Annotated in this window: 92 protein-coding genes, 1 tRNA gene and 1 riboswitch (1 of these 94 running past the window's edge); of the genes, 29 read left to right on the top strand and 64 right to left on the bottom strand. The window is 72.5% G+C overall.

The window, feature by feature from the left end:
- Positions 1–21 carry the beginning of a bifunctional acetate--CoA ligase family protein/GNAT family N-acetyltransferase gene (locus IE241_RS00460; protein WP_190019538.1) on the bottom strand. The gene continues 2,799 nt to the left of window position 1, outside the view, so only the first 21 of its 2,820 coding nucleotides appear in the window; it begins with the start codon at positions 19–21; the stop codon falls past the left edge of the window.
- A gap of 107 nt (positions 22–128) precedes the next feature.
- On the opposite strand from IE241_RS00460, the gene IE241_RS00455 reads away from it, so the two are divergent.
- Positions 129–410, top strand: coding sequence for an HPr family phosphocarrier protein (locus IE241_RS00455; protein WP_190019537.1), 282 nt, complete (start codon positions 129–131; stop codon positions 408–410).
- Between the two features lie 247 nt (positions 411–657).
- Here IE241_RS00455 and IE241_RS00450 read toward each other — a convergent pair whose 3' ends face one another.
- The 4 genes from IE241_RS00450 to IE241_RS00435 form a co-directional block, all read right to left on the bottom strand.
- Positions 658–1,407, bottom strand: coding sequence for a GntR family transcriptional regulator (locus IE241_RS00450; protein WP_190019536.1), 750 nt, complete (start codon positions 1,405–1,407; stop codon positions 658–660).
- Positions 1,408–1,593: 186 nt separating this feature from the next.
- The gene (locus IE241_RS00445; protein WP_190019535.1) at positions 1,594–2,400 is read right to left on the bottom strand and encodes a M23 family metallopeptidase; all 807 of its coding nucleotides are present in this window, start codon (positions 2,398–2,400) and stop codon (positions 1,594–1,596) included.
- A 13-nt stretch (positions 2,401–2,413) separates the two neighbouring features.
- Positions 2,414–2,569: riboswitch (cyclic di-AMP (ydaO/yuaA leader) on the bottom strand.
- 215 nt (positions 2,570–2,784) lie between these two features.
- A complete protein-coding gene (locus IE241_RS00440) occupies positions 2,785–4,152 on the bottom strand; it encodes a M16 family metallopeptidase (protein WP_190020371.1) in 1,368 nt (455 codons plus the stop codon).
- Between the two features lie 47 nt (positions 4,153–4,199).
- A complete protein-coding gene (locus IE241_RS00435; protein WP_190020370.1) occupies positions 4,200–5,552 on the bottom strand; it encodes a M16 family metallopeptidase in 1,353 nt (450 codons plus the stop codon).
- A gap of 223 nt (positions 5,553–5,775) precedes the next feature.
- Here IE241_RS00435 and IE241_RS00430 point away from each other — a divergent pair, with 223 nt between their 5' ends.
- Complete coding sequence (locus IE241_RS00430) at positions 5,776–8,232, top strand: DNA gyrase/topoisomerase IV subunit A (protein WP_190019534.1); 2,457 nt, start codon at positions 5,776–5,778, stop codon at positions 8,230–8,232.
- Positions 8,233–8,295: 63 nt separating this feature from the next.
- On the opposite strand, the gene IE241_RS00425 is transcribed toward IE241_RS00430, so the two are convergent.
- Complete coding sequence (locus IE241_RS00425) at positions 8,296–9,408, bottom strand: CobW family GTP-binding protein (RefSeq protein WP_190019533.1); 1,113 nt, start codon at positions 9,406–9,408, stop codon at positions 8,296–8,298.
- A 17-nt stretch (positions 9,409–9,425) separates the two neighbouring features.
- Positions 9,426–10,574, bottom strand: coding sequence for a citrate synthase/methylcitrate synthase (locus IE241_RS00420; RefSeq protein WP_190019532.1), 1,149 nt, complete (start codon positions 10,572–10,574; stop codon positions 9,426–9,428).
- A 177-nt stretch (positions 10,575–10,751) separates the two neighbouring features.
- Here IE241_RS00420 and IE241_RS00415 point away from each other — a divergent pair, with 177 nt between their 5' ends.
- Positions 10,752–12,029, top strand: coding sequence for a citrate synthase (locus IE241_RS00415; protein ID WP_190019531.1), 1,278 nt, complete (start codon positions 10,752–10,754; stop codon positions 12,027–12,029).
- Between the two features lie 73 nt (positions 12,030–12,102).
- On the top strand, positions 12,103–13,005 hold the full coding sequence (locus IE241_RS00410; protein ID WP_190019530.1) for a ferredoxin family protein: 903 nt from the start codon (positions 12,103–12,105) through the stop codon (positions 13,003–13,005).
- A 44-nt stretch (positions 13,006–13,049) separates the two neighbouring features.
- Here IE241_RS00410 and IE241_RS00405 read toward each other — a convergent pair whose 3' ends face one another.
- The 3 genes from IE241_RS00405 to IE241_RS00395 all read right to left on the bottom strand — a co-directional run bounded on the left by IE241_RS00405 (position 13,050) and on the right by IE241_RS00395 (position 15,983).
- Complete coding sequence (locus tag IE241_RS00405) at positions 13,050–14,108, bottom strand: ABC transporter substrate-binding protein (protein ID WP_190019529.1); 1,059 nt, start codon at positions 14,106–14,108, stop codon at positions 13,050–13,052.
- 137 nt (positions 14,109–14,245) lie between these two features.
- Complete coding sequence (locus IE241_RS00400; protein WP_229898764.1) at positions 14,246–15,073, bottom strand: ABC transporter permease; 828 nt, start codon at positions 15,071–15,073, stop codon at positions 14,246–14,248.
- 67 nt (positions 15,074–15,140) lie between these two features.
- Entirely contained in the window at positions 15,141–15,983 is an 843-nt protein-coding gene (locus tag IE241_RS00395) for an ABC transporter ATP-binding protein (protein WP_190019527.1), read from the bottom strand.
- A 314-nt stretch (positions 15,984–16,297) separates the two neighbouring features.
- On the opposite strand from IE241_RS00395, the gene IE241_RS34560 reads away from it, so the two are divergent.
- Together IE241_RS34560 and IE241_RS00385 are read left to right on the top strand one after the other, a co-directional pair.
- Entirely contained in the window at positions 16,298–17,959 is a 1,662-nt protein-coding gene (locus IE241_RS34560) for a sensor histidine kinase (protein WP_190019526.1), read from the top strand.
- A 3-nt stretch (positions 17,960–17,962) separates the two neighbouring features.
- A complete protein-coding gene (locus IE241_RS00385) occupies positions 17,963–18,640 on the top strand; it encodes a response regulator (protein ID WP_190019525.1) in 678 nt (225 codons plus the stop codon).
- A gap of 37 nt (positions 18,641–18,677) precedes the next feature.
- Here the strand turns inward: IE241_RS00385 and IE241_RS00380 are convergent, their stop codons facing one another.
- The 5 genes from IE241_RS00380 to IE241_RS00360 form a co-directional block, all read right to left on the bottom strand.
- Positions 18,678–20,270, bottom strand: a complete 1,593-nt coding sequence (locus IE241_RS00380; protein WP_190019524.1) for a monocarboxylic acid transporter — start codon at positions 20,268–20,270, stop codon at positions 18,678–18,680.
- On the bottom strand, positions 20,267–20,704 hold the full coding sequence (locus IE241_RS00375) for a DUF485 domain-containing protein (protein WP_229898762.1): 438 nt from the start codon (positions 20,702–20,704) through the stop codon (positions 20,267–20,269). Before IE241_RS00375 ends, IE241_RS00380 begins: the two co-directional genes overlap by 4 nt.
- Before the next feature lie 178 nt (positions 20,705–20,882).
- Complete coding sequence (locus IE241_RS00370; RefSeq protein WP_229898761.1) at positions 20,883–21,578, bottom strand: response regulator; 696 nt, start codon at positions 21,576–21,578, stop codon at positions 20,883–20,885.
- A gap of 143 nt (positions 21,579–21,721) precedes the next feature.
- Entirely contained in the window at positions 21,722–22,885 is a 1,164-nt protein-coding gene (locus IE241_RS00365; RefSeq protein ID WP_190019522.1) for a sensor histidine kinase, read from the bottom strand.
- A 201-nt stretch (positions 22,886–23,086) separates the two neighbouring features.
- On the bottom strand, positions 23,087–25,207 hold the full coding sequence (locus tag IE241_RS00360) for a DNA gyrase/topoisomerase IV subunit B (RefSeq protein WP_190019521.1): 2,121 nt from the start codon (positions 25,205–25,207) through the stop codon (positions 23,087–23,089).
- A gap of 442 nt (positions 25,208–25,649) precedes the next feature.
- On the opposite strand from IE241_RS00360, the gene IE241_RS00355 reads away from it, so the two are divergent.
- Positions 25,650–25,880: a DUF7455 domain-containing protein gene (locus tag IE241_RS00355; protein WP_168094769.1), complete on the top strand. Its 231-nt coding sequence runs from the start codon at positions 25,650–25,652 to the stop codon at positions 25,878–25,880.
- Here the strand turns inward: IE241_RS00355 and IE241_RS00350 are convergent.
- The 7 genes from IE241_RS00350 to IE241_RS00320 form a co-directional block, all read right to left on the bottom strand.
- A complete protein-coding gene (locus IE241_RS00350; RefSeq protein WP_190019520.1) occupies positions 25,840–26,940 on the bottom strand; it encodes a S1 family peptidase in 1,101 nt (366 codons plus the stop codon). The two genes, IE241_RS00355 and IE241_RS00350, sit on opposite strands and share 41 nt — an antisense overlap.
- 180 nt (positions 26,941–27,120) lie before the next feature.
- Positions 27,121–28,671: an RNA polymerase sigma factor gene (locus tag IE241_RS00345; protein WP_268254325.1), complete on the bottom strand. Its 1,551-nt coding sequence runs from the start codon at positions 28,669–28,671 to the stop codon at positions 27,121–27,123.
- A 433-nt stretch (positions 28,672–29,104) separates the two neighbouring features.
- On the bottom strand, positions 29,105–30,043 hold the full coding sequence (locus IE241_RS00340; RefSeq protein WP_308433597.1) for a FadR/GntR family transcriptional regulator: 939 nt from the start codon (positions 30,041–30,043) through the stop codon (positions 29,105–29,107).
- Positions 30,044–30,201: 158 nt separating this feature from the next.
- Entirely contained in the window at positions 30,202–32,121 is a 1,920-nt protein-coding gene (locus tag IE241_RS00335) for an ATP-binding cassette domain-containing protein (protein WP_190019517.1), read from the bottom strand.
- A 225-nt stretch (positions 32,122–32,346) separates the two neighbouring features.
- The gene (locus tag IE241_RS00330) at positions 32,347–33,108 is read right to left on the bottom strand and encodes an NUDIX hydrolase (RefSeq protein ID WP_190019516.1); all 762 of its coding nucleotides are present in this window, start codon (positions 33,106–33,108) and stop codon (positions 32,347–32,349) included.
- An 89-nt stretch (positions 33,109–33,197) separates the two neighbouring features.
- The gene (locus IE241_RS00325; RefSeq protein WP_190019515.1) at positions 33,198–35,135 is read right to left on the bottom strand and encodes a glycogen debranching N-terminal domain-containing protein; all 1,938 of its coding nucleotides are present in this window, start codon (positions 35,133–35,135) and stop codon (positions 33,198–33,200) included.
- Between the two features lie 230 nt (positions 35,136–35,365).
- Positions 35,366–36,778, bottom strand: a complete 1,413-nt coding sequence (locus tag IE241_RS00320; protein WP_190019514.1) for a DUF4192 domain-containing protein — start codon at positions 36,776–36,778, stop codon at positions 35,366–35,368.
- A 146-nt stretch (positions 36,779–36,924) separates the two neighbouring features.
- On the opposite strand from IE241_RS00320, the gene IE241_RS00315 reads away from it, so the two are divergent.
- Together IE241_RS00315 and IE241_RS00310 are read left to right on the top strand one after the other, a co-directional pair.
- Positions 36,925–39,090: a RecQ family ATP-dependent DNA helicase gene (locus IE241_RS00315; RefSeq protein ID WP_190019513.1), complete on the top strand. Its 2,166-nt coding sequence runs from the start codon at positions 36,925–36,927 to the stop codon at positions 39,088–39,090.
- Positions 39,091–39,307: 217 nt separating this feature from the next.
- Positions 39,308–39,886 carry a hypothetical protein gene (locus tag IE241_RS00310; protein WP_190019512.1) on the top strand — a complete coding sequence of 193 codons (579 nt, stop codon included), beginning with the start codon at positions 39,308–39,310 and terminating at the stop codon, positions 39,884–39,886.
- A 13-nt stretch (positions 39,887–39,899) separates the two neighbouring features.
- On the opposite strand, the gene IE241_RS00305 is transcribed toward IE241_RS00310, so the two are convergent.
- From IE241_RS00305 to abc-f, 5 genes are all read right to left on the bottom strand, one after another.
- Entirely contained in the window at positions 39,900–40,493 is a 594-nt protein-coding gene (locus IE241_RS00305; protein WP_190019511.1) for a hypothetical protein, read from the bottom strand.
- A gap of 59 nt (positions 40,494–40,552) precedes the next feature.
- Positions 40,553–41,254 (bottom strand): ribonuclease HII, encoded by a 702-nt coding sequence (rnhB, locus tag IE241_RS00300; protein WP_190019510.1) that lies wholly within the window; start codon positions 41,252–41,254, stop codon positions 40,553–40,555.
- Positions 41,255–41,352: 98 nt separating this feature from the next.
- Positions 41,353–42,252 (bottom strand): ADP-ribosylglycohydrolase family protein, encoded by a 900-nt coding sequence (locus IE241_RS00295; protein WP_190019509.1) that lies wholly within the window; start codon positions 42,250–42,252, stop codon positions 41,353–41,355.
- Between the two features lie 11 nt (positions 42,253–42,263).
- Positions 42,264–42,923 carry a histidine phosphatase family protein gene (locus IE241_RS00290; RefSeq protein WP_190019508.1) on the bottom strand — a complete coding sequence of 220 codons (660 nt, stop codon included), beginning with the start codon at positions 42,921–42,923 and terminating at the stop codon, positions 42,264–42,266.
- A gap of 37 nt (positions 42,924–42,960) precedes the next feature.
- Entirely contained in the window at positions 42,961–44,610 is a 1,650-nt protein-coding gene (abc-f, locus tag IE241_RS00285; protein ID WP_190019507.1) for a ribosomal protection-like ABC-F family protein, read from the bottom strand.
- Between the two features lie 108 nt (positions 44,611–44,718).
- On the opposite strand from abc-f, the gene IE241_RS00280 reads away from it, so the two are divergent.
- Positions 44,719–45,378 (top strand): TetR/AcrR family transcriptional regulator, encoded by a 660-nt coding sequence (locus tag IE241_RS00280; RefSeq protein WP_229898649.1) that lies wholly within the window; start codon positions 44,719–44,721, stop codon positions 45,376–45,378.
- Positions 45,379–45,475: 97 nt separating this feature from the next.
- Here IE241_RS00280 and IE241_RS00275 read toward each other — a convergent pair whose 3' ends face one another.
- The 3 genes from IE241_RS00275 to IE241_RS00265 form a co-directional block, all read right to left on the bottom strand.
- On the bottom strand, positions 45,476–46,081 hold the full coding sequence (locus IE241_RS00275; protein WP_190019505.1) for a YdbC family protein: 606 nt from the start codon (positions 46,079–46,081) through the stop codon (positions 45,476–45,478).
- A gap of 34 nt (positions 46,082–46,115) precedes the next feature.
- Positions 46,116–46,949: an arylamine N-acetyltransferase family protein gene (locus IE241_RS00270; RefSeq protein WP_190019504.1), complete on the bottom strand. Its 834-nt coding sequence runs from the start codon at positions 46,947–46,949 to the stop codon at positions 46,116–46,118.
- Positions 46,950–47,018: 69 nt separating this feature from the next.
- A complete protein-coding gene (locus tag IE241_RS00265; RefSeq protein ID WP_190019503.1) occupies positions 47,019–47,603 on the bottom strand; it encodes a TetR/AcrR family transcriptional regulator in 585 nt (194 codons plus the stop codon).
- Between the two features lie 101 nt (positions 47,604–47,704).
- Here IE241_RS00265 and IE241_RS00260 point away from each other — a divergent pair, with 101 nt between their 5' ends.
- Positions 47,705–48,127, top strand: a complete 423-nt coding sequence (locus tag IE241_RS00260) for a nuclear transport factor 2 family protein (RefSeq protein ID WP_190019502.1) — start codon at positions 47,705–47,707, stop codon at positions 48,125–48,127.
- A gap of 73 nt (positions 48,128–48,200) precedes the next feature.
- On the opposite strand, the gene IE241_RS00255 is transcribed toward IE241_RS00260, so the two are convergent.
- A complete protein-coding gene (locus IE241_RS00255) occupies positions 48,201–51,074 on the bottom strand; it encodes a vitamin B12-dependent ribonucleotide reductase (protein WP_190019501.1) in 2,874 nt (957 codons plus the stop codon).
- 113 nt (positions 51,075–51,187) lie between these two features.
- A complete protein-coding gene (gene nrdR / locus IE241_RS00250) occupies positions 51,188–51,700 on the bottom strand; it encodes a transcriptional regulator NrdR (protein ID WP_190019500.1) in 513 nt (170 codons plus the stop codon).
- Positions 51,701–52,259: 559 nt separating this feature from the next.
- On the opposite strand from nrdR, the gene lexA reads away from it, so the two are divergent.
- A complete protein-coding gene (gene lexA, locus IE241_RS00245; RefSeq protein ID WP_190019499.1) occupies positions 52,260–53,045 on the top strand; it encodes a transcriptional repressor LexA in 786 nt (261 codons plus the stop codon).
- A 126-nt stretch (positions 53,046–53,171) separates the two neighbouring features.
- Here the strand turns inward: lexA and IE241_RS00240 are convergent, their stop codons facing one another.
- The 5 genes from IE241_RS00240 to IE241_RS00220 form a co-directional block, all read right to left on the bottom strand.
- Entirely contained in the window at positions 53,172–55,151 is a 1,980-nt protein-coding gene (locus tag IE241_RS00240; RefSeq protein WP_190019498.1) for an ATP-dependent DNA helicase, read from the bottom strand.
- A 43-nt stretch (positions 55,152–55,194) separates the two neighbouring features.
- A complete protein-coding gene (locus tag IE241_RS00235; RefSeq protein ID WP_229898760.1) occupies positions 55,195–56,907 on the bottom strand; it encodes an IucA/IucC family protein in 1,713 nt (570 codons plus the stop codon).
- A gap of 213 nt (positions 56,908–57,120) precedes the next feature.
- Complete coding sequence (locus IE241_RS00230) at positions 57,121–57,945, bottom strand: GNAT family N-acetyltransferase (RefSeq protein WP_190019497.1); 825 nt, start codon at positions 57,943–57,945, stop codon at positions 57,121–57,123.
- Positions 57,946–58,053: 108 nt separating this feature from the next.
- Positions 58,054–60,015 carry an IucA/IucC family protein gene (locus IE241_RS00225; RefSeq protein WP_190019496.1) on the bottom strand — a complete coding sequence of 654 codons (1,962 nt, stop codon included), beginning with the start codon at positions 60,013–60,015 and terminating at the stop codon, positions 58,054–58,056.
- A 27-nt stretch (positions 60,016–60,042) separates the two neighbouring features.
- A complete protein-coding gene (locus tag IE241_RS00220; protein ID WP_190019495.1) occupies positions 60,043–61,521 on the bottom strand; it encodes a diaminobutyrate--2-oxoglutarate transaminase family protein in 1,479 nt (492 codons plus the stop codon).
- Between the two features lie 254 nt (positions 61,522–61,775).
- On the opposite strand from IE241_RS00220, the gene IE241_RS00215 reads away from it, so the two are divergent.
- On the top strand, positions 61,776–62,966 hold the full coding sequence (locus tag IE241_RS00215; RefSeq protein WP_190019494.1) for a trypsin-like serine peptidase: 1,191 nt from the start codon (positions 61,776–61,778) through the stop codon (positions 62,964–62,966).
- A gap of 143 nt (positions 62,967–63,109) precedes the next feature.
- Here the strand turns inward: IE241_RS00215 and hflX are convergent, their stop codons facing one another.
- From hflX to miaA, 6 genes are all read right to left on the bottom strand, one after another.
- The gene (gene hflX, locus IE241_RS00210) at positions 63,110–64,603 is read right to left on the bottom strand and encodes a GTPase HflX (protein WP_190019493.1); all 1,494 of its coding nucleotides are present in this window, start codon (positions 64,601–64,603) and stop codon (positions 63,110–63,112) included.
- A gap of 136 nt (positions 64,604–64,739) precedes the next feature.
- Positions 64,740–66,227, bottom strand: coding sequence for a M1 family metallopeptidase (locus IE241_RS00205; protein WP_190019492.1), 1,488 nt, complete (start codon positions 66,225–66,227; stop codon positions 64,740–64,742).
- Positions 66,228–66,405: 178 nt separating this feature from the next.
- Positions 66,406–68,532: a RelA/SpoT family protein gene (locus tag IE241_RS00200; protein WP_190019491.1), complete on the bottom strand. Its 2,127-nt coding sequence runs from the start codon at positions 68,530–68,532 to the stop codon at positions 66,406–66,408.
- Positions 68,533–68,783: 251 nt separating this feature from the next.
- Positions 68,784–69,674, bottom strand: coding sequence for a diaminopimelate epimerase (gene dapF, locus IE241_RS00195; protein WP_190019490.1), 891 nt, complete (start codon positions 69,672–69,674; stop codon positions 68,784–68,786).
- 74 nt (positions 69,675–69,748) lie between these two features.
- Entirely contained in the window at positions 69,749–70,228 is a 480-nt protein-coding gene (locus IE241_RS00190; RefSeq protein ID WP_190020367.1) for a hypothetical protein, read from the bottom strand.
- Between the two features lie 107 nt (positions 70,229–70,335).
- A complete protein-coding gene (gene miaA, locus IE241_RS00185; protein WP_190019489.1) occupies positions 70,336–71,274 on the bottom strand; it encodes a tRNA (adenosine(37)-N6)-dimethylallyltransferase MiaA in 939 nt (312 codons plus the stop codon).
- A gap of 195 nt (positions 71,275–71,469) precedes the next feature.
- Between miaA and IE241_RS00180 the strand changes: the two genes are divergently transcribed.
- A complete protein-coding gene (locus IE241_RS00180) occupies positions 71,470–71,709 on the top strand; it encodes a gliding motility protein (RefSeq protein ID WP_190019488.1) in 240 nt (79 codons plus the stop codon).
- Between the two features lie 31 nt (positions 71,710–71,740).
- Positions 71,741–71,989, top strand: a complete 249-nt coding sequence (locus IE241_RS00175) for an antitoxin (protein ID WP_190019487.1) — start codon at positions 71,741–71,743, stop codon at positions 71,987–71,989.
- Positions 71,990–72,229: 240 nt separating this feature from the next.
- Here IE241_RS00175 and IE241_RS00170 read toward each other — a convergent pair whose 3' ends face one another.
- Complete coding sequence (locus IE241_RS00170) at positions 72,230–72,940, bottom strand: class III extradiol dioxygenase subunit B-like domain-containing protein (RefSeq protein WP_190019486.1); 711 nt, start codon at positions 72,938–72,940, stop codon at positions 72,230–72,232.
- A 75-nt stretch (positions 72,941–73,015) separates the two neighbouring features.
- On the bottom strand, positions 73,016–74,515 hold the full coding sequence (gene miaB / locus IE241_RS00165) for a tRNA (N6-isopentenyl adenosine(37)-C2)-methylthiotransferase MiaB (protein ID WP_190019485.1): 1,500 nt from the start codon (positions 74,513–74,515) through the stop codon (positions 73,016–73,018).
- A 195-nt stretch (positions 74,516–74,710) separates the two neighbouring features.
- On the opposite strand from miaB, the gene IE241_RS00160 reads away from it, so the two are divergent.
- Complete coding sequence (locus tag IE241_RS00160) at positions 74,711–75,871, top strand: AI-2E family transporter (RefSeq protein ID WP_190019484.1); 1,161 nt, start codon at positions 74,711–74,713, stop codon at positions 75,869–75,871.
- Positions 75,872–76,035: 164 nt separating this feature from the next.
- On the top strand, positions 76,036–77,034 hold the full coding sequence (locus tag IE241_RS00155) for a TAXI family TRAP transporter solute-binding subunit (RefSeq protein ID WP_190019483.1): 999 nt from the start codon (positions 76,036–76,038) through the stop codon (positions 77,032–77,034).
- A 37-nt stretch (positions 77,035–77,071) separates the two neighbouring features.
- On the opposite strand, the gene IE241_RS00150 is transcribed toward IE241_RS00155, so the two are convergent.
- Positions 77,072–78,511: a sensor histidine kinase gene (locus IE241_RS00150; RefSeq protein ID WP_190019482.1), complete on the bottom strand. Its 1,440-nt coding sequence runs from the start codon at positions 78,509–78,511 to the stop codon at positions 77,072–77,074.
- Between the two features lie 15 nt (positions 78,512–78,526).
- Complete coding sequence (locus tag IE241_RS00145) at positions 78,527–79,234, bottom strand: response regulator transcription factor (RefSeq protein WP_190019481.1); 708 nt, start codon at positions 79,232–79,234, stop codon at positions 78,527–78,529.
- A 269-nt stretch (positions 79,235–79,503) separates the two neighbouring features.
- Here IE241_RS00145 and IE241_RS00140 point away from each other — a divergent pair, with 269 nt between their 5' ends.
- The 8 genes from IE241_RS00140 (at position 79,504) to IE241_RS00110 (ending at position 86,028) form a co-directional block, all read left to right on the top strand.
- Positions 79,504–80,280: an amino acid ABC transporter ATP-binding protein gene (locus IE241_RS00140; protein WP_190019480.1), complete on the top strand. Its 777-nt coding sequence runs from the start codon at positions 79,504–79,506 to the stop codon at positions 80,278–80,280.
- A 101-nt stretch (positions 80,281–80,381) separates the two neighbouring features.
- Positions 80,382–81,305: a glutamate ABC transporter substrate-binding protein gene (locus tag IE241_RS00135; RefSeq protein ID WP_190019479.1), complete on the top strand. Its 924-nt coding sequence runs from the start codon at positions 80,382–80,384 to the stop codon at positions 81,303–81,305.
- Positions 81,306–81,345: 40 nt separating this feature from the next.
- Positions 81,346–81,996 carry an amino acid ABC transporter permease gene (locus IE241_RS00130; RefSeq protein WP_190019478.1) on the top strand — a complete coding sequence of 217 codons (651 nt, stop codon included), beginning with the start codon at positions 81,346–81,348 and terminating at the stop codon, positions 81,994–81,996.
- Positions 81,993–82,901, top strand: a complete 909-nt coding sequence (locus IE241_RS00125) for an amino acid ABC transporter permease (RefSeq protein ID WP_190019477.1) — start codon at positions 81,993–81,995, stop codon at positions 82,899–82,901. The genes IE241_RS00130 and IE241_RS00125 overlap by 4 nt, the downstream gene beginning before the upstream one ends.
- Positions 82,902–83,135: 234 nt before the next feature.
- Entirely contained in the window at positions 83,136–84,890 is a 1,755-nt protein-coding gene (locus IE241_RS00120) for an FAD-dependent monooxygenase (RefSeq protein ID WP_190019476.1), read from the top strand.
- Positions 84,891–84,922: 32 nt separating this feature from the next.
- Positions 84,923–85,009 (top strand): putative leader peptide, encoded by an 87-nt coding sequence (locus IE241_RS34865; RefSeq protein ID WP_356287137.1) that lies wholly within the window; start codon positions 84,923–84,925, stop codon positions 85,007–85,009.
- Positions 85,010–85,093: 84 nt separating this feature from the next.
- On the top strand, positions 85,094–85,648 hold the full coding sequence (locus IE241_RS00115) for a cupin domain-containing protein (RefSeq protein ID WP_229898648.1): 555 nt from the start codon (positions 85,094–85,096) through the stop codon (positions 85,646–85,648).
- Complete coding sequence (locus tag IE241_RS00110) at positions 85,645–86,028, top strand: rhodanese-like domain-containing protein (RefSeq protein ID WP_190019475.1); 384 nt, start codon at positions 85,645–85,647, stop codon at positions 86,026–86,028. The genes IE241_RS00115 and IE241_RS00110 overlap by 4 nt, the downstream gene beginning before the upstream one ends.
- A gap of 65 nt (positions 86,029–86,093) precedes the next feature.
- On the opposite strand, the gene recX is transcribed toward IE241_RS00110, so the two are convergent.
- The 4 genes from recX to IE241_RS00090 all read right to left on the bottom strand — a co-directional run bounded on the left by recX (position 86,094) and on the right by IE241_RS00090 (position 89,424).
- The gene (gene recX / locus IE241_RS00105) at positions 86,094–86,723 is read right to left on the bottom strand and encodes a recombination regulator RecX (RefSeq protein ID WP_190019474.1); all 630 of its coding nucleotides are present in this window, start codon (positions 86,721–86,723) and stop codon (positions 86,094–86,096) included.
- Positions 86,724–86,726: 3 nt separating this feature from the next.
- Complete coding sequence (recA, locus tag IE241_RS00100) at positions 86,727–87,851, bottom strand: recombinase RecA (protein ID WP_190019473.1); 1,125 nt, start codon at positions 87,849–87,851, stop codon at positions 86,727–86,729.
- A gap of 175 nt (positions 87,852–88,026) precedes the next feature.
- Positions 88,027–89,178 (bottom strand): AI-2E family transporter, encoded by a 1,152-nt coding sequence (locus tag IE241_RS00095; protein ID WP_373300570.1) that lies wholly within the window; start codon positions 89,176–89,178, stop codon positions 88,027–88,029.
- Positions 89,179–89,229: 51 nt separating this feature from the next.
- Positions 89,230–89,424: a DUF3046 domain-containing protein gene (locus IE241_RS00090; RefSeq protein WP_030368707.1), complete on the bottom strand. Its 195-nt coding sequence runs from the start codon at positions 89,422–89,424 to the stop codon at positions 89,230–89,232.
- 80 nt (positions 89,425–89,504) lie between these two features.
- On the opposite strand from IE241_RS00090, the gene IE241_RS00085 reads away from it, so the two are divergent.
- From IE241_RS00085 to IE241_RS00075, 3 genes are all read left to right on the top strand, one after another.
- On the top strand, positions 89,505–90,425 hold the full coding sequence (locus IE241_RS00085; RefSeq protein ID WP_190019472.1) for a hypothetical protein: 921 nt from the start codon (positions 89,505–89,507) through the stop codon (positions 90,423–90,425).
- Between the two features lie 118 nt (positions 90,426–90,543).
- Entirely contained in the window at positions 90,544–95,295 is a 4,752-nt protein-coding gene (locus IE241_RS00080) for an ATP-dependent helicase (protein ID WP_190019471.1), read from the top strand.
- Between the two features lie 55 nt (positions 95,296–95,350).
- Positions 95,351–96,169 (top strand): DNA-formamidopyrimidine glycosylase family protein, encoded by an 819-nt coding sequence (locus IE241_RS00075; protein WP_190019470.1) that lies wholly within the window; start codon positions 95,351–95,353, stop codon positions 96,167–96,169.
- Positions 96,170–96,291: 122 nt separating this feature from the next.
- Here the strand turns inward: IE241_RS00075 and IE241_RS00070 are convergent, their stop codons facing one another.
- The 11 genes from IE241_RS00070 to IE241_RS00020 form a co-directional block, all read right to left on the bottom strand.
- Positions 96,292–96,591 (bottom strand): hypothetical protein, encoded by a 300-nt coding sequence (locus IE241_RS00070; RefSeq protein ID WP_229898646.1) that lies wholly within the window; start codon positions 96,589–96,591, stop codon positions 96,292–96,294.
- Positions 96,592–96,700: 109 nt separating this feature from the next.
- Positions 96,701–96,913 (bottom strand): hypothetical protein, encoded by a 213-nt coding sequence (locus IE241_RS00065; RefSeq protein WP_190019469.1) that lies wholly within the window; start codon positions 96,911–96,913, stop codon positions 96,701–96,703.
- Between the two features lie 81 nt (positions 96,914–96,994).
- On the bottom strand, positions 96,995–97,465 hold the full coding sequence (locus IE241_RS00060) for a Dps family protein (RefSeq protein ID WP_190019468.1): 471 nt from the start codon (positions 97,463–97,465) through the stop codon (positions 96,995–96,997).
- 188 nt (positions 97,466–97,653) lie between these two features.
- Positions 97,654–98,037, bottom strand: coding sequence for a helix-turn-helix domain-containing protein (locus tag IE241_RS00055; RefSeq protein ID WP_030368713.1), 384 nt, complete (start codon positions 98,035–98,037; stop codon positions 97,654–97,656).
- A 94-nt stretch (positions 98,038–98,131) separates the two neighbouring features.
- Complete coding sequence (locus tag IE241_RS00050; protein WP_190019467.1) at positions 98,132–98,680, bottom strand: CinA family protein; 549 nt, start codon at positions 98,678–98,680, stop codon at positions 98,132–98,134.
- Positions 98,677–99,327 carry a CDP-diacylglycerol--glycerol-3-phosphate 3-phosphatidyltransferase gene (gene pgsA, locus IE241_RS00045; RefSeq protein WP_190019466.1) on the bottom strand — a complete coding sequence of 217 codons (651 nt, stop codon included), beginning with the start codon at positions 99,325–99,327 and terminating at the stop codon, positions 98,677–98,679. Before pgsA ends, IE241_RS00050 begins: the two co-directional genes overlap by 4 nt.
- The gene (gene rimO, locus IE241_RS00040; RefSeq protein WP_190019465.1) at positions 99,324–100,799 is read right to left on the bottom strand and encodes a 30S ribosomal protein S12 methylthiotransferase RimO; all 1,476 of its coding nucleotides are present in this window, start codon (positions 100,797–100,799) and stop codon (positions 99,324–99,326) included. The genes pgsA and rimO overlap by 4 nt, the downstream gene beginning before the upstream one ends.
- Positions 100,800–100,927: 128 nt before the next feature.
- Positions 100,928–101,758 (bottom strand): helix-turn-helix domain-containing protein, encoded by an 831-nt coding sequence (locus IE241_RS00035; RefSeq protein ID WP_229898645.1) that lies wholly within the window; start codon positions 101,756–101,758, stop codon positions 100,928–100,930.
- 198 nt (positions 101,759–101,956) lie between these two features.
- Positions 101,957–104,734: a DNA translocase FtsK gene (locus IE241_RS00030; protein WP_190019463.1), complete on the bottom strand. Its 2,778-nt coding sequence runs from the start codon at positions 104,732–104,734 to the stop codon at positions 101,957–101,959.
- Positions 104,735–104,911: 177 nt separating this feature from the next.
- Positions 104,912–105,598 carry a response regulator gene (locus tag IE241_RS00025; protein WP_058047234.1) on the bottom strand — a complete coding sequence of 229 codons (687 nt, stop codon included), beginning with the start codon at positions 105,596–105,598 and terminating at the stop codon, positions 104,912–104,914.
- A gap of 255 nt (positions 105,599–105,853) precedes the next feature.
- Positions 105,854–111,364, bottom strand: coding sequence for a HAMP domain-containing protein (locus tag IE241_RS00020; protein WP_190019462.1), 5,511 nt, complete (start codon positions 111,362–111,364; stop codon positions 105,854–105,856).
- Positions 111,365–111,578: 214 nt separating this feature from the next.
- On the opposite strand from IE241_RS00020, the gene IE241_RS00015 reads away from it, so the two are divergent.
- Positions 111,579–114,233 (top strand): SpoIIE family protein phosphatase, encoded by a 2,655-nt coding sequence (locus tag IE241_RS00015; RefSeq protein WP_229898644.1) that lies wholly within the window; start codon positions 111,579–111,581, stop codon positions 114,231–114,233.
- 77 nt (positions 114,234–114,310) lie between these two features.
- Here IE241_RS00015 and IE241_RS00010 read toward each other — a convergent pair.
- Together IE241_RS00010 and IE241_RS00005 are read right to left on the bottom strand one after the other, a co-directional pair.
- Positions 114,311–114,386, bottom strand: a tRNA-Thr gene (locus tag IE241_RS00010).
- A gap of 74 nt (positions 114,387–114,460) precedes the next feature.
- The gene (locus IE241_RS00005) at positions 114,461–115,171 is read right to left on the bottom strand and encodes a DegT/DnrJ/EryC1/StrS family aminotransferase (RefSeq protein WP_190019461.1); all 711 of its coding nucleotides are present in this window, start codon (positions 115,169–115,171) and stop codon (positions 114,461–114,463) included.
- Between the last annotated feature and the right edge of the window lie 172 nt (positions 115,172–115,343).

Below are 115,343 nucleotides of genomic sequence, written 5' to 3'. Positions count from 1 at the left end.
CCGCGCCGGCGTCGTCTGCATGGGGCCAGCGTAAGGCCGGGCACGGACATCCGGAGCGCTGCGCCGGAGCACTCCGGGCACCGTGAGACACTGGTCTAGACAACTCCTACGACTTGAAGGGCAACACCATGGCTGAGCGCCGCGTCAACGTCGGCTGGGCCGAGGGCCTGCACGCCCGTCCCGCGTCTGTCTTCGTCCGTGCGGCGACCGCCGCCGGCGTCCCCGTGACGATCGCCAAGGCCGACGGCAACCCGGTCAACGCCGGCTCCATGCTGGCCGTGCTGGGCCTGGGTGCCCAGGGTGGCGAGGAGATCGTCCTCTCCAGCGACGCCGAGGGCGCCGAGGCCGCTCTGGACCGTCTGGCGAAGCTGGTCGCCGAGGGTCTCGAGGAGCTCCCGGAGACCGTCTGATTCGACGGAATCGCGCGCGGCGGGGCCGCGGCGGCCGATTGAGGCTGCCGCGGCCCCGTCGTCGTTTTCCCGTGCGCACCCCGCACACCCCATTCACACCCCGCGTGCGCCCGCGCGAAATCCATGGCATTCCGGCGGTAACAGCGGGGCATTCCTTTGGCGGAAGTTCGGCCGGAGATCGTTCCTGCGGTAACACCGGAAGTTAATAGGCGCGCCCGGGAACCGGGGATCAGGAACCGGGATGGGATCAGGAACCGGAGATCACCGTTCGCACGGCCGGCCCCGTATTCCGCACACGGGCCGCCGGCACGGAGCGGCGCAGCCGGAATTCCCCCGGGGAGCGGTCCGCACGCGCCGCCGCGATGGCCCGGGCCCGCTCCGCGTCGCCGCGCGCGACCGCGTCCACCAGGGCGCCGAGCACCTCCCAGGTGTCGACGGGCCTCACAGGCGGCTCCGCCGCGTACACCCACGCGATCTTGAGCCGCAGCTGGGTGAGCAGGCCCGCGAGGCTGGGGCTGCCGGACGCCTGGGCGAGGGTCTCGTCGAACCAGTCCCCCAGCGGCCGCAGCTCGCCCGTACGCCCGCCGCGGGCGCGCTCCTGGCCGAGCCGCACCAGGCCGCGCAGCACCTTCAGATGCGCCTCCGTGCGGCGCTGTGCGGCGCGCGCGGCGCCCAGCGGCTCCAGCAGGGCGCGCACCTCCAGCAGATCGGCGGCCTCCTGCTCGGTGGGCTCCGCGACACAGGCGCCCGCGTGCCGCCGGGTGGTCACGAACCCCTCCGAGGCGAGGGTGCGCAGCGCCTCGCGCACGGGCACGCGCGAAACGCCGTAGCGGCGCGCGAGGACTTCTTCGGTGAGCCGGCTGCCGGGCGGAAACGTGCCGGAAACAATGTCGTCACGGATCGCCGTGCACACGGCGTGCGCGGAAATGCGACGGCCGCTCTGATTCGCTGTGCCATCACCGTTCACGTACGGCCCCGCATGGGTGAACCTCCGCATAACCCCCGCGCAACGCGGCCGATTGACGCCTGTTCAGCGACTCTATTGCAGCCGTCCGCGATTTCCGACGGCGCATGTGAAGTCATCGATATGTTTTGGCCAACACGAGGATACGACGAAGGCCCCGGCCGGTGGGCCGGGGCCTTCGTGAGGCGAATGTGCCGCGCAGGGGCGTCGGCGGGTGCGTCAGAGGTTGACGCCGTGCTCGCTGAGGTAGGCGACCGGGTCGATGTCGGTGCCGTACGTGGCGCCGGTGCGGGCCTCGAAGTGCAGGTGCGGGCCGGTGACGTTGCCCGTGGCGCCGGAGAGGCCGATCTGCTGGCCGGCGGTGACCGACTGGCCGACGGAGACCTCGATGGACGACAGGTGGCCGTACTGCGTGTACGTGCCGTCGTTGTGCTTGATGACGACGTTGTTGCCGTAGGCGCCGCCCCAGCCGGCCTCGACGACGGTGCCCGCGCCCACGGCCTGGACCGAGGTGCCGGTCTCGGCGTGCAGGTCGATGCCGGTGTGACTGCCGGAGGACCACAGGCCGCTGGAGGCCTTGTAGGACGTGGAGACGTACGAGCCGGCGATCGGCGAGACGAAGGTGTTGAGGCGCTTGCGCTCCTGCTCGCGGGCGACGCGCTCGGCCTCCTTGCGCTCGGCCTCGGCCTTGCGCTTGGCCTCGTCCGCGGCCTTCTTGACGTCGGCGGCCTGCTGCTTGGCGGCGGTCTCGGCGTCGTGGACGGCGGTGGTCTCGGCGGCGGAGCTGCTCTGCACCTGGGCCTGCTCACCGATGCGGCCGGCCGTGTCCTCGCCGATGACGACGGCCTGGGTCAGGCCGGTGTCCTCGGGGTGGTGGACCTCGTCGGTGGAGGCGGCCAGCGCCGGGGCGGCGAAGCCCGCGACGACGCCGGTGGCGGTGAGGGTGGCTATGCCGGCCACGTTCGCACTGACGCGAACGGCACGGCTCGGACGACGGTGCTTCCCGGTGGCACGAGTGAACGCCATTGGTGAGGCTGGTCCTTTCCTTCCCTCTCGCCTACCGGGTTAGCTGACGGGTTCGGAGCAGGAAGGTCTCCTACGGATCCCTCCGGAAAGGGGCCCGATTCACCCCAGGGACACTTGGGTCCCCGGCTCCCCTGGCTCGCGCCGTACGGGGACTCGGCGATGTCTGCCCGGGCCGCGGATGCGGCGCACATCTGACGGACAGACGCTTTGACGCTAGACGCCGTCACTTTCGATCGGCAAACAGAAGCCCCGTTTTGTGGCCCACGCCACAACGCAGACGTGCAACCACTCCGCTAAATCGGACATTTGGCAGGCACACGCGCCTCAGGGGCGCGCGTGCCTGCCGGTTGACGGACCGCCCGGCGCGGCCGGCCCGCCGGGGGGTCAGCCCGTGATCACGGTCACTTCCCCGATGCCGAGGGCCCGGACGGGCTCCTCGATCTGCGCGGCGTCACCGACGAGCACCGTCACCAGACGGTCGACCGGGAAGGCGCTCACGACGGCGGCGGTGGCCTCCACCGTGCCCGTCGCGGCCAGGCGCTCGTACAGGCGCGCCTGGAAGTCGTCCGGCAGGTGCTGCTCGACCTGGTCGGCGAGGGTGCCCGCGACGGCCGCCGCCGTCTCGTACTTCAGCGGGGCGACGCCGACGAGGTTCTGCACGGCGGAGTCGCGCTCCTCCTCCGTCAGGCCCCCGGCGGCGAGGGTGCGCAGGACGGTCCACAGGTCCTCCAGCGCGGGGCCGGTGGAGGCGGTGTCCACCGAGCCGCTGATGGCGAGCATGGCCGCGCCGGTGCCCTCGGGGGTGGACAGCAGCACCTGGCCGAAGGCCCGCACGCCGTAGGTGTAGCCCTTCTCCTCGCGCAGGACGCGGTCCAGACGGGAGGTGAGGGTGCCGCCGAGGCAGTACGTGCCGACGCTCTGGGCGGGCCAGACCTGGCCGTGCCGGTCGGCGCCGATGCGGCCGATGAGCAGCTGCGTCTGCACCGCGCCGGGGCGGTCCACGATGACGACGCGGCCGGTGTCGTCCGCGGTGACCGGCTGCAGGGCGTGCGGCTCGGCCGGGGAGCCCGTCCAGGCGCCGAGGGAGTCGGCGAGGGCGGCGTCGAGGTCGACGCCGGTGAAGTCGCCGACGACCACGGCGGTCGTGGTGGCGGGCCGGACGTGGGCCTCGTAGAAGGCCCGGACGGAGGCGGCGTCGATGCCGGCGACGGTCTCCTCGGTGCCCTGGCGGGGGCGGGACATCCGCGAGGCGGCCGGGAAGAGCTCCTTGGAGAGCGCCATGGCGGCCCGGCGGGCGGGGTTGGCCAGCTCGTGCGGGATCTCGTCCAGGCGGTTGCCCACCAGCCGCTCGATCTCGTGGTCCGGGAAGGCGGGGGCGCGCAGCGCATCGGCCACGAGGCCGAGGGCCTTGCCGAGCCGGGAGGCGGGAACCTCCAGGGACAGGCGCACGCCGGGGTGGTCGGCGTGGGCGTCGAGGGTGGCGCCGCAGCGCTCCAGCTCGGCGGTGAACTCCTCGGCGGTGTGCTTGTCGGTGCCCTCGGACAGGGCGCGCGCCATGATGGTGGCGACGCCGTCGAGGCCTTCGGGCTCCGCGGCGAGGGGGGCCACGACGTTGATGTCGACGGCGACGACCTGCTGGCCGGGGCGGTGGCAGCGCAGCACCGTCAGGCCGTTGGGGAGCGTGCCGCGCTCGGGGGCGGGGAAGGCCCAGGGGGCCGCGGGCCCGGCCTGGGGCTGCGGGTGGAACTCCATCGAAGGATGCGCAGGCTGGGCGGGCTGTGCGGGGGCCACGGCGTCGCTCACTTGGCCGTCTCCTCTTCTGCTTCGGCGTTCTCGTCGGCGGCGGGGGCGGCCGGCTCGGTGGGCTCGTACACCAGCACGGCGCGGTTGTCGGGGCGCAGGCGGGCCTGGGCGACCTGCTGCACCTCCTCCGGCGTGATGTCCAGGACGCGCTGGACGGCGGTGAGGGCGAGCTGGGGGTCGCCGAACAGCACCGCGAAGCGGCACAGTTCATCGGCGCGGCCGCTGACGGTGGAGAGCCGGTCCAGCCACTCGCGCTCCAGCTGGGCCTGGGCGCGCTCCATCTCCGCGGGGGTCGGGCCCTCGGCGGCGAAGCGGGCGAGCTCCTCGTCGACGGCGGCCTCGATGCCGGCCACCTCGGCGCCGCCGGACGCCTTGACGTCCAGCCAGCCCAGCGAGGGGGCGCCGGCGAGCCGCAGCAGGCCGAAGCCGGCGGCGACGGCGGAGCGGTCGTGGCGGACCAGGCGGTTGTGCAGGCGGGAGGACTCGCCGCCGCCGAGGACGGTGACGGCCAGGTCGGCGGCGTCGGCCTCGCGGGAGCCGTCCTGCGGGAGGCGGTAGGCGGCCATCATGGCGCGGGCCGGGACCTCCTCGCGGACGACCTGGCGCAGCTCCTCGCCGATGACGTCGGGCAGGCCGCCGTCGCGCGGGGGCTGCTTGCCGTCGTGCGCGGGGATCGAGCCGAAGTACTTCTCGATCCAGGCGAGGGTCTGCTCGGGGTCGATGTCGCCGACGACCGACAGGACGGCGTTGCCCGGGGCGTAGTAGGTGCGGAAGAAGGCGCGGGCGTCCTCCAGGGAGGCCGCGTCCAGGTCGGCCATGGAGCCGATCGGGGTGTGGTGGTACGGGTGGCCGTCGGGGAAGACCATGGCGGTCAGCCGCTCGAAGGCGGTGCCGTAGGGGACGTTGTCGTAGCGCTGGCGGCGCTCGTTCTTGACGACGTCGCGCTGGTTCTCCATCGACTCGTCGTCGAGGGCGGTGAGCAGGGAGCCCATCCGGTCGGCCTCGAGCCACAGGGCCAGCTCCAGCTGGTGCGCCGGCATGGTCTCGAAGTAGTTGGTGCGCTCGAAGCTGGTGGTGCCGTTGAGGGAGCCTCCGGCGCCCTGCACCAGCTCGAAATGGCCGTTCCCCTTGACCTGTGCCGAGCCCTGGAACATAAGGTGCTCGAAGAGGTGGGCGAGGCCCGTGCGGCCCTTGACCTCATGGCGCGAGCCGACGTCGTACCAGAGGCAGACGGCGGCGACCGGGGTCAGGTGGTCTTCGGAGAGCACCACCCGCAGGCCGTTGGCCAGCCGGTGCTCGGTCGCTGTGAGGCCGCCGGTACCGGCCTGTTGCGTGGCCGTGTGACCCATGGGCATGTACGTCCCTTCGATCGCTTGCAATCTCGCGCCGGTGCGCGATGACTCGCGTGATGAGCAGTGCTGTCACTGTATGCAAGCGCGCTGACATCCGGCTAAGTTCCCGGCGCGGTGCCCCCTTACGGACGGGTCGTGTCCGGTGATGTCAGTGGCGCGGTCCACAATGGTCCGCGTCAGCACCCTGCCTCGGCAATCGATCGAAGGAGCCGCAGCCGCGATGGCCCGCCGCAGCACGAAGACCCCGCCGCCGGAGAACTTCGAGGAGCGCATCCTCGACATCGACGTCGTCGACGAGATGCAGGGTTCCTTCCTCGAGTACGCCTACTCGGTCATCTACTCCCGGGCCCTGCCCGATGCGCGCGACGGTCTCAAGCCGGTCCACCGCCGCATCCTCTACCAGATGAACGAGATGGGCCTGCGCCCCGACCGCGGCTATGTGAAGTGCGCCCGCGTCGTCGGCGAGGTGATGGGAAAGCTCCACCCCCACGGCGACGCCTCCATCTACGACGCCCTGGTGCGCATGGCGCAGCCGTTTTCCATGCGCGTGCCGCTGGTCGACGGCCACGGCAACTTCGGCTCCCTCGGCAATGACGACCCGCCCGCGGCCATGCGCTACACCGAGGCCCGGATGGCGTCGGCGACGTCGCTGATGACGGAGTCGATCGAAGAGGACACCGTCGATTTCACGCCGAACTACGACGGCAGCGAGCAGGAGCCCGTGGCCCTGCCCGCCGCCTATCCGAACCTGCTGGTCAACGGCTCGTCCGGAATCGCGGTCGGCATGGCGACGAACATGCCGCCGCACAACCTCGGCGAGGTGATCGCGGCCGCCCGGCACCTGATCAGGCACCCGGGCGCCGACCTCGACACGCTGATGAAGTTCATCCCCGGCCCGGACCTGCCCACGGGCGGCCGGATCGTGGGCCTGGGCGGCGTGCGCGACGCCTACGAGACGGGCCGCGGCACGTTCAAGATCCGCGCCACCGTCGCCGTGGAGAACGTGACGGCCCGCCGCAAGGGCCTGGTCGTCACCGAGCTGCCCTTCACCGTCGGCCCCGAGAAGGTCATCTCCAAGATCAAGGACCTGGTCGGCTCGAAGAAGCTCCAGGGCATCGCCGACGTCAAGGACCTCACCGACCGCGCCCACGGCCTGCGCCTGGTCATCGAGATCAAGAACGGCTTCAACCCCGAGGCCGTCCTGGAGCAGCTCTACAAGCTCACGCCGATGGAGGAGTCCTTCGGCATCAACAACGTCGCCCTGGTCGACGGTCAGCCGCTCACGCTGGGCCTCAAGGAGCTCCTGGAGGTCTACGTCGACCACCGCTTCGAGGTGGTGCGGCGGCGCAGCGAGTTCCGGCGCGGCAAGCGGCGCGACCGGCTGCACCTGGTCGAGGGCCTGCTGGTGGCCCTGCTCGACATCGACGAGGTCATCAGGATCATCCGATCGAGTGAGAACGCGGCGCAGGCCAAGGAGGCCCTCATCGCGCGCTTCTCCCTCTCCGAGGTGCAGACGCAGTACATCCTCGACACGCCGCTGCGCCGCCTGACGAAGTTCGACCGCATCGAGCTGGAGGCGGAGCGCGACAAGCTCACCGGGGAGATCGAGGAGCTGACGCGGATCCTGGAGTCCGACGCGGAGCTGCGCAAGCTGGTCTCGGGCGAACTGGCCGACGTCGCGAAGAAGTTCGGCACCGACCGCCGTACGGTCCTGCTGGAGTCGGCGGGCGCCCCGGCGTCGGCGGTGCCCCTGCAGGTCGCCGACGACCCGTGCCGCGTGCTGATGTCCTCCACCGGCCTGCTGGCCCGCACGGCCACCGGCGAGCCCTTCCCGCCCGCCGCGGGCGAGGCCAAGCGCGTCAAGCACGACGTGATCGTCTCGGCGGTGCCGGCGACGGCCCTGGGCGAGGTCGGCGCGGTGACGTCGGCCGGGCGCCTGCTGCGGATGCGGGTGATCGATCTGCCGCAGCTGCCGGAGACGGCGGCGGCGCCCAGCCTGGCGGGCGGGGCACCGGTGCCGGAGTTCCTCTCCCTGGCCGACGGCGAGACGGTCGTCTGTCTCACCACGCTGGACGAGTCCTCGCCGGGGCTCGCGATCGGCACGGAGCAGGGCGTCGTCAAGCGCGTGGTCCCCGACTATCCGGCCAACAAGGACGAGCTGGAGGTCATCTCCCTCAAGGACGGCGACCGCATCGTCGGCGCCGCCGAGCTGCGGACGGGCGAGGAGGACCTCGTCTTCATCACCGACGACGCCCAGCTGCTGCGCTATCCGGCCTCGCAGGTGCGGCCGCAGGGCCGGCCCGCGGGCGGCATGGCGGGCATCAAGCTCTCCTCGGGCGCGAAGGTGATCTCCTTCACCGCCATCGACCCTGCGGCCGACGCGGTGGTGTTCACCCAGGCCGGGACACAGGGCACCCTGCTGGGCGCCTCGGAGGGCACGGCGAAGCTGACCCCCTTCGACCCGTACCCGCGCAAGGGCCGGGCGACGGGCGGCGTGCGCTGCCAGCGCTTCCTCAAGGGTGAGGACTGCCTGGTCATGGCCTGGGCGGGTGCCGCCCCGGCGCGGGCGGCGGATGCGAAGGGCACCCCGGTGGAGCTGCCGGAGGCCGACCCGCGGCGGGACGGCTCGGGCACTCCCCTGGCGAAGCCGGTGAAGGCGGTGGCGGGCCCGGTGTAGCCCGGCGCGGAGGGCGGGGGCGCTGCGGGCGCCCCCGTCAGCCCCCCCCTGTCAGCGCCCGTGTCAGCCCTGCGCGTACCGCAGGACGCCCCACATGCTGTGCTCCTCCGCCGGAGGCTCCCCCGCGGTGACGCGGCAGCGGTCCAGCCCGGCCCGCAGAGCCGCCGTGTCGACGCCCCTGCCGATCAGTACGAGCTGGGTGAGCCGTTCCTCGGCCCGTGCCCAGGAGGAGCGGTAGAAGCGCAGGAAGTCGCCGACGGCGTGGACGGCGAACTTGTGCTTGTGCCCGGCTATGCCGAAGTACACGAATCCCTTGATCCGGTAGAGGCCCTCCGGCCGGCTGTCGAGGAACTCCATCAGCCGCCGCGGGTCCACGGGCTCTTCGGAGACGAACTCGACGCTCTCGTAGGCGGCGTGCAGGTGCCCGTTGTGGTCGCAGCCGCCGTGGCAGTCGTGGTCATGGTCGTGGTCGTGGTCATGGTCAAGGTCACAGCTGCCGTGGTCGTGGCCGTCCGGCTCGTCGTCGGCGCACAGGTCCTCGAAGGACAGCTGGCGCGTCTTCGACGGGTCGTCCTCGCGCGGCTTGCGGTCGAAGAGCAGCTCCGGGTCGATGCGCCCGTAGGACGCCGGCACGACGGGCGTGCCGGGGGCGAGCTCCTCCAGCACGCCGAGGACCTCCCGGCGGGCCTCGTCGCCGACCCTGTCGGCCTTGTTGAGGACGACGAGGTCGGCGATGGCCACGTGGCGGTCGAGCTCCGGGTGCCGGGCGCGGGTGGCGGCGAACTCCGCCGCGTCGACGACCTCGACGAGGCCTCCGTAGACGATGTCCTTGTTGTCGCTGGCCAGGATCATCCTGATGACTTCCTGCGGCTCGGCCAGGCCGCTGGCCTCGATGACGATGACGTCGATGCGGGCGGCCGGGCGGGAGAGCCGGTCGAGGAAGCCGTCGAGCTCGCTGGTGTCCACGGCGCAGCACAGGCATCCGTTGCCCAGCGAGACCATCGAGTCGACCTGCCCGGCGACGCTCATGGCGTCGATCTCGATGCTGCCGAAGTCGTTGACGATCGCCCCGATGCGGGTGCCCCCGCTTCTCCCCAGGAGGTGGTTGAGGAGCGTGGTCTTGCCCGACCCCAGGAATCCTGCGAGCACGATGACCGGGATCTGTCGCTTGGCCACGGGGGGCGCCTCCATCGTCAGTCGAGCACGGCGGGGACCGGCTGGGGCGGGGGCGGGCCCACGTACCGGGCCGCCGGGCGGATGATCTTCGAGTCGTCCGCCTGCTCCAGGATATTGGCGCTCCAGCCGACGACGCGTGCCGCGCAGAAGGTGGGGGTGAACATCTCGCGCGGCAGCCCGCACAGCTCCATGACGACGCCCGCGTAGAACTCGACGTTGGTGTGGAGCTCCCGGCCGGGCTTGAGCTCGGCGAGGATCGCCTCCACCCGGCCCTCGACCTCGACGGCGAAGTCCACCAGATCGCCGCCGAACTCCTCGGCGATCTCGCGGAGCATCCGGGAGCGGGGGTCCTCGGTGCGGTAGACGGGGTGCCCGAAGCCCATGATCCGTTCGCCCGCGAGGACGCGTTCGCGGATCCAGGAGTCGATGCGGTCGGGGGTGCCGATGGCGTCGAGGGTGTCGAGGGCCCGGCTGGGGGCGCCGCCGTGCAGCGGGCCGGAGAGCGCGCCGACCGCGCCGCACAGGCAGGCGGCGAGGTCCGCGCCGGTGGAGGCGATCACCCGGGCGGTGAACGTCGAGGCGTTGAAGCCGTGGTCGATCGTGGAGACGAGGTAGCGCTCGATGGCGCGGGCCTCCCGGGCGCCGGGCTCGGCTCCGGTCAGCATGTAGAGGTAGTTGGCGGCGTACGGCAGGTCCTCGCGCGGCTCGACGGGCTCCAGCCCGTTGCCGAGCCGGTGGAGTGCCGTGAGCAGGGTGGGGACGGCGGCGCAGGCGGCGAGCGCGGCGGCCTCGCGCCCGTCGGCGCCGGTGTCGTAGAGCGGCCGGAGCCCGGCCGAGGCACCGAGGAGGGACAGCGCGGTGCGCAGCCCGGCGAGCGGGCCGGAGGCGGCACCGGCGCGGGCGATGCCCGGCAGGGCGTCGCGCACGTCCTGGGGGAGCCGGCGCAGGGCGGCGGTCTCGGCGGCGAAGCGGGCGCGCTGCTGCGCGTCCGGCAGGGAGCCGCGGAACATCAGGTGCCAGACGTCCTCGAAGGACCGGGTCTGCGCCAGTTCGACGGCCGAGTACTGGCGGTAGTGGTAGAAGCCCTCCTGGCCGCGGACGTCGCCGAGGGCGGTGTCGGTGACGACGACGCCGGCGAGTCCACGAGGCACTTCGGTGATCGGCATGACTGCCCCCTGATCCATGTGATCCATGTCCGGTGATCGATCCGGTGACCGACCCAGTGACCAATCCGGTGATCGATCCGGTGATCGATCAAATCCTTGATCTGACTGTCCATGCTTGACTCAATAGTTGTCAATGTTGATTCAGATCAATATGGAGAGGTGGATAACGTGTCCTCCATGGCGGATCACAGGACGAAGGACGGCGAGACCGGCGACGCGGCGCGTGACGGCGCGCCGGGCGAGCGGCTGACCACCCGCGAGGTCGCCGAACGGCTCGGCGTGAAGCCCGAGACGGTCTACGCGTACGTGAGCCGCGGCCAGCTCACCAGCCGCCGCGGCCCCGGCGGGCGCGGCAGCACCTTCGACGCGCGCGAGGTCGACGCCCTGGTGCGGCGCGGACGGCGCGAGACGGCGTTCGGCGGCGAGACGGCGATCCGTACGGGCATCACCCTCATCGAGAAGGACCGGTACTTCTACCGCGGCGTGGACGCCACCGCGCTCGCCGAGCGGTACGGCTACGAAGAGGTCGCGGAGTGGCTGTGGACCGGCCGGCTGCGGCCCGGCACGCGGTTCACCGCCCCGGAGGACGGCCTCGTGGCGGCGCTCCGCGCGGTGAGCGCCATGCCCGCGCACAGCGGCCCCACCGACCGGCTGCGGGTGGCGGCGATCGCGGCGGCCGCCGCCGACCCGATGCGCTTCGACCTGTCTCCCGAGGCCGTGCTCGGCACCGCGCGCGGCCTGATCCCGACGCTGGTCGACGCGCTGCCGGCCGCCGGGCGGCTGCCCCGGGAGGGCAGCGGCGGCTCCCCGCTCCCCCGCAGGCTGTGGTCCCGGCTGACCGCACGGACGCCCGACGAGGCGTCACTGCGCGCCCTGGAGGCCGCACTGGTGCTGCTCATCGACCACGACCTGGCCGCGTCCACGCTCGCGGTCCGGGTCGCCGCCTCCGCCCGCGCCCACCCCTACGCCGCGGTCTCGGCCGGGCTCGGGGTGATGGAGGGCCCGCTGCACGGCGCGGCGAGCGGCCTGGCGCACCGGATGCTGACGGAGGTGCTGCAGCGGGGCAGCGCGGGGCCGGTCGTGGCCGACCACCTGCGCGGCGGGCGCCGCGTGCCGGGCCTCGGCCACCGGCTCTACCCCGGCCCCGACCCCCGCGCCACAGCCCTCTTCGCACGGCTGGAATCCGTACCGGCGGCCGCGGACGCCCTGGAGGCCGCCCGCGAGGTCGAGGCGACGACGGCCCGGCACGTGGCCCTGCACGCCAATGTGGACCTCGCCCTCGCCGTGCTGTCGGTCTCCGCGGAGATGCCGCCCGAGGCCGGGGAGACGGTGTTCGCCGTCGCCCGGACGGCCGGCTGGATCGCGCACGCCCTGGAGGAGTACGCGGAGCGTCCGCTCCGGATGCGCCCCACGGGCGCCTATTCGGGCCCCAGGCCGCCCCAGCCCATGCCGTAGGCCATGCCGTGAGCTTCAGCCACCTCCGAAGTGCGCCGTACGACCAATAGCAACTCAGGTTAGGCTTACCTTCGTGAGTACGTGCGCGACCGCCTCCCGCAACCTTTCCGAGCCGCTGGCCGGCACCGCCGCCACCGCGCGGACGTGGCTGCTCGTCGAGCAGCCCGGGCCCTGGGGCAAGGACGCGCTGACCGAGAGCCACCTCGACCCCGCCGTCGGGCGCGCGCTGGACGCGGCCGCAGAAGGCACGGGCGTCCGGATCGCACTGATCCGCCGCCCCGGCCGGCACGCCGACTGTCGCCGGCCCGGCACGCACCGCGTGTTCGCCGCCCACACCGCCCCGGGCCGCTCCTGGATCCGCACCGCGGCCCTCGCCGACCCCGCAGAGCTGACCGGGCTGGACTTCGCCGCCCTCGGCGCGGGCGAGCACGGCGGCCTGTGGGAGGCCTACGAGGGCGACCCGCTGGTGTTCGTGTGCACCAACGGCAAGCGCGACCGCTGCTGCGCCCTGCTGGGCCGCCCCCTGGCCGCGGAGCTGGCCGCCTCCGGCGCGGAGGCCTGGGAGGTCACCCACATCGGCGGCCACCGCTTCTCGCCGACCCTCTTCGTCCTCCCGTACGGCTACGCCTACGGCCGCGTCACCGCCCACGGCGTCAAGGACGTGCTGGAGGCCGTTCGCGACCGCCGGATCGTCACCGGCGACTGCCGGGGCCGCTCCGCGTGGGACCGCCCGGCCCAGGCCGCCGAACTGGCGGTGCGCGAGCTGACCGGCGAGGAGGGCGCGGACGCCCTCGACGTCACGCGCACCGAGGGCGCGGCGCCGCACTGGTCGGTGACCGTCGCCCACACCGACGGCCGCTCCTGGCGGGTGACCGTCGAGCAGGGCGCCGCGGAGCCGCCGCGCCCGGAGAGCTGCGGCCGGGCGCCGGCCACGCCGGCGCGGATGGACGTCGGGTCCGTCACGCCGCTTTCCTGAAGCCGTCCCCCTGAGGCCGCCCCCCCGAGGGGGCTACCGCAGGGTTACCCCGCCTTCTTCACGAACTCCGTGGTGTAGGTCTTCTCCAGGTCCACCTTGGCGTCCTTGAGCGCCGGGTTGAAGGACTTCAGGACCTCATGGACGGTCTTCGGCCCGTCCTCGGGCATCACCCCGTCCTTGGTGAACATCGGCAGCGTGTTCTTGATCGCCTCGATGTACAGGTCCTTGCCGCCCTTGGCGTAGTCCTCGGGCATCTTGGCCGCGATCTCCTCCGGCGTGTGCTCGGACATCCACGTGAGGGTCTTCACGAAGGCGTTGGCGAGCTTCTGTACGACATCCTTGTTGCTGTTGACCCAACTGGTGTTCATGTAAAGGCTGGAGGCGGGGTAGAGGCCGCCGAGCGCCGCCCTGGAGCCCTCGGGCGTCCGCATGTCGACGAGCACCTTGCCCGCGCCCTTGGCGAGGACCTGCGCCACGGTCGGGTCGGTCGTCATCCCGCCGTCGATGGAGCCCTGCTGGAGCGCGGAGACGAAGGTCTGCCCGGCACCCACGGCCACGGGCGTGAAGTCGCTGACCTTCACCCCGTTCTTCACCGCCAGATACTTCGTCAGGAAGTCGGTGGAGGAGCCCAGTCCGGTGACACCGAGCTTCTTGCCCTTGAAGTCCTTGGGCGAGGCCAGGTCACCCGCGGCCTTCTTCGAGACGATCTCCACCTCCCCCGGCGTCTGCGCGAGCTGCACCACGGACTCGACCTGCTTGCCCTTCACCTGCAGGTCGAGCGTGTGGTCGTAGAAGCCCACGACGCCCTGGACCTCGCCGGCCACGAGGGCGGTGGTGGCCTGGACGCCGGCGGGCTCGCTGAGCAGGTCGACGGTCACCCCCTCCTCCTGGAAGTAGCCGAGCCGCTGGGTGAGGACCGCGGGCATGTAGATGACCTTGTCCAGGCCGCCCACCATGATCCTGACGATGTCGCCCTTCGCCGCCTCGAGCGCCGAATTCCGTTTGTTCGACGAGGAGTCGTCGGCACACCCGGCCAGGGTCAGGCACATCACCGCCGCGACGGCGCCCGCGCGGGCTCTGGCAGTCTTGCTGAACGTACGCATCGCTGTTCCTTACGGTCAGAGGTTCGTAGGAGACACACAGGACGTGCAGGACGTGGGGGATGTGCTGGGGTGGGGGACGTGCAGGGGTGGGACGGGGGATGTTCAGGGAAGCGGGGGATGTGCGGGGCGCCGCGCCGTCACTCCCCCGCGCCGGAGCCGCCCGGCTTCCAGCGGAAGAGCCGCTTCTCCGCGAAGGTCAGCAACCCCTCCGCGAGCAGCGCGACGACGGCGAGGATGACCATGGCGGCGTAGACGCCCGCCGTGTTGAACGAGTTCTGGGAGACGGAGACGAGCAGTCCGATCCCCTTGGTCGCACCGATGTATTCGCCGACGATCGCGCCGATGAGCGCGAAGCCGAAGCTGACGTGCAGGCTGGTGAAGATCCAGGACGTCGCGGAGGGGATGACGACCTGCAGCGTCACCCGGCGGTTGCTCGCCCCCAGGATGCGGGCGTTGGCCACCAGATTGCGGTCGACCTCGCGAGCGCCCTGGAAGGCGTTGAAGAAGACCGGGAAGAAGACCAGCACCACGGCCGAGGCGACCTTGGAAGCAGGCCCCAGCCCGAACCAGATCAGGAAGATGGGCGCGAGGACGATCCGCGGCAGCGCGTTGAGGACCTTGATGTACGGGCCGAAGACCTCGGCCAGGAAGCGCACCCGGCCGAGAGCGATCCCCAGCACCACGCCGGCGGTCACACCGATGACCCAGCCGAACAGCGCCTCGTAGAGCGTGTACCAGATCTGCTCGCCCAGCGAGCCCTGCGCCGTGCCGTGCAGCGTCCACTGGACGATCTGGTCCCAGATCTTCGACGGCATCGAGAAGTTGAACGGATCGATCACGTCGTTGCGGGCCATCAGCTCCCACGCGCCCAGCACCACGACGAGGACGAGCACCCGCGCCGCGTACACGACCAGCCTGCGCCGGCGGACGGCCTTCGCGCGGGCCGCGGTCCGGCCGGTGGGCAGGGGTGAAGAGAGCCGGACGGACTCGACGGCATCAACGGCATCAACGGCATCAACGGCATCAACAGACTCAGCCGACACGGGAGGCCCCCCTCTCACGGGTGATGCGGACCTCTTCACCGAGGGATGACCAGATCTCGCGGTAGATCTCCACGAACTCCGCCTCCAGGCGTACGGCTTCGACCTTGCGCGGCCGGGGCAGCCGGACGGGGAAGACCTCCTTGACGGTCGCCGGGCCGGCGGTCATCACGACGACCTTGTCGGCGAGGGCGATCGCCTCCTCCAGGTCGTGCGTGACGAAGATGACGGAAGCGGCCCGTCCGCCGGGGCGGGAGCCGCCCCACAGCTCCAGGAGCTCGTCCGACATCAGGGCCCGGGTCTGTACGTCGAGCGCCGAGAAGGGCTCGTCCATCAGCAGGATCTCCGGGTCGCCCACGAAGGTCTGGGCGAGTGCGACGCGCTTGCGCTGGCCGCCGGAGAGCTGGTGCGGATAGCGGTCGGCGAAGGCGGCGAGGCCTACGCGGCCGAGCCACTCGCGGGCCCGCTCCCGCGCCTCGGCCTTGGGCACGCCGCGAAAGCGCGGGCCTGCCATGACGTTGGACAGCACCGTGCGCCAGGGGAAGACGGCGTCCTGCTGGAAGACGAAGCCGACTTCCGGCCGGATCCCCGTCACGGGCTTTCCGCCGATCAGCACCTCGCCCTCGGTCGGCTCCTCCAGGCCGCTGACCAGGGTGAGCGTGGTGGACTTCCCGCAGCCCGTGGGGCCGACGACGGCCACGAACTCGCCTTGCTCCACCGTCAGATCGAGGTCCCGTACGGCCGTGTGCGAGGCGCCCGAGGGCGTACGGAACACCTTGCTCGCTCCGCGCAGCTCGATCGCCGGGGCGTGGCCCGGCGGGGTGCCGCTGATCATCGTTGCCGCCTCCTCTGTGCAGGTTTCCGGCCATGGGGGGTGACCGGTGGTGGAGGCTAGATGTGACGCGTGGCGCACAGACAGCCTTGTGAGCGCTGTGCGGCTTCAGCGCATGAACCCTGTTCTGCTCGTTTTGCTCGCGGTAGAACAACGAAAGCGCCACGGAACCGGCAGCGGGGGGCAGGACCGGCTACGTTCGGTCCACAGTGCGAAAGCGGAACGCCGCTGAATCGGAATTGGACACTCCGCTTCAGTGGCCGGCCGGCCACCCGGCCGGAGGACGACATCAGGACGAGAGGGAGGGGGACACACGCATGCGCCCCCGCTGGCCCCGCCGCGTCTTCGCCCAGGTCCTGCTCGTCCAGCTGCTGATCATCACCGGGGTCGCCGGGCTCGCCGCCGGGCTCTTCCTCGCACCCCTCGCCGCCCAGCTCGACGACCAGGCCGAGCACCGCGCGCTGGCCATCGCCCAGGCCACCGCGGCCCAGCCCGGCATCGCGCACAGCCTGCTGGCCGGGCCGCCCTCCCCCGACGGGCCGGTGCAGGCCGACGCCGAGCGCATACGGCTCGCCACCGGCGCGAGTTACGTGGTGGTCGTCGACACCCGCGGCATCCGCTACTCCCACACCGTCCCCGAGCGGATCGGGGAGCGCGTCAGCAGCGACCCCGGCCGGGTCCTCGGCGGGCAGGAGTGGACGGGCACCGGGCGCGGCACCCTCGGCCGCTCCGCGCGCGGCAAGGTGCCCCTGCGCGACGGCGAGGGCGCGATCGTGGGCGCCGTCTCCGTCGGCATCGCCTACGACGACGTGCACGCGCTGCTGGTCCGTGCCGTGCCCGGCATCCTCATGTACGCGGGTGCGGCCCTCGGCGTCGGGGCGCTCGCCGCGCTCGCCGTCTCCCGCCGGCTGCGCAAGCGCACCCGCGGCATCGAACTCACCGAGATCTCCGCCCTCTTAGACGAACGCGAGGCCATGTTGCACGGCATCCGCGAGGGCGTGGTCGCCCTCGACCGGCTCGGCCGCGTCCGCCTGCTCAACGACGCCGCCGCGCGGCTGCTGGGCATCGGCCAGGACGCGATCGGCCATCCCCTCGACGGCGTCCTGCCGCCGGGCCGCACCACGGACGTGCTGGCCGGCCGCGTGACGGGCACCGACCTGCTGACCGTCCGGGACGGGCGGGTGCTGGTCGTCAACCGCAGGGACACCGCCGGCGGCGGCACCGTGGCCACGCTGCGCGACCGCACCGAGCTGGAACAGCTCCGCCGCGAGCTCGACGGCACCCGGGGCCTGACCGACGCGCTGCGCGCCCAGGACCACGAGCACGCCAACCGCCTGCACACCATCGTCGGGCTGCTGGAACTGGGCCTGTACGAGGAGGCCGCCGACTTCGTCGCGGAGGTGACCGGGGCCCACCGGGCGACGGCCGAGCAGGTCACCGAGCGGGTCCGCGACCCGCTGGTGAGCGCCCTGCTGGTGGGCAAGAGCGCGGTCGCCGCGGAGCGCGGGGTGGCGCTGCGGGTCAGCCCGGCGACCCGGCTGCCCGACCGGGTCGTGGACCCGCGCGACCTCGTCACCGTGCTCGGCAACCTCGTGGACAACGCCCTGGACGCGGTGGCAGGCGCGGCGGCGGACGCGGACGCTGCGGATGCGCCCCACAGCGCGCCCTTCGTGGAAGTGGAGCTGCGGGCCGTGGGAGAGACGCTCGTCGTCCGGGTGGCGGACAACGGCCCCGGGGTGCCGGCCTCGGCCCGCGAACTGGTCTTCACCGACGGCTGGTCCACCAAGGAGGCCGTCCCGCACCGCCGCCGGGGGCTCGGCCTCTCGCTCGTACGGCGGCTGGCCGAGCGGTACGGCGGCTCGGTGCGGGCCGGTGAACGGGACGGTGGCGGCGCGGTGTTCACCGTGGAACTGCCCGAAGCGCTGCGCTTATCCACCCACCCGGCCCACCCGGCCCACTCAGCTCACTCGAAGGGGTGAACGATGATCGAGGTCCTGGTCGTGGACGACGACTTCCGCGTAGCCGAGATCAACGCCGCGTACGTGGCGCGGGTTCCCGGCTTCCGCGTCGGCGCCAAGGCCCACAACGCGGCGCAGGCCATGGCCGTCCTGGAGAAGGGCGGCATCGACCTGGTGCTGCTGGACCACTTCCTCCCGGACGAGACCGGCCTGGGGCTGGTCCGCCGGCTGCGGCAGCTCGGCGACCTCACCGACGTGATCATGGTGACGGCGTCGCGCGACATCGCGACCGTGCAGGCGGCCATGCGCTACGGGGCCCTGCAGTACCTGGTCAAACCGTTCACCTTCCCCGGGCTGCGGGTGAAGCTGGAGGCGTACGCGCAGCTGCGCCGGACCCTCGACGACGCGCAGGAGGCGGGGCAGGACCAGGTCGACCGGATCTTCGGCACCCTGCGCACGGCGGCCACCAGCACGCCGCTGCCCAAGGGCCACTCGGCGCCCACCGCCGAGCTGATACGCCGGGTCCTCTCCGATGCCGCGTCCCCGCTGTCCGCGCACGAGGTCGCGGCACGGTCGGGCCTGAGCCGCTCGACGGCGCAGCGCTATCTGAAGCGGCTGGAGGAGTCCGGGCGGCTGAGCCTGACCCTCAAGTACGGCGAGACGGGGCGCCCGGAGCACCGCTACGCGTGGACGGGGCGCTGAAGCCGGCTTCCCGGCGGGGGGCTTGCGCTGCCTCCCGCTACGCGGCGCCGGCGCCGGTCAGCGAGCGTACTTCCGTCTCGGCGTGGCGGCCGGCGTCGGCCGCTTCGGGCGAGGTCACCGTGCCGAGCCAGCCGGCGAGGAAGCCCAGCGGGACGGAGACGAGGCCGGGGTTCTCCAGCGGGAAGAGCGCGAAGTCCGCGCCGGGGAAGATCGCGTCCGGACCGCCGGAGACGACCGGCGAGAGGACGACGAGCACGAGGGCCGGGACGAGGCCGCCGTAGACGGACCACACCGCCCCGCGCGTGGTGAACCGCCGCCAGAAGAGCGTGAAGAGGAGCACCGGCAGGTTCGCGGAGGCGGCGACAGCGAAGGCGAGCCCCACCAGGAAGGCGACGTTGAGGTCCTGGGCGAGCAGCCCGAGCCCGATGGCCACCGCGCCGGTGCCGGCGGCCGCGACGCGCGCGACCGCCACTTCGCTGCGGGGCGTACGGGCGCGGCGGCTCACCGTCCGGTACAGGTCGTGGGCGACCGAGGCGGAGGAGGCCAGGGTGATCCCGGCGACGACGGCGAGGATCGTGGCGAAGGCGACGGCGGCGACCACGGCGAAGAGGACCGTGCCTCCGGTGGACCCGGCGCCGCCGCCCAGGTCGAGGGCGAGCAGCGGCACGGCGTTGTTCCCGGCGGGGCCCGCGGCCCGTACGGCGTCCGGGCCGAGGATCGCGGCGGCGCCGAAGCCGAGCACGATGGTCATCAGGTAGAAGCCGCCGATGAGCCCGATGGACCAGACGACCGAGCGGCGGGCGGCGCAGGCAGTGGGCACCGTGTAGAAGCGCGAGAGGATGTGCGGCAGCCCGGCGGTACCGAGGACGAGCGCGAGGCCGAGGCTCACGAAGTCCAGCCGGGAGGTCGGGTCGCCGCCGTACTTCAGGCCCGGGGCGAGGAAGGCCTGCCCGTGGCCGCTGCGGCCGGCCGCCGTGGTGAGCAGGGCGGAGAGGTCGCCGTGGAAGCGCACGAGGACGAGGACGGTGAGGGCGACCGTGCCGCCCAGCAGCAGGACGGCCTTGACGATCTGGATCCAGGTGGCGGCCCGCATGCCGCCGAGGGTGATGTAGACGACCATCAGCACGCCGACGCCGACGACGGTCCAGGCGCGGGCGCTCTCGCCGGTCCCGCCCAGCAGCAGCGTCATCAGGCTGCCCGCGCCGACCATCTGGGCGACGAGGTAGAGGACGGAGACGGTGACGGAGGAGACCCCGGTCGCGATCCGGACCGGACGCTCGCGCAGCCGGGTGACCAGGACGTCCGCGAGCGTGAACCGGCCGCAGTTGCGGACGAGTTCGGCGACGAGGAACAGCACGACGAGCCAGGCGACGAGGAAGCCCACGGTGTAGAGGATGCCGTCGTAGCCGTAGAGGGCGATGAGGCCGGTGACGCCGAGGAAGGAGGCGGCGGACATGTAGTCGCCTGCGATGGCGAAACCGTTCTCCATGGGGCTGAAGAGGCGGCCGCCCGCGTAGAACTCCTCCGGCGAGCCACGGCGCTCGCGCCCCACCCAGGTGGTGATGCCCAGCGTGACCAGGACGAAGACGCTGAACAGAGCCAGTGCAAGGGCATGGTGAGCGCCCGTCATGCGTGCTCCCCCTCCCGCCGGCTCTGCTCCTGGCAGGTCCACTCCTGGGTCCGCTCCTGGCCGGTCCACTCCTGGCGGGTCTCCAGGGTGACCGCCCAGCGCAGCTCCAGCGCGGCGGGGTCGCGGTGCAGCCGGGCATGGCGGGCGTAGGCCCAGGTCAGCAGGAACGTCGTGGCGAACTGGGCGAGCCCGGCGAGCATGGCGACGTTGAGCGCGCCCGCCACCGGCCGGGCCATCAGGCCGGGGGCGGCCGTGGCCGTCACCACGTACGCCAGGTACCACAGCAGGAAGGCGGCGGCCGCGGGGAAAGCGAACCGGCGGTAGCGGCTGCGCACTTCCCGGAAGGCCGCGCCACGCTGGACCTCGCGGTAGATGTCCGGCGCGGTGAGGGCGCGGGAGATGTCCGGCGCGGTGAGGGCGCGGGCCGGCTGAATCGTTCCGGCAAGGGCACTCGCTGCGCTGCGTCTGTCGTGGTTCTCCACCGAACTCTCCTTGGGTCGCCAGGCCCGGCTGATCACGGCCCGCTTGACCGGTGTCACCCGCCGCCGGAGGACCCAAGGATGGACAGAACGCCGGTATGCGGACCCGGCCGTTGGCCCGACGTTCACCCCATCAGGTGATGGAGGACTCCGGGGGCCGTGCAATGCCGTGCTGGAAGGCGTAGCGCATGGCCTGGGCCCGGTCGCGCGCCCCCGTCTTGGCGAAGAGGTTGTTGATGTGCGTCTTGACCGTCGCCGTGCTCACATGCAGCCTGCGGGCGATCTCGGCGTTGGACAGGCCGTCGGCGACCAGCGACAGCACCTCCGCCTCGCGCGCCGTGAGCCCGTCCGGGAGCTCCCTGCGGTGCAGGGCGGAACGGGGCGGGACGGAACCGGCGGAGGCCATGCCGTCGGCACCGGCATCAGCACCGGCACCGGCACCTGCCGCGGCGCCGGAGACCGTGGGGTCCGAGAGCCGCTCCAGGAGCCGCCGCTGAATGTTCGGCGACAGCCCTGCCTCCCCCGACATCACATGCCGCACGGCCCGGACGATCTCCTCGCCGCCCGCGTCCTTGGTGAGGTAGCCCCGTGCACCGGCCCGGAGTGCCGGGAAGAGCGAATCGTCGTCGGCGTAGGTGGTGAGGACGACGACGTGGGTGGCCGGGTGCCGGGCGCGGATGCGCCGCGTGGCCTCCACTCCGTCGCAGCGCGGCATGCGCAGGTCCATCAGCACGACGTCCGGGGCGTGCTCGACGACGAGCCGCACCGCCTCCTCCCCGTCGGCCGCCGCCCCGACGACCTCGATGCCGGGCAGCAACCCCAGCAGCATCACGATCCCCTCGCGGACCACGGTCTGGTCGTCCGCGACCACGACCCTCGCGACCCTGTCCCCCGCTCCCCCGGCCTCTCCTCCGGCCGCCCGTCCGGCTCCGCCCCCGCCACCGGCGCTCACGGCGCCGCCTTCGCCACCCGTCATGCGGGCACCCTCAGATGCACCACGAAACCCTCCTCCCCGGACCCGGCCGGCCCGGCCTCCAGCGAACCGCCCAGCAGCTCGGCGCGCTCCCTCATCCCGAGCAGACCGTACCCGGCACCGGCCTCCCCCAGCTCCCGGGACGCTCCGCGCGCCCCGTGGTCACGGACCCGGAGCTCCACCCACCCCTCCAGATAGGTGAACTCCATCTCCACCGGCGCACCCGGCGCGTGTTTGCGCACATTGGTCAGCGCCTCCTGCGCGACCCTGCGCACCGCCAGCCCGGCCTCCGCGGGCAGGGGGCGCGGCTCCCCCGCCACTTCCAGCCGTGCCCCCTCCCCCGCGGCGGACGCCCGCAGGAACTCCTCCACCGGGGTCAGCTCTCCCCTCAGCGCCGACAGCGCCTGACGGGTCTCGGCCAGGCCCTCGCGCGCCATGCGCCGTGCCGCCACCACCCGGTCCAGGACCCGCTGCCGGTCCTCGCCGTGCTCGATCAGCAGCCGCGCGGCCTCCAGGTGCACCAGCTGTGCGGACAGGCTGTGCGCGAGCACGTCATGTATCTCCCGGGCGATACGGGCCCGCTCCGCCAGCGCCGCCGACTCGGCCTCCGCCCGCCGCGCGGCCCGCTCCTGGGCCAGCAGCCGGAACCCGGCTCCCCGCGCCTCGTCGTCCAGTCTCAGCGAATATCCGATGAGCAGTACCCCGGCCACCGTCCCGGCCGTCGTCAGCGAACGATCCGCGCCGGCCAGAACGTATGCCGCCATGCAGACCGCCGCGACCGCCAGCCCGGGCCCCAGCGGGAGCCGCTCCACCGCGAGGGCCGCGGCAACACACCACAGCCCCGTGGCCGCGGCATGCGCACCGGCCAGCTGCGCGACGGCCCCCACCGCCACCAGCACCCCCAGCAGCCCCACCGAAAGCCACAGCCGCCGGGCGAGCGTCGAGTGGTACCAGCACCAGACCGCGGCCGCGCAGAGCAGGAACCCCGCTCCCAGGGCGGCGTATCCCCACCCGTGGAAGGTGCCCTTGCGCAGGACGTTCCAGAGGAACAACCAGATCAGGACGAGCCGCACCACCCAGGTCAGCACCTGCCGACGCCGGGGCACGCCCACCCTGCTGAGCGCCTCACGGGCCGGCCACTCGGTCCACTTCTCGATCGCCACGTACGGTCCTTCCGCCGACGCATCCGACACTACGGAGCCGGCGACCGCCCTGGATCGGACCACGGGTGGGCACCGGGTGGAGATGCACGACGGTGCTTTCTCCACCCGGGGGTGGAGAAAGCACCGGTGAGCCGGGGCCGGGCCGCCCCGGGCCCGGCCGAGAGGCAGCCAGAAGGCGGTCGGGAGGCGGTCGGGATGGGCTCAGGCGTCGATGCGCGAGCGGTCCAGCGTCGCCGCGGAGTTGGTGATGAACTCCTTGCGGGGCGCCACCTCGTTGCCCATCAGCAGGTCGAAGGCGCGCTCCGCCGCCTCCAGGTCGCTGATGTTGATCCGGCGCAGGGTGCGGTGCCGCGGGTCCATCGTGGTCTCCGCGAGCTGGTCGGCGTCCATCTCACCGAGGCCCTTGTAACGCTGGATGGAGTCCTTGTAGCGCACGTTCTTGCGCTCCAGCTCCAGCAGCGTCTGCCGCAGCTCGGCGTCCGAGTACGTGTAGATGTACTTGTCCTGCCCCTTCTTGGGGTGGGTGAGCTCCACGCGGTGCAGCGGGGGCACCGCGGAGAAGACCCGCCCCTCCTCGACCATCGGGCGCATGTAGCGCTGGAAGAGGGTGAGCAGCAGACAGCGGATGTGCGCACCGTCGACATCGGCGTCGGCGAGGAAGATGACCTTGCCGTAGCGCGCCGCGTCGATGTCGAAGGTCCGGCCGGACCCGGCTCCTATCACCTGGATGATCGCGCCGCACTCGGCGTTCTTGAGCATGTCCGAGACCGACGACTTCTGGACGTTGAGGATCTTGCCGCGGATCGGCAGCAGCGCCTGGAACTCGGAGTTCCGCGCCAGCTTGGCCGTACCGAGCGCCGAGTCTCCCTCGACGATGAACAGCTCGCTGCGCTCGACGTCGTCGCTGCGGCAGTCGGCGAGCTTGGCCGGCAGCGACGAGGACTCCAGAGCGGTCTTCCGCCGCTGGGCCTCCTTGTGCTGGCGCGCCGCGATACGGGTGCGGGCCGCGGCGACGATCTTCTCCAGGACCGCCCGCGCCTGCTGCTTGGCGTCGCGCTTGGTGGAGGTCAGGAACGCCTTGAGCTCCTTCGCGACCACGTTCGCCACGATCCGGGAGGCAGCCGAGGTGCCCAGGACCTCCTTGGTCTGCCCCTCGAACTGCGGCTCGGCCAGACGTACGGTCACGACCGCCGTGAGCCCCTCCATGGCGTCGTCCTTGACGACGTCGTCCTCGGCGACCCGCAGCAGCTTCGACGCGCGCAGGGCCTCGTTGACGGTCTTGGCGATGGAGCGCTCGAAGCCCGTCACGTGGGTGCCGCCCTTGGGGGTGGCGATGATGTTGACGAACGACTTGACCGTGGAGTCGTAGCCCGTGCCCCAGCGCAGGGCGATGTCCACGCCCAGCTCGCGGGTGACCTCGGTGGGGGTCATGTGACCGCGGTCGTCCAGGACCGGCACGGTCTCCTTGAAGGTGCCCTGCCCGGTCAGCCGCAGCACGTCGCAGACGGCCTTGTCCTGCGCCAGGTACTCGCAGAACTCGCTGATGCCTCCGTCGTAGCGGAAGGTCTCCTCGGTGGCCTGCTCGCCTTCGATGCCGCGCTCGTCCCGGACGACGATCGTCAGGCCCGGCACCAGGAAGGCGGTCTGGCGGGCCCGTCCGTAGAGGGTCTCCAGCGAGAGCTTGGCATCCTTGAGGAAGATCTGCCGGTCCGCCCAGTAGCGGACGCGGGTGCCGGTGCGCACCTTGGGGATCTTCTTCCCCTTGAGCAGGCCGTTGGCCGGGTCGAAGGGGGCGTCCGGGCCGGACTCGGTGAAAATGCCGGGGACGCCGCGGCGGAAGCTGATCGAGTGGGTCCTGCTGTTGCGGTCGACCTCGACGTCCAGGCGCGCGGAGAGCGCGTTGACCACCGACGCGCCGACACCGTGCAGACCGCCGGACGCCGCGTAGGAGCCGCCGCCGAACTTGCCGCCCGCGTGCAGCTTGGTCATGACGACCTCGACGCCGGACAGCCCGGTCTTGGGCTCGACGTCGACGGGGATGCCGCGGCCGTTGTCGCGCACCTCCACGGAGCCGTCGTCGTGGAGGATCACGTCGATGCGGTCGCAGAAGCCGCCGAGGGCCTCGTCGACGGAATTGTCGATGATCTCCCAGAGGCAGTGCATCAGACCGCGGCTGTCCGTCGAGCCGATATACATACCGGGTCGCTTGCGGACGGCTTCCAGGCCTTCGAGGACGAGCAGGTGCCGCGCGGTGTAGTTGGACCCGTCCCGGTCTGCCCCGGTCAGCAGCGCAGTGGACGGCACGGACGTTTCGGCGGTCACGCGGGTTCGCTCCTCGCTGAATTTCTTTTCGGCCCCGGTCGGGCGGGCCGGCGGCCCGGTTGCCGTTCAGAGGGTACCGATGCCTGGTAGAGCCTTTGTGCAGCCACCCGTGGGAACGCCCATGCTAGTCCAGTGATCGATCACACGTTCGATGACACGATGGAGTGACGTGCACATCACGTTCCCTTGGAGGCATGAACCATTTAGGCTCCGGGCACGTCCTCAAGAACACCGGCAAGCCGGCCGGGAGGACGAAAGCCCCCAGCGATGTGAAACCGTAGGCCCACGCAATACGGCTCATTCGCCGCCAACCGTCAAGATCTGGCCGACTCGGAAGCGACTCGGAAGGAACTTTCGAGGAAAAGCCGCGAGCGGGAACGTTTTCGGCCTGGTTGGATGTTGACCCTGGTACGACAGCTCGTCGAGCTAGAGAAGAGGCGACGTGACTACTGTTCTGACCCCCGCGAGCCCGCTGACGGCCGCTGACCGCTGCGACCGGTGCGGCGCTCAGGCCTACCTGCGCGTCGTTCTCATGAGCGGCGGTGAACTGCTCTTCTGCGCCCACCATGGGCGTAAGTTCGAGCCAGAACTCAAGAAGATCGCCGCGGAAATACAGGACGAGACGGAGCGGCTCACCGCCTCCCCGGCGTCTGCGCCCGAAGAGGACCGCTGAGTCCGTAGCGGAACGCTGACACATCGCATCCGACGACGAGCGAGGTCCGGCCACCTAGAGCCGGACAGCCGCGGGCGGCTGCCCCCACCCCGGGGGAAGCCGCCCGCTCTCGTACGCTCCTGCGCACCTTCGCGGAGTGCTGCTTGTGCTTCTGCGGGTGCGGGGCCGCGGCCCCCGGCTGAGCGGCCGGAGCAGCCGGCTGCGCGGCGGCCGGAGACTGACCGGGCGCCGCCGACGCCTGAGGGGCGCCCTCGCCGCTGTGCGCCGCCACCAGCGCCGTGTAAGCCGACATCCGTGTGTACACCCCGGGGTACTGCGGCTGGCCGCAGCCCGCCCCCCAGGACACCAGGCCCACCAGCTTGCCCTGCGCCACCAGCGGCCCCCCGCTGTCCCCCTGGCAGGCGTCCCGGCCGCCCAGCGGCATCCCGGCACACAGCATGGACGACCGGCGGTAGACCCCCTCCGCAGTCCCCGGATAGGCCCGCTCGCACACCCCGTCCTGCAGGACGCGTACCTTCGCCGCGCGCAGGATCTCCGAGTACGTACCGTTGCCGATCACGTCGCCCCAGCCGTAGACCATGGCCTTCGCGCCCACCCGGTAGGCGGCGTCGCCCTGCTGCGCCACCGGGATCACATAGCTCTCCGGCACCTGGTTGCGCAGGGTGAGCACGGCCAGGTCGCCCGCGTTGGTGCCCGGGTCGAACCCCGGATTGACCCAGGTGTCCCGCGGCTCGACCTCGGCGCCGACGGCGCCCCTCAGGTCGTCCCGGCCGACGATGACCCGCAGATCCCTCGCCTCGCTCACGTCGACGCCGAGCACCTCGTGGCTCAGGCAGTGCGCAGCCGTGACGACCGTTCTGCGGCCCACCAGGACCCCGCCGCAGAACTGCCCGGCCCTGGCGGCCCCGAACCGCTGCCGGCTGCCCAGCGCCACCACCCAGGGCGCCTCGGAGGCCCTCACGGCCTGCCCTCCGATGACCGCACGGTCCGCCAGCGCCGGAGCCGGGACCGCGAAGACCAGGGCGATCGATCCGGCCAGCAGACAGCTCAGCGAACGCATACGATCTCCTGACTCTGCGGGGTTCCTTGCACACCCAGAGTCAACCCGCACGGCGATCGGCGCATCCGGAACCTGGACGGCATGCCTCCGGATCAGCCGCACTGTCACCCGTACAGCCCGCAGGGCCCGGCTCCTCGGGGAGAGGTGCCGGGCCCTGCGGGGTTGTCGTTCTATCCGGTTCTAGTCCAGGTAGTCGCGCAGAACCTGGGAACGGGACGGGTGGCGCAGCTTGGACATCGTCTTCGACTCGATCTGACGGATGCGCTCACGCGTCACGCCGTAGACCTTGCCGATCTCGTCGAGCGTCTTCGGCTGGCCGTCGGTGAGGCCGAAGCGCATCGAGACCACGCCCGCCTCACGCTCGCTGAGCGTGTCCAGGACGGAGTGCAGCTGCTCCTGGAGCAGGGTGAAGCTGACGGCATCGGCCGGCACGACCGCCTCGGAGTCCTCGATGAGGTCACCGAACTCGCTGTCGCCGTCCTCACCCAGGGGGGTGTGGAGGGAGATCGGCTCACGGCCGTACTTCTGGACCTCGATGACCTTCTCGGGGGTCATGTCGAGCTCCTTGGCCAGCTCCTCCGGGGTGGGCTCGCGGCCCAGGTCCTGGAGCATCTGGCGCTGGACGCGCGCGAGCTTGTTGATGACCTCGACCATGTGCACCGGGATACGGATGGTGCGGGCCTGGTCGGCCATCGCGCGCGTGATGGCCTGGCGGATCCACCAGGTCGCGTACGTGGAGAACTTGTAACCCTTGGTGTAGTCGAACTTCTCGACCGCACGGATCAGACCGAGGTTGCCCTCCTGGATCAGGTCCAGGAAGAGCATGCCGCGGCCGGTGTAGCGCTTGGCCAGCGAGACCACCAGACGGAGGTTGGCCTCCAGGAGGTGGTTCTTGGCGCGGCGCCCGTCCTCGGCGATGATCTCCAGCTCGCGCTTGAGCTTGGGGGCGAGCTTGTCGGAGTTCGCCAGCTTGTCCTCGGCGAACAGACCCGCCTCGATGCGCTTGGCGAGCTCCACCTCCTGCTCGGCGTTGAGGAGGGGGACCTTGCCGATCTGCTTCAGGTAGTCCTTGACCGGGTCGGCGGTGGCACCGGCGACGGCGACCTGCTGCGCGGGAGCGTCGTCCTCGTCGTCGTCGGAGAGGACGAAGCCCTTGTTCTCGCCGGTCTCGTCCTCCTCCTCGCCCTTGCCCGGGGTGGGGGTCTCCTCGACGAGGTCCTCGTCGAGGAGCTCGTCGGCGTCCTTCTTCGCGGCGGTCTTCTTGGCCGCCGTCTTCTTGACGGCGGTCTTCTTCGCCACCGTCTTCTTCGCCGCCGCCTTCTTGGTGGCGGCCTTCTTGGCGGGCGCCTCCGCGCTCTCGTCGTCGCCGTACGCCGCGGAGGCGGACGTGGCGGACGCCGAGGACGCGGTCTGCCTGGCCGTGACCGTCTTGGAGGCGACGGCCTTGGTGGCGGTGCGCTTCGCCGGGCTCTTCGCTGCGACGCTCTTGCGGGTGCGCTTGGGCGCCTCGGCGGCACTGACCATCAGCGTCACACCCTCCTCGTCGAGGACCTGGTTGAGGCTGCGCAGAACATTCTTCCACTGGGTTGGCGGAATCTGGTCAGCCTCGAAGGCCCGACGCACGTCGTCGCCGGCGATCTGCCCCTCGGCCTTTCCCTGCTCGATGAGCGCCATCAGAGACTCGGATTCGGCGATCTCCGGCGGGAGCGTACGGGATGTGCTGGCCGACACGAACAACCTCTCGGAACGATGGAAACGGCTTCCGGCCCCGGCCCGCCCTGATCGGGGAACCGGTTCCGACGACCGCCGGCATGGATGAACCGACGGCGCGCGGGTGATGGGATACAGACGGACACAGCGCCCCGGACGAGGCCCGTATTCCCTCCGCGTCCACCACCTCTTTAGTCATCGCACTGCCTCAAGGAGCGTTACGCCCAATCCTCGTGGCCCGAGTCACACCCCAAAACGGAGCGAATGCCTGCTCAACTGGACAGAACACTCCACTTCCTGGCGTCCCGGTCCGAGTTCCGGGAGGGGCGCCGGCGCCACCGGACGGCTCACGGGTGCGGTCGTGCATCCGGCCGCACGCGTGAGCCCTGTCCCGGCCCGGCGCGTGCGGCCCTTCCGTACGAACCCACTCGTACCGTCCCGCTCCTCTCCGCGGTCAGTGCTCGCGCGGCGCGGGCACCACGCGCTCGACGTCCGGGTGGGCGATGAGGAGCTGCCTCATCGCGGCCTCGGCCCCGGCTCCGTCGCCCGCGCCGACGGCGTCGACGATGCGGAGGTGGTGCCCGACACCCGCCTCGGTGGGGCGGTCGCAGCCGCCGGAGGGCGCGCCCGAGACGTGCAGGGCGGAGGAGACGATGCCCGCGAGGTGCTCGAGCATGCGGTTGCCGGCGACCTGCAGGAGCAGGGAGTGGAACTCGGCGTCGGCGCGCGTGAAGGTGAGCGAGTCACCCTGGGCCAGCGCGTGGCCCATGATCTCGGCCATGTCGGCCAGGCGCTGCTGGACGTCCTCGCGGCCGTGGCCGGCGGCGAGGCGGGCGGCGAGGGGCTCGATGGTCCAGCGCAGCTCGCACAGCTCGCGGCGCTGGTCCTCCCGCTGGGGGCCGAAGGCCCGCCACTCGATGATGTCGGGGTCGAGGAGGTTCCAGTCGCTGACGGGGCGGACACGGGTGCCTACGTTGGGTCGCGCGCTGACGAGGCCCTTGGCCTCGAGGACGCGCAGGGACTCGCGGACGACGGTCCTGGAGACCTCGAAGCGCTGTCCGATCTCCTCGGGGACGAGCGGGCGGTCGGCGCCCAGGTCCCCGGAGACGATCATCTGGCCGAGCTGCTGCACGAGCTGGCCGTGCAGGCCCCGACCCCGGCTGCCGGCGGCCCGGCGGCCGGCGCGGCTGAGCTCGGCCTCGCCGTCCCAGGCCGGCGGGGCCCCGCGGTCGGGCCCGGGGGCCTCCGCGTAGGAGTAACGGTCAAGCTCGCCCGGGCCTGCGAGGCCGGAGTCGGCGGGGCGAGCCGCGGTCATCATGGTGTGCGCAAGGGTACTCACGCCTCCTTTGTCGGCGACACCTCGAAGTCCCTTGAGGTCTTTGGTGAAAAGCACACGAAAGGGTGATCGCCCATTACCTCACAATTGACGGCCAAACGGACAGAAACGGGCACTCTCCGAGGTGGCTCGTATGCGGAGCGTGACGTCGGCAGCCTCCCAACTCCGCACGTGGGAAGGGGCGTCGGGGTTCCGCGACCGCGCGGCGGCGGCCCTCATCGCGGCCTGCCGCGGAACACCGCGAGGACATAAGCCCCGAGAAGTGCCGTGAGTGACAACGCGAGCGCCCAGCCGACCGGTTGGGACATCAGCCTCAGGGCCGTCGAGACGCCCCGGTCCATGCCCGAGGGCCACTGCACGACGGCGGCGGCGCGCAGCCGCTCCGGGAGCCCCACGAGCGAGCGGGCCGCAGGCTCGGCGAGCACGCTGCCCAGGACCGGCACGACGAGCGTCGGCACGGCGAGCACCGCGACCAGCCCGAGCGCGGTCGACCGGAAGAGCCCCGCAGCCAGCAGCCCGGCCCAGGCACAGCCCAGGGTGAGCGCGGCCCAGCCCGCGAGCATGACGGCCCAGTCGCGCGGGAGGGAGACGACGTCGTCACCGAAGAGCAGCCCGAGGGCACCGGCGTCGAGGAAGAGGGAGGTGAAGGCGAGGAGCACGGCTCCCACGGCGGTGACGGCGAGCTTGGCGGCGAGCAGGCCGAGGCGGCGCGGGACGGTGCCCTGGTCCGGGGCGAGGGCCGGATAGCGGAACTCCTGACCGAAGGCCAGCGCGCCGATGAGACCGGCCCCGAAGACGGCCGGCGGCAGGGGCAGCAGGGCGGGCCAGCCGGTGAGCACCCGGGGCTCCGGGGCGCCTCCCTCCCTGGCGAGGAGGACGGACACCAGCAGGGAGGCGGCGAGCGCGGCGGCCGCCACGATCCAGCCGGTCCGCACGCCGGTGGCGCGGCGCAGCTCGTACCGCAGCGGCCAGGCCGGGTCGGGGGCCGGGAGACGCGGATGAAGACGGGGGAGCTCGACGGCGAGCTCGGGCGGGACGGCGGTGCCGGGCGAGCCGGCGCGCGAGGACCGGGCGGAGGGGGCGGAGGAGCCGGAAGGGTCCGCTTCCCCGGCGGGTACGGGGCTGTCCGGCGCGTCTGCGCACGAGCCTCCGGGGGCGTCTGCGACAGCCGCCGGAGGCGACGTTTCGGACGGCACTGCGGCGGGATCGGCGCGGCGGCCGTCCGCACGCAGCAGCGGGGACAGGGGGCCACTGTCGCCGATCTCCTCGGCCAGCCGGTGGACGAGGATGCCGTGCCGGTAGGCCGTCTCGCCGACGACTGCGCAGCTGCTGCCGTAGACCGAGAGCCGGCTTCCGCCCTCCTGTACGACCTCCACGGCCGGGTGGCCCTCGACGGCCTCCGCCTGGTCGGCCTCGGCCGTGAGGGCGTGGGCGAGGCGGGCGGCCAGTGGCGACTGGACGGCTACGCGCGGGCGCAGGCGGGTGCGGGAGAACTCGGCGGCCTCCTGGTCGGCGACGAGACGGCCCTCGTCGATGGTGACGACCTGGTCGGCGATGCGGGCCGCTTCCTTGGGGTCCTGCGAGGTGACGAGGACGGCTCCGCCGTGGTCCGCATAGGCCCGCAGCATGCCGTGCAGCCAGGCGGTCTCGCGGGGCGAGAGCTCGTACGCGGGCTCGTCCAGGACGAGGGTGTGGGGGTCGCCGAGGAGGGCGGTGGCGAGGCCGAGGCGCCGGTCCATACCCAGGGAGAAGTCGCCCAGGCGCTGGTTGGCCAGGCCTGTCAGGCCGACGACCTCGAGGACGTCGTCGGCGCGCTCTGCCGGGACGCCCGCTGCGGCGCTGAGCATGCGCAGGTGTCCCCGGGCGCTGCGGGCGGGGTGGCCGGGGACGTCCCCGAGGACGACGCCGATCTCCCGGGTGGGGTGCGGGACCCGGTCGAGGGGGCGGCCCCGGAAGAGCGCGACACCGCGGCCGGGGTCGAGGCGGAGGAGGAGGCGCAGGGCGCTGGTCTTGCCCGCCCCGGGGTCACCGAGCAGGACGGTGATCCGGCCGGGGCGGGCCTCGAAGGTGAGGTCGTCGACGGCGGGGAACCGGTTGCGTTGGGGAGCGCTGGTGAGTCCGATGGCCTGGATCATGGCTTCTCTCGCGGGGCGTGAGACGGCTCGGCGGCGCCCCTCGGCCCGCTCGGTGACCGAGGCGGCCGAGGGCGCAGGGGCGTGCTGGGAGGTACGGCAGCACCGTAACCCGCCATGTCCGATTTGCCACGCAATGTAGGCAGTTGTGAGGCGTGTCCCGCTCCGGGGCATGCCGGACCGCGGAGTGCCCCGGTCGTGCGCGATCCCCGGCCGGAGCCGGGCCGGTCAGGCCTCGGGCCGCAACATGGGCGGGTTGAGGAGCGTGGCCCCGCCGGCCCGGAAGAGCTGGGCGGGACGGCCGCCCTGGCGTGTCGTCGTACCTCCGGTGGGCACCAGGAAGCCGGGGGTGCCGGTCACCTTCCGGTGGAAGTTGCGCGGATCCAGCGCGACGCCCCACACCGCCTCGTAGACCCGGCGCAGCTCACCGACCGTGAACTCCTGGGGGCAGAAGGCCGTGGCCAGGGAGGAGTACTCGATCTTCGAGCGGGCGCGCTCGACGCCGTCGGCGAGGATCTGCGCGTGGTCGAAGGCGAGCGGGGTCACCTGCTCGCCGTCGCGGCCGTAGCCGACCTCCTGGTCCAGCAGGTCCTCCACGGGCGCCCAGCGCACGCTGCGCGCGTCGCCCCCGGGGCGCGGGGCGGGCAGATCGGGCGCGAGCGCCAGATGCGCGACGCTCACCACCCGCATGCGCGGGTCCCGCTTCGGATCGCCGTAGGTGGCGAGCTGTTCGAGGTGGGCGGCGTTGGCCAGGACAGGGCCTGCCGGGTCGTGGGCGTGCAGCCCCGTCTCCTCGGCCAGCTCCCGCGCGGCCGCGGTCGTCAGGTCCTCGTCCCCCCGCACGAAGCCGCCCGGCAGCGCCCAGCGGCCCTGATACGGCGGCTCGCCGCGGCGGACGGCCAGCGCACACAGCGCGTGGCGGCGCACGGTGAGCACGACCAGGTCGACGGTGACAGCGAAGGGCGGAAAAGCCGACGGGTCGTAGGGCATGACGCGATCATAGTCGTCTTCCTGACGATAAACAGGGTCTTGGGCAGGGCCGGCGAGCGCCCCCTCCGCGAGCTCCGGACTCAACCGGCTCACACCCCCAGCTGCAGGCCGTCGGCGGCTTCCTCGACCATGCCGAGACCTAGCCTGCTGATCCTCATCGCGAACGGCTGCTCCGCGATGCGCAGCCCGGTGAACCTCAGCGCGCCGAGCGGGGCGGTGTGCAGCGGCCGCACCGCCACGCACCCCGCCGGGGCGTCGGGGCGCAGGCCCGCGAGCGCGGTCAGCAGGTGCACCGCTCCGGCGGCGGCGACGGCCGCGGGCCGGCATGCGGCCGGGTGCGGCAGCGGCGCGCTCCCGGCCGTGCGCTGCTCCCCGGCGTACATCTCCGGGAGCCGGTGGCCGAAGGCGGCCGCCGCGTCCAGGGTGCCGCGCAGCAGCGCACCGGCCTCCTTCTCGTATCCGGCGGAGGCCAGGCCCGCCACGGCCACCGCCGTCTCGTGCACCCGGACGGCACCGCTGCGGTGGCCGAAGGGGTTGTGCCCCGGCTCCTTCGCCCCGAGGCTGCGCAGGCCCCAGCCGGAGTCGAGCGCCGGTCCGCCGAGCAGCCGGGCGAGCTGCTCGGTCTGCACCCTGTCGAGCAGCCCCGGTGCCGACATGCCCCCGCCGAGCAGGCCCGTGTCCAGGAGGTGTGCGGCGGCGCTCCCCAGGTGCGGTATCCGGCGCCCTTCGGGCGTGCGGGCCGCTGCGGGGCGCCCACCGCCCGGGTCCTCCACCCAGAAGTCCTCGCGGAAGCGCCTGCGCAGCCCGGCCGCCCAGCTCCGCCAGCTCTCGGCCCCCGGGCGGCCGCAGGCCTCCAGGAGATCGGCTCCGAGCAGGGCCGCGCGATGGGCGTGCGCCTGTGTCTCGCAGCGGTACGGCCCGCCGGGCACGGGATCCGCGAGGTAGCCGTCGTCCCCCGCCGCGGTCCGCAGCCACTGGAGGCACCGCTCGGCCGCCGGCAGCAGCGCCTCCGTCTCCCGCTCGGGGAGCCCCCACCGCCGGGCCTCGGCCAGGACGGCGGGGAACAGCAGCGTGGCCTCGATTCCGGTGCAGCCGGGCGGCAGATGCGCCCCGGCATGGCGCAGCGCCCCGGGGATCCGCCCCTGGTCGGGGCCCGGCCCCACGAGCTGCGTCCGGGCCAGGGTCCGCAGCGTCCCCGCGGCCAGCCGGACCCCGAGGGGAAGCGTCATCCGGGCCGCCCACAGGGCCTCGGCGGGGGCGAGGCCGCAGCGCCAGGGGACGGCGGCCGCCAGGTGGACGTCACCGGGGCTGCCGGGGTCGCGCACGAGCAGCGCCCGGAGGTCGTCGAGGGCGGCGGCCAGCAGCGCACCGGCCCGGGGGTCGTCGCCTTCGGCCTGCGGATCACCCCAGGGCACCGTGGCGGCACGGCCCGGAGGGACGGCCGCCTCGGGCTGCCGGACCCTGCCGGGCTGCTCGGGCAGGACGCGGAGCTCGATGCTGCGGGTGCCTCCGGGCGGCAGCTCGATCTCCCAGCAGAGCAGGCCCGCCGATGCCAGGGCATCCCCCGGCGGGGGGTCGGCGGTCACCGCCGCCTGTGCCTCGCCGGTGGACCATCGCAGCCCGGAGGCGTGCACCCCTGCGGGGACCTCGGGCCCGGGTGCACCGGCCGCGACCGCGCCCAGCTCCGCGAGGTCCGTGCCGAGCGACACCTCGACGGGCAGCCGCAGGGCGCGGGCCGCGGTGCTGCGCAGGGCGATCCGCTCCACGCCCTCGGCCGTCCGCAGGCGCTCGACCGTGACGGCGGGGTCGGGGCCCGAGTCGGCGGCGGTCCGTACGGCACCGACGAAACGGGCCCGGTCGGCGGCGAGCATGCGCCCCTGGACGGGCAGCGGCTCCGCACCGCCGACCTTGAGCCTGCAACGGGCCAGGAGCCTGCGCCCGCTCCGGTAGAACCCGTCGAGCCCCTGCCCGGTCATCTGACCGTGCTCCCCGGAGATCGCCAGGGCGGGCAGGGCGACGCAGATCATGGCCGCATGCACGGGCTGCGGAGCCGGCGGACGCCCCGGAGCGGGACGCTGCGGCGGGGCGGAACGGGGCCGGGGCGGCTGACCATGGGGGACGATGCCTTGCACTTGACTGCGCTCCCCTGGGGGTGTCACTGACCGGGACGACGGACAACGTTTACGGGCCACCCGGATGAACGGCGGCGGCCCTGCCGAGGTCACGGTGTGGACGGCCGCCTGTGTGGGCCACGGGTTCACTGCGGCCGGTCCTCGTGGCTGTGGTCCCTCTTCCGGGTGCTCCTGCGCCGGGCACGGGGCTTGCCGGCCGGACCGCTCGGGCCGGCGGGACCGGCGGGGCGCCCGGGCCCGCCCGGCCTCGTCCGGCGCCGGACGGCCCTTGCGGCTCCGGTGCCCTCCGCCCCGGATCCCGTCGCCGCGGCCGTCGCCTCGATGCGCTCCACCTCGGCCCGGATCGCGTCCTGGAGGGCGCGGTCGGCCGTCTCATGGCGCAGGCACCTGCGCAGCGGCTCGGGATCCAGACCTTCGTTGCACGCGCGGTAGAGCAGCTGGGCGAAGACGTATTCGGGGTCCGCGCCGAGGGCCCGGCTCAGCGCGACCCTCGCCTCCGGCTGGTCGTCGGTGGCCCAGGCCACCCAGCCGGCGAGCGCGACGGGGGCGGCCGCGTACTCCGCGTACGGGGGCACGCAGCGGCGGGCGAGAGCACGCCACAACCGCAGGACGGCCGGGGTCTGCGGGCCTTCCATCCACTCCGCGGCGTGGTCTCGGGTGACGCGGTCCTGGAGGCCCACGATGACCGTGGCAGCCTCCTCGTCGGTCAGGAGGGAGTCGTCCTGGGCATCCGATGCGGGGCGGGCGGGAAGGGGCGGCGTGCCGTGGAACCGGTCGACCACGGCCCGCGCGAGGGTGAGGGTCTCCTGCCGTACGGGCTCGCAGCCCTCGCCGCCGAGGATGCGGGGGACCATCGCGAAGGCCGCCGCGTCCAGCGCCTTGCGCTGCTCCTCGGCCCGCTCCCCGGTGAGGGGTGCGTAGCGGTCCTCCATCTCCCGGAGGGTGCCGCGGACCTCGATGCCGGCGTATGTGGCCGCGGCGGCCATGACCGACGTGCCCGGGAGGGAGAGAGGGGTGCCCTCGGGCGGGCAGCAGCGGGGATCGGGGCAGCAGTACGACCAGAAGCGGCCGTCGGAGATGCACAGGGCCTCGTACACGGGCATGTCGAGCCGGCCGCAGGCGCGGCGCAGGCTCTGGGCGAGCGGGCGCAGCCGCTCCATCACCTGCCGCGGGGTCCGGCCTGCGGCGGTGTCAGGGTCCTGGCAGAGGAAGATGACCACGCCGTCGGGGCGGTTGCCACGCTTGCTGCTGCCGGTCAGGAGGGTTTCGGCGAGCTGGTCGCTGACCTCCGGCCATTCCTCGCCGCCGCGCGGGATGCCGAGCCTGAGCCGGCCGCCGAAGCGGCCCCGGTCGCCATGGAGGGCGACGAGGACGATGCTGTCGGTCGGATGGAAGCCGAGCAGATACGGGAGGGCGTCGGCCAGCTCGGCCGGGGAGCGGAGGGTGACCTGCTCCCCGGGATCCCCTGCCGCGCCGGGCACGGCGGCGGGCGGGGAGGAGGGGGTGGACGGACGGGCGGATTCGTTGTGCTGCGTCATGGCCCGAGAGTCCCGCGGGGCAGCCGGAGCCCGCCAGGCCTGTGGATAACTCCGGAATATGATCCTACTAATGCTGTGGACAGCGGTTTTCCACAGCCTGGCGGGCGCGTTCGCGCATTGTCAGTGCACTCGTGTTGCATGGGGGCATGACGAACGAAGACCTCCGCGCCTCGGCCGACGCCGTCCTGGCCCGCCTCGTCGGGGACCCCACGGGCAAGGCGAGACTGCGGGAGGACCAGTGGCTGGCGATCGAGGCGCTGGTCGCCCACCACCGTCGCGCGCTGGTCGTGCAGCGCACGGGGTGGGGCAAGTCGGCGGTCTACTTCGTCGCGACGGCGCTGCTGCGAGCCCAGGGCAGCGGGCCCACGGTGATCGTCTCGCCGCTGCTCGCGCTGATGCGCAACCAGGTGGACGCCGCGGCGCGGGCCGGGATCCACGCGCGCACGATCAATTCCGCCAACGTCGAGGAGTGGGACACCGTCCAGGCCGAGGTGGCCGCGGGCGAGGTCGACGTCCTCCTGGTGAGCCCCGAGCGGCTCAACAACCCCGATTTCCGTGATCAGGTCCTGCCCAAGCTCGCCGCCGCCACCGGCCTGCTGGTCGTCGACGAGGCCCACTGCATCTCCGACTGGGGCCACGACTTCCGGCCCGACTACCGCCGCCTGCGCACGATGCTCGCCGACCTGCCACCCGGCGTCCCGGTCCTCGCCACGACCGCGACCGCCAACGCCCGCGTCACCGCCGACGTCGCCGAGCAGCTGGGCACGGGCGAGGAGTCCACGCAGGCGCTGGTGCTGCGCGGCCCGCTGGACCGGGAGAGCCTGAGCCTCAGCGTCCTGCAGCTGCCCGACGCCGCGCACCGGCTGGCCTGGCTCGCCGACCACCTCGCCGAGCTCCCCGGCTCGGGCATCATCTACACGCTCACCGTCGCGGCCGCCGAGGAGGTCACCGCGTTCCTGCGCCGGTGCGGCCACACGGTGGCCTCCTACACCGGCAAGACGGAGAACGCGGACCGCCTGCAGGCCGAGGAGGACCTGCTGGCCAACCGCGTCAAGGCGCTCGTGGCCACGTCGGCGCTGGGCATGGGCTTCGACAAGCCCGACCTGGGCTTCGTGGTCCACCTGGGTTCCCCCTCCTCCCCCATCGCCTACTACCAGCAGGTCGGCCGCGCAGGCCGCGGCGTCGAGCACGCCGAGGTCCTGCTGCTCCCCGGCCGGGAGGACGAGGCGATCTGGAAGTACTTCGCCTCCCTCGCCTTCCCGCCGGAGAACCAGGTCCGCCGCACCCTGGAGGTGCTCGCCGCCTCGGACCGCCCCGTCTCCCTGCCGGCCCTGGAGCCCCAGGTCGAGCTGCGGCGCTCGCGCCTGGAGACCATGCTCAAGGTCCTCGACGTCGACGGCGCCGTCCACCGGGTGCGTGGCGGCTGGACCGCGACGGGGCGCCCATGGGCGTACGACGCCGAGCGGTACGCCTGGGTGGAGCGGCAGCGCGGGGCCGAGCAGCAGGCGATGCGCGACTACGCCACCACGGCGCAGTGCCGGATGGAGTTCCTGCGCCGGCAGCTGGACGACGAGCAAGCGGCCCCGTGCGGGCGCTGCGACAACTGCACCGGGCCGCGCTTCGGCACGGAGGTTTCCGCCGGGGCGCTCGACGCGTCGCGGGGTGAGCTGGGACGGCCTGGCGTGGAGGTCGAGCCGCGCCGGATGTGGCCGACGGGAATGCCGGCCGTGGGGGTCGACCTCAAGGGCCGTATCCCGGCGGGCGAGCAGGCCGCGACCGGCCGCGCCCTCGGGCGGCTCTCCGACATCGGCTGGGGTAACCGGCTGCGCCCCCTCCTCGCCCCGCACACACCGGATGGCCCTGTTCCGGACGATGTCGCGGCCGCGGTGGTGACCGTGCTGGCCGACTGGTCCCGCGGGCCCGGCGGTTGGGCCTCAGGCGCGGCGGACGCCCCCGGCCGCCCCGTGGGCGTCGTCACGCTCGCCTCGCGCACCCGGCCGCAGCTGATCCGCTCGCTCGGCGAGCACATCGCCGCGGTCGGCCGGATGCCCCTGCTGGGAACCATCGAATACGGCGGCACGGACACCGACACCCGGGTGCCGCGCACCAACAGCGCGCAGCGGCTGCGCGCGCTGGACGGCGCGCTGACGGTGCCGCCGGCGCTCGCGGAGTCCCTGGCCTCGGCCGGCGGGCCGGTCCTGCTCGTGGACGACCTCACCGACACCGGGTGGACGCTGGCCGTGGCCGCACGGCTGCTGCGGCGCTCCGGTGCACCGCAGGTGTTCCCGCTGGTTCTGGCGGTGCAGGGCTAGCCGCACACGGCACGCGGTGCGGCGGGGGCGGGCGAGGGCGGCGAGCCGCGCGCCGTCGGCCAATGGCGCCAATTGATCGTTGCCGCCCGCCCCCGGCACCGCGAGAATTGGACGCGATCCCGCTCTCGTCCGTCCACGGCCCGCCGGGGACGGCCGTCGTGGCATGCACTCCTGCCCGGCGCCGCCCGGCCCGTGGCCACGCAGCCGAAGGAGGGTCATGGCCTTCGACTTCGTACCGCCGCCTCCCGCCGAGGCCGGGCACCGGCTGAGCCGGATGCTCGAGCCCTCCGAATGGGCCGCGGCCGGAATCCCCCTGCTGCGCAACCCCCGCGAGGTGATAACCGGCCTGCACACCCGTCACCTGCCGGCGCCGTCGACGGCTGTCGTGGCCGTTCTCGATCACGACGAACGGCTCACGGCCAGCGCCTCGTTCGTCCGCCGCCCCACTCCGCCCGACGGCTGGGAGCTGCGCAATGCGCTCCTGGCACAGCTGCGCCGGGTGATCCCGCACGACCTGCGGCGGCGCACCCCGGTCCGTACCGCCGTGCTGCTCTACTGCCGTTCCGGCGAGGCCCATTGGACGGAAGAGGACGGTGCGTGGATGTGGGGCCTGCGTGACGCATGCACGCTGCACGGGCTGCGCTGCGGGGCGTACATCACACTGACCGAGACCGGCTGGCAGGTCCTCGGCGAGGGTCGCAGCGGACGCCGCCCGAGGTCACCTGCGGACGCCCAGGCGTCCATGACGTCCGGCGGCGGCGCGCACGAGGCGCACCGCCGCACAGTCGCCCGCTGACGGGCACGCGTCCTCAGACGCCCGCGGAGATCAGGGCGTTGACGCGCTGGGGGTCGCCGCAGACGATCAGCAGTCCACCGGCGCGGCCCATCGCTGCGGGCAGCGCGCGGGTCACGGCGTCGTCTGTGCCGCCGTTGACGGCCACGACCACGACGGGCCGCGCTCCCGCGCGCTCCGCGTCGGCGGCCGCGTAGAAGACGTCGTCACAGGCATCGTGCTGCGCCCAGTACGACGCCTCGCCGAAGGACAGCTCATGCGCCGCCCACGGGTGCGGGTCGCCGGTCGTGAGCACCAGGATCTCGCCGGGGGCACGGCCGGTGTCGAGCAGCAGGTCGACGGCCTCGTCCGCGGCGTCCAGGGCACCCTGCACGGAGGCGGGGATCAGCTGGATCTGCGGGCCGGCGGCCGGAGCCGCAGGCTGCGCCGCGGGCCGGGACGGGCCCGGGACCGGGGCACGGTGGGCGCCGGGGCCGGGCCGCGCCGGGGCCGGAGCCGGGCGGGGGCCAGGGACAGGGCGGGGGGTCGGCGTCGTACGGCCGGGGGCCGGCACGGCGCGGGGACCCGGGACACTCTCGTGAATCTGAGGCTCCTCGGGGATGAGAGGCATGAGTTGATGTTTATCAAACGCCGGTGCGAGTCGCATCGGCGGGTGGCGGTCAGGGCCGCTCAGAATTCGAAACCGAGCTGGCCACCGGCCTCCAGTGAAGCTGCTTCGGGGACGCTGCGAACCCGCTTGAGGTGCTGCCACCTGGGCAGCGCGTCCAGATACGACCAGGACAGCCGGTGGTGCGGGGTGGGGCCCAGCGCCTCGAGAGCGGCGCGGTGCACCGGCGAGGGATATCCGGCGTTGCCACCGAAGTCGAAGTCCTCGTAGCCGACGCCCAGTTCCGCCATCATCGCGTCGCGCCGGACCTTGGCGAGCACGGACGCCGCCGCGACGACCACGCAGGACTGGTCGCCCTTGATGACCGTACGGACCCGCCAGGGGGCGCCGAGGTAGTCGTGCTTGCCGTCGAGGATCACCACTTCGGGCCGGACGGGCAGCGCCTCCAGCGCGCGGGACGCGGCCAGTCGCAGCGCCGCCGTCATGCCCAGCTCGTCGATCTCCTGTGGGGAGGAGTGGCCGAATGCATGGGCGGTGACCCAGCTCTCCAGCTGCACGGCGAGGGCGGCCCGCCGCTTGGGCGTCAGCAGCTTGGAGTCGGTCAGGCCCTCGGGAGGACGGCGCAGGCCTGTGACGGCCGCGCACACGGTGACCGGGCCGGCCCAGGCGCCCCGGCCGACCTCGTCGAGCCCGGCGACGACCTTGGCTCCGGTCGTTGCGCGCAGGGAGCGCTCGACGGTGTGGGTAGGCGGTTCGTACGGCATGGCGCCAGCAAGCGTACGCCCCTACGGGTGGCCCGAGTAGCCCCGCCCCCTCCCCTTTCTTACGGCCGGTTCCATTCCGGTTCTTGCGGCCTGTTCTCCTACCGCCGGCCCACGCCGGACGGGAGCCAGTCCGGCAGGTCCTCGGTGCGCCGGAGCCAGTCGGCGGGCGGCGCGCCCCGCTCGCCCGCGGCGACCACTCCGCCGACGATGGCGCAGTTGGTGTCCACGTCGCCGCCCACCTGCGCGGTGGTCCAGAAGGCGGCCTCGTAGGACGTGAGGTTGCGCGCCGCGGACCACAGGGCGAACGGCACGGTGTCGTGCGCGCTGGTGCGGCGGCCGCACCCGAGGACGGCGGCGACCGTGCTCGGGTCGCCGTAGTCGAGCATGTCCCGCGCGCGCCGCAGCCCGGCCTGCACGGCGCTGCGCGGCACGAGGGCGACGACTCCCTCCAGGAGGGCGTCGGGGGCCGGGAGGCCGGCCGGAGCGGCGGCCAGCGCCGCGGCGGCGGCCACGGCCATCGTCCCGGCGACCGCCTCGCGGTGCTGGTGGGTGGTGTACGCGGAGATCTCGGCCTGGTGCGTGGCCTGTTCCGGGTCGTCCGCGTACCAGGCGCCGAGCGGGGCGATGCGCATCGCCGCGCCGTTGCCCCAGGACCCCTGTCCGTTGAAGAGGGCCGAGGCCAGCTCGCGCCAGTCGCCACCCTCCCGGACCAGGCGCAGCATGCGGCCCACGGCCGGGCCGTATCCCCGGTCGAAGTCGTGGTGCTCCGCGAAGGAGCGGGCGAGCGCGTCCTGGTCGATGCGCCCGTGCCCGGCGAGGACGGCCAGCACGGAGCAGGCCATCTCGGTGTCGTCGGTCCACTGCCACGGGGAGGGAGGCAGCTCGCGCCGCTTGAGTGACGGGTAGTTGCCCGGGACGAAGAACTGGGAGCCGAGGGCGTCGCCGAGGGCCAGCCCGCGCAGGCTCGCCAGTGCGCGGTGGAATCTGTCAGCGGTCATCGGAGCGAACTCTAACCGGTGAAGCCGTACGGTTCAGGGGTGCACCAGCGCTCGAAGGGCCGATCGAGGTGGTACCGGCCGTCGGGCCCGAGGAGCAGGGCACGGGTCTCGGCGTTGCCCGGGTTCGACAGGCACTCGAACTCGGCGACCGTCCAGTGGAACCACCGCATGCAGAAGAGCCGCATGGTCAGGCCGTGGGTGACCAGCAGGACGTTGGGCGGGTGGTCGGGGTCCTCGAAGCTGCGCCACAGACTCTCCAGGAAGGCGCCCACACGGTCGTAGACGTCCGCGCCGGACTCGCCCTGGGCGAAGCGGTAGAAGAAGTGGCCGTAGGCGTCCCGGTAGGCCTTCTGCCGGCGCACGTCGACGAGGTCCTGCCAGTTGCCCCAGTCCTGCTCGCGCAGCCGGGGTTCCTCGCGGACGCGGACGAGGCCGGGGTCCAGCCCCAGGGCGTGGAAGGTCTGGTGGGTGCGCCGGTAGGGCGAGACGTAGGCCGAGACCCGCTCGTCGCCGAAGAGCTCGCGGAGGGGAGCCCCTGCGTCCCTGGCCTGCTTGCGGCCTCTCTCCGTCAGACTGAGGGCGTGGTCGGGCTCCCGTTCGTAGACCGTGTCGTCGACATTGCCCACCGACTCTCCGTGCCGGATGAGAACGATGCGTCGGGGCCGTGGCATGCCGCCACCCTAGATCGAGCACCGACCGGCCGCCTCGCTACCCCGCGATCAGCGCCCGGCCGGCCCGTATCTCGCACTGCCGGCCCTCGAAGCGCTGCCGCAGGAGCCGGTCGTGGGTGACCACGACCAGGGCGCCGGACCAGGCGGCAAGGGCCTCTTCCAGCTGTTCGACCAGGCCTAGGGCGAGGTGGTTCGTCGGCTCGTCCAGCAGGAGGAGGTCGGCGGGCCGGGCGAGGAGGCGGGCGAGCCCCAGGCGGCGGCGCTGCCCCGCCGAGAGGGCGCCGACGGGCACGTGGAGGTCACGCTCCCGGAAGAGCCCGTAGGACAGCAGCAGGGCCCTGTGCTCCTCCTCGGCGCCGGCCAGGCCGCGGGCGAAGGCGGCGAGCAGCCGTTCCGCGGGCCGGGTGACGGGGATCTCCTGGGCGAGATAGCCGGTGCTCCCCCGCCGGGTGACGGTACCGGCGTCCGGCTCGGTGACCCCCGCGAGCAGACGGAGCAGGGTGCTCTTCCCCGCACCGTTGGCCCCGTGCACCAGCAGCCGCTCACCCGCGCGGACCTCCATCCGGGCGATCGCGAGCCGCTCCCCGACCCGTACGTCCTCCAGGGCCACGAGGGTGCCTTCGGCCGTACCCGCCGCCGGGCGGGCGTCGAAGCGCAGGGGCTCCGGCGGGCGGGGCACCGGATTCTCCCGGAGCCGGCGCAGCCTCTCCTGGGCGTTGCGCACCCGGCTGGAGACCGAGGCCTGGACGCGGCCCTTGTCGCGGTCGTAGGCCATCTTGTTGCCGTCCTTGGCGGCCCGGCCGGGGGCCACGCGCCGGGCGACGGTCGCAGCGGTGCCCTCGAGCGCCGCCGTCTCGGCCGACCAGTCCTCGTACGCCTGCTCCCAGCGGCGGCGGGCGGCGGCCTGCTCCTCGATGAACCCCGCGTACCCCCCGCCGTAGCGGACGAGGGACCTGCGGTCGGCGTCGAGCTCCACCACGGCGGTGGCGACGCGTTCGAGGAACACGCGGTCGTGGGAGACGGCGAGGACGGTGCCGGGGTGGGCCCGCAGGGTGTCCTCGAGCCAGACCAGCGCCGCGCCGTCCAGATGGTTGGTGGGCTCGTCCAGAAGCATGACCTCGGGGGCTGCCGCGATGAGGCAGGCGAGCCCGAGGCGCGCCTGTTCCCCTCCGGAGAGGCTGCCCAGCAGCCGCTCCCGTCCGATGTGGGCAAGGCCCAGGGCGTGCAGCGCCTTGTCCACCCTGGCGTCGGCCTCGTAGCCGCCGCGCGCCTCGAATGCGGTGAGGAGCTCGCCGTACTCGGCCAGGGCTTCGGGCCCGGCCTCCCCCAGAGCGGCCTCCAGCTCCCGGAGCCTGCGCTCCATGGCGCGGAGGTCGGCCAGAGCCAGGTCGACGGCGTCGCCCACCGTGCGGTCCGGAGGCAGCTCGGGAGTCTGCCCCAGGCGGGCCACGCCGCCCTCCGCACCGGCGACGACCGCACCGGCGTCGGGCGCCTCGAGGCCGGCGAGGAGCCTGAGCAGCGTGGACTTCCCGGCACCGTTCTCGCCGACGATGCCGATCCGCTCACCCGGCCGCACCGAGAACGTGACGTCGTCCAGGAGCGGGCGGTCGCCCCGGGACATGGACACACCGCGCAAAGAAAGCTGAGTGGGCACGCGCGAACCTCCGTCGGCATCGGCTCGGGGCATGCGAGGCCCCCGGGAACACGCCCCCGACCGCGCCACACCAAACACGACCCGAGTTGCGTTACGCTCAGCATGGCACGACCCCACCAGCTAACGCAACTGGAGTTGCAGTTGTCTCCGACGCCTCCCTCCTCGCCGTCGCCCTCCCCCGCCACGTCCCCGCCCCCCTCCGCGCCGGGCACGGTGCGACCCGGCGGCCGCACCGCCCGCACCCGCGCGGCCGTACGCGACGCCGTCCTCGCCGGGCTGGTCGAGTACGGCTATCCGGGGCTCACCGTGGAGTACGTGGCCGAGCAGTCCGGCGTCCACAAGACGACGCTCTACCGCCGCTGGGGCGGCGTCGAAGGGCTCGTCGCCGACGCGCTGGACCTGGCGGGAGAGGACGGGTGGACGCCGCCCGACACGGGCACCCTCAGAGGCGATCTGCACGCCCTGGCGCAGGAGATCGTCGACACCTTCGGTGACCCGGCCGCCGCAGCGGCTCCGGCCGCCTTCATCGCCGCCGCGTTCCAGTCGGAACGGGCGGCGGAGGCCCTGCGCGGCTTCTACTGCGAGCGCTTCGCACGCTGCGCGCCCCTGACCGAACGGGCCGTGGCCCGCGGCGAGGTGCCGGCCGCAACCGACCACGACTCCCTCGCCCGGGCCGTATCGGCCCCGCTGTTCTTCCGGCTGTTCATCACCCGGGAGCCCCTGGACGCCGCCGACGCCGACCAGGCTGCGGACGTCGCTCTCGCCGCAGCCCGCGCCGGCGTCTTCACACCACCGGCCTGACGCCCGGGCGAGCATGACGCTCAGCCGGCACCGACTCGGCCCGACTCGACCCGACTCGACCCGACTCGACCCGACTCGGCCCGGCCCGGCCCGGCCGTCACACCGTCCAGGAAGGCTCCAACGCGACGATGTCGCCGCCGATCGCCGCCACGTCGGCCTCGATCTGCGCCCTCAGGGCGAGCCGCTCGACCCGCTCCGCGCGGTACTTCCCGTGCTCGGCCTCGGAGTTCCACACGGACAGCACCAGGAACTCCTGGCCGGGCGCCTCCCCGAAGACGCCGCGCAGCATCCCCGGCGACCCGGCCATGGCCGGGTTCCACACCTTCTCCTGCATCAGGGTGAAGTGCTCCACGCGGTCCTCGCGGACCCGGCAGTGGGCGATCCGCACCACATCCGCATCCGCGAACTGCGGCTGGAAGCCGACCTTCACATCGAATCGGTGCTCGAAAAGCCGCACTTGGGCGTTCTTGAAGGTCCCGGCCTGGGCCGCCGCGAGCCTGTCGTGGGAGCGCGCCATGAAGGAGTCGTAGAACGCCCGGCTCTCCCAGAAGCCGAACAGGTGCACCACATGCGGACGCCCTCTGCTCCAGCCTCCGCCCTGCCCCCGGAACCCGGGCTCGCCGAGCAGGCCCGCCCATTTTCGTTGTCCGCGTTCGAAGCCGCGGCGGTCGACCACGGTGCAGCGAGTCCACTTGACCAGCACCGCGCCATCGTACGGCCCGGGCAGCGGCCCGCAGTCACGTACCGGAGGACTGCACCCGTGCGAGGGTCACGGCGTCGGCCTCGCCGAGCTCGATCCGGAACTCACGCGCGAGCAGCTCCACCAACTCCGCCACGGGCACCTCCCGTTGCTCCTCGGAGCCGTCGGAGTGGGCGGTGACGAGCATGGAGCCCACCAGACTCCGCCGTATGCGGGGCTCCGTCTGCTGTACCACCACGCGCGAGACGAAGGGCGAGTGCGGGTGCGTGGAGATGTAGTGGTTCATCACCGCATAGTCGACCGGGAAACGCTCCTCCGGACCGAAGGCGTACAGGTCGAACCAGCCCTCGGGGTGGAGCGAGCGCAGGACCCGTACGTCCTCCCTCTCCCGCTCGATGCCGAACGTCCAGCCGCCCTGTTGCTCCTCCACGCCGTCGCGGAAGGGGAGGGGCTCCAGCAGCCCCTCCCCGCCGAATCCGACGTCGCACAGCCACTGTTCGCCGTCGGTCTCGACCTTGAGCGCCATATGAGTGACCGGGCGCAGCTTGTCGCTGCCCATCCTGATCCGCGCGCCGATACCCGTGAAAGCGAATCCGATGCGCTCCAGGGCGGCGGCGAGCAGCAGATTCTGCTCGTAGCAGTAGCCTCCGCGGCGCTGCGCGACCATCTTGTCCTGAAGGGCCTTGACGTCCAGCAGAACCGGTCGCCCGAGCAGGATTTCCAGGTTCTCGAAGGGGAAGGCGGCCACGTGGCCGCGGTGCACCGCCCTGAGCGTCGCGAGGTCCGGCCGGGCCGTCGCCCCGACTCCGATTCGCGTCAGATAGGCGCCCAGGTCCAGATCCCCGCCGCCCCACATGAGCGCACCCGTCATTACCGCTCTCTCCCCTCGACCGGACACCCGACAGTATTCACCCTCGGCACGGACCGCCTTCGGCCTCCGTCACGCAGCGCCCGCAGCGCCCGCAGCGCCCGCAGCCTCCAGCAATACCGCGGCGGCTTCCCGGGCCCTGCGTGCAGAGTCCGCCGCTCCGGTGACCGCCGCCGTGGTGATCGCACCGTCGACCAGGACGGCGAGCTGCTCGGCCACCGGCCCGGGGTCCGCGACGCCGGCAGCGCGTACGAGGCCGGTCAGATATCGGAGCACCTCGGCCTTGTGATCCCGTACAGCCCCGGCCACGCCCGCGGATCCCGAGCCCAATTCGCCATAAGCGTTGATGAACGCGCACCCGCGGAAATCCGGTTCGCCGAACCATTCCTCCAGCCAGTCGAACACCGCGAGGGGCCGTTCCGCCACCGAGGGGCGCGCGGCGACGTAGGCGGCCAGGGCGCCGCGCCAGCGGCCGTCGCGGCGCCGCAGATAGGCCTCGACCAGGACCTCCTTGGACGGGAAGCGCTGGTAGAGGCGCTTGAGCGAGACGCCGGACGCTGCGCGGATCCGGTCCATCCCCACGGCCTGCACACCGTGCTCGTAGAACAGGGACTCCGCTGCGTCGAGCAGTCGGCCGTCGGCTTCGGCGATGTCCATTGCCCCTCCCGGGCTGGCGCGGAGAACGATCGTTCTCTAGGGTACAGCGGAAGCGGAGAACGAACGTTCTCCATTCTTCCCGTGCGTCCGGAAGGCATGCCATGACTCAGCGCCCGCCCCTGCCACCCTTCGACGAATCCTCCGCCCGGGCCAAGGTCCAGGCCGCCGAGGACGCCTGGAACAGCCGCGACCCCGAACGGGTCGCCCTCGCCTACACCGAGGACTGCGTCTGGCGGAACCGGCACGAATTCATCACCGGCCGCGAAGAGATCCGGGCCTTCCTCCGCCACAAATGGGAGAAGGAACGGGATTACCGGCTGCGCAAGGAGCTCTGGTCGTGGTCCGGCAACCGGATCTCGGTCTGCTTCCGGTACGAGTGGCACGACGCCGACGGGCAGTGGTGGCGCAGCTACGGGAACGAGCAGTGGGAATTCGCTCCGGACGGCCTGATGCAGCGCCGCGAGGCCAGCATCAACGACGTGCCGATCACCGCGGACCAGAGGGAATTCACCCCGGAGGCATGACGAAGGCGGTGGCCGGAGGAAATTCCTCCGGCCACCGCCTTCATTCGCTATTCAGCGCGGAGCGGGCTCCGCGTCAGCTGCAGCCGCTGGTCGAGCCGCAGCCCTCGCAGAGGTAGCAGCTGCCCGCACGGCGCATCTTCGTGCCGCAGGAGAAGCACAGCGGCGCGTCCGCGTTCAGGCCGAGCTGCATCTCCACCAGCTCGGTGGAGTTGTGGGCCTGCTTCGGCGCCGGGACCGCGGCGGCGGCAGCCGGCTGGGACGGCTTCGGGGCCTCGGTCTGGCGCGGCGCGGACTGGGCGAGGCCCTCCACGTCGACGTCCTCGTCGGTCGGCTCGTACGAACCGGTGTCGAGGTGACGCTGGCGCTCCTCGGCGGAGTGGATGCCGAGCGCCGAGCGGGTCTCGAAGGGCAGGAAGTCCAGCGCCAGGCGACGGAAGATGTAGTCGACGATCGACTGCGCCATCCGCACGTCCGGGTCGTCGGTCATGCCGGCCGGCTCGAAGCGCATGTTGGTGAACTTCGAGACGTACGTCTCCAGCGGCACGCCGTACTGCAGGCCGACCGAGACGGCGATCGAGAAGGCGTCCATCATGCCCGCGAGGGTCGAACCCTGCTTGGACATCTTCAGGAAGACCTCACCGAGACCGTCGTCCGGGTAGGAGTTGGCGGTCATGTAGCCCTCGGCGCCGCCCACCGTGAAGGAGGTGGTGATGCCCGGGCGGCCCTTGGGGAGGCGCTTGCGGACCGGGCGGTACTCAACGACCTTCTCCGCGGCGGCGGGGGCGGCGGCCTCGGGGGCCTTGGCCTCCTCCTTCTTCTTGGCGGAGAGCGGCTGGCCGACCTTGCAGTTGTCGCGGTAGATCGCGAGGGCCTTCAGGCCGAGCTTCCAGCCCTCGAAGTAGACCTCCTCGACCTCCTCGACAGTGGCCGACTCCGGCAGGTTCACCGTCTTGGAGATCGCGCCCGACAGGAACGGCTGCGCGGCGGCCATCATGCGCACGTGGCCCATGGCGGAGATCGCGCGCTCGCCCATGGCGCAGTCGAAGACCTCGTAGTGCTCGGCCTTCAGACCGGGGGCGTCGATGACGTTGCCGTGCTCGGCGATGTGGGCGACGATCGCCTCGACCTGCTCCGGCTGGTAGCCCAGGCGCTTGAGCGCCTTCGGCACCGTGTTGTTCACGATCTGCATCGAGCCGCCGCCGACGAGCTTCTTGAACTTGACCAGGGCCAGGTCCGGCTCGACGCCCGTGGTGTCGCAGTCCATCATCAGGCCGATGGTGCCGGTGGGCGCCAGCACGGACGCCTGGGCGTTGCGGAAGCCGTTCTTCTCACCGAGGCGGATGACGTCCTGCCAGGCCTCGGTCGCCGCGGCCCACACCGGGGTGTCCAGGTCGTCCATGCGCCGGGCGACACCGTTGGCATCGGCGTGCTGCTGCATGACGCGCTTGTGGGCGTCGGCGTTGCGGGCGTAGCCGTCGTACGGGCCGACGACCGCGGCCAGCTCGGCGGAGCGCTTGTAGGAGGTGCCGGTCATCAGGGAGGTGATGGCACCGGCGAGGGCGCGGCCGCCGTCGCTGTCGTACGCGTGGCCGGTGGCCATCAGCAGGGCGCCGAGGTTGGCGTAGCCGATGCCCAGCTGGCGGAAGGCGCGGGTGGTCTCGCCGATCTTCTCGGTCGGGAAGTCGGCGAAGCAGATGGAGATGTCCATCGCCGTGATGACGAGCTCGACGACCTTGGCGAAGCGCTCGGCGTCGAACGACTGGTTGCCGGCGTCGTCGGCGCGGAGGAACTTCATGAGGTTCAGGGAGGCGAGGTTGCACGAGGAGTTGTCCAGGTGCATGTACTCGCTGCACGGGTTGGACGCGGTGATCCGGCCCGACTCCGGCGAGGTGTGCCAGTGGTTGATCGTGTCGTCGTACTGGATGCCCGGGTCGGCGCAGGCCCACGCGGCCTCGGCCATCTTGCGGAAGAGGCCCTTGGCGTCGATCTCCTCGATGACCTCACCGGTCATCCGGGCGCGCAGCCCGAACTTCGAGCCGGTCTCGACGGCCTTCATGAACTCGTCGTTGACGCGGACGGAGTTGTTGGCGTTCTGGTACTGGACGGAGGTGATGTCATCGCCGCCCAGGTCCATGTCGAAGCCGGCGTCGCGCAGGGCGCGGACCTTCTCCTCCTCCTTCACCTTGGTCTCGATGAAGGCCTCGACGTCGGGGTGGTCGACGTCGAGGACGACCATCTTGGCCGCACGGCGCGTGGCGCCGCCCGACTTGATCGTTCCTGCGGAGGCGTCGGCGCCGCGCATGAAGGAGACCGGGCCGGAGGCGTTGCCGCCGGAGGAGAGCAGCTCCTTGGAGGAGCGGATGCGGGAGAGGTTCAGGCCGGCGCCGGAGCCGCCCTTGAAGATCATCCCCTCTTCCTTGTACCAGTCGAGGATCGACTCCATGGAGTCGTCGACGGAGAGGATGAAGCAGGCGGAGACCTGCTGGGGCTGCTTGGTGCCGACGTTGAACCAGACCGGGGAGTTGAAGCTGAAGACCTGGTGCAGCAGGGCGTAGGTCAGCTCGTGCTCGAAGATCTCGGCGTCCGCCGGGGAGGCGAAGTAGCCGTGCTGCTCGCCCGCCTTGCGGTAGGTCAGCACGACCCGGTCGATGAGCTGGCGGAGGCTGGACTCGCGCTCGGGCGAACCCGTGGCGCCACGGAAGTACTTGCTCGTGACGATGTTGACCGCGTTCACCGACCAGAAGTCGGGGAACTCCACGCCGCGCTGCTCGAAGTTGATCGAGCCGTCGCGCCAGTTGGTCATGACGACGTCACGGCGCTCCCAGACGACCTCGTCGTACGGGTGCACACCGGGGGTGGTGTGGATGCGCTCGATACGCAGACCCTTGCCGCCCTTGTTCCCCTTGGAGCGGGAACCTCGTGCCGGGCCGCTCGTCGTCTCGGTCATGCCGCCTCCCTCTACGGGCAAAACGCCCTAATGCGCCCAATTCTTCCGTGGGGCGCTATGTCTGTTCTTCGCCCGGGCGCGCGGCGCGCCGGGCAGGTCTGTGATGGCCGCGGCTACTCGGCGGCCGTGGTGGGCGCGGGAACCTGCGGGTCCCCGTCGCAGTCGCCGGCGGTCGCGGCGGACCGCTGCTCGCGGAGCTCCGCGACGGCGGCCTCGAAGTCCTCGAGGGAGTCGAACGCCTGGTACACGGACGCGAACCGCAGATACGCGACCAGGTCGAGATCCCGGAGGGGGCCGAGTATGGCCAGGCCCACGTCATGGGTGGAGAGCTCGGCGCTGCCCGTGGCACGCACCGCCTCCTCGACCCGCTGACCGAGCTGGGCCAGGGCGTCCTCGGTGACCGGGCGGCCCTGGCACGCCTTGCGCACTCCCGAGATGACCTTGGTGCGGCTGAAGGGCTCGGTGACCCCGCTCCGCTTGATCACCATCAGTGACGCGGTCTCCACGGTCGTGAAACGACGGGAGCAGTCGGGGCACTGTCGCCGCCGGCGGATCGAGCAGCCGTCATCGGTGGTCCGGCTGTCGACGACGCGACTGTCGGGGTGCCTGCAGAAGGGGCAGTGCATGGCTCTCCACCCTCCTCACCCTCGTAGGACTGTGCACGATCTTCAGCCTCGGCGGACCCTCGAACGGGGGCCTTGCGAAGCAGACCCCAGCATAGGCGATGACGGCGGCCTCAAATGACCGGCGACACCCCTCGACCACAACCTGTGGGCGGCCGCCGCCAATCAAACCACTAGATCTGGTGCCGTGCGGTGAGCCGCGCCGGACGCGTGTCGCGGCCGCGAGGACCGGTCACGACCCTACGCGAGCCGCCCCGCCCACAGGGGCACGGGGGCTTTGATGACACACTGGGGCCACCGCGGAACCGTCGCGCCGGCCCGCCCGGGCCGGGTCGGCGGGGCCCGCACGGGGCCTGCGCAAGGCCCTTACGGGCCGGGGACCCGCTCGGTGCGCTTCGCACCGAAGGGTACCGTAATAGGTCGAATTGATCTTCAGCCGTACACCCTCAGCGCTGATCACGTCAGGCAAACTTCGATATTTCACTCGAACGTGTGTTTGGCGCAACCTTTCGAAAGCAACTACCGTTGTCCAGCTAGGGAGAACATTTCGAGAGGGGCCGACGTGACCACCACCGCAGACAGCGCCACAATCACCGCCCAGGACCGCTCCCAGAACCGACTCGACCAGGCACACCCGATGAATGACGCAGCCATGAGCACCGAGGGGCAGAAGCCCGCTCGGGCCCTCCCGGGACGACCTCCAGGGATCCGGGCCGACAGCTCGGGTCTCACCGACCGCCAACGGCGGGTCATCGAAGTGATCAGGGATTCCGTCCAGCGCCGGGGCTACCCACCCTCCATGCGGGAGATCGGCCAGGCGGTCGGGCTGTCGAGCACCTCGTCCGTGGCGCACCAGCTCATGGCCCTGGAGCGCAAGGGCTTCCTGCGCAGGGATCCGCACCGCCCCCGGGCCTACGAGGTACGCGGTTCCGACCAGCCCAGCTCGCAGCCCACGGACACCACCGGAAAGCCCGCCGCCTCCTATGTGCCGCTCGTCGGCCGGATCGCCGCGGGTGGCCCCATCCTCGCCGAGGAGTCCGTCGAGGACGTCTTCCCGCTCCCCCGCCAACTGGTCGGTGACGGCGAGCTGTTCGTCCTGAAGGTCGTCGGCGACTCCATGGTCGAGGCCGCCATCTGCGACGGCGACTGGGTGACGGTCCGCCGCCAGCCCGTCGCGGAGAACGGCGACATCGTGGCCGCCATGCTCGACGGCGAGGCCACGGTCAAGCGCTTCAAGCGCGAGGACGGCCATGTGTGGCTGCTGCCGCACAACGCCGCCTACCAGCCCATCCCCGGCGACGAGGCCACCATCCTCGGCAAGGTCGTGGCGGTGCTGCGCCGCGTGTGAGGGCACAGGGCCGCAAGGCCGGGCCCCGGAACCACCTGCGCCGGTTCCGGGGCTCTTTTCCTTTTGTCCGCGACTCTTGTCCGGGCTCTTTCCTTCGCAGGCCGGGCCGCTAGGCCCGGCCCGGGCCTAGCGGCCCTCCGCCTTCGCCGCCTCGTCGATCGCCGCCAGGGAGCGGCGCACCTGGTTACGGTCCGTGGTGTACCAGAAGTCCGGCAGGGACGACCTCAGGAAGCCGCCATAGCGGGCCGTGGCCAGCCGGGGGTCCAGCACGGCGACGACGCCGCGGTCCCCCGAGGCCCGGACGAGCCGGCCGGCGCCCTGGGCCATCAGCAGCGCCGCATGCGTCGCCGCCACGGCCATGAAGCCGTTGCCGCCCGCTTCCTCCACGGCCTTCTGCCGGGCGCTCATCAGCGGATCGTCCGGCCGCGGGAAGGGCACCCGGTCCATCACCACCAGCTGGCAGCTCGGCCCCGGCACATCGACCCCCTGCCACAGGGACAGGGTGCCGAACAGGCACGTACGGGCGTCGGCGGCGAAATTCCGGATCAGCTCGCCGAGCGTCTCCTCGCCCTGCAGCAGGATCGGCACGTCGAGCCGGCCGCGCAGCTCCTCGGCCGCGGCCTGGGCGGCCCGCATCGAGGAGAACAGCCCGAGCGTCCGGCCGCCGGCGGCCTGCACCAGCTCGGCCAGCTCGTCGAGCATGTCCGTACGGCTGCCCTCGCGGCCGGGCTGGGACAGATGCCGGGCGACGTAGAGGATGCCCTGCTTGGGATAATCGAACGGCGAGCCGACGTCGACGCCCTTCCACTCCGGGCTCTCCGCGCCGCCGGTGCCCTCGGGGGCCAGGCCCAGGGAGGCGGCCACGCCGTTGAAGTCACCGCCGAGCTTGAGCGTGGCCGAGGTGAGCACCACGGACCGCTCGCTGAAGAGCTTCTCGCGCAGCAGCCCGGAGACGGAGAGCGGCGCGACGCGCAGGGAAGCCCCGAAGCGGTCGTGGCGCTCGTACCAGACGACGTCGTACTCGGAGCCCTCCGTGATGCGCTCGGCGACCGCGTGGATGTTCTCCACGGAGGCCAGGGCCTGCTTGCGGACGGCGTCCTCGTCCTGGACAGACTTGTCGCGGGTGTTGCCGATGGCCGAGATGACCGTCCGGGCGGCGTCGCGCAGTGCCATCAGGGCGTACCCGAGATCCTCGGGGATCTCCTCCAGCCGGCCCGGGAGGGCCAGCTCCATCAGGCGCTCGAAGCTCTCGGCCGCGGTCTGCAGGGCATCGGCGGCCTTCTCGTCGACGAGCTTGGCCGCGCGCCGCACCGCGCGGTTGACCTGGCCGGGGGTGAGCTCGCCGGTGGCGACGCCGGTGACCCGGGAGACCAGCTCATGGGCCTCATCGACGATGAGGACCTCATGGCCGGGGAGCACCGGGGCGCCCTCGATGGCGTCGATGGCCAGCAGGGCGTGGTTGGTGACCACCACGTCGGCGAGCTTGGCCCGCTCCCGGGCGGCCTCCGCGAAGCACTCGGCACCGTACGCGCACTTCGAGGCGCCCAGGCACTCCCGGGACGTGACCGACACCTGGGACCAGGCCCGGTCGGAGACACCGGGGGTGAGATCGTCGCGGTCGCCCGTCTCCGTCTCGTCGGCCCAGTCGCGCAGGCGCAGCAGGTCCTTGCCGAGCTTGCTGGAGGGAGCCGCGGCCTCGAAGGGGTCGAAGAGCCCCTCCTCCTCGTCCTGCGGCACTCCCTCGTGCAGCCGGTGCAGGCACAGGTAATTCGACCGGCCCTTGAGCATGGCGAACTGCGGGCGGCGGCGCAGCAGCGGCTGCAGGGCATCCACCGTTCGCGGAAGATCGCGCTCCACGAGCTGGCGCTGGAGCGCCAGCGTCGCGGTGGCCACCACCACGCGCTCGCCGTGGGCCAGGGCCGGCACCAGATAGCCGAGGGACTTACCGGTGCCGGTGCCCGCCTGTACGAGCAGGTGGGAGTCGCCGTCGACGGCTTCGGCGACGGCTTCGGCCATGGTGACCTGACCGGGCCGCTCGGTGCCGCCGACAGCGGTGACGGCGGCGTGCAGCAGGTCGGTGAGGGAGGGCGAGGAGGAGGCAGTCATAGCTGTTCCACCCTAAGGGGCGGTACTGACATCGGCGGCGCCGTCACGGAATGTGCAGCGGATTGGGCACGGTGCCGTGGACGGCCGCGTGCGGGCGTTCCGGGCGGTCGCGGTAGCCGTCGAGATGCAGCCGGTTGCGGTTGAGACAGAGCCGCTCGATCCGCGGGGTGAGCAGGTCGAAGGTCTCGTAGCGGTCCTTCATCCGCGGAAAGCGCTCGTGGTGCCGCATGATCTCCGTCCGCACGAGCGACCAGAAGGCGGCCTCCGGCACTCCGAGCTGTTCCTCGCACAGCGGCGCGAGATAGCGGAAGACCCCCACGAAGAGCCCTGAGTGGATGAACTGGGTGAGGAACCCGGGCGGTTCGGTGAGCAGCACGGCCCTCACGTCGTCGGGCATCGAGGCGTGCTCGGGCAGGGGAACGGCGCTGATGTTGATGTCGTCGACGAAGTCCTTCACGGCGAGCCGGGTGGGCACGTCGTTCTCGTCGAAGACGACGATGGCGTTCTCGCCGTGCGGGGAGAAGACGGTGCCGTAGCGGTAGAGGAAGCGCAGGAGCGGCGGGAGCAGCGCGGCGAAGAGGCGGCTCAGCCAGTCGGCCGGGGCCAGGCCGGAGCGGTGGACGAGCTCGGCGGTGAAGGAGCGGCCGGCGGGGTCGGTGTGCAGCAGGGCCGCGAGGGTGCGGGCGCGCTCCCCGGGGGCGAGGGCGGGGCCGAGGGGCTCGCGCCAGATGCAGCCGAGCAGCTCCTTGTACTGGTAGGGGACGCCGGGCACGCGGTCGTAGAGGGGGTGCTCGACGGTCACGGAGGCGGTCTCGCCGAGGAGGATCACCCGGGTCTCGTCCCGGAGGAAGTCGTCGGAGTCGCGGAGGGAGTGGACCCAGGCGGTGACCGCGGGAGCGGCGAGGGTGCGCTCGGTCGGCAGGCCGCGCCAGACGAGCGTGTTGAGGATCGAGAGCGGGAGCTTCACGGTCCGGGCGTGCGGCCTGCTGGTGTTGAGGAAGGTGCGGACGGACTGCTGGGGCAGCCGGAGGTCGTTGTCAGTGGGCAGGGGGATGATGGATCCGTCGGCGAGGCAGGGCGCGAAGAGGGGGGCCACGGTCTCGTCCCACTGCCAGGGGTGGACGGGGAGCCAGAGGTAGTCGGCGGGGTCGCGGCCGTGGTCGGCGACGGTGCGGGCGAAGGCGGCGCGGGTGCCGGGGGCGAGCTCTTCGGCGTAGAGGAGGTCGGGGGTGGCCAGTGCGGGGACGGCCCGGTAGTGCGCGAGGCTGCGGTGCGCGGCGATCCAGGGCAGGCGGCGCGGGGTGCGGGCCTCCGGGGCCCACCGGTCGGTGTCGGAGGCGGAGAAGCCGAGCCGGCCCTTGTTGGCGATCAGCCAGGGGTGGCCGGTCTGGTGGCCTTCCAGTGCGGCGTAGTCGAGGTCGGCGAGGTGCGCAGCGCTGAGGGCGCTCGCCCGGAGGCGGGTGTCGGCGGAGAGGGTGGCGAGGAGTTCCCTGGCCAGGTGGCCGGTGGTGTCGCCGGAGAGGCCGAGGACGGTGTCGTGGGCGAGGGCGAGGAAGCGGAGGGGGTCCTGGGAGGGGGTGACGGAGTCCGGGTCGACCGTCCAGTGGCCGTACGCGCTCCGGCGGGCGCGGAAGCGGTAGGTCACGTCATCCGTTAAGGACAGCCGGTAGGCGGTGGCGGGTGCCTCGGCCGCGTCGTCGGGCTCGGGGGTCAGCACGCCCTCGTAGCTGAGTTCGCCGAGCATCTTGGCGAGCAGACGGGCGCCCGCGAGGGACCACTCCGGACCGCCGGGGCGGCCCGCGCGCGCGGGGCGGGCGGGACGGGCGGGACGGGCGGAGGTGTCCGAGGGGCGGGAGCGGCCGTCGAATTGTTCGGACCGGGGCGAAGGAGACAAGGGGGCTCCTTGAGTAGGCCGATGGGTGGGGAATGCAGCGGGCCGGTAGATGCGGTCCTACCGGCAGATGCGGTCTTAGAGGAGGGTGCGCAGGGCGCGGTCACGGACGACCAGGGCCGCGCGCTTGTCCGGAAGGTCGATTTCCGCCGTCAGCCGGAAGCCTGCGCTCAGGAACGCGGAGACGCACGGGGTGTTACGCAGGTCGGGTTCGGCGACGACGCGCGCGCAGGACGGCCGGTGGTCCAGGACAAGGTCGGCGACGGTCCGCAGCAGGCGGGTGCCGACACCGCGGCCCCGGTCGGCGACCTTGCCGATCAGCAGGTGGATCCCGGTGTCGTGCGGCCGGGCCGGGTAGTGGCGTGCGAGGGAGTCGAGGTCGGCGCGGTAGACCTCCCAGTAGCTCATCGGCACGCCGTCGAGCACCCCGAGGCAGGGGATGCTGCGGCCGTCGCCGCCGGTCTGGGCGCGCAGGTGGGCCTCGGTCACGCTCTCGGGCCCGCCCAGCTTCCAGAACGCCGCGACGGCCGGGTCGTTCATCCAGCGCGTGATGAGCCGCAGATCGCGCTCGACACGGACCGGCACGAGCTGGAAGGTGCCCGCACCGGTGTCGGCGGGCCCCCAGTCGGCGAGGGAGTCGAGGAGGTCGGAGCCCGGGCCGATGGCCCCGGCGGGCCCGCGGCCCGCGGTGATCGCGGCCGGCTCCGGGGCGCCGTGGTCGATGAGTTCGATGAACTCTTCGGACAGCTGCAGTTCGAGGGTGGTCTCGTTGTCGGTCGGCGGGCCGGCGCCGGCGGGGGCGGCGTCAGCGACGCCCGGGCCCGCAAGGCCGGTGGTCCGGGAGCCGGGGTGGTCGGGGCCCGGGCCGGTGCCCGGGCCTTCGCTGGGGTCGGTGGGCGGCACGGAGACGCTCTCCTCTCGGAGGATCCCCTCGGTGTCCGGGATCCCGTGGGCCCGCGGGGGCCCGTGTCCTCAAGGGCCCCGTTCGCCCGGGGCCGGGGCTCGCGCCGGTCATCGGGCCGACGTGACCAGGGGGTTGGCGATGGTGACGTAGACGGACTGGGTGTCGACCGGGCCGACGAGCTCGTCGAGCCCCTGCAGCCTGGTCAGCATGTTGGCCTTGCAGCGCAGGGTCGGCGCTTCGAGAAGGCGGGCGGGCAGGGTCGAGCGGCCGGCGGCCGGGCCGGACGCGGCGTCCTGGAGGAAGCGCCGCAGTGCGGCCAGCAGGATCTGTTCGTCGGCGAGGCGCTGCGCGCCGAACGCCCCGATCAGGCCGAGGACGTTGTTGATGCCGAGGTAGTAGGTGAACCTTTCGTCGGTGACCTCGTCGGACACGAAGGTGTCGCTCTCCGCGCCGATTCCGGGCAGCCGCCGGTCGAGGGCGTCCCGGCGGGAGGCGCGGAAGTAGTAGCCCTGGTTGTCGCGGTAGCGGCCGCCCGCGGGCCAGCCCTCGCGGTCCAGGAGGACGAGCGTGTTCTGCTGGTGGGCCTCCAGGGCGACCCCCGCCTCGCCGTCCAGCCAGAGCACGGGGCGCACGACCGCCTCCAGATAGCGCAGGAACCACTCCGCGGAGACGGCGCCCGCGGGGCGGCCGGTGCGGTGCGCGAGGCGGGCCACGATGTGTGCCAGACGCGAGCGCAGGGCCGGACGCCCGCCGGGCCCGCCGGGGTGCTTCTGGGGCACAGCGGCGGGCCAGGGCCGGGGCGATACGAGCCCGGCGAGGCAGACGGCGTCGTCACCGGGGCCGAAGGGGTTGTGGCGGATGACGGCGTCGAGGCCGGTCAGCGGGGCGCCCTCGGGGGTGTCCACGGCGAGCCAGGCTGGGTCGCGGACGACGTCGAAGCCGAGCCCGCCCGGGCAGGCCGCGCGCCACTGCTCGGCGAGGCCGCTGCGCAGCAGGCGGTGCACTTCGACGCCGCGGTGCAGCTCCTTGCGGAGGTTCTCCCGGCGGGAGTTGGTGATGCGCAGCCCGAGGGAGAGCTTCAGCATCGCGGGGGCGCCGGGCCGGTGGACGGTCCGTACGGAGGAGGTGGCGTACCAGGGCGCGCCGAGGGGGCCGAGGTCGTGCAGCAGGCCGGCGTCCAGGAGCCGGCGGACGCCGGGGCGGCTGCGGACGTCATGGGCCTGCCAGGGGTGCAGCGGCAGCGCCGCGGTGTCCTCGGGCAGGCGCAGCTCCGGGCCGGCGAGCCGGGCGGCGAGGGTGGGGGCGTCGACGGGCCGCCCCCGTTCGGTCCACGCCGAGTCCATGGCGAGCAGGGAGCGGTGGACGGCCATCCAGTGCAGCGGGAAGGCCCCGCGCAGCTCCGGGGAGTAGGCGTGCGACTCGGCGTCGGAGAGGCCTTCGCGGCTCTTGGGTGTGGGGTGGAGGGGGTGGCCGAGGAGCAGGGACTGCTCGGCGTAGAGGAAGAGCTCGCCCGCGTCCGGGTCGGCGGGGCGGGCCCGCCGGTCGGCGAGGAAGGCTGCCGTACGGCGCGCGGAGTCCGCCACCCTGCCGACGAGTTCCGCCGTCTCGCCCGTGCCGGTGCATCCTGCGCGGGCGGCACGGTGGGCGGCTTCGCGGCCGAGGAGCGCCGCGAGGGTGACGGCGTCCACGGCAGGGGCGTCACCGGGCCCGTCCGCCAGGGCCGGCGGGCCGAAGCGATGCCATCCGGCGGCGGACCAGTAGGCCACGGGGACGCGCAGGGCTGTCCCGCTCGCGGCGAGCGGCAGGTGCAGTTCGGGGCCGCCGGGCCGCGGGACGCCGGTCTCGCGGACCCAGCAGCGCAGGAGGTTCTCCACGGCGGCGGCGTCGGCCGCGACGGCGGGGTCGGGATGTTCCAGAGGGTCGGGCGCGCAGGGAGGGCCCGTGTCCGGGATCCCGCCGCACGGGCCGCCGCCCTGGCGGGGGACGGCGGAGACCACGGCCTGCCGCTCGGGGGCCGGATCGCTGTCCTGGCCGGCCGTGGAAGCACCGGTCCCGGTGGATGCGTTCATGCGGTGTACGGCGTGCACGTCGCGGCGTCAGGCCGGGGATGCGGCGCCTGCCTCCTTCGGTGTGCTCGGGGCGGGGATGCGGCGACCGGGCCGGCAGACCGCGGCGACGGCGTCGGCGAGCCGCTCCAGGACCGCCTCGGTCTGCTCGTCGGTGATGGTCAGCGGCGGCAGGAGGCGGACGACGCAGGAGTGACGGCCGCCCAGTTCGACGATCAGGCCCCGGCGCAGACACTCGCGCTGGACGGCCGCGGCCCGCACGGGGGAAGCGGGCAGCGGGCCGGTGGCAGCGTTGTCACCCGGCTCCTGCCCCGGACGGTGCCACGCGTCCGGGGCACCGGCGTCGTGCCCCTCGGGAGCCGGACCGGCCTCCCCCTCCGGGGCGACGAATTCGATGCCGATCATGAGCCCGGCCCCGCGGATCTCGCCGATGCACTCGTACTCCCCCGCCATCCGCCGCAGCCGCTCCAGCATGCGCGCGCCCAGCGATGCGGCGCGCTCGGCGAGGCCGTTCTCCCTGACGTGGCGCAGCGTCGCCGCTCCTGCGGCCATCGCGAGCTGATTGCCCCGGAACGTGCCGGCGTGGTCGCCCGGCTGCCAGGTGTCGAGGTCGTCCCGGTAGACGATGACGGCGAGCGGGAGGCTGCCGCCGATGGCCTTGGACAGGACCATCACGTCCGGCACGATCCCGCTGTGCTCGACCGCCCAGAAGGCCCCGGTGCGGCCCACTCCCGTCTGCACCTCGTCGGCGATGAGCGGGATGGAGCGTGCGGCAGTGAGCTCGCGCATCCGGCGCAGCCAGCCTTCGGGCGCGGGCAGCACGCCGCCTTCGCCCTGCACGGGTTCGACGATCATCGCGGCCGGCCGGCGCACCCCGCTCTTGGGATCGTCCAGGAGGCTCTCGGTCCAGCGGGCGGCGAGCCGCGCCCCGCTCTCCCCGCCGACGCCGAACGGGCAGCGGTAGTCCTGCGGATAGGGCAGCCTGGTCACCCGCACGCTCGGCGCCGCGCCCGAGGCGGCGAGCGCCCCCTCCGTCATCCCGTGATAGGCCCCCGTGAAGGCGAGCAGGCCGTCGCGGCCGGTCGCGGTGCGCACGAGCTTGAAGGCGGCCTCCACGGCGTCGGTGCCGGCGGGGCCGCAGAACTGGATGCGGCCCGACTCCGCCAGCTCCCGGGGCAGCGTGGCGAACAGCTCGTCCGTGAAGGCGTCCTTGACCGGGGTGGCCAGATCGAGCACGTGCAGGGGCGCGCCGGAGTCAAGGACGGAGCGGATGGCCTCCAGCACGACCGGGTGATTGTGCCCCAGCGCGAGCGAGCCGGCCCCGGAGAGGCAGTCGAGATACCGCCGGCCGTCCGCACCCTCGATCGTCAGCCCCCGGGCGCGCACCGGCACGATGGGCAGCGACCGGGCATACGTACGGGCGGCCGATTCGCGGGCCGACTGCCGCCGGAGGATGCCTTCGTACGCTGCGGCCGACGGCTCCGTAGGCGGTAGCTGGGTCAAGGCCACGGCTCTGGCTCCTCCTGCTGCTGCTAAACGCTGATCGGCACTCCCCCGTACGTACCAACGACGCCGCGCGCGGCGGATCACGGCTCACCGTCAAGATCCTTCACAGCGGAACCATGGACCCGCCCGTTCCCGTCTCCCCACGCACCGGCATAGTGGGGCCCTGCCTCCCCCGCTGGGGCGGTGCATGACAACTCCACAGCGTGGCCGCGACATTGCGGACACGTCCGAACAGAACGATCAGGGGGACCCACTCCATGCCATCCATCCGCAGGCCTGCGCTGGCCGCGGCCGCTCTGACGGCCGCGCTGGCGCTGACCGCCACCGCGTGCGGCCCGACCGACGACGAGGCCGCGGGGAGCGACAAGCCCAGCGCAACCGCCTCGCAGAAGGGCGACGAGGGCCTCGAGCTGCCCAAGAACCTTCCCAGTTCCCTGAAGGACCTGGAGAAGTGGAAGAACGGCGCCTGGAAGAACTGGGACAAGGAGCAGTGGCTCCGCGAGGCCCGCGACTTCATCAACCCGATCATCAAGGGCCACTGGAAGCCCGACACGATGAAGGACGCCCGCCCCAGCGACAAGACGCTCGCCACGCAGGGTGCGCCGGGCACGGCGCCGGGCGCCTCCGGTGACCAGGGCGTGACCGACCCCGAGCCGCGGCCGGTCCAGGCCAAGTCCGTCACCGTGCCGTACCACAACAACGCGGCCCCGGTCGGCAAGGTCTTCTTCGACAGCCCCGAGGGCCACATGGTCTGCTCGGCCACGGTCGTCAAGGACCCGGCGCACCCCGGCAAGTCCAACATGGTGTGGACCGCGGGCCACTGCGTGCACGCCGGCAAGAAGGGCGGCTGGTACCGCAACATCGCCTTCGTGCCGTCCTACAACGACAAGGGCCTGCCGGGCGCCCAGGTCAACAGCGCGCCGGTGCAGGACGTCGCTCCGTACGGCGTGTGGTGGGCGGACTGGGCGCAGACCTCCGCGCAGTGGATCACGCAGGGTGCCGAGACCGGTGGCGCGGGTGCCCCGTACGACTACTCCGTGCTGCACGTGAAGCCCGAGGCCGGCTCCGGCAAGTCCCTGGAGGAGACCGTCGGCAACGCCCTCACGGTCGACTTCAACGCCCCTCAGGTGAAGTCCATCCAGTCCATGGGCGCTTGGGGCTACCCGGCGGCGCCGCCCTTCGACGGGCAGAAGATGTACGACTGCATCGACAGGCCGGGCCGGCTGAGCCTCGACCAGAACCAGCCGACGATGTACCGCATCGGCTGCACGATGACCGGTGGTTCGTCCGGTGGCGGCTGGTTCGCCAAGGGCCCCGACGGCAAGGTGGCGCTGGTCTCGAACACCTCGATCGGCCCGGCCAACAGCACCTGGCTGGCCGGCCCGCGCCTGGGCCCCGAGGCCAAGGGCATCTACGACGCCATCAGCCGGAAGTTCGCCAACCGGTGATGTCACCGCAGCGGTAGCCGCAGGCGCGGCAGCCGCGCGGCATCGCACACCACAGCATGCGGAAGGCCCGCTCCCCGGATTCCGGGGAGCGGGCCTTCCGCATATAACCGCGGCGCTCGTACCTCTTTACCCGCGTACGGCCGTCAGCCGCGGGCCGCGGGCACGTACCGCTGGAGCTCGGCGGCGAGCTCCTCGTGCACCCGCGCCTTGAGCAGCGTGCCTTCCGGGGTGTGCTCCTCGGAGATGACCTCGCCGTCGGCGTGCGCCCGCGCGATCAGCGAGCCGTGGGTGTACGGCACGAGGGCCTCGATCTCCACGGCGGGGCGCGGCAGCTCGCTGTCGATCAGGGCGAGGAGCTCCTCGATGCCCTCTCCGCTGCGCGCCGACACGGCGATCGAGTGCTTCTCGATCCGCAGCAGCCGCTGCAGGACCAGCGGGTCGGCCGCATCCGCCTTGTTGATCACGACGATCTCGGGCACGTCGACCGCGCCGACGTCGCGGATGACCTCGCGCACGGCGGCCAGCTGCTCCTCCGGCACCGGGTGCGAGCCGTCGACCACGTGCAGGATGAGATCGGAGTCGCCGACCTCCTCCATGGTGGAGCGGAACGCCTCGACGAGGTGGTGCGGCAGGTGCCGGACGAATCCGACGGTGTCGGCGAGGGTGTAGACCCGCCCGCTGGGCGTCTCCGCCCGGCGCACGGTCGGGTCCAGGGTGGCGAACAGGGCGTTCTCCACCAGGACGCCGGCTCCGGTGAGCCGGTTGAGCAGGGAGGACTTGCCGGCGTTGGTGTAGCCGGCGATGGCGACCGACGGGACCTTGTTCCGCCGGCGCTCCTGGCGCTTGACGTCGCGGCCGGTCTTCATCTCCGCGATCTCCCGGCGCATCTTCGCCATCTTCTCGCGGATCCGCCGGCGGTCCGTCTCGATCTTGGTCTCACCGGGGCCACGGGTGGCCATGCCGCCGCCGGACGAACCGGAGCCGCCACCACCCATCTGCCGGGACAGCGACTGGCCCCAGCCGCGCAGGCGCGGCAGCATGTACTGCATCTGTGCGAGGGAGACCTGCGCCTTGCCCTCGCGGGACTTGGCGTGCTGGGCGAAGATGTCGAGGATCAGGGCGGTGCGGTCGACCACCTTGACCTTGACGACGTCCTCCAGCTGGATGAGCTGGCCGGGGCTGAGCTCACCGTCGCAGACGACGGTGTCGGCGCCGGACTCCAGGACGATGTCCCGCAGCTCCTGGGCCTTGCCCGAGCCGATGTACGTGGCGGGGTCCGGCTTGTCGCGGCGCTGGACGACGCCGTCGAGCACCAGGGCACCGGCGGTCTCGGCGAGCGCGGCGAGCTCCGCGAGGGAGTTCTCCGCGTCCCTGACCGTGCCGGACGTCCAGACGCCGACCAGCACCACGCGCTCCAGGCGCAGCTGCCGGTACTCGACCTCGGTGACGTCCTCCAGCTCGGTGGAGAGGCCGGCCACGCGCCGCAGGGCCGCTCGCTCGGAGCGGTCGTACTGCTCGCCGTCGCGCTTCCCGTCGATCTCGTGGCTCCAGGCGACGTCCTCTTCCATCAGGGCGTCGGCCCGAAGGCTCTCCGGGAGGCTCTGCCGGTCCTGGGGAAGGGAAGAAGAGGAGGTCATTTGATCCTTTGCATCGTTGGGAGGTGGCGGCCGCGAATGCAGTGGCCGCACCGTCGACAACGCGCGGGCGGCCCCGGAGATTCCCGGGCCGGCGGCCTCGCCGACCCGTCGATGGTCCCATGTGGTCGGCGGAGCGTCACGCGGGTTTCCGGGGCGCCGTCCGGGCGGCCTTCCAGTCGGCGTGACCGGGCATGGGCGGGGTCTTCGGGCTGTAGAGCCAGGCCTGCAGGAACTCCTTCAGGTCCTGGCCGGATACCTGGGAGGCGACGGCGGTGAAGTCCTCCGTGGTGGCGTCGGCGTCGCGGTAGGCACTGGTCCACTCGCGCTCCAGCCGGTCGAACGCCGCCGTGCCGATCTTCTGGCGCAGCGCGTAGAGCACCAGCGCGCCGCCGTCGTAGACGACGGGCCTGAAGATGCTGGTCCGCTTGCCGGGCTCGGGCGCCTTGGGCAGGGCGGGCGGGCCGCCGTCGGCGCGCCAGGCGTCGGAGTGCTCGTACGCGGCACGCATCCGGGCGTCGAGCGTCCGGCCGCCCTTGTACTCGGCGTACAGCGCTTCGTACCAGGTGGCGTGCCCCTCGTTGAGCCAGAGGTCGGACCAGCTGTGCGGGCTGACGCTGTCGCCGAACCACTGGTGTGCGAGCTCGTGGACCATGATGGACTCGAGGTACCAGGAGGGGATGTCGTCCCGGATGAACAGGCTGCGCTCGAAGAGCGAGAGCGTCTGCGTCTCCAGCTCGAAACCGGTCGACGCGTCGGCGATCAGCAGCCCGTAGTTCTCGAACGGAAACGGCCCGGCCTTCCCCTCCATCCACGCGATCTGCTCGGGCGTCTTCGACGTCCACTTCTCCACGCGCTGCCGGTCGGCGGTGGGGACGACGTCCCGTACGGGCAGGCCGTGCGGCCCCGTGCGGTGCACTACGGCGGAGCGGCCGATGGAGACCTGGGCCAGCTCCGTGGCCATGGGGTGCTCGCTGCGGTACGCCCAGGTGGCGTTGGTCCCGCGGACCGCACGGCCCGCCGGAAGCCCGTTGGCGACGACGGTCAGGGCCCTGGGCGCGGTGACGCGGAAGGTGAAGCGGGCCTTGTCCGAGGGGTGGTCGTTGCACGGGAAGACACGGTGCGCGGCATCGGCCTGGTTGGCCATGACCAGCCCGTCCTTCGTACGGATCCAGCCGCCTTCCTTGCCGTCGCGCGGGTCGCTGGTGTGCCGGACGACGACGGTGAACAGGCCCTCGGCCGGCAGGGCGACGGACGGCGTGACGACCAGGTCCTCCTTGGCGGAGGCGAACTTGGCGGGCAGGCCGTTGACCGTCACGGAGCGGACCGTGCCGTTGCTGAAGTCGAGGTTGAGGCGGTCCAGCCCGGTGGTGGCCCGTGCGGCGATGGTGGTGACGGCGTCGAGCGGCCGGCCGTTGCCGTGGTAGTCAAAGTTGATGTCGTAAGCGGCCACGTCGTAGCCGGGGTTGCCGAGATCCGGGAAGAGCCGGTCGCCGATGCCCTGGGAGTTCGCGGCGGGTGGGGCCGCGGCGCCGACGAGCAGGGCCGTGACGGCGGCGGCGAGAACGGCACGGCGGCGCACGGACCGCCGGGGGACCGAGGCGGGTTTCCCGGATGAGTGCGGCATACGTCCATCGCTACCAGCGCGCAGGCCCCGCGCGGTGGCGGCACGGCGCCGCCCCACCCGTACGAGCGCGCCGGAAAGCTGTACGAGAGGTGCTCGTCCGGGGGACGGCTGCGACGGGGCTCCCCTCCGCCCTGCCGGGGCAGGCACGCCCGCCCGGCGGCCTCCCCGCCTGCCCCGGCTAGAGCTGCGCAGTGGCCACCGGCCGGCCGGCCCGCTCGACGTCATAGACCCCCGGCACCCGCCGCATGGCGCGGATCAACTCCGGCAGCTGGGCGGCGTCCGGCAGCTGGAGGGTGTAGGTGTGGCGCACGCGCTGCTCGTGGGGCGGCTCGACGGCCGCCGAGATGACCGCCGCCCCCTCGGCCGCGATGGCCTCCGTCAGGTCGGCCAGGAGGTGCGGCCTGCTGAACGACTCGGCGCGCAGGGTGACGCGGTAGTCGCGGGCACCACCGCCCTCCGGGCTGCTCCACCGCACCCCTACGGGCTCCCGCCCGGAGGCGACCATGCGGTGCACTGCAGGGCACTGTGCCCGGTGCACCGTCACCGCGCCCCCGCGCACGGCGAAGCCGGTCACCTCATCGGGCGGGACGGGAGTACAGCAGCCCGCAAGCCGTACGCTCGCGGCCGCGAGGTCCGCTCCGTCGGCCGTGACGGCGACGGGCCACCGCGCGGCCGGAGCGGTGGCCCGGGGCGGCGGGCAGGGGCGGCCCGGGGCGAGCGGGACGGGCGGGGCGGCCTCCACCGCGGGATGGCTGGCCAGCCACCGCTCGATGGCGATCCGCGCGGCGGGGGTGCGGGCGTGCTCCAGCCAGTCCGGGGAGGGGCCGGAAGCGCTGTCCCGCGACATCAGCAGCTGCAGGGTGTCGCCGTCGCGCAGGACCGTGCTGAGGGTGGCGAGGCGGCCGTTGACGCGGGCCCCGATGCAGCTGTGGCCGCCGTCCCCGTGCTGTGCGTAGGCCGCGTCCACACAGCTCGACCCGGCGGGCAGGCCGATCGTGCCGCCGTCGGCGCGGAAGACGGTGATCTCACGGTCCAGGGCCAGCTCGTCGCGGAGGGAGGTCCAGAAGGTGTCGGGGTCGGGCGTGGCCTGCTGCCACTCCAGCAGCCGGGAGAGCCAGCCCGGCCGGGTGGGGTCGACGCGCTCCCCGTCGGTGGCGTCGGGCGTCTCGGGCGTGGCGTACGGATTGCCCAGGGCGACGACACCGGCCTCGGCGACCTTGTGCATCTGGTGGGTCCGGATGAGGATCTGGGCGGCCTCCCCTCCGGGGCCCGCGACGGCCGTGTGCAGCGACTGGTAGAGGTTGAACTTCGGGGTGGCGATGAAGTCCTTGAACTCCGAGATGAACGGCGTGAAGCAGGTGTGCAGCTCGCCGAGGACCGCGTAGCAGTCCGCGTCCTCCGCGACGAGGACGAGCAGTCTGCCGAGGTCCGAGCCGGTCACCTCGCCCCGCTTGAGGCGCACCCGGTGCACGGAGACGAAATGGCGCTGCTTGACGAGGACGTCGGCGGCGATGTCGGCCTCGCGCAGAACGGCCCGCATCCGCTCCGCGGTCGTCTCCAGGGTCGCGAGGCCGGCGGCGTGCTCGCGGACGAGCTCGCGGGTGCGGGCGTACTCGTCGGGGTGGAGGATCGCGAAGACAAGGTCCTCCAGCTCGGTCTTGAGCGCCTGCACGCCCAGCCGCTCGGCGAGCGGGATCAGCACGTCCCGGGTGACCTTGGCGATGCGGGCCTGCTTCTCGGGCCGCATCACGCCGAGCGTGCGCATGTTGTGCAGGCGGTCGGCGAGCTTGATGGACATCACCCGGACGTCGTTGCCGGTGGCGACGAGCATCTTGCGGAAGGTCTCCGGCTCGGCGGCGGCGCCGTAGTCGACCTTCTCCAGCTTGGTGACGCCGTCGACCAGGAAGCGGACCTCCTCGCCGAACTGCCCGCGGACCTGATCCAGGGTCACCTCGGTGTCCTCGACCGTGTCGTGGAGGAGGGAGGCGGTCAAGGTGGTCGTCTCGGCGCCCAGTTCCGCCAGGATCAGGGTGACGGCGAGCGGATGGGTGATGTACGGCTCGCCGCTCTTGCGCATCTGGCCGCGGTGGGAGGACTCCGCGAGGAGATAGGCCCGCCGCAGGATGTCGAGATCCGCGCCCGGATGGTGGGCGCGGTGCACCTTGGCGACGTGGTCGATGGCATCCGGCAGCCTGCCGCGCGCGCCCGAGCCGCCGAGCGCCGCGCGCCCCAGCCGTCTCAGGTCGAGGCGGGCGCGGCCGCGTCTGCGGCCGGGAGCACCTTCGTGCGTGGCGTCTGTGCTCATGGGGGCACCTCCGGCAGCGTCGACCGGCGGTCGGCTGCGCGCCTCCGTACCGGTGCTTGATGCTACCGAGCCCATCACGCGCTGCTCACCCGCTCTCGCCCAGAGTGAAACGGATCACCCATTCGAGCGAGCCACGCCGCCGGGAGTTCGGCGAACGGACCGGAAAAGAGGTAGTGCGCCCCAGGGCGCCCCCGGGGGGGGAGCGCCTTCAGCCTCGCGGAACCCCGTGACGTGAGATGCGGGGAGCGCCCTCAGGCGCGCGCCACGTCCAGCCAGGACGACTCGAAGGTGCCTTCCGCGACGATCACGGCAGGGCCGGTCATCTCGACCGTGCCGTCCGGAGCCTCGCTGATCACCAGGCGCCCGCCGGGGATGTCCACGGTGTACGTGACAGGCAGGCCGGTGACGGCCGGGTCCAGGCCGTCCCTGCGCGCGGTGGCGACCATCACCGCGCACGCGCCCGTGCCGCAGGAGCGGGTCTCGCCGGAGCCGCGCTCGTGGACGCGCATGGCCACGTGCTGCGGTCCGCGGTCGGCCACGAATTCGACGTTGGTGCCGTCGGGGTACGCGTCCGCGGGGGCGACGCCGGGGGCGGTGAACAGGTTCCCCGCGTCGGCGAGGTCGTCGACGAAAGTGACGGCGTGGGGGTTGCCCATGTTCACGTTGCGCGCGGGGCGGCTGCGGCCGCCGACGGTGACGGTCACCTCGCCCTCGGGGAGCACGGCCCGCCCCATGCCGACGGTGACGTCGCCGGGCGCCCCGTCGGGGCCGCCCTTGGCGATGTGTGCCTGCCGGACGCCCGCACGGGTGGCGACGGCGAGGTCGCCCGCCTCGACGAGCCCCGCGTGGTGGAGGTAGCGGGCGAAGACGCGGACGCCGTTGCCGCACATCTCGGCGATGCTGCCGTCGCTGTTGCGGTAGTCCATGAACCACTCCGCCTCGCCGGCCATCGCACGCGCCTCGGGGTGGGCTGCGGAGCGTACGACGCGGAGCACTCCGTCGGCACCGATGCCCGCGCGGCGGTCGCACAGCAGGGCGACGGCGGGCGGGGACAGCTCGATGCGGCCGTCGGGGTCCGGGATGATCACGAAGTCGTTCTCGGTGCCGTGACCCTTGAGGAAGGCGATCTGTGCGGTGCTCACGGTTCGATGGTACGGGGGCCGGTCGCAGTCTCCCCGCCGAGGCCCCGGGGCGCTGTCCACGGCCACGGACCGGCTCAGCGCAGGCGCGCCACGCGCCAGACGGCGAGCACGACCACCACGGCGACGAGGACCGCGTACGAGGCGACGTAGCGCCAGTCCGGGCGGCTCCCGGAGCCGGGGGCCGGCATGCCGGGCCAGGTGTAGCCGACCCGGCGGGCGGCCATCACCCCCCAGCCCGCGGCACAGCAGCTGATGAGCAGGCCGAGCATGGCGACGACGGGCCCGCCGTCGCCGAACTCGAAGGCGAGGGGGAAGGCGAACATGAGCGAGCCGACGGCCGCGAGCACGACGATCGGGGCCAGCTGCCAGATGCGCAGCCTGCGCTGCGGGCGCAGCTCCCGGAACGACGCGGGCGCGGCGGTGCCGGCCTCGACGCTCCCCTCGGTGTCCTCGGGGCCGTCCGGGGTCAAAGCCTCCGGCTCTTCCCCGGCTACCGCCGGAAGGTGCCCCCTGCGCGGTGGCTGTTGCGGTCTGTCACGAGGGCCGGCCTCCATCGCCACGCGCCCTCCCAACCCGGACTTCACGGCTCGATCGAAGCTCGATGATGGCACGCCCGCGCAGACCGGAATGGCGCGCGTAGCGTCCCGATGCCATCACGTGATCAGGCTGTGACCGCCCGTTCGAGCAACGCCAGCGCGAGCCCGGGGAGTTCCGCCCTGCGGTCGGCCGCCCCGCTCAGCCAGTGGACACGGGTGTCCTTGCGGAACCACGAGTCCTGGCGCCGCGCGAACCGCTTGGTGGCCCGTACGGTCTCGGCGCGCGCCTCGTCCTCGGTGCACTCCCCCGCCAGGAAGGCGAGCACCTGCTGGTAGCCGAGGGCGCGCGAGGCGGTACGGCCCTCGCGCAGCCCCTGGCGCTCCAGGGAGCGCACCTCGTCGACGAGCCCGGCCTCCCACATGCGGTCGACGCGCAGCGTGATCCGCTCGTCCAGCTCGGGCCGCTCGACGTCGACGCCGATCTGCAGGGCGTCGTAGACGGGCTCCTCGCCCGGCAGGTTGGCGGTGAAGGGCCGGCCTGTCAGCTCGATGACCTCCAGGGCGCGCACGATGCGGCGGCCGTTGCCGGGCAGGATGGCGCGGGCGGCGGCCGGGTCGGCCGCGGCGAGGCGGGCGTGCAGGGCGCCGGGGCCCTGCTCGGCGAGCTCCTCCTCCAGGCGGGCGCGGACGGCCGGGTCGGTGCCGGGGAAGTCCAGGGCGTCGATGGTGCCCTTGATGTAGAGCCCGGAGCCGCCGACAAGCACGGGGGTGCGGCCCTCGGCGAGGAGCCGGTCGATCTCCGCGCGGGCCAGCCGCTGGTACTCGGCGACGCTCGCGGCCTCGGTCACGTCCCAGATGTCGAGGAGGCGGTGCGGCACGCCCTGCCGCTCCTCCAGGGTCAGCTTGGCCGTGCCGATGTCCATGCCCCGGTACAGCTGCATGGAGTCGGCGTTGACGACCTCGCCGCCCAGGTGCCGGGCGAGGGCGACGCCGAGATCGGACTTGCCGGCCGCCGTGGGGCCCACGACGGCGATGACCCGCGGGGCGGGAACTGCGTTTTTCACCGGGTTTCTCACTGGATCAGTCTCGCAAACCCCACCCGCACCCCACGAACGAGCGACGTGACGCGGCGCTGCCGGGGTCGTTGCCTGTTGCGAGGTTCCGAGAGCCGGTTCACGGGCCGGTGCCCGGTTGCGGTGCAACGGCGCGCTCCGGGCGGCGCGGGACTTCGCTCACACCAGTAAGGTAATGGAGTAGATATGGGCGTGTTTTCAAGGTTTCGCCGCAAGTCGTCCGAGGCGTCAACCGAAGAGGCGGCGACTGCCACTCTGACGGCGGAATCGGCCGACGCCACCGAGACGGGGGCCGAGGCGACCGAGCCGGAGGAGTCCGACGAGGCCGAAGCCGAGGCTCAGGCTGCCGAGGGGGTCGAGATCCCCAAGCAGCAGTCGGCGGAGAAGGCCGTCGACAGCGAGGCCGGTGAGGGCGCCCGTAAGTAGCTCTTGAACCAGAAAGACGAGGGAAGGCGCCATGGGCCTGTTGGACACGATCAAGGCCAAGCTCGCCCCTGCGAAGGACAAGATCGGCGATCTCGCGCAGCAGCACGGGGACAAGATCGAGCAGGGGCTCGAGAAGGCCGCCAAGGTGGTCGACGAGAAGACCAAGGGCAAGTACAGCAGCCAGATCCACACGGGCACCGGCAAGGCCAAGGACGCCATCGACCGGCTCGCCGAGAAGGAAGGCGGCAAGGGCGGCGGCACCGGCACCCCTGCCCCCTGAGCGGCTGCCGGGAGGTCCCGGCCTGCACCCTCGTCGGCGACGGGGCGCGGAGCATCGGCTCCGCGCCCCGTCGCTGCGTTCCGGGAGGTTTCACTTCGCCGGGGACGACGGGGCCGCCGATGTCCTGCAGGGGGCTGCGCGGCCCTCTCGCGGCCGTTCGGCCGCGGAAAGTCCCCCAGGCGCCCCGGACCCGTGCAAGGCCTTCAGGAGCCGCCGGAGGGCGTCTGAGAGGTGTCGGGACTACGACCAGGCCACGACGAAGTAGCCCACCCCGTAGGGCGCCTCGTCGTACAGCAGCTGCCCCTTGAGCCCGGCGCCCTCGCCGGCCCCTGCAAGCACCTGCCACGGGGCGCGTCCCGCGGCCTTGAGTTCCCGGGCGAGCCCGCCGTCGAGCGCGGCGAGTGCCGTAGTGTCCGCGGCGCCCAGCGCCCGGGCCGCCTCCGCGTCGAAGTCCGCCGCCCGCTCGTCGAGATAGCCCGGCGCCTTGAGCGTCCGGCAGGCGCTGCCGTCGCCCATCACCAGCAGGGCGGTCCGTCCGTCGGCTCCGGCCAGCTCGCGGCCGGCCTCCAGGCACCGCCCGGCCTCCAGCGTCTCCCCGACGCCCAGACCCTCGACGGGCGCGTCGGACCAGCGCGTACGCTCCAGCAGCCAGGCGGCCACCGCCAGGGACTGCGGCAGCTCCCGTTCCCCTGCCTGCGGGCCCTGCCCCAGGCGCACGTCGACGTCCACGCCGAGTCCGCGGAACGATCCCCTGGCGCCCTGCGGGTGCGGTCCGCGGCCCGGCTGCGGGGCCGGGCCCAGGACGACCAGCCGGTCGGGCCGCGCGGCGGCCAGCACGCCCAGCGCGTCCAGGCACGCGGCGCGCAGGCCGTCCAGCTCGGGTGCGGCCCCGGCGGCGACCTCCGGGACGAGCAGCGGCGGACAGGGGCATACGGCAGCGGCGACGAGCATGGCGGGAACGATACGCCCGACGGACGCGCCGCGCAGTCGCGGCCCGGGGCGCTCCCCCGGGCCGCAGACGGTGCGTCAGTCGCCGCAGCCGCCGCAGCCCGCGGCAGCGGGGGCGGGGCTCGGGGCGGGGGCGCCGATGACCGGGATGCCCAGCATCACGCCGGCCGGCTTGGCGGCGGCAGCGGCGGTGCGCTTCTCCCACGCATCGCCCGCGCGCGTACGGCGCACGGCCTTGGAGGGGCCCTCGGCGAGCAGGTGGTGCGGGGCCGCGTAGGTGATCTCGACGGTCACGACGTCGCCCGGGCGGACCGGCTCGTCGGGCTTGGTGAAGTGCACGAGGCGGTTGTCGGGCGCGCGGCCGGAGAGACGGTGCGTGGCGTCGTCCTTGCGGCCCTCGCCCTCGGCGACCATGACCTCCAGGGTGCGGCCGACCTGCTTCTTGTTCTCGTCCCAGGAGATCTCCTCCTGGAGGGCGACGAGACGCTCGTAGCGCGCCTGGACGACCTCCTTGGGGATCTGGCCCTCCATGGTGGCCGCGGGGGTGCCGGGGCGCTTGGAGTACTGGAACGTGAAGGCGTTCGCGAAGCGCGCCTCGCGGACCACGTGCATGGTCTGCTCGAAGTCCTCCTCGGTCTCGCCGGGGAAGCCCACGATGATGTCGGTGGAGATGGCGGCGTCCGGCATGGCGGCGCGCACCTTCTCGATGATCCCCAGGAAGCGCTCCTGGCGGTACGAGCGGCGCATCGCCTTCAGGACGGTGTCCGAGCCGGACTGCAGCGGCATGTGCAGCTGGTGCATCACGTTCGGCGTCTCGGCCATGGCGGCGATCACGTCGTCGGTGAAGTCGCGCGGGTGCGGCGAGGTGAAGCGGACCCGCTCCAGGCCCTCGATCCTGCCGCAGGCGCGCAGCAGCTTGGAGAACGCCTCGCGGTCGCCGATGTCGGAGCCGTAGGCGTTGACGTTCTGGCCGAGCAGGGTGATCTCGCTGACGCCCTCGGCGACGAGCGCCTCGATCTCGGCGAGGATGTCGCCCGTGCGGCGGTCCTTCTCCTTGCCGCGCAGCGCCGGGACGATGCAGAACGTGCAGGTGTTGTTGCAGCCGACGGAGATGGACACCCAGGCCGCGTAGGCGCTCTCGCGGCGCGTCGGCAGCGTCGAGGGGAAGGCCTCCAGGGACTCGGCGATCTCGACCTGCGCCTCCTCCTGGATGCGGGCGCGCTCGAGCAGCACGGGCAGCTTGCCGATGTTGTGCGTGCCGAAGACGACGTCGACCCAGGGGGCCCGCTTCACGATCGTGTCGCGGTCCTTCTGGGCGAGGCAGCCGCCGACGGCGATCTGCATCCCGGGACGCTTCGTCTTCATGGGAGCCAGCCGGCCGAGGTTGCCGTAGAGCTTGTTGTCGGCGTTCTCCCGCACCGCGCAGGTGTTGAAGACGACGACGTCGGCGTCGCCCTCCGCGGTGCCCTCGGGCGCACGGACATAGCCCGCATCCTCCAGCAGGCCCGACAGCCGCTCGGAGTCATGGACGTTCATCTGGCACCCGTAGGTGCGCACCTCGTATGTCTTCGCACTCATCTCAATCGACCAGGGTACGTGGTCGCCCGGACAGCCCGCTTCCCCGTTTCACCGGGCGGCCCGCTTCCCCGGTGTTCAGGTGCCGAGCAGGCGGTTGAAGAACGACCGGACATGGACCGGACATGGAGTCGCACCCCCTTATGCGTGCCGATTAAGGGCCGTTCTATGTAGATATGCCACGCTATGACCGAGCCGATGACGACCGGTCGGCTGCGGAGCGGCGGAAGGGCGGAAGCGCTGACCGGGAAGGGTTTCGAAGGCGGTGGCGAGGCGTCCGGCGATGCCGCGGACGATGCACGGCGGCCACATGCCGGGCACGGCTTCCGGGTACGGCCGACGTCGTCGTGGTTCGCCACCGCTTTCAGCGCCGGCCTGGGGCTGACCCTGGCCTACACGACGCTGCAGACCGTGCTGCGGATCAGCGGCATCCTCACGCTCCTGCTGCTCGCACTGTTCGCGGCGATCAGCGTGGAGCCGGTGGTGGCGTGGCTGGCGCAACGCCGGCTCGGACGGGGCCGGGCGGTGATCGTCGTGATCATCGGCCTGCTGGGAGCGCTGGCCGGCTTCCTGGCGCTCGTCGTTCCGGTGGTCTCCAACGAGATCTCCGCTCTCGCCGACGCCGTGCCGAAGTGGCTCGAACAGCTCCACGACCACCACTCCACCCTCGGCCGCCTGGAGGACCGCTACCACCTGATCTCCAGGGCCCGCGAACAGCTCGGCGCGGGTGCGGGCCAGGCGGTGATCGGGGGGCTGCTCGGGGCCGGCCACATCGTCATCAGCGCCGTGACCGGCACCGCCTTGGTGATCGTGGTGACCGTCTACCTCATGGTGGGCATGGAGCAGCTGAAGCGCTTCGCCTACCGCTTCGTCCCCCTCAGCCGGCGGGCCGGTGCGGTCGATCTCAGTGAAAGGATCCTGCTGCACGTCGGGCGGTACATGCTGGGCAATGTGATCACGTCGGCGATCGCAGGTCTGGCCACATTCCTGTGGTGTGTGGGGCTGGACGTGCCGTACGCGGCCGCGCTCGGCATGTTCGTCGCCCTGATGGACATGGTGCCGGTGGTCGGCTCCACGATCGGCGGCGTGGTGGTCAGCCTGGTCGCCCTCGCGGTGTCCTTCCCGGTCGCCCTGGGCACGGCGGGCTTCTACACCGGCTTCCGGCTGGCCGAGGACTACCTGATCATGCCGAAGGCCATGACCTACGCCGTCAACGTGCACCCCATCGTCACGGTCGTCGCCGTCGTGATCGGCGGCGCGCTGCTGGGAGTGATCGGTGCGCTCATCGCCATCCCGGTCGCGGCCGGCATCGGCATCGTGCTCGACGAGACCGTCTTTCCGCGGATCGACGCCATGTGAGACCGACGCCGCGTGAGGCGGTGGCCGGGACTGCCGGGGCGGCCGGTCCTGACCGGGCTGCGATCCTTCGAGACCGCCGGTCCACGGCCCCGTGACGCGCCGCCTGCCGGGCCCATTTCGCCGCTCCTCTCCCGCAGCCCGCCGGGGCCTGGCAGGATCCGCCCATGCTTCCCCGTTCCCCGCGCCCCGGCGCCCGCCGCGCTCTCCGTGCGGCCGTGGCGGGCGCCGCCGTGCTCGCCCTGCTGGTGTGGTGGCTGGTGTCCCTGCACGGCGACACGTCACCGGCCGGCCGGATGTCGTTCGCCACCGGGGTACCGACGGGCGTGTACGCCAAGTACGGGGACCTCCTCAAGGAGGACCTGGGGCGCGACATGCCGTCCCTGGACGTGCGCCTGCGACGCAGCCAGGGGTCGATCGACAACCTGCGGCAGCTCACCTCCGGCGAGGCGGACTTCACCCTGGCCACCGCGGACTCGGTCGCCACCTACCGCGACGAGGGGAAGCCGGGCGCGGAGGGGCTGCGCGCCTGTGCCCGGCTGTACGACGACTACATCCAGCTGGTGGTGGAGAAGTCCTCCCGGGTGCAGTCCGCCCGGGACCTGCGGGGCCTGCGGGTGGGCGTGGGGACGGACGACTCCGGGGTGCAGCTGATCACGCGCAGGCTGCTGAAGGCGGCGGGCCTCGACTTCGACAAGGACATCACGCCGGTGCGGGTCGGCATCGACCGGATGCCGGGGCTGCTGGAGCGAGGGCAGCTGGATGCGTTCTTCTGGTCCGGCGGGCTGCCCACGAACGCCGTCCAGACGCTCGGCCTGCGGCTGTCCATCCGCCTGGTGCAGCTGAGCGACCTGATCGAGCCGCTGCACGCGCAGGGACCACAGACGCACTACTACCGGGCGGCGGTCATGCCCGTGGACGCCTATCCGGAGCTGCGGGCGACGCAGGCGGTGAAGACCCTGGCGGTCGCGAACCTCCTCGTCACGACGGACCACGCGGATCCGGAGCTGGCGGAGAGCGTCACCCGGTCCGTGATGCACAGCAGGGACCGCATAGGGCAGAAGGTGCACGCGGCGCAGAAGGTGGACCTCCGTACGGCGATCTTCACCGACCCTCTGCAGCTGCACGCGGGGGCGCGCCGCTACTACCTGTCGGTCAAGCCCTGAAGGGCGTCACTGTATGCCGGTCAAGCCCTCAGAAGCGTCACTGCTTGCCGGTCAGGCCCTGAGGGGCTCCGGTCACGGCCCCGCCGTGCCGCGGCACCTTGATCACCGCCCGCAGGCCGCGCGGCTCGTTGGGGGCGTACGTGAGCGTGGCGCCGCCCGCCGCGAGGAGGGCCCGGGAGATGGACAGCCCCAGGCCGGAGCCGGAGACGTTCTGGTGGCGGTTGCTGCGCCAGAAGCGGTCGCCGATGCGGGTGAGCTCCTCGTCCGTCAGCCCGGGGCCGCCGTCGGCGACCGTGATGCCGACGCAGTCGCCCTCGACCTCGACGCTGACGTGGACCGGGGCGCCCCCGGGCGTGAACTTGAGCGCGTTGTCCACCACCGCGTCGAGGGCGCTGGAGAGGGCGACGGGATCGGCCCAGCCCGTCACCGCGGCCGGGCCGCTGTAGGTGAGCGCCACCTGCTCGCGGTCGGCGACCGGTGACCAGGCTCCCACCCGGTCGGTGACGATCTCCGCTATGTCGGTCAGCTGGAGGTCGGCGGCCGCGTGCTCGGCGAGGGCGAGGTCCAGGAGGTCGTCGAGCACGCGCGCGAGGCGCTTGCCTTCGGCGCGTACGGACGCCACCTCCGTGTGGCCGGGGGGCAGGTCCAGGGCGAGCAGGTCGATGCGCAGCAGGAGGGCGGCGAGCGGGTTGCGCAGCTGGTGCGAGGCGTCGGCGACGAAGGCGCGCTGCTGCTCCAGGACGGTCTCCACGTTGTCGGCCATCTCGTTGAAGGAGCGGGCCAGGCGGCGCAGTTCGGGCGGCCCGCTGTCCGCTGCGACACGGGAGTTCAGCCGCCCCGTGGCGATGCCGTGCGTGGCGGCGTCCAGGGTCCGTACGGGCCGCAGCACCCACCCCGTGAGGCGGAACGCGGCGGCGACGGCGACGAGCATCGCGGCGGTCTCGCCCGCCACGAGCAGCAGCCAGGAGTGCAGGATCCGCGAGCGCAGCTGCCCCGTGGGGGAATCGGTGACGACGACCGCGACGACGTCGCCGTCGCGGATGACGGGCGAGGCGACGGCGAGGCGGCTGTGCTGGAGCGGCCAGACCTGCCCGGGATCGTGGCTGCGGCGCCCCGCCAGGGCCTCCTGGAAGGCCCGCTGGCCCTCACCGGTGGCCGGCACCTCCCAGCGCCTGGGGGCGACCGCCATGGCCGCCCCGTCGCGGTAGAAGATGCCGACCCTGATGTCGTACAGCTCCTCGTAGCGCAGGAGTTCGGAGCGCAGGGTGTTGAACCGTTCGTCGGTCTCGGCCGCCTGGTCGGAGGGCCGGGTGGTGACGAACTGGGCGAGGGCCGCGAAGCGGGCGGTGTCGTCGATGCGATCGACGACCACGCGCTGCTGCTCGGCCGCGGCGATGCTGGCGGCCAGGGGGAACCCGAGGGCCAGCAGCACGCCCGCGAGGAGGACGATGAGGAGCGGGAGGAGTCGGGTGCGCACAGGCTCGGCCGGCCCTCACCGGGCCGGGACGACGATTTTGTAGCCGACCCCGCGGACCGTCTCGATGAGGGCGGGCATGCGCAGCTTGGCGCGCAGGGAGGCGATGTGCACCTCCAGGGTGCGGCCGGTCCCCTCCCAACTGGTCTGCCACACCTCGCTGATGATCTGTTCGCGGCGGAAGACGACGCCGGGCCGCTGGGCGAGCAGGGCCAGCAGGTCGAACTCCTTACGGGTGAGCGGGACGGCCGTACCGGCCACGGAGACCTCGCGGTTGGGGAGTTCGATGGTGAGGCTGCCCAGCCGCAGCGAGTGCGGCACGGGGGGATCCTGCGCCTCCTCCGGGCCGCCGCCGGCGGGCGGCTTGCGGCGGGCGACCGCGTGGATGCGGGCGAGCAGCTCGCCGGTGTCGTAGGGCTTGACCACGTAGTCGTCGGCGCCGAGGTTGAGGCCGTGGATCTTGGAGCGGGTGTCGGCGCGGGCGGTGACCATGATGACGGGTATGCCGGTGCGCTTGCGGATCTTGCCGCAGACCTCGAAGCCGTCCTGGTCGGGCAGGCCGAGGTCGAGCAGGACGACGGCGAAGGGCACGCCCGTGTCGGGCAGCAGGGCGCGGAGCGCCTCCTCGCCGCTGCGGGCGTGCGTGACGTCGAAGCCGTGCCGGGCCAGTACCGCCGCCAGGGCCGCCGCGACGTGGTCGTCGTCCTCCACCAGCAGCAGTCTCATCCGGCCCCCTCCCTGTGACCGCAGCGTGGACACCCCCGCATCCACGCTGATGGACGCCCGGTCCGTCAAGGGGGTTCCGGGAGTGAAGGAGCTTCCGTTATCCAGCCGGTACGCCCGCGCGACCGGCGTGCACGGCGCACGCCCCCTTCACGCAGAGTGTCCCTTTGCGGCCGGATCGTTATGCTCAATTTCAGCTCAGATGTAATGACGCTGGTCGATGCCGCTCATTAGGGTCCTCCCAATCGAGGAGGATGGAGCGAGGAACGCCGATGAGCGAAGTATCGGTGACCGACGAGGCCACTGCCGCCGCGGTCCCACTGGTCGTCCTGAAAAGCGTCAACAAGCACTTCGGCGCCCTGCATGTCCTCCAGGACATCGACTTGACGATCGCGCGCGGCGAGGTCGTCGTCGTGATCGGCCCTTCCGGGTCCGGCAAGTCGACGCTGTGCCGGACCGTCAACCGTCTGGAAACCACGGATTCCGGATCGATCACCATCGACGGCAGACCGCTGCCGCAGGAGGGCAAGGAGCTGGCCAGACTCCGTGCCGACGTGGGCATGGTCTTCCAGTCCTTCAACCTCTTCGCGCACAAGACCGTGCTGGAGAACGTGACGCTCGGTCAGATCAAGGTCCGCAGGACGGACCGCCGCAAGGCCGAGGAGAAGGCCCGCGCCCTCCTCGACAGGGTCGGCGTCGGCGCCCAGGCCGACAAGTACCCGGCGCAGCTCTCGGGCGGTCAGCAGCAGCGCGTGGCCATCGCCCGCGCCTTGGCCATGGACCCGAAGGTGATGCTGTTCGACGAGCCGACGTCGGCCCTGGACCCGGAGATGATCAACGAGGTGCTGGAGGTCATGCAGCAGCTCGCCCGGGACGGCATGACGATGGTCGTCGTCACCCACGAGATGGGCTTCGCCCGCTCCGCCGCCAACCGCGTGGTCTTCATGGCCGACGGCCGCATCGTCGAGGAGGCGCGGCCGGACCAGTTCTTCAGCAACCCGCGCAGTGACCGTGCGAAGGACTTCCTCTCGAAGATCCTGCACCACTGACCGCACCGGCGCCCCACCGCCGCACGGCCTGTTCGGCCCCCTTCCGTCACGGCTGCCCCCGAGCCGCTCCGCAAGACCTGCAGACGCAAAGGATGTTCACCATGAAGCTCCGCAAGACCGTCGCAGCCGCCGCCGTGGCACTGGCCCTCACCGCGACCGCCACCGCCTGCGGCAAGTCGGGCAGCCCGGACGACGACAAGGCCGACAAGGGCGGCGACGGCAAGACCGCGCCCGCGGTGCCGACCTACAAGGTGAACACCTCGGCCGACGTCAAGGGCTCGCCCGTCTTCGAGAAGATCAAGGGCAAGACGATCACCATCGGCACCAAGGCCGACCAGCCCGGCCTGGGCTACGAGAACCCCACGTCCAAGAAGCGCTCCGGCTTCGACGTGGAGATCGCCCGGATGATCGCGGCCGACCTCGGCTTCGACGAGGCCCACATCAAGTTCAGGACGGTGCCCTCCGAGGGCCGCGAGACGCAGATCGCGAGCGGCGGCGTCGACTTCTACGTCGGCACCTACACGATCAACGACGAGCGCAAGAAGCAGGTCGACTTCGCCGGCCCGTACTACGTCGCCGGCCAGGACCTGCTGGTGAAGTCCGACAGCAGCATCAAGGGCCCGGACGACCTCAAGGGCAAGAAGGTCTGCTCGGTGACCGGCTCCACGCCGCTCAAGCGGATCAAGGATCCCAAGTACGGCGTGGCCGAGGTCAAGGCCCAGCAGGGCTACCAGCTGTGCGTCCAGGAGCTCGTGTCCGGCACGGTCGACGCCGTGACGACCGACGACACGCTCCTCAAGGGCTACGCCGCGGAGAACAAGGGCGCCCTGAAGGTGGTCGGCAACCCGTTCTCCACGGAGCCCTACGGGGTGGGTGTGAAGAAGGACGACAAGGCGCTGCGCGCGGCCGTCAACGATGCCATCGAGGCGCACGAGAAGAACGGCGACTGGAAGAAGGCCTACGACGCCACCATCGGCCTCTCCGGTGTCGCCGCGCCGAACCCGCCCTCGGTCGACCGCTACTGATCCGCACGGGATCCGCTACTGATCAGCCGGGAGCGCTGCCTTGAACGTTCTGTCGGACCACTTCGCGGAGTTCCGCGAAGGATTCCTCGGCACCGTGGAGCTCACGGGGCTCAGCGGGCTGCTGGCCCTGGTGCTGGGCATACTGATGGCGGCGTTCCGGGTCTCCCCGGTGCCCGCCCTGCGCATATTCGGCACCACCTGGGTGACGCTGCTGCGCAACACCCCCCTGGTGCTCCTCTTCCTCGCCGTCACCCTCGGCCTGCCCGCCCTCGGCCTCAAGGGCTGGGACTCCTTCTGGCTCGCCGTCCTGACGCTCGGGTGCTACACCTCCGCGTTCATCTGCGAGGCCGTCCGCTCCGGCATCAACTCCGTGCCGGTGGGCCAGGCGGAGGCCGCCCGCTCGATCGGGATGACCTTCAACCAGACGCTGAGCCAGGTCGTACTGCCCCAGGCCACCCGCACCGCGGTGCCGCCCATCGGCAGCCTGATGATCGCCCTCACCAAGAACACGGCGATCGCCTCCGGCTTCAACGTGACCCAGCTGGGCTCGGTGCAGAAGTCGCTCAACGCCGACACCGGCTACAACATCTACGTGATCTTCCTCTGGATCGCGGTCTGCTACATCATCATCACCCTTGCGATCAGCGGCCTGTTCCGGCTGCTGGAGAACCGTCTGGCGGTGGCCCGGTGAGCGCGAACGTCCTCTACGACGCACCCGGCCCCCGGGCGCGGGCCCGCAACCGCCTCTACGGGGCGCTGTCCACCGTCGCGATCCTCGGTCTGATCGCCTTCATCGTCTACAGGCTGGACGACACCGGCCAGTTCCAGGCCGGCCTGTGGGACGACTACGAGTACAGCGACACCCACCAGCGGATCGTCGACGGCCTGCTGACGACCCTGAAGACGTTCGCGATCGCGGCGGTGCTCTCGCTCTCGCTCGGCGCGGTGCTGGCGTCCGCCCGGCTGTCCGACCACCGTCCGGTGCGCTGGGCGGCCACGGTGGTGGTGGAGTTCTTCCGCTCCATGCCACTGGTGATCATGGTCTTCCTGCTGTTCGCGGGCGTCTTCACCAACGATCCGATGTGGGCGCTGGTCATCGGGCTCACGCTCTACAACGGCTCCGTGCAGGCCGAGATCTTCCGGTCCGGGATCAACGCGGTGCCCCGGGGTCAGAGCGAGGCCGCCTACGCGCTCGGGCTGCGCAAGACGCAGGTCATGTCGAGCATCCTGATCCCGCAGGCCGTACGGACGATGCTGCCGTCGATCATCAGCCAGCTCGTGGTGACCCTCAAGGACACCTCGCTCGGATTCATCATCCTCTACGAGGAGCTGCTCTTCGTGGGCAAGGCCTTCGCCGAGCAGACCAAGCCCGTGAACGGCGTCTACGCCTTCATCCCGATGGTGATCATCTTCGGTTCGATCTACATCCTGCTCTGCCTGGCGCTGTCCTCGGTGGCCACCTGGGTCGAACGGCGCACGCAGCGCTCGCGCAAGGGCGCCCCGCCCGCGATGGCGATGGTCGGCGCCGCCGTCACGACCGACTCCACGACCGGCGTGGACGGCGCCTCCGGCGCAGACGGATCCCACTCCGGCTGAGCAACCCCGCAGGTGACGCCCCGTCGGCCCGGGCGGTCGGCGGGGCGCGCCGCGTGCGGCGCGCCGCGGCGAGCGCCCTGATCACTTGACGCACGCACCCGCAGTGGGTTGCATACGTTCTGTGATCGAGCACCGCGTTCCCCCCGTCGGATCCCGAACGTCCCGTACGCCCCGTACGTACCGTGGAGCCCCGGGCAGGGATCTCGGCCGGAGCACGCACCGGGGAGCCGTGCCGTGGACCCGGTGATCGTCGTCGGAGCCGGCCCGGTCGGCCTCATGCTCGCCCTCCGCCTCGCCCGCCACGAGGTGCGCGTCGTCCTCCTCGACGAGGCCTCGGAGGGCCCCACGCCGGACGAGGAGCGCCTGGCCCGGACGGTCGTGCTCGCCCCGGACACCGCCGCCGCGCTGGAGCGCCTGGGATGCGCCACGCAGGACGGCACCCGCTGGACGGGCTGGCGCACCATGCGCCGCCGCGCGGTGGTCGGCCGGCTGTCGTTCACGCCCCCCGGGGAAGCCGCGGAGGCCAGCGCGGCCGAGGGGGCGGAGGCGGCGGGTCCGTCGCCGCTGCACCTGCCGCAGCACGCGCTGACCCGGGAGCTGAAGGCCGCGCTCGCCGCCGAGGAGAAGGTGCGGATCGTCCGCGGGGGCCGCCTGGAGAACCTGCGGCAGGACGCCTTCGGGGTCTCCGCCCACCTCCGCGGCGACAAAGGCTCCGCCTGGCGGGGCAGTTACCTCGTCGGATGCGACGGCGCCCGGTCGACGGTGCGCAAGCTGCTGGGCGCGCGCTTCCCGGGCCGCACGGCCGTCGAGCGGTACGCGGTCGCCGCGCTCCGGGCCGAGCTTCCGTGGCCCGGCGAAGCCGTGCTGCACCGGTCGCCCGCACGGGGCGGGGAGGTGACGGCCCGTCCCCTGCCGGACGGCGTGTGGCGGCTCGACTGGCCGCTGCCGCCCGGCGGTGAACTCGTCACGCCCGACGCCCTCCTGGCCCGGGTGCGCGACTCGCTGGCCACCTGGTGCGGCGACGTGCCGCCGTACGAGCTCCTGGACACCGGCGTGCACGTCGTGCACCACCGCCTCACGCGCCGGATGCGCACCGGCCGCGCCTTCCTCGCCGGGGACGCCGCACACCTGCTGGGCGCGCTCGGCACCCAGGGCCTCGACGAGGGGCTGCGCGATGCCGGGAACCTCGCCTGGAAGCTGGCTCTGGCCTGGCACCACGGCGCCTCGGAGACCCTCCTCGACAGCTACCAGGCCGAGCGGCGCGGCGCGGTCGGGGCCCGGCTCCGCGCCGCCGACCGGGCGCTTCCGGCGGTCCGCGGCGAGGGAGGGTGGAGCAGTGTGCGCCGCACGCTGGTGCCGGGCGCCCTGCGCGGGCACGACGAGCTGCTCACCGACGGCCACCTCGGGCGCGGGCAGCTCGGCACGCCCCCCTTGTACACCCGTACGCCCCTGGCGCCGGCCGCACCGCCCGCCGGGTCCGTCACAGTGGACACCCCGCTCGGAGCCCAGGCGGAGAACGTGACGGTGACCGCACCGGACGGCACCCTCGTACCGCTGCGGGACCGGCTGGGCGGCGACCTCCTGGTGGTCCTGACGGCACCGGGCAGCGGTGTGTGGGAGCGGCGGCACTGGGCGGACGCCGGGCTCATGCCGCAGCTGGCGGCCGCCGTCAGCGCCCTGCCCGTGCCCGCCGAGCTGCTGGTCACCGACGAGTACCCCGGCGCACCGGCCCATACGGTGCTGGTGGTGCGCCCGGACGGGCACCTGGTGGCGGCGCTCGCGGGAGTGCGCCCTGCGGAGCTGTACGCGTGCGCGAATGCCGTACGGGGCGGGGCGGCCGGTGGCGCGGGGTCCGGGGACGAGGGCCGGGCAGGCTCCGGCGGGGCCTCGGCGGCGAGCGCGGCGGTCCCGGCCTCCGGGGACGGCGCGGGCGCCGGGAGCGCACAGTCGCCGTCGGAAGCCCCCAGCGAAGCCACGGCCAACCGTTGACCTGCACCGAACGCCATGGTTGACTACGGACCGTGACTGACACTGGCGCGCACTTCTGGCGGAGGGTCCATCTGGACCTCGTCCGCTACGCGGGCTGCGTCTGTCGTCCGTCCTGCTGATCCGCATTCCCTCCGCGCAGCCTGCCTGTGCGCTCTGTGCGCCGGCCGCCGCGCGCTCCTTCGCGATCACTCAGGACGGTTCCCGTGTTCCTTCCCCTGCCCACGCCCGTGCCCGGCTCCTCCACGGTCTCCCCCGGCTCCCCCGGCGCGCCCTCCGAGGCCGACCTGCTCGCCTTCGCCCACCGCGCGGCCGCCGACGCACAACTGGTCTCCTCCCTCCCGCTGGACCCCCGGGGCCGCACCTGGATGCGGCTGAACGGGCCGGGTGACAGCGAGGCCTGGCTGATCGGCTGGCCGCCCGGCACCGGCACCGGCTGGCACGACCACGGCGGCTCGCACGGCGCGTTCGCCACCGCCGGCGGTGTGCTGACCGAGCATTCCCTCGCGGCCCGGATGCCCACCGACGGCTGGAGGAGCCTGGAACTGGCCGACGGCATCGACCGCCGGCGGCAGCTCTCCGAGGGGCAGGGCCGGGCCTTCGGCGCCCATCACGTCCACCAGGTGTTCAACGCCTCGGCGGAGCAGCACGCGGTGTCCGTGCACGCGTACTATCCGCCGCTGCCGCTGATGAGGCGATACAGCCGCAGCGGGCAGGTGCTGCGGCTGGAGCAGGTCGAGTGGCCGGAGGAGTGGGCGTGAGGGTCGAGGAGCTCCTGGCGGCCGCCCGGGAGGGCCTGGACCGGCTCGGCCCGGCCGAGGCCGCGGCGGCCCGGGCCGAGGGCGGGCTGCTGGTGGACATCCGCTATGCGGCGCTGCGGGAGCGCGACGGGACCATCCCCGGGGCACTGGTGGTGGAGCGCAACGAACTGGAATGGCGGCTCGACCCGCAGTGCGAGCACCGCGCGGCCGAGGCGACCGGGCACGACCTCAAAGTGGTCGTGATCTGTAACGAGGGCTACGCCTCCAGCCTGGCGGCAGCCTCCCTGCGCCTGCTGGGCCTGCACCGCGCCACGGACCTGGCGGGCGGTTTCCAGGCCTGGCGCGCGGCGGGCCTGCCGGTGGACGGCGGGACGCAATAACGGCGGGACGCAATAGACGCCACGGCGGCACGACGGCGCCCGGCGGGCGGCCACGCCTGCCGGGCCTAGACGTCCGGCAGGCAGTGGTCCAGCAGCTCGGGGTCCTCGCCCTCCTCCTCCAGCGCGCGGCGCACCACGCGCAGGGCGAGGCCCTCGGAATAGCCCTTGCGGGCGAGCATCCCGGCGAGGCGGCGCAGCCGCTTCTCACGCTCCAGACCGCGGGTGGCGCGGAGCTTGCGCTCGACCAGCTCGCGGGCGGTGCGCTCCTCCTGCTCGGCGTCGAGCTGCCCCACGGCCTCGTCGATCACGGCGGAGTCCACGCCCTTGGTGCGCAGCTCGCGCGCCAGGGCCCGGCGGGCCAGACCCCGGCCGTGGTGCCGGGACTCGACCCAGGCCCCTGCGAACGCCGAGTCGTCGATCAGGCCCACGTCCTCGAAGCGGGACAGGACCTCCTCGGCGACCTCGGCCGGGATTCCCCGCTTGGCCAGGGCGTCCGCGAGCTGTTTGCGGGTGCGCGGGCTCCCGGTGAGCAGGCGCAGGCAGATCGCCCGCGCCTGCTCCTCGGGCCGCGGCGGCGCCCCGCTGTCCCCGGCCCTCGACGGGGAGGAGGCGCCACCGCCGGTACGGTCGTCCACGTCCGGTCCCGGCAGGTCTTCCCCGGCGCCCGGCCGGGGGTGCTCCCATCGCCGTGTCATGGATCAGCTCTTGGCAGCCGTGGCCTTGGCCGCCTTCGCCGTGGACTTCGCCGGGGCGGGCACGGACTTGGCCGGGTCGGCGGCCGCGGCGCCCGCGGCATCCGCGCCGGGCTCGCCCTCGGCGGCCTCGGGCTTGACGCCCACGCCCAGCTTGTCCTTGATCTTCTTCTCGATCTCGTTGGCGAGGTCGGGGTTGTCCTTGAGGAAGTTGCGGGCGTTCTCCTTGCCCTGGCCGAGCTGGTCGCCCTCGTAGGTGTACCAGGCTCCGGCCTTGCGGATGAAGCCGTGCTCCACGCCCATGTCGATCAGGCCGCCCTCGCGGCTGATGCCCTGGCCGTAGAGGATGTCGAACTCGGCCTGCTTGAAGGGCGGCGCGACCTTGTTCTTGACGACCTTGCAGCGGGTGCGGTTGCCGACGGCCTCCGTGCCGTCCTTCAGGGTCTCGATGCGGCGGATGTCGATGCGCACCGAGGCGTAGAACTTCAGCGCCCGGCCACCCGTCGTGGTCTCGGGGGAGCCGAACATCACGCCGATCTTCTCGCGGAGCTGGTTGATGAAGATCGCGGTGGTCTTGGACTGGTTGAGCGCGCTGGTGATCTTCCGGAGCGCCTGGCTCATCAGCCGGGCCTGGAGACCCACGTGCGAGTCGCCCATCTCGCCCTCGATCTCCGCGCGCGGCACCAGGGCCGCGACGGAGTCGATGACGATCAGGTCGAGCGCGCCGGAGCGGACCAGCATGTCGACGATCTCGAGGGCCTGCTCGCCGTTGTCCGGCTGGGAGAGGATGAGGTTGTCGATGTCGACGCCGAGCTTCTTGGCGTACTCGGGGTCCAGCGCGTGCTCGGCGTCCACGAAGGCCACCGTGCCGCCGGCCCGCTGCGCATTGGCCACGGCGTGCAGCGTCAGGGTCGTCTTACCGGAGGATTCCGGTCCGTACACCTCCACCACGCGGCCGCGCGGGAGGCCGCCGACGCCGAGGGCGACGTCGAGAGCGGTCGACCCGGTGGGGATGACCTCGATCGGCTCGTTCGGCCGCTCTCCGAGGCGCATCACGGCGCCCTTGCCGAATTGCCGTTCAATCTGTGCGAGCGCGGCGTCCAGCGCCTTCTCGCGGTCGGTGCCTGCCATGGGTTCCACCCGGTTTGCTTGAGTCGATCGCTTCACGTCCACGACGCTAACGCCTGCCACTGACAATGCGCCCGGGCGTCGCTCCGGCCTGTGGATAACCCGCCCCTCGGGAGGGTCCGCGACCCGGCTCCACAGCGCCGGGGAACCCCATAAGAATGGATGTTCGATTTTACTGTCAAGCGCGCCACTCCGGGCCCGGCGCGGCGTCCGTGACCTCGTACCGCCTCACGTACGCGCCGAGGAAAGCCTGCAGCGTCGCCGTCGCCGGGATGGCCACCAGCGCTCCCACGGCCCCGAGCAGCGCTGCGCCCGCCACCACCGACCCGAAGGCGACGGCGGGGTGGATGTCGACGGTCCGCGAGGTGATGCGCGGCTGCAGCACGTAGTTCTCGAACTGCTGGTAGACCACGACGAAGCCGAGCACCCAGACCGCGTACCAGGGGTTCACCGTGAAGGCGAGCAGCACGGGCAGGGCGCCCGCGAGGTAGGTGCCGATCGTCGGGATGAACTGGGAGACGAAGCCCACCCAGATCGCGAGGGCCGGGGCGTAGGGCACCCCGAGGATCACCAGCAGCACGTAATGGGCGATGCCGGAGATCAGCGCCATCAGGGCGCGCGAGTAGATGTAGCCGCCCGTCTTGGCGACGGCGAGCTCCCAGGCGCGCAGCACCTCGGCCTGCCGGCGGGGCGGCAGCACGGAGCACAGGGCACGGCGCAGCCGGGGCCCGTCGGCCGCGAAGTAGAACGAGAAGAGCAGCACGGTCAGCAGCTGGAACAGCCCGCCCAGGACGGTGGCCGAGATGTCCAGGACGCCGCTGGCGCTGCTCTTGACGTACCGCTGGAGCCAGTCCGAGTGCAGCAGGCTCTCCTGGACCGCGACGCGGGACAGGCTCGTCCGGAACACCCGGTTGACCCACTTGATCACCGAGTCCAGGTAGGAGGGGAAGTTCTCCACCATGGTCATGATCTGGTCGGCGAGCATCGAGCCGAGCAGGGCGAAGAAGCCTGCGACGACGAGGGTGGCGGCGAGGAAGACCAGGCCCGTCGCGAGCCCGCGGCGCATGCCGCGTGCGGACAGGCGCGATACGGCCGGCTCGACGGCAAGGGCGAGGAAGAAGGCGATGAGGATGTTGAGCAGCAGGCCGATGAGCTGCTGGAACGCCCAGACCGCCAGCATGAAGCAGGCGAGCAGAGCGAGCGCGGTCACCATCGCGCGGGGAAGCCAGCGCGGCATGGCGGGGCCGGTGTCGGTGCCGGACGGATCGGGCGGAGGCGGTGGGGTGGGTTCCGGAACGGGGTCGTCTGCCACGCCGCAAGTGTGGCCTATCGGATGAAACGGAATCCCGTGACGACTGCCCGGTACGTCACCGTCTGTCTGTCACCGCCTGTCGTCGGGGATCTCCAGCGCCCTGCACACCGCGCGCCACACGTCCTTGGCGTTCCAGCCGGCGTCCAGGGCCTCGTGCACCGTCCTCCCGCCCAGCTCGGACATCACGTGGTCCCGTGCGAAGGAGTCGGCGTACGCCGCGCCGAAATGATTCGCCATCCGCTGCCAGAAAACCGTCAACCGCATGCGCCCAGTATCCCGCCCCTGAGAGTGCTGCCCGGCACGAGGCGGTGACCGGGGGACGTTTCCCGCCCTACGGTCGGTGCATGGCCCGATCCGGAACATCCCCCGCAGTCCGTGCCGAACAGTTCATCTGGCTGACCGCCCGCGTCCTGGAGCAGCGGAGATTCGCCTTCCACTTCCTGGACGGCGGCCCCGACGCCGTGGAATCGGCCCTGACGGCCTACCTCGGCGAGGACGGCGGGTACGGCTTCGCCCTGGAGCCGGATCTGCGCGGCCCGGTGAGCCAGCCTCTGCACACCGTGTACGCGCTGCGCGTCCTCGACGAGATCGGCCGCTGCGGTGACCGGCGCATGGAGCGCGTCTGCCGCTACCTGACCTCCGTCTCCACCGGCGACGGCGCGCTGCCCGCGCTCCACCCCTCGCTGCGCGGCTATCCGGCGGCCCCGTGGATCCCGGTGGTGGAGGATCCGCCGAGCGACCTGCTGGCCACCGGCCCCGTGGTGGGGCTGCTGCACCGCAACGAGGTCTGGCACGCGTGGCTGTTCCGGGCGACCGACTTCTGCTGGGCCGCGGTCGAGGCCCTCGGGAACGGGGCGAGAACTCACCCTTACGAGGTAGAGGCGGCCGTCGCCTTCCTGGACGGGGCACCCGACCGGGCGCGCGCCCAGGCGGCCGCCGAGCGGCTCGGCCGGGTCGTGCGGGAGCAGCGGCTCGCGGTCCTGGACCCCGCACGGGTGGCCGACTACCCCGTCCCGGAGGGGTACGCACCGGGCGAGCACCACTACCCGCACGACTTCGCACCCGCCCCGGACTCGCTGGCCCGGCCCTGGTTCACCGATGCCGAGCTGGACCGTTCGCTGGACTTCCTCGCCGCCTCGCAGCAGGAGGACGGCGGCTGGCCGATCCGCTGGCGCGAGTGGGCCCCCGGCACCCGCCTGGAGAGCCGGCCGATGGTGACCCTCGCCGCGCTGCTGACCCTGCGCGCGTACGCCCGCACCGTGTGACGGCCCCCTTCGCCGCGTCTCCCCCGAAGCCCCCGTTCCGCCCGGCCGTCCGGGCTGACCGTCTGGGCTGACCTGCAGGTTCGGGGCATTGTCAGTGGTGCGGTGCACGATGGGTGGCATGGCGGACGAGACGGCGGCGGGTGCGGCGGCGGATGCGGGCGGAGCCCTCGCGGGGTTCTCCCCGGCGACGCGCGCCTGGTTCACGGGAGCCTTCAGCGCGCCCACGGCGGCGCAGGAAGGGGCCTGGCGGGCCATCGGCGAGGGGTCGGACGTCCTGGTGGTCGCGCCGACGGGGTCCGGCAAGACGCTGGCGGCCTTCCTCGCCTCGCTCGACCGGCTGGCGAGCATCCCGCCGCCGGCCGAGGCCAAGAAGCGCTGCCGGGTGCTCTACGTGTCCCCCCTCAAGGCCCTCGCGGTGGACGTGGAGCGTAATCTCCGCAGTCCGCTGACCGGTATCCGGCAGGCGGCCGTCCGCCTGGGGCTGCCCGAGCCGGAGGTGCGCGTCGGGATCCGCTCCGGCGACACCCCGCCCGCCGAGCGCCGGGCGCTCGTCAACCGCCCGCCGGACATCCTGATCACGACCCCCGAGTCGCTCTTCCTGATGCTGACGTCCGCCGCCAGGGACGCACTGGCGGGCGTGGAGACCGTCATCCTCGACGAGGTGCACGCGGTCGCGGGCACCAAGCGCGGCGCCCACCTCGCCCTGTCCCTGGAGCGGCTCGACGCACTGCTGCCCCGCCCCGCACGGCGCATCGGCCTCTCCGCGACGGTCCGGCCGGTCGGCGAAGTGGCCCGCTACCTCTCACCGCAGCGGCGGGTGGAGATCGTCCAGCCGCCGTCCGGCAAGGAGTTCGACCTCTCGGTGGTCGTCCCGGTGCAGGATCTGGGCGAGCTGGGCGCATCGCCGGTGCAGGACGGCGGTGACGGCAAGGACAGGCCGTCCATCTGGCCCCACGTGGAGGAGCGCATCGCCGATCTCGTCCAGGCGCACCGCTCGACCATCGTCTTCGCCAACTCCCGCCGGCTGGCCGAGCGGCTGTGCAACCGGCTGAACGAGATCGCCTACGAGCGCGCCACGGGCGCGCCCCTGCCCGAGCACCACTCCCCCGCGGAGCTGATGGCCGAGTCCGGCGCGGCCAAGGGGGCGCCGCCGGTCCTGGCCCGCGCGCACCACGGCTCGGTCTCCAAGGAGCAGCGGGCCCTGGTCGAGGAGGACCTCAAAGCGGGCCGGCTGCCCGCCGTCGTCGCCACCTCCAGCCTGGAGCTGGGCATCGACATGGGTGCGGTGGACCTGGTCGTCCAGGTCGAGTCGCCGCCCTCGGTCGCCTCGGGGCTGCAGCGGGTCGGCCGCGCGGGCCACCAGGTCGGCGCCGTGTCCACCGGCGTCGTCTTCCCCAAGTACCGGGGAGACCTGGTCCAGGCCGCCGTGGTGACCGAGCGGATGCGCTCGGGGTCCATCGAGTCCCTGCGGGTGCCCGCCAATCCGCTGGACGTCCTGGCCCAGCAGATCGTCGCCATGGTCTCCGTCGACACCTGGGACGTGGAGGAGTTGCTGGCCCTGGTGCGGCGGGCCGCCCCCTTCGCCTCCCTGCCGGAGTCCGCCTACACGGCGGTGCTCGACATGCTCGCGGGCCGCTATCCGTCCGACGCCTTCGCCGAGTTGCGGCCGCGCCTGGTGTGGGACCGCGTCGCCGGTACGGTCACGGGCCGCCCGGGGGCGCAGCGGCTCGCCGTCACCTCCGGGGGCACCATCCCCGACCGCGGGCTGTTCGGCGTCTTCCTGGCCGGCGCCGACTCCAAGGACGGCGCCAAGGGCGGGCGCCGGGTCGGCGAGCTGGACGAGGAGATGGTCTACGAATCGCGCGTGGGCGACGTCTTCACCCTGGGCACCACCTCGTGGCGCATCGAGGACATCACGCGCGACCGCGTCCTCGTCACCCCCGCCCCCGGCGTCCCGGGACGGCTGCCGTTCTGGAAGGGCGACCAGCTGGGGCGCCCCCTCGAACTGGGCCGGGCCCTGGGTGCGTTCCTGCGCGAGGTCGGCTCGGCGGATCCGGAGGCCGCCCGGGAGCGCCTCACGTCCGCCGGGCTCGACACCTGGGCGGCGGACAACGCCCTGGCCTACCTGGCCGAGCAGCGCCAGGCGTGCGGGCACGTGCCGGACGACCGGACCATCGTCGTGGAGCGCTTCCGCGACGAGCTCGGCGACTGGCGCGTCGTCGTCCACTCGCCCTTCGGCGCCCAGGTGCACGCCCCCTGGGCACTGGCCCTGGGTGCCCGCCTCGCCGAGCGGTACGGCATGGACGCCCAGGTGATGCACGCCGACGACGGCATCGTGCTGCGGCTGCCCGACGCCGATCTCATGGGCCTCGACCTGCTGGACGCCGACCCCGGGCGCCGGGGTACGGAGTACGACGGCGAGCAGTCGCCCGTCGGCGCCGCGGACGTCACCTTCGACAAGGGCGAGATCGACCAGATCGTCACCGACCAGGTCGGGGGCTCCGCCCTGTTCGCCGCGCGCTTCCGCGAGTGCGCCGCCCGGGCCCTGCTGCTGCCCCGGCGCAACCCCGGCAAGCGCACCCCGCTGTGGCAGCAGCGCCAGCGCGCCGCCCAGCTGCTGCAGGTGGCCGGGGAGTTCGGTTCGTTCCCGATCATCCTGGAGGCCGTCCGCGAGTGCCTCCAGGACGTCTTCGACGTCCCCGGTCTCACGGAGCTCATGGGCGACATCGAGTCGCGCCGCGTCCGGCTGGTGGAGGTGACCACCCCGGAGCCGTCCCCGTTCGCCCGCTCGCTGCTCTTCGGCTACGTCGCCCAGTTCCTCTACGAGGGCGACTCGCCGCTGGCGGAGCGCCGTGCCGCCGCCCTGTCGCTGGATTCCCGGCTGCTGGCCGAGCTCCTGGGCCAGGCCGAGCTGCGCGAGCTGCTCGACGCCGAGGTGCTGGCGGAGCTGGAGCGCGAGCTGCAGTGGCTGACGGAGGACCGGCGCGCCAAGGACCGCGAAGGCGTCGCCGACCTGCTGCGCCTGCTCGGCCCGCTGACCGACGCCGGCCTGGCCGAGCGCGGCGCCGACCCCGCCTGGGTGCGGGAGCTGACGGAGTCCCGGCGTGCCGTCCGTGTACGGATCGCCGGCGAGGAGCGCTGGGCGGCCGTCGAGGATGCCGGGCGGCTGCGCGACGCCCTGGGCACGGCCCTGCCCGTCGGCGTCCCCGAGGCGTTCACCGAGCCCGTCAAGGACCCGCTGGGCGATCTCCTCGCCCGGTACGCCCGGACGCACGGCCCCTTCACCTCGGCCGAGGCCGCCGCCCACTTCGGCCTGGGCACGGCCGTGACCGACGGCGCACTGCAGCGCCTCATGGCGGGCGGCCGCGTCGTCCAGGGCGAGTTCCACCCCTCGGGGATCGGCCAGGAGTGGTGCGACGCCGCAGTCCTGCGCAGGCTGCGCCGCCGTTCCCTCGCGGCACTGCGGCACGAGCTGGAGCCCGTACCGCCCGCCGCGCTGGCCGCGTTCCTCCCCCAGTGGCAGCACGTCGGCACGCACAGCCTGCGCGGTGTCGACGGGCTGCTGCGCGCCGTCGAGCAGCTGCAGGGCGCCCCGGTCCCGGCGTCGGCCCTGGAGAAGCTGGTGCTCCCCGGCCGCGTGCGCGACTTCTCCCCGGCCATGCTCGACGAACTCACCGCGGCGGGCGAGGTGGTGTGGGCCGGAGCGGGCGCCCTCCCCGGCAAGGACGGCTGGGTGTCCCTGCTGCTCGCCGACGCGGCCCCGCTGCTGCTGCCCGCCCCTCACCCGCTGGAGCTCTCCCCCGTCCACCGGGCGGTGCTCGATGCGCTCTCCGGCGGCTACGGCCTGTTCTTCCGTCAGATCGCCGAGCGCGTGCGCGCCGCCCTCCCCGACGGCACGGAGCCGCAGATCGCCGACGCCCTGTGGGACCTGGCCTGGTCCGGGCGGCTCACCAACGACACCCTCGCCCCGCTCCGCGCCCTCCTCGGCTCGGGGCGGACGGCGGGCTCCACGGCGCACCGTGCCAAGCGCGCGGTGCCGCGCGGCCGTTACGGCTCCTTCACCGCGCGCGGCGGTCTGCCCACGTCGCCGACCGCCTCCCGCGGGGGGCCTCCCACGGTCGCGGGCCGCTGGTCCCTGCTGCCCGCGCACGAGCCCGACCCCACGCACCGCGCCCACGCCCTGGCCCGTACGCTCCTCGACCGGCACGGGGTGGTCACCCGGGGAGCGGTGGCCGCCGAGGGCGTGGAGGGCGGCTTCTCCGCCGCGTACCGCGTGCTGTCCGTCTTCGAGGAGAGCGGCCAGGCACGCCGTGGCTATGTGGTCGAGGGCCTGGGGGCCGCGCAGTTCGCCATGGACGGCGCGGTCGACCGGCTGCGGGCCGCGAGCACGGCCCGCGACCGGGCGGCAGGCGGCAGCCCCGCCGCCGCGACCGGCATGCCGTGGGAGGCCCCGTCCACGGCCCCCCGCCGCAGCCGGGCCGTCGTCCTTGCCGCAGCCGACCCCGCCAACGCCTACGGCGCAGCGCTCGCCTGGCCCGAGCCGCCCGCCGGGGCCACCCACAAGCCCGGGCGCAAGGCGGGCTCGCTGGTCGTCCTCCTCGACGGCGCCCTCGCCCTCTACATGGAGCGCGGCGGCAAGACCCTGCTCGCCTGGCCGCAGCAGGAGGGAGCCGAGACGGCGGACGCGGAGGACCCGGGGCTGCGCGAAGCGGCCGAAGCGCTGGCCGGGGCCGCCCGCGCGGGCGCGCTCGGCACCGTCACCGTCGAGCGCATCAACGGCGCAGCCGCGCTGTCCTCCCCCCTGGGCCCCCTGCTGGAGGGGGCGGGCTTCCACGCCACGCCCAAGGGCCTGCGCCTGCGCGCGCCCTGAGGCGGAGAAGGACGAGAGCGGACCCAGGACGCAAGACACGAAGACGGAGGAGCGCATGCCCGAGGGAGACACCGTCTGGCGCACCGCGCGGGAGCTCGACCGCGCCCTGGCCGGCGCCCCGCTGATCCGCTCCGACCTGCGTGTCCCCTCGCTCGCCACCGTGGACCTCACCGGCCGCCGGGTCACCGAAGTCCTCCCCCGCGGCAAGCACCTGCTCACGCGCGTGGAAGGCGGCCTGACCCTGCACTCGCACCTGAGGATGGACGGCGCCTGGCGCGTGTACGCCACCGGCGAGCGATGGCGCGGCGGGCCCGGGCACCAGATCCGCGCGGTGCTGGCCACCGCCGACCGCACGGCCGTGGGCTACCGCCTGCCCGTGCTGGAGCTGCTGCGCACCGCCGACGAGAGCTCCGTGGTCGGCCACCTCGGCCCCGATCTCCTGGGCCCGGACTGGGACGCCCGGGAGGCGCTGCGCCGGCTGCTCGCCGACCCTGACCGCCCTGTCGGCGAGGCCCTGCTCGACCAGCGCAACCTCGCCGGGATCGGCAATGTCTACAAGTCGGAGCTCTGCTTCCTGCTCCGGATCTCCCCCTGGCTGCCCGTCGGCGACGTCCCGGCCCCCGAGCGCCTGCCCGCCCTCGCCGGAAAGCTCCTGGAAGCCAACAAGGCGCGCACCGCCCGCGTCACCACCGGCGATCCGCGCCACGACCACCGGGTGTGGGTGTACGGCCGCGCCGGTCGCCCCTGCCGCCGCTGCGGCACGCCGCTGCGCACAGCGGACCAGGGGGAGCCGGGTCAGGAGCGCGTCACGTACTGGTGCCCCGCCTGCCAGCCGGGCCCGCCGCCGCCCGGGCTGCCCGGACACCTCGGATGATTAAGCCGTACGAGTGAAGCCCCGGATTTCGTCCGCCACCACTCCCCTGCGCCTCCCTGCGGCGCATCCGCCCCCGTACTTCCCTCCCCTTGCCGCCACCCTCACGAGCCTTGCCGCCGCCTTCACGACCGCCCGGCCCCGCCGCGCCGCCACCACGCCCACGCCACCCGCCCCACCCGGGCGGCCACGGCGCCCAGGAGCCCGTCCCGGGCGTCACGCCGCTTCCAGGGACCGCAGTGCACGGGCAGCAGGCTCAGGCCCCACCCGCCGGCGAGGACGAGCCCGTCCACGGGCCCCGCCCGCCCCGGCTGGGCGAGCATCCTCAGCAGAGCCCACCACCACACACCGCCGACGACGAGCGCCGTCACCCGCCCGAGCAGGGCGTACGGCCGGCGGCAGCCCCAGACATCACGCCGGACCATGGCTGCCTCCTTCGGCCGACGCTAGACCGGCTTCCCCTGGCGTGGGAGAGCGCACCGGAAGCCGGAAGCGGCGCGCTGCCCGCCCGTACGCGCCCTGCGACGCCCGCGGTCAGCCGGAGTCCTCGCCCCGCAGCCGCGCCAGCTCCTGTTCCAGCTCCGTGATCCTGCGGTCGCGCTGGTGCAGGTCGACGATCAGCCGCTGCTCGCCCTCGTGGGTGCCCTCCTGGTACACCCGGCGCACGAAGGTGCCGGCCGTGGTCTGGTCGAGGTCCGTGAGCACCATCAGCTCGTTCGTGAAGCGGATCACCGGGTGCTCGTCCATGTCCCCAGGAGAGCGCGGCCGGGCCGCGGGCGCCACCGGAGGCCGACCGACCCTGCGCACAGTCCGACGGCCTGCGCGCCGTCAGGCGTTCTCCGCCTGGAACATCCAGTGGTGTTTCTCGAGGTCGCCGGTCAGACCGATCAGGAGGTCCTGGGTGACGGGGTCCGGCTCCTCGGTGGCACGAATGCGCTCCCGCATGCGCGTGATCACGGCGCCGAGCGCGGAGACGAGGGTCTGCACGGCCTCGGTGTCCTTACTCCAGCCGCCGCCGACCGGGTCGATGCCACTGGTCTTGGCGACGGTCTCGGCGCGCCCGTCCGGCGCGACGCCGAGGGCCGAGGCACGCTCGGCGACGGCGTCGGCGTGCACGCGGGCGCTCGCGACGACCTCGTCCAGCTGCAGGTGGACCGAGCGGAAGCGCGGGCCCACGACGGTCCAGTGCACCTGCTTGGCCACCAGCGAAAGGTCCACCAGGTCGACCAGCGCGCCCTGGAGGGCGTCCCCCACGGTCTTGCGGTCCTGCTCGGAGAGCGAGCTCTTGACGACAGGCATCCAGGTTCTCCCCATCTCGATGGTTTAGCCCGTTTGTTCCGTGTTGTTCGTCTTTTTATCCGCCTTCCCGGCATCCCGCCATCGCACACCACCGCAAAACCACCACAAAACGGATGCACCCGGAAACACCACCTGAAAACACAAAATCCCGGTCGGAGAACCGACCGGGACTTCATGGAAAACGCCTGTCAGGCCGCGACCACGTCCACGGCCTCGGCGGGAGCCTTGATCGTCACTCGCTCCCCCGGTACGCCCGTCACGGACGTCACGGACACCGCATTGAACATCGGCCGCATCGGCGCGGGTACCGGCTCGCTCGCCGCTGCCGACTGCGCCAGCTCGGCGAGCGACAATTCATCGCTGACCTCGCGCATGACCTCGGACATCCGTACGTCCAGAGCGTCGCAGATTGCGGAGAGAAGCTCGGAGGACGCCTCTTTCTGCCCCCGCTCGACCTCGGAGAGGTAACCGAGCGAGACCCGGGCGGATGAGGAGACCTCGCGCAGAGTGCGGCCCTGGCGCTGGCGCTGCCGACGCAGCACGTCACCCAGCAGGCGACGGAGCAGAATCATCGGTGGCTCCCTCCTTGGACCGCGAATCCGGATCCTTCACGCCCCACCGTACCGCCTCGGGCTCCGGCCGTGCGGGGAGCTATGTCGTGTTCACTCAGGGCTGCAAACATCCATTCCCCCCGTTGTGTTCCGTATCCTTTGCGCCCACGTTTTCCGTCAGTTCGTTCAGCAGCAGTTCCAGCACCGCCCGGACGCTCTCCGACCGGATCCGGCGGCGGTCCCCGTCCAGCGAGAGCTCGCGCACCCGGGTGCGGCCCCCCGGCCCCGCGACGGCCACGAAGACCGTCCCGACGGGCTTGCCGTCCTGAGGGTCGGGACCGGCGACCCCGGTCGTGGCCAGCCCCCAGTCGGCGCCCAGCAGCGCGCGGACGCCGTGGGCCATCTGCCGGGCCACATCGCCGTCGACGGCGCCGCGCCCGGCGAGCAGTTCCTCGTCCACGCCCAGCACCGCGGCCTTGACCTCGGTGGCGTAGGCCGTGACCGACCCGCGCACCGAGCGGGATGCGCCGGGCACCTCGGTCAGGCCCGCCGCGACCAGCCCTCCGGTGAGCGACTCGGCGGCGGCGACGGTCTCACCACGCGCCACCAGCGCGGCCAGGGCCGCCGATGCCGTCGGGGTGCACGTGTCGCCCGCCGCGCTCATCGGCTTGCGGCCCCGGTGGTCCCGGCGGCGGCCGCGGCGCGGCCCGCCCTGCGCAGCACGACGGCCTGCTTCACGTAGTCGAGCCCGGTGGCCACCGTCAACACCACGGCCACCGCCATCACCCAGAAGCGAGCAGTGGCCAGCGCCCCGGTCAGCGCGAGGATGTACATGCCGACGGCGACGCCCTGCGCGAGGGTCTTCATCTTGCCGCCGCGGCTGGCCGGGATGACGCCGTGCCGGATCACCCAGAACCGCATCAGCGTGATGCCGATCTCCCGGAAGAGGATCACCCCGGTGACCCACCACGGCAGGTCGTCCAGCGCGGACAGGCAGATCAGCGCGGCACCCATGATCGCCTTGTCGGCGATCGGGTCGGCGATCTTCCCGAAGTCCGTGACCAGGTCGTACATCCGCGCCAGATGACCGTCGAAGAGATCGGTGATCATGGCGATGGCGAAGGCGGCCCAGGCGAAGGAGCGCCAGGCGGGGTCGTAGCCGCCGTTGTGGAGCATCAGCAGCACGAACCCCGGTACGAGCAGCAGCCGCACCATGGTGAGGATGTTGGCGATGTTCCACAGCCCGGCCGGCCGTCGTACGGCTGCCGCCGGGGCATGGCCTCCGGTGGCTGAGGCCGGGACTCCGGTCATCTGCCCGCCTCCTCGGTACACCCTCCGTCGCCGAGCGGTTCGGCGATGAGGTCGACACCCTCGCTCGCCACCACCTTGGCCACGACCATACGGCCGGGGACGAGGTCCGGGCCGGTGCCGAGCATGACCTGGCCGTCGGTCTCGGGCGCCTGGTGCGCTGCCCGGCCGATCACGCCGTCCTCCTCGTCCACGCGGTCGACCATCACCTCAATGGTCTCTCCGATCCGCTCCTCCGCGCGCTGCGCGGTGAGCTCCTCGGCGAGCCGGGAGATGCGCGCGAGGCGCTCGGCGACGATCTCGGGGTCGAGCTTGCCCTCGTACGTGGCCGCTTCGGTGCCGTCCTCGTCGGAGTAGCCGAAGACGCCGATGGCGTCCAGGCGGGCTCCGGTCAGGAAACGTTCCAGCTCAGCGACGTCGTCCTCGGTCTCGCCGGGGAAGCCGACGATGAAGTTGGAGCGGGCGCCGGCCTGCGGGGCCTTGGCCCGGATCGCCTCGAGCAGCTCCAGGAAGCGGTCGGTGTCGCCGAAGCGGCGCATGGCGCGCAGCACGCCGGGGGCGGAGTGCTGGAAGGACAGGTCGAAGTAGGGCGCGATCTTCTCGGTGGAGGTCAGCACGTCGATGAGGCCCGGCCGCATCTCCGCCGGCTGCAGGTAGCTGACCCGGATGCGCTCCAGGCCGTCGACGGCCGCGAGCTCGGGCAGCAGCGTCTCCAGCAGGCGGATGTCGCCGAGGTCCTTGCCGTAGGAGGTGTTGTTCTCCGAGACCAGCATGATCTCCTTCACGCCCTGCTCCGCGAGCCAGCGCGTCTCGCCCAGCACGTCGGAGGGGCGGCGGGAGATGAAGGAGCCGCGGAAGGAGGGGATGGCGCAGAAGGAGCACCGCCGGTCGCAGCCGGAGGCGAGCTTCACGGACGCGACGGGGCTGGACTCCAGCCGGCGGCGCAGCGGCGCACGCGGCCCGGAGGCCGGCGCCAGGCCCTCGGGCAGATCGGCGGGCGGGGTGTCCTGCGCGTGCCCCGGCAGGGCGACGTCCGCGCTCTGCCGCTCGGCGGGGCTGATCGGCAGCAGCTTGCGGCGGTCGCGCGGGGTGTGGGAGGCGTGGACGCCACCGGAGAGGATGGTCTGGAGCCGGTCGGAGATGTCGGCGTAGTCGTCGAAGCCGAGCACGCCGTCGGCCTCGGGCAGCGCCTCGGCGAGCTCCTTGCCGTACCGCTCGGCCATGCAGCCGACGGCCACGACGGCCTGGGTGCGCCCCTGATCCTTGAGGTCGTTGGCCTCCAGGAGGGCGTCGACGGAGTCCTTCTTCGCGGCTTCGACGAAGCCACAGGTGTTGACGACGGCCACATCGGCGTCGGCGGCGTCCTCCACGAGGTCCCAGCCATCCGCCGCCAAGCGGCCTGCCAGCTCCTCCGAGTCCACCTCGTTACGGGCGCAGCCAAGTGTGACAAGAGCGACGGTACGGCGTTCGGGCATAGGGCTCAGCCTACTTTGTCCCGGAGCCACATCCGCTGCCGAGGCTCCACGCGATGCCGGTGGGCAGCGAGAGAACGATCACCCGGCGGCGCGTCCCCCAGCCGTCCGCGCCCACCCTCCGTCGCAGGTCAGCCCGCTACGGGATCTCCCTTGGTGTAGCTGAGGCGCTGGACCTGGCCGTTGTCGCCGACATTCTTGACCTCCTTGCCGTTCACGAACAGCCGAACGGCTCCGGCGTTGCCCAGAACAAGATCGATCCGGGTGTTGTCGGTGAAGGTCTTGGAATCGCCCCGCTTGAGGACGCCCTCCTCCAGCAGCCGGCCGTTGTGATCCTTGGCGGACATCCAGGTCTGGCCGTTCTCGGCGGCGAGCTTGACCGTGACCTTGTTGGCCGGGACGCCGGCGATGGCGTTGCCCGAGGGCTCCCGCTTGGGGTCGGCGGGCTTGCCGGACGGCGCCTTCTTGCTGGGCGAGGCGGAGGGCTTCGCGGAGGGCGAGTCCGCGGCGACGGAGCCGTTGGAGGACTTGGCACCGCCGTTGAAGAGCGTGAAGCCGACGAAGCCGACGACGGCCACGATCGCGGCGACCATCGCCGCCGTCCAGTTGGGCCGGCGGGGCTCGGGGCGGATGCGCTCGGCGTCGAAGACGGGGGCCGCGGGGGTCGGCGCGGGGCGCCCGCCGCGCTCGGCGTCGTAGCGCGCGAGAAGCTCGGCCGGGTCGAGCCCGACGGTGAGCGCCAGGGTGCGGATGTGCCCACGTGCGTAGACGTCTCCGCCGCAGCGCGAGAAGTCGTCCTGCTCGATCGCGTGCAGGATCGGGATGCGTACTCGGGTCGTGGAGCTGACCTCGTCGACGGTCAGTCCGGCGCTGATACGGGCCTGCTGGAGGACCCGGCCGATCGACGGCCGGTCGTCTGCGGGGATGTCCCCGCCGTCTGCAGAGGAGTTGCCGATGGACACGTGGGCGCCTTTCGAGCGTGTAGCCACCTGCTGGGAGTTCAGTCTAGGGGGGATACGAAAGCCGCGGGCAAGCGGGAAGCCGGACTTTGTACGCCATCAGATGACTCTGCGGCGCCGGCGGTGGAACATCGCACCGCCCCCCTTTCTCAACTCGACACGCCGCCGAGAGAAACGGTTGGGCAGGAATCTCCGGCGCCGTCAGGACCCGCCGTCCCCGCGGATCACCGCGAGCACCGCATCCAGTTCATCGGGCTTGACGAGGACGTCACGGGCCTTGGAGCCCTCGCTCGGGCCCACGATGCCCCGCGACTCCATCAGGTCCATGAGTCTGCCCGCCTTCGCGAATCCCACACGCAATTTGCGCTGCAGCATCGAGGTCGAGCCGAACTGGGTGGAGACGACCAGCTCCGCGGCCTGGCACAGCAGGTCCAGGTCGTCGCCGATGTCCTCGTCGATCTCCTTCTTCTTGGCGGTGCCCACGGTGACGTCGTCCCGGAAGACCGGCGCCATCTGGTCCTTGCAGTGCTGCACGACGGCCGCGACCTCGGCCTCCGTGACGAAGGCGCCCTGCATGCGGACCGGCTTGCCCGCTCCCATGGGCAGGAAGAGGCCGTCGCCCTTGCCGATCAGCTTCTCGGCGCCCGGCTGGTCGAGGATGACGCGGCTGTCGGCGAGCGAGGAGGTGGCGAAGGCGAGCCGGGAGGGCACGTTCGCCTTGATCAGGCCCGTGACCACGTCTACGGAGGGGCGCTGGGTGGCCAGTACGAGGTGGATGCCGGCGGCACGGGCGAGCTGGGTGATCCGCACGATCGAGTCCTCGACGTCCCGCGGGGCGACCATCATCAGGTCCGCCAGCTCGTCGACGATCACCAGCAGATAGGGGTACGGAGAGAGCTCGCGTCCGCTGCCCTCCGGAGGAGTGACCTTGCCCGCCCGGACGGCCGCGTTGAAGTCGTCGATGTGCCGGAAGCCGAACGCCGCCAGGTCGTCGTAGCGCAGGTCCATCTCGCGGACGACCCACTGCAGGGCCTCGGCCGCGCGCTTGGGGTTGGTGATGATCGGGGTGATCAGGTGCGGGATGCCCTCGTAGGCGGTCAGCTCCACGCGCTTGGGGTCGACGAGCACCATGCGGACCTCGTCGGGCGTGGCCCGCACCATCAGCGAGGTGATGAGGCAGTTGATGCACGAGGACTTGCCGGAGCCCGTGGCGCCGGCGACGAGGATGTGCGGCATCTTCGTCAGATTGGCCATCACATAGCCGCCCTCGACGTCCTTGCCGAGCGCGACGAGCATCGGGTGGTCGTCCCCGGCGGCGTCCGCCAGGCGCAGGACGTCGCCGAGGTTGACCATCTCCCGGTCGGTGTTGGGGATCTCGATGCCCACGGCGGACTTGCCGGGGATCGGGGAGATGATGCGCACGTCCGGGCTGGCGACGGCGTAGGCGATGTTCTTGGCGAGGGCGGTGATGCGCTCGACCTTGACGGCGGGGCCCAGCTCGACCTCGTAGCGCGTGACCGTCGGGCCGCGGGTGAAGCCGGTGACGGCGGCGTCGACCTTGAACTCGGAGAAGACGGTGGTCAGTGCGGCCACTATGGCGTCGTTCGCGGCGCTGCGCGCCTTGCCCGGCCCGCCCCGCTCCAGCAGGTCGAGCGTGGGCAGCGAGTAGGTGATGTCCCCGGAGAGCTGGAGCTGCTCGGCCCGCGCGGGCAGGCCGGGCGCCGCGTCGGGGGCGGGCGCGGGCTTGGTGAGGTCCGGCACGCCCTGAGTGAGGTCGGGGACGCCCTGGGTGCGGTCCGACGCGGCGCCCGGCCCCCGGCCGCGGCCCCGCGCGCCCGGCACGGCGCCCGGCTGCCCGTCGTCCTGCGCGATGCCGCTGCTGAGTCCGGCGACGAGCGGGGTGGGCGGCACGCCGTGCAGCACGGCCCCGTCGAGCGAGGCGGCGGCAGCGGCCGCCATGTCGACGGCGTCGGGCTCGCGGCCCGCGGGGGGCTCCACGGGCTGCCCGGCGGGGCGCCGCGGCTTGCGCCGCTTGTTCAGCGCCTCCTCCTCGGCCTGCTCCGGATCGACCGCCCCGGCGGCCCGTCGCGTCGCAGCGCGGCGGGGGCGCGCGGCGGGCGCCTCGCGCCAGTCCTCCGCGTACTCCGCGTAGCCGTCGGCGTCCTCCGCCTCGTACTCGCCGGGGAGCGGCTCGATCAGGCCGAGCCGGATCCCCAGCTGCCGCAGGCGGCGCGGAATGGCGTTGACCGGAGTGGCGGTGACGACCAGCAGCCCGAAGACGGTGAGCAGCACCAGCAGCGGCACGGCGAGGACCTCGCCGACCGTGAAGACCAGGGGCTTGGACGCGGCCCAGCCGATCAGGCCGCCCGCGTCCTGCAGGGCCTGCGAGCCGTCGCCGCGGCCGGGCGACCCGCAGGCCACGTGGACCTGCCCGAGGACGCCGACGACCAGCGCGGACAGGCCGATGACGATCCGTCCGTTGGCCTCGGGGCGCTCGGGGTGGCGGAAGAGCCGGATCGCGATGATGCCGAGGAGTATCGGCACGACGAGGTCGAGCCGGCCGAAGGCGCCGGTGACGAGCATGGTCACCAGATCGCCGACGGGGCCCTCCAGGCTGGACCAGGTGCCCGCGGCCACGATGAGGGCCAGGCCCAGGAGCAGCAGCGCCACGCCGTCCTTGCGGTGGGCCGGATCCAGGCCCCGTGCGCCGCGGCCGACGCCGCGGAACAGCGCGCCCACGCCGTGGGCCACGCCCCGCCCCACGCGGCGGACGCCGCCGGGAGGAGCGGGCGCACGCTTGGGTGCCCGCTTGGCCGCGGCCTTCTTGGCGGGTGCCTTGCGGGGCGGCGCCTTCTTGGCGGGCGCCCTGCCCGCGGGCCTGGGCGCCGCCTTCTTCGCGGCGCCTCCGGAGCGCCCGGCACGCTGCTTCGAGGTGCCCGCCGCGCTCTGGGAACCCTTGCCGGACGTACGTGAGGCCATGGAGCCGAGATTACCGCTGCCGGGCGCGAGGGACACCCGCGCCCCGGCGTTCACCCGTTCGTGTCGTGGCCCGTTGTTTTCAAGGGTGACACGGTGTCAAAGAGGCGACCTGACTCAGAGTCGGCACCCTTGGAGCCGGCAGCCTCCGGAGTCAGCACCCTCGGAGTCGGCACGGAGTCAGCTGGGAGCGGGCAGCGGGCTCGCCCCGCTGCCGGCCCCGGGCTCCAGGGCATCCAGCGCACGCCGCAGACCGGTGAGTTTGCGCTCCAGGTGGGCGGCGGTGGCCACGGCCGCGGCATCGGCGGACTCGTCGAGCTGCTTGGTGAGCGCCTCGGCCTGCTCCTCGACGGCGGCGAGCCGTGCGGACAGCTCGGCGAGCAGCCCCGCGGGCTCCTGGGCCGCGGCCGCACCCGTACGCCCGGACTGGCCGTTCTCCAGCTGCAGCCGCAACAGGGCCGCCTGCTCGCGCAGCTGGCAGTTCTTCATGTACAGCTCGACGAAGACCGAGACCTTGGCGCGCAGCACCCACGGGTCGAAGGGCTTGGAGATGTAGTCCACCGCACCCGCCGCGTAGCCGCGGAAGGTGTGGTGCGGGCCGTGGTTGATGGCGGTGAGGAAGATGATGGGGATGTCCCGCGTCCGCTCCCGCCGCTTGATGTGCGCCGCGGTCTCGAAACCGTCCATGCCAGGCATCTGGACGTCCAGCAGGATCACTGCGAAATCGTCCGTCAGCAGCGCCTTGAGCGCTTCCTCCCCTGACGATGCCCGTACCAGTGTCTGATCGAGCGCCGAGAGGATGGCCTCCAGCGCCAGCAGATTTTCCGGCCGGTCATCGACCAGGAGGATCTTGGCCTTCTGCACCATGGCCCGTCCTCCTCGCCCCGGCAGTGCACCGGGCGCCGCCCCAGGGGACGACTCCCTTGCGCCGCCCGTCCTTGTGCCGGTCATGGTAGCCGCACCCCGCCGGTCGCCACACCCTGTCACCGCGATGTCACTGTGCACGTAGCAGAAACGTAGTGGGGGACCAGAAGGTTCCCCGAATCCCCGGTCCCCACACGTCCTCGGGCACACTCGGTCAGCAGCATGCCGCGCGGGCCGGGCGGCCCGCGCGGCTCCTGTTCACTCGGCGCGCATCCACTGCTCCATCACCGTGAGCAGATGATCGGTGTCGACGGGCTTGGTGACGTAGTCCGACGCACCGGCGTCGATGCTCTTCTCCCGGTCGCCCTTCATCGCCTTCGCGGTGAGCGCGATGATGGGCAGGCCCGCGAACTGCGGCATCCTGCGGATGGCGGCCGTCGTGGCATAGCCGTCCATCTCCGGCATCATGATGTCCATCAGGACCACCACGACGTCGTCGTGCTGCTCCAGGACCTCGATCCCCTCGCGGCCGTTCTCCGCGTAGAGCACCGAGAGCCCGTGCTGCTCCAGGACGCTCGTGAGGGCGAACACGTTGCGGATGTCGTCGTCGACGATCAGCACCTTCTCGCCGTGGAAGCCCCCGCCGAAGCCGGACCCGAAGTCCTTGGCCGTCGGTTGCTCTGCGTCACCGTGGGGCTCGGTCGGCCACGGCTCGCCCTGGGGGGCGGCCGGCGGCTGGGCCCCGTGCACGGCCGGGGCGGGCCACTGCCCGGCGGCCTGAGCCGCCCGCTGCCGCCGCAGGAGGAGACCGGCCGCCCCGCGCGCGGGGGCATCCGCCGCGATGCCCGGCAGGCCCGCCTCGACCGCCGTGACGTCCTCGACCCCGCCCCCGTGCTCCACGCCGGGCTCGGGCCGGCTGCCCGGCGCGAGCTGCGGGTAGCCCTGGGGCGGCAGTTCACCGGCGTTGAGCGGCAGGTAGAGGGTGAAGGTGGAGCCGCGGCCCGGCTCGCTCGCGGCGTGGATCTCACCGCCGAGCAGCCGGGCGATCTCCCGGCTGATCGAGAGCCCGAGGCCGGTGCCGCCGTACTTGCGGCTGGTCGTCCCGTCGGCCTGCTTGAACGCCTCGAAGATGACCCGCATCTTGCTGGCGGCGATGCCGATGCCGGTGTCGGTGACCGAGAAGGCGATCACCTCGCCGTCCGGGTCGCGCAGCGAGCCCGCTTCCAGGAGCTGCTCGCGGATGGTGTCCGGGACGTCCCCGCCGGCCGGGCGGATGACCAGCTCCACCGCGCCGGTGTCGGTGAACTTGACCGCGTTCGACAGCAGGTTGCGCAGCACCTGCAGCAGCCGCTGCTCGTCGGTGTGCAGCGTGGCCGGCAGCTCGGGCGAGACCCGTACGGAGAAGTCGAGGCCCTTCTCCGCCGTCAGCGGCCGGAACGTGGCCTCCACATAGTCCACGAGCTGGACGAGCGCGATACGGGTCGGGCTGACGTCCATCTTGCCCGCTTCGACCTTGGACAGGTCCAGGATGTCGTTGATCAGCTGCAGCAGGTCCGAGCCCGCGCCGTGGATGGTCTCGGCGAACTCCACCTGCTTGGGCGAGAGGTTGCCGTCCGCGTTGTCGGCGAGCAGCTTCGCCAGGATGAGCAGCGAGTTGAGCGGCGTGCGCAGCTCGTGCGACATGTTGGCGAGGAACTCGGACTTGTAGCGCATGGAGACCGCCAGCTGCTCGGCACGCTCCTCCAGCACCTGCCGGGCCTCCTCGATCTCGGTGTTCTTCACCTCGATGTCGCGGTTCTGCCGCGCCAGCCGCTCGGACTTCTCCTCCAGCTCGGCGTTGGAGATCTCCAGCGCCTTCTGCCGGTTCTCCAACTCGGCCGACCGCTCGCGCAGTTGCTCGGTCAGCTCCTGCGACTGCTTGAGCAGCATCTCCGTCTTGGTGTTGACGCTGATGGTGTTGACGCTGGTGCCGATCATCTCGGCGATCTGGTTGAGGAAGTCCTTCTGGATCTGCGCGAACGGCTGGAACGAGGCCAGCTCGATCACGCCGAGCACCTGGCCCTCGAAGAGCACCGGCAGCACGATAACGTGCGCGGGCGGCGCCTCGCCCAGGCCGGAGGCGATCTTCAGATAGCCCGGCGGAACGTTCTCCACCAGGATCGTCCGCTTCTCCTTCGCGGCGGTGCCGATCAGCGTCTCGCCCGGCCGGAAGGAGGTGGGCATGGAGCCCATCGAGTAGCCGTACGAGCCGAGCATCCGCAGCTCGTAGGCGTCCCGGCTCTCCTCCGCGCCCTGACCGCCCGGCGAGCCCGTCGGCATGGCCAGGAAGAACGCGCCGTGCTGCGCGGAGACCACCGGCGTCAGCTCGCTCATGATCAGCCCGGCGACGTCGTCCAGGTCCCGGCGGCCCTGCAGGAGGCCGGAGATCCGGGCGACGTTGCCCTTGAGCCAGTCCTGCTCCTTGTTGGCCAGGGTGGTCTCGCGGAGGTTGGCGATCATCGTGTTGATGTTGTCCTGGAGCTCCAGGATCTCGCCGGCCGCATCCACGTCGATCTTGAGGTTGAGGTCGCCGCGGGTCACCGCGGTGGCGACCTCGGCGATGGCCCGCACCTGACGGGTCAGGTTCCCGGCCATCTCGTTGACCGACTCGGTCAGGTCGCGCCAGGTGCCGTCCACGTCGCGCACCCGCGCCTGGCCGCCCAGCTGGCCTTCCGTACCCACCTCGCGGGCCACGCGCGTGACCTGCTCGGCGAAGGACGACAGCTGGTCGACCATCGTGTTGATAGTGGTCTTCAGCTGGAGGATCTCGCCGCGCGCATCGATGTCGATCTTCTTGGTGAGATCGCCGCCGGCGATGGCCGTGGTGACCATCGCGATGTTGCGGACCTGGCCCGTCAGGTTGGAGGCCATGGCGTTCACGGACTCCGTGAGGTCCTTCCAGGTGCCGCTGACGCCCGGCACGCGCGCCTGGCCGCCCAGGATGCCGTCCGTGCCCACCTCGCGCGCCACGCGCGTGACCTCGTCCGCGAAGGACGACAGCGTCGTCACCATGGTGTTGACGGTGTCGGCCAGCTGCGCGACCTCGCCGCGCGCCTCGACCGTCACCTTCTTGGTCAGGTCGCCGTTGGCGACCGCCGCCGCGACCTGCGAGATGTTCCGCACCTGGCTGGTGAGGTTGTTGGCCATCAGGTTGACGTTGTCGCTGAGGTCCTTCCAGATGCCGGTGACGTCCCGCACCCGCGCCTGACCGCCCAGCTGCCCCTCCGTGCCCACCTCGCGGGCCACCCGCGTCACCTGCTCCGCGAAGTCCGAGAGCTGGTCCACCATCGTGTTCACGGTGGTGACCAGTTCGAGGATCTCGCCCTTCGCATCGACGGTGATCTTCTTCGACAGGTCGCCCTTGGCGACCGCCGTCGTCACCTCGGCGATGTTGCGCACCTGCGACGTCAGGTTGTTGGCCATGAAGTTGACCGACTGCGTCAGGTCCTTCCACGTGCCGGACACGCCCTGCACCTCGGCCTGACCGCCCAGGATGCCCTCGGTGCCGACCTCGCGGGCCACGCGCGTGACCTGCTCGGCGAAGGACGACAGCTGGTCCACCATCGTGTTGAGGGTGTTCTTCAGCTCCAGGATCTCGCCCCGGGCGTCCACGTCGATCTTCTGCGACAGGTCACCGCGCGCGACCGCCGTCGCGACCTGCGCGATGTTGCGCACCTGAGCCGTCAGGTTGCCCGCCATGCCGTTGACCGAGTCGGTGAGGTCGCGCCACACGCCGGCCACGCCCGGCACCTGCGCCTGGCCGCCCAGCCTGCCGTCCGTACCCACTTCGCGGGCGACCCTGGTCACCTGTTCGGCGAAGGCGGAGAGCTGGTCGACCATCGTGTTGATGGTGTTCTTCAGCTCCAGGATCTCCCCGCGCGCGTCCACGTCGATCTTCTGGGAGAGGTCGCCGCGCGCGACCGCCGTCGTCACCTGCGCGATCTGCCGCACCTGGGAGGTGAGGTTGCCCGCCATGAAGTTGACCGAGTCGGTCAGCTCCTTCCAGGTGCCGCCGACGCCGTCCACCCGGGCCTGACCGCCCAGACGGCCCTCCGTGCCCACGTCCCGCGCCATGCGTGTGAGCTGGTCGGCGAACGACGACAGCTGGTCGACCATCGTGTTCACGGTGTTCTTCAGCTGCAGCATCTCGCCGGAGACGTCGACCGTCACCTTCTGCGAGAGGTCGCCGTTGGCGACCGCCGTGGTCACCTGGGCGATGTTGCGCACCTGCCCCGTGAGGTTACGGAAGGCGGTGTTCACCGAGTCGGTGAGGTCCTTCCACGTCCCCGCCGCACCGGGCACCGCGGCCTGGCCGCCGAGCTCGCCCTCGACACCGATCTCCCGCGCCACGCGCGTGACTTCGGCACCGAACGAGGACAGCTGGTCGACCATCGTGTTGACCGTGTTCTTGAGCTCCAGCATCTCGCCGGAGACATCGACGGTCACCTTCTGGCCCAGATCGCCGTTGGCCACGGCCGTGGTCACCTGGGCGATGTCCCGCACCTGCGTCGTGACGTTACGGAAGGCGGTGTTCACCGAGTCGGTGAGGTCCTTCCACGTGCCCGCCGCACCGGGCACCTGGGCCTGGCCGCCGAGCCGGCCCTCCGCGCCGACCTCGCTGGCCACCCGCGTCACCTCGTCGGCGAAGGTGCGCAGCGTCTCCGTCATCTGGTTGATCGTCTCGGCCAGCTGGGCGATCTCGCCCCGCGCGCTGACCGTCACCTTCTGCGACAGATCGCCGTTGGCGACCGCCGTCGTCACCTGCGCGATGCCCCGCACCTGCGCCGTCAGGTTCCCGGCCATCAGGTTGACCGAGTCCGTCAGGTCCTTCCAGACGCCCGCGACACCGGGCACCTGCGCCTGGCCCCCCAGCTCGCCCTCCGTGCCCACCTCGCGGGCCACGCGCGTGACCTCGGAGGCGAAGGAGGACAGCTGGTCCACCATCGTGTTGACGGTGTTCTTCAGCTCCAGCATCTCGCCGGCCACGTGCACCGTGACCTTGCGGGAGAGGTCGCCCTTGGCGACCGCCGTCGTCACGAGAGCGATGTCACGCACCTGAGCGGTGAGGCGCGACGCCATCGTGTTGACGGAATCCGTGAGATCCTTCCACGAACCCGACATTCCGCGCACCCGGGCCTGGCCGCCCAGCTTGCCCTCGGTACCGACCTCGCTCGCCACCCGCGTCACCTCGTCGGTGAACGCCGACAGCTGATCCACGAGGCCGTTGACCGTACGCCCCACCTTGAGGAACTCGCCCCGCAGCGGGTGCGCCGACCCGTCCGCCCCTTGCGAGCGCAGGTCCATCCGCTGCTCCAGGTCGCCCTCGGCCACCGCCGACAGCACCCGTCCCACCTCGGACACCGGCCGCACCAGGTCGTCCACCAGGGCGTTCGACGCATCGATCGCGGCCGCCCAGGCGCCCTCGCAGGCCCCGACCTCCAGCCGCTCCGTGAGCTTTCCCTCACGGCCCACGACCCTGCGGACCCTGGCCAGCTCCCCGGTCAGCTGCAGATTGCGGTCCGCGACCTCGTTGAAGACCGCGGCGATCTCGGCCATCACCCCGTCGCCGGAGACCGTCAGCCGCTTCCGGAAGTTCCCGTCGCGCATGGCGGACAGCGCCGTGAGCAGCCTGGTCAAGGCCGCCGTATCGACTTCCGTCGTCCCATTGGCCCGGGACCGTCCGCCCTTCGCGCGCGTGCTCACGCCCCGCGCCTCCGCGCCAGACTCCACCGTGTCCCTCCCGCAGGGTCGATCATCCTCGTCGGGCTTCCACTTCAATCTTTCCCAGTGTTTCACCCCGGCCCGGCCAGGCCATAACAGTTCGGCAGCATCGCACACGGTCCGCGGGCACTCCCAAGGTGGAATCCGTTCGCACCGGCCTCCGCCTGTGCGGTGAAGGTAAGTAACCTGGCATCCGGCCAGGGCAATGGAGGGGCGCTGCGACATGGGTGAGCAGATCGCCGAGACCTACACGAGGAGACCTGTGATCACCGCGCGGGCTGCCGCCACCTTCGAGCCGGTCGGACGCTCGGTCGCCTCCGCCCGTGCCTTCGTCCGGGACACTCTCCAGGGCTGGGGCCACCCCGACATCATCGACGACGCCGTCGTCCTGACCAGCGAGCTCGTCACCAACGCCGTCGTCCATGCCGGCACCGCCGCCGACGTCCTGTGCATGCGCACCGCCACCGGCGTGCGCGTCGAGGTCGCCGACCGCTATCCCGAGCGCGAGGTGCCCCTGCAGAGCTCCGCCCGCCGCATCGGCGGCGTCGACCGCGAGGGAGGGCGCGGGCTGCTGCTGTGCGCCGCCCTGGCCACCCGCTGGGGCGTGGAGTACACCCCCACCCACAAGCAGGTGTGGTTCCAGCTCGACCTGCCCGACCGCCCCGCAGGCACCCGCTCCGCAGGACCCGCCCTGCCCACGGAGTCCCTGCCGGTGGCCGATGCCCGCGTCCGCGTCGCCGTCGTCCAGCTCGACCGCACCGGCGGCATCACCGCATGGAACGACGACGCTGACTCCCTCTTCGGCTTCTCCGCCGATCAGGTCCTCGGCAAGCCGCTCACCGACTTCGCCGCCTGGCCGCACACCCCCGGCACCTCCACCGGCATCGCCGAGGCCCTGCGCCTGTCCCGCTGGGAGGGCTCCTACGGCATAAGGGGCGCCGACGGCCGCATCACGCCCGTCTACGCCTCCCACCTGCGCGTCCGCGACAACGAAGGCGCCCCCTCCACCGTCTGCCTGCTGGTGCGCGAGGAGGAACGCGCCGTCCTGCAGAGCCTGCAGCGCGCCCCCGCACCCGACAGCGGCGCCACCGACCGGGGCACCGTCACCGACCCCTTCGAGGTCTTCATCGGCTCCCCCGCCCCCGACGATCTCGACGGCCTCCTCCAGCGCACCGTCGAGCGCGCCCGCGACATGCTCGACGGCGACGCCGCCTACCTCCTGCTGGCCACCGACGACGAGACCGAACTGGAGGTGCGCGCCTCCACCGGCCTGCCCTCCGCCCGCCAGCGCTTCGCCCGCGTCCCCGTCGAGGCCGGCACCGGCCGCTACGGCTCCGCCCGGATGCCCGCCGTGCACGAGGACCTCGCCGTCATCCCCGGCGCCGTGCCCCTCCTCAACGACACCGGCATGCGCTCCGTCGTCACCGTCCCCCTCAAGGTCGAGGGCCGCCTCACCGGATCGCTGGGCGTCGCCGCAGAGGCCCCGGGCCGCTACAGCAACGAAGAGGCCCTCCGTCTGCAGTTCGCCGCCGACCGCATCGCCCTCGCCGTCGAGCGCGCCCGCCTCAACGAGCTCGAACGCCTGCGCCGCGGCTCCCTGTCCTTCCTCGTCGAGGCCTCCGACCTCCTCGCCGGCACCCTCGACCGCGACCAGACCCTCGCCCTCATGGCGCAGATGACGGTGCCCACCCTCGCCACCTGGTGCGCCGTCTATACCGTGGCCGACCCCGCATCCGAACCCGAGCTGTCCTACGTGCTGCACGAGGACGAGGACCGCATCGACGGCCTCAAGACCCTCCTCGGCCGGCTGGCCCCGCCGGACCCCGTCCCCACCCCCGGCGCCCGCATCTGGACCGCCCCCTCCGAGGCCGCCCACGCCGCCGCCCTCCGCGGCTCCCTGCGCACCCTCGGCATCGCCGAGAGCGACCGCCATGCGGCCGCGCCCAGCACCTCCCTCGCCACGGCAGCCGCCGTCGGCGGTGAGACGGTCGTCCTGCCGCTCGTCGCCCGCAACCGCGTCATCGGCATGCTCACCCTCGGCAAGCCCACCGACGACCACTTCCGCCAGGAGATCCTGGAGCTCGCCGAGGACCTCTCCCGCAGGGCAGCACTGGCGCTGGACAACGCCCGCCTCTACAGCGAGCGCACCGCCATCAGCCAGTCCCTCCAGCGCAGCCTCCTCCCGCCGGAGCTGCTGCACGTCCCCGGCGTCGAGGTCGACGTCATCTACCGCGCCGCGGGCGAGGGCAACGAGGTCGGCGGCGACTTCTACGACCTCTTCCCCATCCGCGACGGCGCCTACGGCTTCGCCATCGGCGACGTCTGCGGCACGGGGCCCGAGGCCGCCGCCGTCACCGGCCTCGCCCGCCACGCCCTGCGCCTGCTCGCCCGCGAGGGCTACGGCGGCCCGGCCGTCCTGGAGCGTCTCAACGCCGCCATCCTCGACGAGGGCGCACGCAGCCGCTTCCTGACGCTCCTGTACGGCGAGCTGTGGCCCCAGGAGGACGGCAGCGCGATCCTCAAGGTCGTCTGCGCGGGCCACCCCCTGCCGCTGCGCCTGCGCCAGGACGGCACCGTGGAGGCCGCGGCCGACCCGCAGCCGCTGCTGGGCGTCATGGAGGACCTGGAGCTGTACGAGCAGACGGTCACCCTCGATCCGGGCGACGTCCTCCTGTGCGTCACGGACGGCGTGACCGAGCGCCGCGAGGGCACGCGCATGCTCGGCGACGACGGCCTCACCGACCTGCTGACGACCTGTACGGGGCTGACGGCGGGGGCCGTGGCGGCGCGGGTGCTGCGGGCGGTCGAGCGCTTCGCCGCGGAGCCTGCGTCGGACGACATGGCGATTCTGGCGATGCGGGTGCCGGAACTGCCGTGAGGACGGTCGGAGCCGTGAGAACAGTCGGGGTGTGAATACGAAGAAGGCCCCCGCCAATTGGCGGGGGCCTTCTTTTATGGAGCCCCAAAACGGAATCGAACCGTTGACCTTCTCCTTACCATGGAGACGCTCTGCCGACTGAGCTATTGGGGCCGGCAACGAGATAAAGCATACCCCATGTTCGTACGCCCTTTTGACCACGTGGACGGGGCGCGCAGGAGGTCTACTCAGGCGGCCTCGGGAACCAGCCCGCCGAGCGCATTGCACACGGCCACGACGCGGTGCAGCTCCCGCTCGCCGGTGGCGGCGTCGACGGGAAGTGCCAGGCACTGATCGGCGGCCCGCTCGGTCTGTGCCAGCCACAAGTCCCGCCGGTAGGAGGGAAGTCGGTGCACGGGCGTCTGTACGGGCACGTGGCACCGTACGCCGCGGGACCGCAGCGCCCGGGCGAAGGCGTCCCGGTCCGGCCGGCCGTTGCCGGGGACGCGCACCACGTAGGAGCGGTAGCCGTGCTCAACGCCCGGGGTCACGGCGGGCGTCACGACGCCCCGCAGCCTGGCGTTCAGGTACGCGGCGTTCGCCCACCTCCGCCTGGTGCTCTCGTCCACGGGGGCCGGCGGTTCGCACTGCTCGTACTGCCCGTACTGCTCGTACTCGACTAGGAGCAGCCCGCGCCGGTCGGCGACGGCACGCAGGCCGGCCAGGTCGGCACGGCGGCCGAAGAGGTGAACGGGCATCACTGCGGCAGCGCGCAGGGTCAGCGTCGCGGCGACCGATTCCGGGTCCAGGCAGAGGCTTTCCGGGGCGATGTCCGCGAACACGGGCACGGCTCCGGCCCGGCGGACCGCCTCGGCAGCGTCCGCCATCGCGTACGACGGCACGACGACCTCGTCACCTGCACCGATTCCCGCTGCCGTGAGCGTCTCCACTGTCCCCATGCCTGGAGGGTTTCCAGGAGACGTGAACACGGCGTGACGCTCCGCAGTTCATCGCGGAAATAAAAAAGCTCCGGTAGCTGAACATGAGTTCAGCTACCGGAGCTTTTTCTAAAATTTGTTCGGCGGCGTCCTACTCTCCCACACGGTCCCCCATGCAGTACCATCGGCGCTG

It is taken from the genome of Streptomyces hiroshimensis (genome assembly GCF_014650335.1).
GTDB lineage: Bacteria > Actinomycetota > Actinomycetes > Streptomycetales > Streptomycetaceae > Streptomyces > Streptomyces hiroshimensis.
Note: the sequence above shows the minus strand (reverse complement) of the source record. Positions and strands in the feature narration are given on the sequence as shown.

Coding starts and splice junctions, on each gene's coding strand:
- IE241_RS00225 (WP_190019496.1), bottom strand. CDS start 60,015: ATGAACGCATCCACCGGGACCGGTGCTTCCACGGCCGGCCAGGACAGC.
- IE241_RS00180 (WP_190019488.1), top strand. CDS start 71,470: ATGGGCGTGTTTTCAAGGTTTCGCCGCAAGTCGTCCGAGGCGTCAACC.
- IE241_RS00215 (WP_190019494.1), top strand. CDS start 61,776: ATGCCATCCATCCGCAGGCCTGCGCTGGCCGCGGCCGCTCTGACGGCC.
- IE241_RS00200 (WP_190019491.1), bottom strand. CDS start 68,532: ATGAGCACAGACGCCACGCACGAAGGTGCTCCCGGCCGCAGACGCGGC.
- rimO (WP_190019465.1), bottom strand. CDS start 100,799: ATGCCCGAACGCCGTACCGTCGCTCTTGTCACACTTGGCTGCGCCCGT.
- IE241_RS00135 (WP_190019479.1), top strand. CDS start 80,382: ATGAAGCTCCGCAAGACCGTCGCAGCCGCCGCCGTGGCACTGGCCCTC.
- IE241_RS00310 (WP_190019512.1), top strand. CDS start 39,308: ATGGCCTTCGACTTCGTACCGCCGCCTCCCGCCGAGGCCGGGCACCGG.
- IE241_RS00350 (WP_190019520.1), bottom strand. CDS start 26,940: ATGCGTTCGCTGAGCTGTCTGCTGGCCGGATCGATCGCCCTGGTCTTC.
- IE241_RS00055 (WP_030368713.1), bottom strand. CDS start 98,037: ATGATTCTGCTCCGTCGCCTGCTGGGTGACGTGCTGCGTCGGCAGCGC.
- IE241_RS00140 (WP_190019480.1), top strand. CDS start 79,504: ATGAGCGAAGTATCGGTGACCGACGAGGCCACTGCCGCCGCGGTCCCA.
- IE241_RS00315 (WP_190019513.1), top strand. CDS start 36,925: ATGACGAACGAAGACCTCCGCGCCTCGGCCGACGCCGTCCTGGCCCGC.
- IE241_RS00160 (WP_190019484.1), top strand. CDS start 74,711: ATGACGACCGGTCGGCTGCGGAGCGGCGGAAGGGCGGAAGCGCTGACC.
- IE241_RS00445 (WP_190019535.1), bottom strand. CDS start 2,400: ATGGCGTTCACTCGTGCCACCGGGAAGCACCGTCGTCCGAGCCGTGCC.
- IE241_RS00240 (WP_190019498.1), bottom strand. CDS start 55,151: ATGACTGCCTCCTCCTCGCCCTCCCTCACCGACCTGCTGCACGCCGCC.
- IE241_RS00450 (WP_190019536.1), bottom strand. CDS start 1,407: ATGCGGAGGTTCACCCATGCGGGGCCGTACGTGAACGGTGATGGCACA.
- IE241_RS00085 (WP_190019472.1), top strand. CDS start 89,505: ATGGCCCGATCCGGAACATCCCCCGCAGTCCGTGCCGAACAGTTCATC.
- IE241_RS00430 (WP_190019534.1), top strand. CDS start 5,776: ATGGCCCGCCGCAGCACGAAGACCCCGCCGCCGGAGAACTTCGAGGAG.
- IE241_RS00015 (WP_229898644.1), top strand. CDS start 111,579: ATGGGTGAGCAGATCGCCGAGACCTACACGAGGAGACCTGTGATCACC.
- IE241_RS00255 (WP_190019501.1), bottom strand. CDS start 51,074: ATGACCGAGACGACGAGCGGCCCGGCACGAGGTTCCCGCTCCAAGGGG.
- IE241_RS00025 (WP_058047234.1), bottom strand. CDS start 105,598: ATGGTGCAGAAGGCCAAGATCCTCCTGGTCGATGACCGGCCGGAAAAT.
- IE241_RS00050 (WP_190019467.1), bottom strand. CDS start 98,680: ATGAGCGCGGCGGGCGACACGTGCACCCCGACGGCATCGGCGGCCCTG.
- IE241_RS00455 (WP_190019537.1), top strand. CDS start 129: ATGGCTGAGCGCCGCGTCAACGTCGGCTGGGCCGAGGGCCTGCACGCC.
- IE241_RS00075 (WP_190019470.1), top strand. CDS start 95,351: ATGCCCGAGGGAGACACCGTCTGGCGCACCGCGCGGGAGCTCGACCGC.
- IE241_RS00170 (WP_190019486.1), bottom strand. CDS start 72,940: ATGCTCGTCGCCGCTGCCGTATGCCCCTGTCCGCCGCTGCTCGTCCCG.
- IE241_RS00295 (WP_190019509.1), bottom strand. CDS start 42,252: ATGACCGCTGACAGATTCCACCGCGCACTGGCGAGCCTGCGCGGGCTG.
- IE241_RS00415 (WP_190019531.1), top strand. CDS start 10,752: ATGGCGGATCACAGGACGAAGGACGGCGAGACCGGCGACGCGGCGCGT.
- IE241_RS00030 (WP_190019463.1), bottom strand. CDS start 104,734: ATGGCCTCACGTACGTCCGGCAAGGGTTCCCAGAGCGCGGCGGGCACC.
- IE241_RS00440 (WP_190020371.1), bottom strand. CDS start 4,152: ATGGAGTTCCACCCGCAGCCCCAGGCCGGGCCCGCGGCCCCCTGGGCC.
- IE241_RS00205 (WP_190019492.1), bottom strand. CDS start 66,227: ATGCCGCACTCATCCGGGAAACCCGCCTCGGTCCCCCGGCGGTCCGTG.
- IE241_RS00060 (WP_190019468.1), bottom strand. CDS start 97,465: ATGCCTGTCGTCAAGAGCTCGCTCTCCGAGCAGGACCGCAAGACCGTG.
- IE241_RS00435 (WP_190020370.1), bottom strand. CDS start 5,552: ATGGGTCACACGGCCACGCAACAGGCCGGTACCGGCGGCCTCACAGCG.
- IE241_RS00330 (WP_190019516.1), bottom strand. CDS start 33,108: ATGCCCTACGACCCGTCGGCTTTTCCGCCCTTCGCTGTCACCGTCGAC.
- IE241_RS00290 (WP_190019508.1), bottom strand. CDS start 42,923: ATGCCACGGCCCCGACGCATCGTTCTCATCCGGCACGGAGAGTCGGTG.
- hflX (WP_190019493.1), bottom strand. CDS start 64,603: ATGACCTCCTCTTCTTCCCTTCCCCAGGACCGGCAGAGCCTCCCGGAG.
- IE241_RS00325 (WP_190019515.1), bottom strand. CDS start 35,135: ATGATCTGCGTCGCCCTGCCCGCCCTGGCGATCTCCGGGGAGCACGGT.
- IE241_RS34560 (WP_190019526.1), top strand. CDS start 16,298: ATGCGCCCCCGCTGGCCCCGCCGCGTCTTCGCCCAGGTCCTGCTCGTC.
- IE241_RS00420 (WP_190019532.1), bottom strand. CDS start 10,574: ATGCCGATCACCGAAGTGCCTCGTGGACTCGCCGGCGTCGTCGTCACC.
- IE241_RS00065 (WP_190019469.1), bottom strand. CDS start 96,913: ATGGACGAGCACCCGGTGATCCGCTTCACGAACGAGCTGATGGTGCTC.
- IE241_RS00175 (WP_190019487.1), top strand. CDS start 71,741: ATGGGCCTGTTGGACACGATCAAGGCCAAGCTCGCCCCTGCGAAGGAC.
- nrdR (WP_190019500.1), bottom strand. CDS start 51,700: ATGCACTGCCCCTTCTGCAGGCACCCCGACAGTCGCGTCGTCGACAGC.
- IE241_RS00380 (WP_190019524.1), bottom strand. CDS start 20,270: ATGACGGGCGCTCACCATGCCCTTGCACTGGCTCTGTTCAGCGTCTTC.
- IE241_RS00405 (WP_190019529.1), bottom strand. CDS start 14,108: ATGCGTACGTTCAGCAAGACTGCCAGAGCCCGCGCGGGCGCCGTCGCG.
- rnhB (WP_190019510.1), bottom strand. CDS start 41,254: ATGCCGTACGAACCGCCTACCCACACCGTCGAGCGCTCCCTGCGCGCA.
- IE241_RS00265 (WP_190019503.1), bottom strand. CDS start 47,603: ATGGACATCGCCGAAGCCGACGGCCGACTGCTCGACGCAGCGGAGTCC.
- IE241_RS00270 (WP_190019504.1), bottom strand. CDS start 46,949: ATGACGGGTGCGCTCATGTGGGGCGGCGGGGATCTGGACCTGGGCGCC.
- pgsA (WP_190019466.1), bottom strand. CDS start 99,327: ATGACCGGAGTCCCGGCCTCAGCCACCGGAGGCCATGCCCCGGCGGCA.
- IE241_RS00335 (WP_190019517.1), bottom strand. CDS start 32,121: ATGATCCAGGCCATCGGACTCACCAGCGCTCCCCAACGCAACCGGTTC.
- IE241_RS00385 (WP_190019525.1), top strand. CDS start 17,963: ATGATCGAGGTCCTGGTCGTGGACGACGACTTCCGCGTAGCCGAGATC.
- recA (WP_190019473.1), bottom strand. CDS start 87,851: ATGGCAGGCACCGACCGCGAGAAGGCGCTGGACGCCGCGCTCGCACAG.
- IE241_RS00005 (WP_190019461.1), bottom strand. CDS start 115,171: ATGGGGACAGTGGAGACGCTCACGGCAGCGGGAATCGGTGCAGGTGAC.
- IE241_RS00395 (WP_190019527.1), bottom strand. CDS start 15,983: ATGATCAGCGGCACCCCGCCGGGCCACGCCCCGGCGATCGAGCTGCGC.
- IE241_RS00370 (WP_229898761.1), bottom strand. CDS start 21,578: ATGCTGCTGGGGTTGCTGCCCGGCATCGAGGTCGTCGGGGCGGCGGCC.
- IE241_RS00145 (WP_190019481.1), bottom strand. CDS start 79,234: ATGAGACTGCTGCTGGTGGAGGACGACGACCACGTCGCGGCGGCCCTG.
- IE241_RS00090 (WP_030368707.1), bottom strand. CDS start 89,424: ATGCGGTTGACGGTTTTCTGGCAGCGGATGGCGAATCATTTCGGCGCG.
- IE241_RS00080 (WP_190019471.1), top strand. CDS start 90,544: ATGGCGGACGAGACGGCGGCGGGTGCGGCGGCGGATGCGGGCGGAGCC.
- IE241_RS00155 (WP_190019483.1), top strand. CDS start 76,036: ATGCTTCCCCGTTCCCCGCGCCCCGGCGCCCGCCGCGCTCTCCGTGCG.
- IE241_RS00070 (WP_229898646.1), bottom strand. CDS start 96,591: ATGGTCCGGCGTGATGTCTGGGGCTGCCGCCGGCCGTACGCCCTGCTC.
- miaB (WP_190019485.1), bottom strand. CDS start 74,515: ATGAGTGCGAAGACATACGAGGTGCGCACCTACGGGTGCCAGATGAAC.
- abc-f (WP_190019507.1), bottom strand. CDS start 44,610: ATGCCCCGAGCCGATGCCGACGGAGGTTCGCGCGTGCCCACTCAGCTT.
- IE241_RS00320 (WP_190019514.1), bottom strand. CDS start 36,778: ATGACGCAGCACAACGAATCCGCCCGTCCGTCCACCCCCTCCTCCCCG.
- recX (WP_190019474.1), bottom strand. CDS start 86,723: ATGACACGGCGATGGGAGCACCCCCGGCCGGGCGCCGGGGAAGACCTG.
- IE241_RS00190 (WP_190020367.1), bottom strand. CDS start 70,228: ATGGAGGCCGGCCCTCGTGACAGACCGCAACAGCCACCGCGCAGGGGG.
- IE241_RS00305 (WP_190019511.1), bottom strand. CDS start 40,493: ATGCCTCTCATCCCCGAGGAGCCTCAGATTCACGAGAGTGTCCCGGGT.
- IE241_RS00260 (WP_190019502.1), top strand. CDS start 47,705: ATGACTCAGCGCCCGCCCCTGCCACCCTTCGACGAATCCTCCGCCCGG.